At 40.8% G+C, this 115,343-nt stretch carries 128 protein-coding genes, 1 pseudogene and 2 riboswitches (2 of these 131 running past the window's edge); of the genes and pseudogenes, 18 read left to right on the forward strand and 111 right to left on the reverse strand.

The genetic code is table 11. The features are described from left to right. The 10 genes from dinG to BLW54_RS10345 form a co-directional block, all read right to left on the reverse strand. A protein-coding gene (gene dinG / locus BLW54_RS10300; protein WP_074734655.1) for an ATP-dependent DNA helicase DinG crosses the window boundary here: on the reverse strand, window positions 1-903 show its 5' portion. The gene continues 1,899 nt to the left of window position 1, outside the view; only the first 903 of its 2,802 coding nucleotides appear in the window; the start codon lies at window positions 901-903; the stop codon falls past the left edge of the window. 84 nt (window positions 904-987) lie between these two features. Then, the gene (gene panD, locus BLW54_RS10305) at window positions 988-1,377 is read right to left on the reverse strand and encodes an aspartate 1-decarboxylase (RefSeq protein ID WP_074734429.1); all 390 of its coding nucleotides are present in this window, start codon (window positions 1,375-1,377) and stop codon (window positions 988-990) included. Between the two features lie 18 nt (window positions 1,378-1,395). Continuing rightward, entirely contained in the window at window positions 1,396-2,262 is an 867-nt protein-coding gene (panC, locus tag BLW54_RS10310; protein ID WP_074734432.1) for a pantoate--beta-alanine ligase, read from the reverse strand. Window positions 2,263-2,269: 7 nt separating this feature from the next. Continuing rightward, the gene (gene panB, locus BLW54_RS10315; protein WP_035504954.1) at window positions 2,270-3,091 is read right to left on the reverse strand and encodes a 3-methyl-2-oxobutanoate hydroxymethyltransferase; all 822 of its coding nucleotides are present in this window, start codon (window positions 3,089-3,091) and stop codon (window positions 2,270-2,272) included. Next, window positions 3,084-4,076: a biotin--[acetyl-CoA-carboxylase] ligase gene (locus tag BLW54_RS10320; RefSeq protein ID WP_074734435.1), complete on the reverse strand. Its 993-nt coding sequence runs from the start codon at window positions 4,074-4,076 to the stop codon at window positions 3,084-3,086. Before BLW54_RS10320 ends, panB begins: the two co-directional genes overlap by 8 nt. Further along, complete coding sequence (locus BLW54_RS10325) at window positions 4,052-5,254, reverse strand: CCA tRNA nucleotidyltransferase (RefSeq protein ID WP_083391509.1); 1,203 nt, start codon at window positions 5,252-5,254, stop codon at window positions 4,052-4,054. Before BLW54_RS10325 ends, BLW54_RS10320 begins: the two co-directional genes overlap by 25 nt. After that, on the reverse strand, window positions 5,244-6,374 hold the full coding sequence (gene bshA, locus BLW54_RS10330; protein WP_035504949.1) for an N-acetyl-alpha-D-glucosaminyl L-malate synthase BshA: 1,131 nt from the start codon (window positions 6,372-6,374) through the stop codon (window positions 5,244-5,246). The genes BLW54_RS10325 and bshA overlap by 11 nt, the downstream gene beginning before the upstream one ends. Window positions 6,375-6,388: 14 nt before the next feature. After that, window positions 6,389-6,793: a methylglyoxal synthase gene (gene mgsA / locus BLW54_RS10335; protein ID WP_035504948.1), complete on the reverse strand. Its 405-nt coding sequence runs from the start codon at window positions 6,791-6,793 to the stop codon at window positions 6,389-6,391. Between the two features lie 17 nt (window positions 6,794-6,810). Next, window positions 6,811-7,611: a 4-hydroxy-tetrahydrodipicolinate reductase gene (dapB, locus tag BLW54_RS10340; protein WP_035504945.1), complete on the reverse strand. Its 801-nt coding sequence runs from the start codon at window positions 7,609-7,611 to the stop codon at window positions 6,811-6,813. Continuing rightward, window positions 7,604-7,948 carry a nucleotide pyrophosphohydrolase gene (locus BLW54_RS10345; RefSeq protein WP_035504944.1) on the reverse strand — a complete coding sequence of 115 codons (345 nt, stop codon included), beginning with the start codon at window positions 7,946-7,948 and terminating at the stop codon, window positions 7,604-7,606. Before BLW54_RS10345 ends, dapB begins: the two co-directional genes overlap by 8 nt. Window positions 7,949-8,128: 180 nt before the next feature. Between BLW54_RS10345 and BLW54_RS10350 the strand changes: the two genes are divergently transcribed. Then, on the forward strand, window positions 8,129-9,004 hold the full coding sequence (locus BLW54_RS10350; protein ID WP_074734437.1) for a YitT family protein: 876 nt from the start codon (window positions 8,129-8,131) through the stop codon (window positions 9,002-9,004). A 58-nt stretch (window positions 9,005-9,062) separates the two neighbouring features. On the opposite strand, the gene BLW54_RS10355 is transcribed toward BLW54_RS10350, so the two are convergent. The 39 genes from BLW54_RS10355 to prsW form a co-directional block, all read right to left on the reverse strand. After that, window positions 9,063-9,737, reverse strand: a complete 675-nt coding sequence (locus BLW54_RS10355) for a zinc metallopeptidase (RefSeq protein WP_074734440.1) — start codon at window positions 9,735-9,737, stop codon at window positions 9,063-9,065. A 61-nt stretch (window positions 9,738-9,798) separates the two neighbouring features. After that, window positions 9,799-10,497: a sporulation protein YpjB gene (locus BLW54_RS10360; protein WP_074734443.1), complete on the reverse strand. Its 699-nt coding sequence runs from the start codon at window positions 10,495-10,497 to the stop codon at window positions 9,799-9,801. A 58-nt stretch (window positions 10,498-10,555) separates the two neighbouring features. After that, window positions 10,556-11,140 carry a lipoprotein heptaprenylglyceryl N-acetyltransferase LhaT gene (gene lhaT, locus BLW54_RS10365; RefSeq protein ID WP_074734446.1) on the reverse strand — a complete coding sequence of 195 codons (585 nt, stop codon included), beginning with the start codon at window positions 11,138-11,140 and terminating at the stop codon, window positions 10,556-10,558. A gap of 67 nt (window positions 11,141-11,207) precedes the next feature. Further along, window positions 11,208-12,098, reverse strand: coding sequence for a menaquinol-cytochrome c reductase cytochrome b/c subunit (locus tag BLW54_RS10370; RefSeq protein ID WP_035504933.1), 891 nt, complete (start codon window positions 12,096-12,098; stop codon window positions 11,208-11,210). Window positions 12,099-12,126: 28 nt separating this feature from the next. Then, the gene (gene qcrB, locus BLW54_RS10375) at window positions 12,127-12,801 is read right to left on the reverse strand and encodes a menaquinol-cytochrome c reductase cytochrome b subunit (RefSeq protein ID WP_035504929.1); all 675 of its coding nucleotides are present in this window, start codon (window positions 12,799-12,801) and stop codon (window positions 12,127-12,129) included. Window positions 12,802-12,804: 3 nt separating this feature from the next. After that, complete coding sequence (locus tag BLW54_RS10380) at window positions 12,805-13,314, reverse strand: QcrA and Rieske domain-containing protein (protein ID WP_035504927.1); 510 nt, start codon at window positions 13,312-13,314, stop codon at window positions 12,805-12,807. A gap of 133 nt (window positions 13,315-13,447) precedes the next feature. Then, window positions 13,448-13,903 (reverse strand): YpiF family protein, encoded by a 456-nt coding sequence (locus BLW54_RS10385; RefSeq protein ID WP_035504925.1) that lies wholly within the window; start codon window positions 13,901-13,903, stop codon window positions 13,448-13,450. Window positions 13,904-14,002: 99 nt separating this feature from the next. Further along, a complete protein-coding gene (locus BLW54_RS10390; RefSeq protein ID WP_035504924.1) occupies window positions 14,003-14,563 on the reverse strand; it encodes a ReoY family proteolytic degradation factor in 561 nt (186 codons plus the stop codon). Window positions 14,564-14,594: 31 nt separating this feature from the next. Next, window positions 14,595-15,848: a tetratricopeptide repeat protein gene (locus BLW54_RS10395; protein ID WP_035504922.1), complete on the reverse strand. Its 1,254-nt coding sequence runs from the start codon at window positions 15,846-15,848 to the stop codon at window positions 14,595-14,597. A gap of 18 nt (window positions 15,849-15,866) precedes the next feature. Further along, complete coding sequence (locus tag BLW54_RS10400; RefSeq protein WP_035504920.1) at window positions 15,867-16,739, reverse strand: hypothetical protein; 873 nt, start codon at window positions 16,737-16,739, stop codon at window positions 15,867-15,869. A gap of 65 nt (window positions 16,740-16,804) precedes the next feature. Beyond that, a complete protein-coding gene (gene aroA, locus BLW54_RS10405; RefSeq protein WP_074734449.1) occupies window positions 16,805-18,094 on the reverse strand; it encodes a 3-phosphoshikimate 1-carboxyvinyltransferase in 1,290 nt (429 codons plus the stop codon). A 13-nt stretch (window positions 18,095-18,107) separates the two neighbouring features. After that, the gene (locus BLW54_RS10410; protein ID WP_035504917.1) at window positions 18,108-19,208 is read right to left on the reverse strand and encodes a prephenate dehydrogenase; all 1,101 of its coding nucleotides are present in this window, start codon (window positions 19,206-19,208) and stop codon (window positions 18,108-18,110) included. Beyond that, on the reverse strand, window positions 19,205-20,302 hold the full coding sequence (hisC, locus tag BLW54_RS10415) for a histidinol-phosphate transaminase (protein WP_035504915.1): 1,098 nt from the start codon (window positions 20,300-20,302) through the stop codon (window positions 19,205-19,207). Before hisC ends, BLW54_RS10410 begins: the two co-directional genes overlap by 4 nt. A gap of 13 nt (window positions 20,303-20,315) precedes the next feature. Beyond that, entirely contained in the window at window positions 20,316-20,678 is a 363-nt protein-coding gene (aroH, locus tag BLW54_RS10420; RefSeq protein ID WP_074734452.1) for a chorismate mutase, read from the reverse strand. Then, window positions 20,675-21,754 carry a 3-dehydroquinate synthase gene (gene aroB, locus BLW54_RS10425; RefSeq protein ID WP_035504912.1) on the reverse strand — a complete coding sequence of 360 codons (1,080 nt, stop codon included), beginning with the start codon at window positions 21,752-21,754 and terminating at the stop codon, window positions 20,675-20,677. Before aroB ends, aroH begins: the two co-directional genes overlap by 4 nt. Then, the gene (aroC, locus tag BLW54_RS10430; protein WP_035504911.1) at window positions 21,754-22,923 is read right to left on the reverse strand and encodes a chorismate synthase; all 1,170 of its coding nucleotides are present in this window, start codon (window positions 22,921-22,923) and stop codon (window positions 21,754-21,756) included. The genes aroB and aroC overlap by 1 nt, the downstream gene beginning before the upstream one ends. 191 nt (window positions 22,924-23,114) lie before the next feature. Next, window positions 23,115-23,894 (reverse strand): CheR family methyltransferase, encoded by a 780-nt coding sequence (locus BLW54_RS10435; RefSeq protein ID WP_035504909.1) that lies wholly within the window; start codon window positions 23,892-23,894, stop codon window positions 23,115-23,117. Window positions 23,895-24,049: 155 nt separating this feature from the next. After that, window positions 24,050-24,496 carry a nucleoside-diphosphate kinase gene (ndk, locus tag BLW54_RS10440; RefSeq protein ID WP_035504907.1) on the reverse strand — a complete coding sequence of 149 codons (447 nt, stop codon included), beginning with the start codon at window positions 24,494-24,496 and terminating at the stop codon, window positions 24,050-24,052. 92 nt (window positions 24,497-24,588) lie between these two features. Beyond that, window positions 24,589-25,560: a heptaprenyl diphosphate synthase component II gene (gene hepT / locus BLW54_RS10445; RefSeq protein WP_035504904.1), complete on the reverse strand. Its 972-nt coding sequence runs from the start codon at window positions 25,558-25,560 to the stop codon at window positions 24,589-24,591. A 16-nt stretch (window positions 25,561-25,576) separates the two neighbouring features. Then, on the reverse strand, window positions 25,577-26,284 hold the full coding sequence (locus BLW54_RS10450; RefSeq protein WP_074734455.1) for a demethylmenaquinone methyltransferase: 708 nt from the start codon (window positions 26,282-26,284) through the stop codon (window positions 25,577-25,579). Between the two features lie 2 nt (window positions 26,285-26,286). After that, entirely contained in the window at window positions 26,287-27,090 is an 804-nt protein-coding gene (locus tag BLW54_RS10455; RefSeq protein ID WP_051744160.1) for a heptaprenyl diphosphate synthase component 1, read from the reverse strand. A gap of 95 nt (window positions 27,091-27,185) precedes the next feature. Next, window positions 27,186-27,410, reverse strand: coding sequence for a trp RNA-binding attenuation protein MtrB (gene mtrB / locus BLW54_RS10460; protein WP_035504900.1), 225 nt, complete (start codon window positions 27,408-27,410; stop codon window positions 27,186-27,188). A gap of 176 nt (window positions 27,411-27,586) precedes the next feature. After that, window positions 27,587-27,859, reverse strand: coding sequence for a non-specific DNA-binding protein Hbs (gene hbs / locus BLW54_RS10465; protein ID WP_008638574.1), 273 nt, complete (start codon window positions 27,857-27,859; stop codon window positions 27,587-27,589). Between the two features lie 525 nt (window positions 27,860-28,384). After that, complete coding sequence (gene spoIVA, locus BLW54_RS10470; protein WP_035507461.1) at window positions 28,385-29,863, reverse strand: stage IV sporulation protein A; 1,479 nt, start codon at window positions 29,861-29,863, stop codon at window positions 28,385-28,387. Window positions 29,864-30,129: 266 nt separating this feature from the next. Continuing rightward, window positions 30,130-30,843, reverse strand: coding sequence for a YphF family lipoprotein (locus BLW54_RS10475; RefSeq protein WP_035504896.1), 714 nt, complete (start codon window positions 30,841-30,843; stop codon window positions 30,130-30,132). Between the two features lie 15 nt (window positions 30,844-30,858). Then, window positions 30,859-31,056, reverse strand: a complete 198-nt coding sequence (locus BLW54_RS10480) for a DUF2768 domain-containing protein (RefSeq protein ID WP_035504894.1) — start codon at window positions 31,054-31,056, stop codon at window positions 30,859-30,861. 290 nt (window positions 31,057-31,346) lie between these two features. Next, a complete protein-coding gene (locus BLW54_RS10485; RefSeq protein ID WP_035504893.1) occupies window positions 31,347-31,604 on the reverse strand; it encodes a stage VI sporulation protein F in 258 nt (85 codons plus the stop codon). Between the two features lie 61 nt (window positions 31,605-31,665). Then, on the reverse strand, window positions 31,666-32,706 hold the full coding sequence (locus tag BLW54_RS10490) for an NAD(P)H-dependent glycerol-3-phosphate dehydrogenase (protein ID WP_035504890.1): 1,041 nt from the start codon (window positions 32,704-32,706) through the stop codon (window positions 31,666-31,668). A 26-nt stretch (window positions 32,707-32,732) separates the two neighbouring features. Then, entirely contained in the window at window positions 32,733-34,043 is a 1,311-nt protein-coding gene (der, locus tag BLW54_RS10495) for a ribosome biogenesis GTPase Der (protein ID WP_035504887.1), read from the reverse strand. 185 nt (window positions 34,044-34,228) lie between these two features. Next, the gene (locus BLW54_RS10500) at window positions 34,229-34,414 is read right to left on the reverse strand and encodes a capping complex subunit for YIEGIA (RefSeq protein ID WP_035504885.1); all 186 of its coding nucleotides are present in this window, start codon (window positions 34,412-34,414) and stop codon (window positions 34,229-34,231) included. Window positions 34,415-34,426: 12 nt separating this feature from the next. Then, the gene (locus BLW54_RS10505) at window positions 34,427-35,296 is read right to left on the reverse strand and encodes a YIEGIA family protein (RefSeq protein WP_074734458.1); all 870 of its coding nucleotides are present in this window, start codon (window positions 35,294-35,296) and stop codon (window positions 34,427-34,429) included. After that, window positions 35,293-35,898 (reverse strand): YphA family membrane protein, encoded by a 606-nt coding sequence (locus BLW54_RS21390; RefSeq protein WP_035504881.1) that lies wholly within the window; start codon window positions 35,896-35,898, stop codon window positions 35,293-35,295. The genes BLW54_RS10505 and BLW54_RS21390 overlap by 4 nt, the downstream gene beginning before the upstream one ends. A 79-nt stretch (window positions 35,899-35,977) precedes the next feature. Continuing rightward, window positions 35,978-37,000, reverse strand: a complete 1,023-nt coding sequence (fni, locus tag BLW54_RS10515) for a type 2 isopentenyl-diphosphate Delta-isomerase (RefSeq protein ID WP_074734460.1) — start codon at window positions 36,998-37,000, stop codon at window positions 35,978-35,980. Between the two features lie 37 nt (window positions 37,001-37,037). Then, window positions 37,038-38,180: a 30S ribosomal protein S1 gene (gene rpsA, locus BLW54_RS10520; RefSeq protein WP_035504877.1), complete on the reverse strand. Its 1,143-nt coding sequence runs from the start codon at window positions 38,178-38,180 to the stop codon at window positions 37,038-37,040. 100 nt (window positions 38,181-38,280) lie between these two features. Then, window positions 38,281-38,865, reverse strand: a complete 585-nt coding sequence (locus BLW54_RS10525; RefSeq protein WP_035504874.1) for a lysophospholipid acyltransferase family protein — start codon at window positions 38,863-38,865, stop codon at window positions 38,281-38,283. Continuing rightward, complete coding sequence (gene cmk, locus BLW54_RS10530) at window positions 38,862-39,548, reverse strand: (d)CMP kinase (RefSeq protein ID WP_074734463.1); 687 nt, start codon at window positions 39,546-39,548, stop codon at window positions 38,862-38,864. Before cmk ends, BLW54_RS10525 begins: the two co-directional genes overlap by 4 nt. Window positions 39,549-40,115: 567 nt before the next feature. Next, window positions 40,116-41,456 (reverse strand): germination protein YpeB, encoded by a 1,341-nt coding sequence (ypeB, locus tag BLW54_RS10535; protein ID WP_035504871.1) that lies wholly within the window; start codon window positions 41,454-41,456, stop codon window positions 40,116-40,118. Window positions 41,457-41,467: 11 nt separating this feature from the next. After that, on the reverse strand, window positions 41,468-42,283 hold the full coding sequence (sleB, locus tag BLW54_RS10540) for a spore cortex-lytic enzyme (protein WP_051758676.1): 816 nt from the start codon (window positions 42,281-42,283) through the stop codon (window positions 41,468-41,470). A gap of 254 nt (window positions 42,284-42,537) precedes the next feature. After that, entirely contained in the window at window positions 42,538-43,197 is a 660-nt protein-coding gene (gene prsW / locus BLW54_RS10545; protein WP_074734466.1) for a glutamic-type intramembrane protease PrsW, read from the reverse strand. A gap of 91 nt (window positions 43,198-43,288) precedes the next feature. On the opposite strand from prsW, the gene BLW54_RS10550 reads away from it, so the two are divergent. Then, window positions 43,289-44,257, forward strand: a complete 969-nt coding sequence (locus BLW54_RS10550; protein ID WP_074734659.1) for an asparaginase — start codon at window positions 43,289-43,291, stop codon at window positions 44,255-44,257. A gap of 194 nt (window positions 44,258-44,451) precedes the next feature. On the opposite strand, the gene BLW54_RS10555 is transcribed toward BLW54_RS10550, so the two are convergent. From BLW54_RS10555 to BLW54_RS10585, 7 genes are all read right to left on the reverse strand, one after another. Next, the gene (locus tag BLW54_RS10555) at window positions 44,452-45,381 is read right to left on the reverse strand and encodes a YpdA family putative bacillithiol disulfide reductase (protein ID WP_244153507.1); all 930 of its coding nucleotides are present in this window, start codon (window positions 45,379-45,381) and stop codon (window positions 44,452-44,454) included. A gap of 198 nt (window positions 45,382-45,579) precedes the next feature. Continuing rightward, window positions 45,580-46,860: a Glu/Leu/Phe/Val family dehydrogenase gene (locus BLW54_RS10560; protein WP_074734472.1), complete on the reverse strand. Its 1,281-nt coding sequence runs from the start codon at window positions 46,858-46,860 to the stop codon at window positions 45,580-45,582. A 144-nt stretch (window positions 46,861-47,004) separates the two neighbouring features. After that, window positions 47,005-47,934: a D-alanine--D-alanine ligase gene (locus BLW54_RS10565; RefSeq protein WP_035504861.1), complete on the reverse strand. Its 930-nt coding sequence runs from the start codon at window positions 47,932-47,934 to the stop codon at window positions 47,005-47,007. 261 nt (window positions 47,935-48,195) lie between these two features. Then, window positions 48,196-48,777 carry a genetic competence negative regulator gene (locus tag BLW54_RS10570; RefSeq protein ID WP_035504859.1) on the reverse strand — a complete coding sequence of 194 codons (582 nt, stop codon included), beginning with the start codon at window positions 48,775-48,777 and terminating at the stop codon, window positions 48,196-48,198. Between the two features lie 218 nt (window positions 48,778-48,995). After that, entirely contained in the window at window positions 48,996-49,895 is a 900-nt protein-coding gene (locus BLW54_RS10575; RefSeq protein ID WP_074734475.1) for a MerR family transcriptional regulator, read from the reverse strand. A 90-nt stretch (window positions 49,896-49,985) separates the two neighbouring features. After that, the gene (locus BLW54_RS10580; RefSeq protein WP_074734477.1) at window positions 49,986-50,759 is read right to left on the reverse strand and encodes a metallophosphoesterase; all 774 of its coding nucleotides are present in this window, start codon (window positions 50,757-50,759) and stop codon (window positions 49,986-49,988) included. Window positions 50,760-51,004: 245 nt separating this feature from the next. Further along, window positions 51,005-51,643 carry a CBS domain-containing protein gene (locus BLW54_RS10585; RefSeq protein ID WP_074734479.1) on the reverse strand — a complete coding sequence of 213 codons (639 nt, stop codon included), beginning with the start codon at window positions 51,641-51,643 and terminating at the stop codon, window positions 51,005-51,007. Between the two features lie 129 nt (window positions 51,644-51,772). Here BLW54_RS10585 and BLW54_RS10590 point away from each other — a divergent pair, with 129 nt between their 5' ends. The 3 genes from BLW54_RS10590 to BLW54_RS10600 are packed head-to-tail and all read left to right on the forward strand — an operon-like array spanning window position 51,773 to window position 52,865. Next, window positions 51,773-51,991 (forward strand): spore coat associated protein CotJA, encoded by a 219-nt coding sequence (locus BLW54_RS10590; protein WP_035504853.1) that lies wholly within the window; start codon window positions 51,773-51,775, stop codon window positions 51,989-51,991. Next, window positions 51,991-52,260 carry a spore coat protein CotJB gene (locus BLW54_RS10595; protein ID WP_035504851.1) on the forward strand — a complete coding sequence of 90 codons (270 nt, stop codon included), beginning with the start codon at window positions 51,991-51,993 and terminating at the stop codon, window positions 52,258-52,260. The genes BLW54_RS10590 and BLW54_RS10595 overlap by 1 nt, the downstream gene beginning before the upstream one ends. A gap of 35 nt (window positions 52,261-52,295) precedes the next feature. Next, window positions 52,296-52,865: a manganese catalase family protein gene (locus BLW54_RS10600; RefSeq protein WP_035504849.1), complete on the forward strand. Its 570-nt coding sequence runs from the start codon at window positions 52,296-52,298 to the stop codon at window positions 52,863-52,865. Window positions 52,866-52,868: 3 nt separating this feature from the next. Here BLW54_RS10600 and BLW54_RS10605 read toward each other — a convergent pair whose 3' ends face one another. Genes BLW54_RS10605 through BLW54_RS10620 form a run of 4 tightly spaced genes read right to left on the reverse strand, consistent with a single transcriptional unit; the run spans window position 52,869 to window position 56,335 of the window. Further along, window positions 52,869-53,183 carry a hypothetical protein gene (locus BLW54_RS10605; RefSeq protein ID WP_074734482.1) on the reverse strand — a complete coding sequence of 105 codons (315 nt, stop codon included), beginning with the start codon at window positions 53,181-53,183 and terminating at the stop codon, window positions 52,869-52,871. Beyond that, a complete protein-coding gene (locus BLW54_RS10610) occupies window positions 53,176-53,772 on the reverse strand; it encodes a CPBP family intramembrane glutamic endopeptidase (protein ID WP_074734485.1) in 597 nt (198 codons plus the stop codon). Before BLW54_RS10610 ends, BLW54_RS10605 begins: the two co-directional genes overlap by 8 nt. Then, window positions 53,769-55,274, reverse strand: a complete 1,506-nt coding sequence (locus BLW54_RS10615) for a RecQ family ATP-dependent DNA helicase (RefSeq protein ID WP_074734488.1) — start codon at window positions 55,272-55,274, stop codon at window positions 53,769-53,771. The genes BLW54_RS10610 and BLW54_RS10615 overlap by 4 nt, the downstream gene beginning before the upstream one ends. Then, complete coding sequence (locus tag BLW54_RS10620) at window positions 55,271-56,335, reverse strand: YpbB family protein (protein WP_074734490.1); 1,065 nt, start codon at window positions 56,333-56,335, stop codon at window positions 55,271-55,273. Before BLW54_RS10620 ends, BLW54_RS10615 begins: the two co-directional genes overlap by 4 nt. 180 nt (window positions 56,336-56,515) lie before the next feature. Between BLW54_RS10620 and BLW54_RS10625 the strand changes: the two genes are divergently transcribed. Beyond that, on the forward strand, window positions 56,516-56,767 hold the full coding sequence (locus BLW54_RS10625) for a ferredoxin (protein WP_035504840.1): 252 nt from the start codon (window positions 56,516-56,518) through the stop codon (window positions 56,765-56,767). A 30-nt stretch (window positions 56,768-56,797) separates the two neighbouring features. On the opposite strand, the gene BLW54_RS10630 is transcribed toward BLW54_RS10625, so the two are convergent. The 16 genes from BLW54_RS10630 to BLW54_RS10705 form a co-directional block, all read right to left on the reverse strand. Further along, window positions 56,798-57,247: a helix-turn-helix domain-containing protein gene (locus BLW54_RS10630; protein ID WP_074734493.1), complete on the reverse strand. Its 450-nt coding sequence runs from the start codon at window positions 57,245-57,247 to the stop codon at window positions 56,798-56,800. 96 nt (window positions 57,248-57,343) lie between these two features. Then, window positions 57,344-58,570, reverse strand: coding sequence for a hypothetical protein (locus BLW54_RS10635; RefSeq protein ID WP_035504837.1), 1,227 nt, complete (start codon window positions 58,568-58,570; stop codon window positions 57,344-57,346). Then, window positions 58,567-59,100 carry an RNA polymerase sigma factor SigX gene (gene sigX, locus BLW54_RS10640; RefSeq protein WP_074734496.1) on the reverse strand — a complete coding sequence of 178 codons (534 nt, stop codon included), beginning with the start codon at window positions 59,098-59,100 and terminating at the stop codon, window positions 58,567-58,569. The genes BLW54_RS10635 and sigX overlap by 4 nt, the downstream gene beginning before the upstream one ends. 248 nt (window positions 59,101-59,348) lie before the next feature. Further along, a complete protein-coding gene (locus tag BLW54_RS10645; RefSeq protein WP_035504832.1) occupies window positions 59,349-59,861 on the reverse strand; it encodes an ECF transporter S component in 513 nt (170 codons plus the stop codon). Between the two features lie 6 nt (window positions 59,862-59,867). After that, window positions 59,868-60,266, reverse strand: coding sequence for a DUF4430 domain-containing protein (locus tag BLW54_RS10650; protein ID WP_074734661.1), 399 nt, complete (start codon window positions 60,264-60,266; stop codon window positions 59,868-59,870). A 201-nt stretch (window positions 60,267-60,467) separates the two neighbouring features. Further along, window positions 60,468-60,650, reverse strand: a riboswitch (cobalamin riboswitch). A gap of 44 nt (window positions 60,651-60,694) precedes the next feature. After that, window positions 60,695-62,479: an ATP-binding protein gene (locus tag BLW54_RS10655; RefSeq protein ID WP_035504827.1), complete on the reverse strand. Its 1,785-nt coding sequence runs from the start codon at window positions 62,477-62,479 to the stop codon at window positions 60,695-60,697. After that, on the reverse strand, window positions 62,479-63,195 hold the full coding sequence (locus BLW54_RS10660) for a response regulator transcription factor (RefSeq protein ID WP_074734498.1): 717 nt from the start codon (window positions 63,193-63,195) through the stop codon (window positions 62,479-62,481). Before BLW54_RS10660 ends, BLW54_RS10655 begins: the two co-directional genes overlap by 1 nt. 262 nt (window positions 63,196-63,457) lie before the next feature. Next, complete coding sequence (gene ccsB, locus BLW54_RS10665; RefSeq protein ID WP_074734501.1) at window positions 63,458-64,648, reverse strand: c-type cytochrome biogenesis protein CcsB; 1,191 nt, start codon at window positions 64,646-64,648, stop codon at window positions 63,458-63,460. Between the two features lie 17 nt (window positions 64,649-64,665). Continuing rightward, complete coding sequence (resB, locus tag BLW54_RS10670; RefSeq protein ID WP_074734504.1) at window positions 64,666-66,300, reverse strand: cytochrome c biogenesis protein ResB; 1,635 nt, start codon at window positions 66,298-66,300, stop codon at window positions 64,666-64,668. Window positions 66,301-66,328: 28 nt separating this feature from the next. Continuing rightward, the gene (resA, locus tag BLW54_RS10675; RefSeq protein ID WP_035504819.1) at window positions 66,329-66,880 is read right to left on the reverse strand and encodes a thiol-disulfide oxidoreductase ResA; all 552 of its coding nucleotides are present in this window, start codon (window positions 66,878-66,880) and stop codon (window positions 66,329-66,331) included. 54 nt (window positions 66,881-66,934) lie between these two features. After that, window positions 66,935-67,663: a pseudouridine synthase gene (locus tag BLW54_RS10680; RefSeq protein ID WP_035507457.1), complete on the reverse strand. Its 729-nt coding sequence runs from the start codon at window positions 67,661-67,663 to the stop codon at window positions 66,935-66,937. A 138-nt stretch (window positions 67,664-67,801) separates the two neighbouring features. Further along, a complete protein-coding gene (locus tag BLW54_RS10685; RefSeq protein ID WP_074734507.1) occupies window positions 67,802-68,317 on the reverse strand; it encodes a spore maturation protein in 516 nt (171 codons plus the stop codon). Beyond that, window positions 68,314-68,904, reverse strand: a complete 591-nt coding sequence (locus BLW54_RS10690; protein ID WP_035504815.1) for a nucleoside recognition domain-containing protein — start codon at window positions 68,902-68,904, stop codon at window positions 68,314-68,316. Before BLW54_RS10690 ends, BLW54_RS10685 begins: the two co-directional genes overlap by 4 nt. Then, window positions 68,892-69,986, reverse strand: coding sequence for a D-alanyl-D-alanine carboxypeptidase family protein (locus BLW54_RS10695; RefSeq protein ID WP_035504813.1), 1,095 nt, complete (start codon window positions 69,984-69,986; stop codon window positions 68,892-68,894). Before BLW54_RS10695 ends, BLW54_RS10690 begins: the two co-directional genes overlap by 13 nt. 200 nt (window positions 69,987-70,186) lie before the next feature. Next, window positions 70,187-70,777: an SMC-Scp complex subunit ScpB gene (scpB, locus tag BLW54_RS10700; RefSeq protein ID WP_074734510.1), complete on the reverse strand. Its 591-nt coding sequence runs from the start codon at window positions 70,775-70,777 to the stop codon at window positions 70,187-70,189. Continuing rightward, entirely contained in the window at window positions 70,768-71,523 is a 756-nt protein-coding gene (locus BLW54_RS10705; protein ID WP_074734513.1) for a segregation/condensation protein A, read from the reverse strand. The genes scpB and BLW54_RS10705 overlap by 10 nt, the downstream gene beginning before the upstream one ends. Before the next feature lie 410 nt (window positions 71,524-71,933). Here BLW54_RS10705 and BLW54_RS10710 point away from each other — a divergent pair, with 410 nt between their 5' ends. Continuing rightward, the gene (locus BLW54_RS10710) at window positions 71,934-72,401 is read left to right on the forward strand and encodes a DUF309 domain-containing protein (RefSeq protein ID WP_074734516.1); all 468 of its coding nucleotides are present in this window, start codon (window positions 71,934-71,936) and stop codon (window positions 72,399-72,401) included. A 174-nt stretch (window positions 72,402-72,575) separates the two neighbouring features. Here the strand turns inward: BLW54_RS10710 and BLW54_RS10715 are convergent, their stop codons facing one another. The 24 genes from BLW54_RS10715 to BLW54_RS10830 form a co-directional block, all read right to left on the reverse strand. Further along, window positions 72,576-72,941, reverse strand: a complete 366-nt coding sequence (locus BLW54_RS10715; RefSeq protein ID WP_035504804.1) for a GNAT family N-acetyltransferase — start codon at window positions 72,939-72,941, stop codon at window positions 72,576-72,578. A gap of 275 nt (window positions 72,942-73,216) precedes the next feature. Beyond that, window positions 73,217-73,666 carry a site-2 protease family protein gene (locus BLW54_RS10720; RefSeq protein WP_074734519.1) on the reverse strand — a complete coding sequence of 150 codons (450 nt, stop codon included), beginning with the start codon at window positions 73,664-73,666 and terminating at the stop codon, window positions 73,217-73,219. Window positions 73,667-73,684: 18 nt separating this feature from the next. Further along, window positions 73,685-74,119: a peptidylprolyl isomerase gene (locus BLW54_RS10725; protein ID WP_035504800.1), complete on the reverse strand. Its 435-nt coding sequence runs from the start codon at window positions 74,117-74,119 to the stop codon at window positions 73,685-73,687. Window positions 74,120-74,133: 14 nt separating this feature from the next. Then, window positions 74,134-75,429, reverse strand: coding sequence for a diaminopimelate decarboxylase (gene lysA, locus BLW54_RS10730; RefSeq protein WP_074734522.1), 1,296 nt, complete (start codon window positions 75,427-75,429; stop codon window positions 74,134-74,136). A 116-nt stretch (window positions 75,430-75,545) separates the two neighbouring features. Further along, a complete protein-coding gene (locus BLW54_RS10735; protein ID WP_035504797.1) occupies window positions 75,546-77,015 on the reverse strand; it encodes a spore germination protein in 1,470 nt (489 codons plus the stop codon). A 24-nt stretch (window positions 77,016-77,039) separates the two neighbouring features. Continuing rightward, complete coding sequence (spoVAE, locus tag BLW54_RS10740; protein WP_035504795.1) at window positions 77,040-77,390, reverse strand: stage V sporulation protein AE; 351 nt, start codon at window positions 77,388-77,390, stop codon at window positions 77,040-77,042. Continuing rightward, a complete protein-coding gene (gene spoVAD / locus BLW54_RS10745; RefSeq protein WP_035504793.1) occupies window positions 77,387-78,403 on the reverse strand; it encodes a stage V sporulation protein AD in 1,017 nt (338 codons plus the stop codon). The genes spoVAE and spoVAD overlap by 4 nt, the downstream gene beginning before the upstream one ends. Before the next feature lie 12 nt (window positions 78,404-78,415). Further along, window positions 78,416-78,874: a stage V sporulation protein AC gene (gene spoVAC, locus BLW54_RS10750; RefSeq protein ID WP_439330197.1), complete on the reverse strand. Its 459-nt coding sequence runs from the start codon at window positions 78,872-78,874 to the stop codon at window positions 78,416-78,418. 26 nt (window positions 78,875-78,900) lie between these two features. Beyond that, window positions 78,901-79,311, reverse strand: a complete 411-nt coding sequence (locus BLW54_RS10755; RefSeq protein ID WP_074734527.1) for a stage V sporulation protein AB — start codon at window positions 79,309-79,311, stop codon at window positions 78,901-78,903. Beyond that, on the reverse strand, window positions 79,298-79,915 hold the full coding sequence (locus BLW54_RS10760) for a stage V sporulation protein AA (RefSeq protein ID WP_244153503.1): 618 nt from the start codon (window positions 79,913-79,915) through the stop codon (window positions 79,298-79,300). Before BLW54_RS10760 ends, BLW54_RS10755 begins: the two co-directional genes overlap by 14 nt. A 119-nt stretch (window positions 79,916-80,034) precedes the next feature. After that, window positions 80,035-80,781 (reverse strand): RNA polymerase sporulation sigma factor SigF, encoded by a 747-nt coding sequence (sigF, locus tag BLW54_RS10765; RefSeq protein WP_035504788.1) that lies wholly within the window; start codon window positions 80,779-80,781, stop codon window positions 80,035-80,037. Between the two features lie 10 nt (window positions 80,782-80,791). Then, window positions 80,792-81,232, reverse strand: a complete 441-nt coding sequence (gene spoIIAB, locus BLW54_RS10770) for an anti-sigma F factor (protein ID WP_035504787.1) — start codon at window positions 81,230-81,232, stop codon at window positions 80,792-80,794. Continuing rightward, the gene (gene spoIIAA / locus BLW54_RS10775) at window positions 81,217-81,582 is read right to left on the reverse strand and encodes an anti-sigma F factor antagonist (protein ID WP_035504784.1); all 366 of its coding nucleotides are present in this window, start codon (window positions 81,580-81,582) and stop codon (window positions 81,217-81,219) included. Before spoIIAA ends, spoIIAB begins: the two co-directional genes overlap by 16 nt. 93 nt (window positions 81,583-81,675) lie before the next feature. Continuing rightward, complete coding sequence (locus BLW54_RS10780) at window positions 81,676-82,851, reverse strand: D-alanyl-D-alanine carboxypeptidase family protein (protein ID WP_074734530.1); 1,176 nt, start codon at window positions 82,849-82,851, stop codon at window positions 81,676-81,678. Window positions 82,852-83,014: 163 nt separating this feature from the next. Next, the gene (locus BLW54_RS10785) at window positions 83,015-83,401 is read right to left on the reverse strand and encodes an HIT family protein (RefSeq protein ID WP_035504780.1); all 387 of its coding nucleotides are present in this window, start codon (window positions 83,399-83,401) and stop codon (window positions 83,015-83,017) included. Window positions 83,402-83,701: 300 nt separating this feature from the next. Beyond that, on the reverse strand, window positions 83,702-85,003 hold the full coding sequence (locus BLW54_RS10790; RefSeq protein ID WP_074734533.1) for a pyrimidine-nucleoside phosphorylase: 1,302 nt from the start codon (window positions 85,001-85,003) through the stop codon (window positions 83,702-83,704). Window positions 85,004-85,073: 70 nt separating this feature from the next. Then, window positions 85,074-85,895: a purine-nucleoside phosphorylase gene (locus BLW54_RS10795; protein ID WP_035504775.1), complete on the reverse strand. Its 822-nt coding sequence runs from the start codon at window positions 85,893-85,895 to the stop codon at window positions 85,074-85,076. Window positions 85,896-85,910: 15 nt separating this feature from the next. Next, the gene (gene deoB, locus BLW54_RS10800; RefSeq protein ID WP_074734535.1) at window positions 85,911-87,089 is read right to left on the reverse strand and encodes a phosphopentomutase; all 1,179 of its coding nucleotides are present in this window, start codon (window positions 87,087-87,089) and stop codon (window positions 85,911-85,913) included. A gap of 98 nt (window positions 87,090-87,187) precedes the next feature. Further along, window positions 87,188-88,075 (reverse strand): site-specific tyrosine recombinase XerD, encoded by an 888-nt coding sequence (gene xerD / locus BLW54_RS10805; RefSeq protein ID WP_035504771.1) that lies wholly within the window; start codon window positions 88,073-88,075, stop codon window positions 87,188-87,190. A gap of 7 nt (window positions 88,076-88,082) precedes the next feature. Beyond that, on the reverse strand, window positions 88,083-88,301 hold the full coding sequence (locus BLW54_RS10810) for a YqzK family protein (RefSeq protein ID WP_035504768.1): 219 nt from the start codon (window positions 88,299-88,301) through the stop codon (window positions 88,083-88,085). Window positions 88,302-88,583: 282 nt separating this feature from the next. Continuing rightward, window positions 88,584-89,057, reverse strand: a complete 474-nt coding sequence (gene fur / locus BLW54_RS10815; RefSeq protein WP_074734537.1) for a ferric iron uptake transcriptional regulator — start codon at window positions 89,055-89,057, stop codon at window positions 88,584-88,586. A 111-nt stretch (window positions 89,058-89,168) separates the two neighbouring features. Further along, window positions 89,169-89,906, reverse strand: coding sequence for a stage II sporulation protein M (gene spoIIM, locus BLW54_RS10820; RefSeq protein ID WP_316245376.1), 738 nt, complete (start codon window positions 89,904-89,906; stop codon window positions 89,169-89,171). Continuing rightward, complete coding sequence (locus tag BLW54_RS10825; RefSeq protein WP_074734539.1) at window positions 89,890-91,047, reverse strand: endonuclease Q family protein; 1,158 nt, start codon at window positions 91,045-91,047, stop codon at window positions 89,890-89,892. The genes spoIIM and BLW54_RS10825 overlap by 17 nt, the downstream gene beginning before the upstream one ends. Then, complete coding sequence (locus tag BLW54_RS10830; protein ID WP_074734541.1) at window positions 91,047-91,589, reverse strand: NUDIX hydrolase; 543 nt, start codon at window positions 91,587-91,589, stop codon at window positions 91,047-91,049. Before BLW54_RS10830 ends, BLW54_RS10825 begins: the two co-directional genes overlap by 1 nt. A 96-nt stretch (window positions 91,590-91,685) precedes the next feature. Between BLW54_RS10830 and BLW54_RS10835 the strand changes: the two genes are divergently transcribed. Then, a complete protein-coding gene (locus BLW54_RS10835; protein WP_074734543.1) occupies window positions 91,686-92,612 on the forward strand; it encodes an aldo/keto reductase in 927 nt (308 codons plus the stop codon). Between the two features lie 96 nt (window positions 92,613-92,708). Here BLW54_RS10835 and BLW54_RS10840 read toward each other — a convergent pair whose 3' ends face one another. Both BLW54_RS10840 and BLW54_RS10850 read right to left on the reverse strand, forming a co-directional pair. After that, on the reverse strand, window positions 92,709-93,758 hold the full coding sequence (locus BLW54_RS10840; RefSeq protein WP_074734545.1) for a dipeptidase: 1,050 nt from the start codon (window positions 93,756-93,758) through the stop codon (window positions 92,709-92,711). Between the two features lie 485 nt (window positions 93,759-94,243). Beyond that, complete coding sequence (locus tag BLW54_RS10850; protein ID WP_035504759.1) at window positions 94,244-94,768, reverse strand: DinB family protein; 525 nt, start codon at window positions 94,766-94,768, stop codon at window positions 94,244-94,246. Between the two features lie 591 nt (window positions 94,769-95,359). Between BLW54_RS10850 and BLW54_RS10855 the strand changes: the two genes are divergently transcribed. Both BLW54_RS10855 and BLW54_RS10860 read left to right on the forward strand, forming a co-directional pair. Continuing rightward, window positions 95,360-96,505, forward strand: coding sequence for a glycosyltransferase family 4 protein (locus BLW54_RS10855; protein WP_074734551.1), 1,146 nt, complete (start codon window positions 95,360-95,362; stop codon window positions 96,503-96,505). A gap of 230 nt (window positions 96,506-96,735) precedes the next feature. After that, window positions 96,736-98,184: an MDR family MFS transporter gene (locus BLW54_RS10860; RefSeq protein WP_074734554.1), complete on the forward strand. Its 1,449-nt coding sequence runs from the start codon at window positions 96,736-96,738 to the stop codon at window positions 98,182-98,184. Window positions 98,185-98,542: 358 nt separating this feature from the next. On the opposite strand, the pseudogene BLW54_RS10870 reads toward BLW54_RS10860, so the two are convergent. The 3 genes and pseudogenes from BLW54_RS10870 to BLW54_RS10880 form a co-directional block, all read right to left on the reverse strand. After that, window positions 98,543-98,749 (reverse strand): annotated as a pseudogene (locus BLW54_RS10870) (transposase); the annotation flags it as partial. Between the two features lie 169 nt (window positions 98,750-98,918). Further along, entirely contained in the window at window positions 98,919-100,025 is a 1,107-nt protein-coding gene (locus BLW54_RS10875; protein WP_074734559.1) for an NAD(P)/FAD-dependent oxidoreductase, read from the reverse strand. 254 nt (window positions 100,026-100,279) lie between these two features. Then, window positions 100,280-100,690 carry an RDD family protein gene (locus BLW54_RS10880; protein ID WP_167358806.1) on the reverse strand — a complete coding sequence of 137 codons (411 nt, stop codon included), beginning with the start codon at window positions 100,688-100,690 and terminating at the stop codon, window positions 100,280-100,282. 230 nt (window positions 100,691-100,920) lie between these two features. Between BLW54_RS10880 and BLW54_RS10885 the strand changes: the two genes are divergently transcribed. Then, entirely contained in the window at window positions 100,921-101,106 is a 186-nt protein-coding gene (locus BLW54_RS10885) for a hypothetical protein (RefSeq protein WP_035504749.1), read from the forward strand. A gap of 153 nt (window positions 101,107-101,259) precedes the next feature. On the opposite strand, the gene BLW54_RS10890 is transcribed toward BLW54_RS10885, so the two are convergent. Then, complete coding sequence (locus BLW54_RS10890) at window positions 101,260-102,738, reverse strand: UDP-N-acetylmuramoyl-L-alanyl-D-glutamate--2,6-diaminopimelate ligase (protein WP_074734565.1); 1,479 nt, start codon at window positions 102,736-102,738, stop codon at window positions 101,260-101,262. A 538-nt stretch (window positions 102,739-103,276) separates the two neighbouring features. Here BLW54_RS10890 and sppA point away from each other — a divergent pair. From sppA to BLW54_RS10920, 6 genes are all read left to right on the forward strand, one after another. After that, window positions 103,277-104,275: a signal peptide peptidase SppA gene (sppA, locus tag BLW54_RS10895; RefSeq protein WP_074734568.1), complete on the forward strand. Its 999-nt coding sequence runs from the start codon at window positions 103,277-103,279 to the stop codon at window positions 104,273-104,275. A gap of 12 nt (window positions 104,276-104,287) precedes the next feature. Continuing rightward, complete coding sequence (locus tag BLW54_RS10900) at window positions 104,288-104,830, forward strand: RDD family protein (protein ID WP_074734570.1); 543 nt, start codon at window positions 104,288-104,290, stop codon at window positions 104,828-104,830. Window positions 104,831-105,251: 421 nt separating this feature from the next. Beyond that, entirely contained in the window at window positions 105,252-106,634 is a 1,383-nt protein-coding gene (locus BLW54_RS10905) for a spore germination protein (protein ID WP_035504744.1), read from the forward strand. Next, a complete protein-coding gene (locus BLW54_RS10910) occupies window positions 106,627-107,724 on the forward strand; it encodes a GerAB/ArcD/ProY family transporter (protein ID WP_074734572.1) in 1,098 nt (365 codons plus the stop codon). The genes BLW54_RS10905 and BLW54_RS10910 overlap by 8 nt, the downstream gene beginning before the upstream one ends. Further along, entirely contained in the window at window positions 107,711-108,862 is a 1,152-nt protein-coding gene (locus BLW54_RS10915; RefSeq protein WP_074734574.1) for a Ger(x)C family spore germination protein, read from the forward strand. Before BLW54_RS10910 ends, BLW54_RS10915 begins: the two co-directional genes overlap by 14 nt. Window positions 108,863-109,036: 174 nt before the next feature. Beyond that, entirely contained in the window at window positions 109,037-109,759 is a 723-nt protein-coding gene (locus BLW54_RS10920; protein ID WP_074734576.1) for a 3-ketoacyl-ACP reductase, read from the forward strand. A gap of 103 nt (window positions 109,760-109,862) precedes the next feature. Here BLW54_RS10920 and BLW54_RS10925 read toward each other — a convergent pair whose 3' ends face one another. The 5 genes from BLW54_RS10925 to BLW54_RS10945 form a co-directional block, all read right to left on the reverse strand. Continuing rightward, entirely contained in the window at window positions 109,863-110,687 is an 825-nt protein-coding gene (locus BLW54_RS10925) for a MetQ/NlpA family ABC transporter substrate-binding protein (RefSeq protein WP_083391512.1), read from the reverse strand. 22 nt (window positions 110,688-110,709) lie between these two features. Further along, window positions 110,710-111,372, reverse strand: a complete 663-nt coding sequence (locus BLW54_RS10930; protein WP_074734581.1) for a methionine ABC transporter permease — start codon at window positions 111,370-111,372, stop codon at window positions 110,710-110,712. Next, window positions 111,332-112,375: a methionine ABC transporter ATP-binding protein gene (locus tag BLW54_RS10935; RefSeq protein ID WP_074734583.1), complete on the reverse strand. Its 1,044-nt coding sequence runs from the start codon at window positions 112,373-112,375 to the stop codon at window positions 111,332-111,334. The genes BLW54_RS10930 and BLW54_RS10935 overlap by 41 nt, the downstream gene beginning before the upstream one ends. A gap of 74 nt (window positions 112,376-112,449) precedes the next feature. Beyond that, window positions 112,450-112,554: riboswitch (SAM riboswitch) on the reverse strand. 156 nt (window positions 112,555-112,710) lie between these two features. Continuing rightward, window positions 112,711-114,042, reverse strand: a complete 1,332-nt coding sequence (locus tag BLW54_RS10940; protein WP_074734585.1) for an FAD-binding oxidoreductase/lyase — start codon at window positions 114,040-114,042, stop codon at window positions 112,711-112,713. Window positions 114,043-114,059: 17 nt separating this feature from the next. Continuing rightward, window positions 114,060-114,623 (reverse strand): GNAT family N-acetyltransferase, encoded by a 564-nt coding sequence (locus tag BLW54_RS10945; protein WP_035504731.1) that lies wholly within the window; start codon window positions 114,621-114,623, stop codon window positions 114,060-114,062. A gap of 144 nt (window positions 114,624-114,767) precedes the next feature. Here BLW54_RS10945 and BLW54_RS10950 point away from each other — a divergent pair, with 144 nt between their 5' ends. Beyond that, window positions 114,768-115,343: the 5' portion of a DMT family transporter gene (locus BLW54_RS10950; RefSeq protein ID WP_074734588.1), read on the forward strand. It continues 336 nt past the right edge of the window; 576 of the gene's 912 nt are visible here — the first part of the coding sequence; the start codon lies at window positions 114,768-114,770; the stop codon falls past the right edge of the window.

The raw sequence follows: 115,343 nt of genomic DNA on the forward strand, positions 1-115,343 counted from the left end.
GTAAGCGGCTGAAAGAAGATAAGCTACTGACTTTCCAGTCCCAGCTCCCGCTTCTACTATGGCGTGTCTTCCTTCACGGAAAGCCCTTTGGACATGGTCTGTCATTTTCGATTGACCTTCCCTGTACTCGTAATTAGTTAAAAGGCTTTGAAGTCCATTCTCACCCTTATACACTTGATCTTTCCAGGAATCGAAAACAGGCAATTGTACAGAGGTTTTCTTGCGTTCGGGGATTTGTTTACGCACAGCAATTCCATGCTTAATAACTGTATCTGTATCCTTGATGTTTCCATACCGCTTTTCATCTAAGTAGCGGTCGAAAAATTCTCGAAAGTCACTCTTTAATCTGGATTCGATTTTCAAAAGGTACTGCAGGGTTCTCTCAGGTAAACCTTGTAATTTGTTCATAAGGTAAACAAATAAATCAGCAGTTACTTGTGCATCGGATAAGGCCCGGTGTGGTCGATCATGCCCCATTTCCAACCGTTCAGCCAGTTGACCTAATTTAAAGGTGGGGGAAGTCGGCAACAATATCCTTGCAAATTCAACCGTATCAATGATCGGATTATGTAACGGCTGATAGCCGCATCGTTTCAACTCATCATTCAAAAAGCCAAGGTCAAATTCAATATTATGAGCGACTATGTATGCATGTTGAAATAGAGGATAAACATCCTCTGCAATTTCTGAAAAAAGTGGAGCGTCCAGGACATCTTCATCATCAATACCTGTTAATGAACGAATGAAAGGAGGTATTTCCTTTTCTGGATATACGAGCGAAGAAAACTCCTCCACTACTTTACCGCCTTCCTCTATCACCACAATTCCAATTTCAATAATTCGATCGCCTTTAGCTGATGCATTCCCTGTTGTTTCTAAATCTACAATTGCAAATCTCTTCATGATCATCCCTACTTTCACCACAAAAAGGAAGGACCTTGCCTGAAAGTTATTGGCATAGATCCTTTCTTCACTCGCTCGTTCACCTTATATTGGTAAGGCTTGCAAAGGCGGCTCTTCCTCAATAATTTGCTCAACTTGATTCTTCTCATCCATTAGAGCAATTTTCGGACGGAAAATGTCAAGATCCTTTTCACTAAGCATGGCGTAAGAAACAATGATGATGACATCATCCGGCTGAACCCGTCTAGCTGCAGCCCCGTTTAAACAAACAACACCGCTTCCGCGTTCTCCGGCTATTACATATGTTTCAAGCCGTTCCCCATTATTATTATTTACAATCTGGACTTTCTCATGAGGAAGAATCCCGACTTGATCCAATATATCCTGATCAATCGTCACACTTCCCACATAGTTCAGATTTGCTTCTGTTACACGCGCCCTGTGTATCTTAGCTTTCATCATCGTACGAAACATCAAATACCTCCTTGCTGATTAACCATAAATTTCATTGCCTTCTTTATTAAACACTACATTATCAATTAATCTCGCATGTTCGTAGGAGACAGCTGCAGCAAGAATAACAGGACGGTCAATCTCCTCTAAGAATTCTAACTCAGGATATGATAATAATTCAATATAATCTATCTTACCATGAGTTTTTGTTTCAAGAAACTTCTCTGTTGCCTTGATGACAACTTCCGGCGATGTATGTCCATCTCTTACTAATTGCTTCCCATATTGAAGAGCTGCTTGGATGGAAGGTGCTTCCTTTCTTTCCTTTTTAGAAAGGCGCACATTTCTGCTACTTTTAGCTAAACCATCATCTTCTCTCACTGTTGGGACCGGCACTAATTTAACTGGAATATTGTAATCTTTTATCAATGCATCGACTACTGCCACTTGTTGGGCATCCTTCATTCCAAAGTAAGCTGTATCCGGCCGGGTTAAATTAAAAAGTTTAGCGAGGACCGTCACTACACCATCAAAATGACCAGGCCGGCTCCTCCCACAAAGAACATCCGTACGTTTAGTTACAGACATTTGAACAGATAAGGGACGTGGGTACATCATCTCTTTTGTAGGAAGAAAAACCATGTCCACCCCATTTTCCTCTGCAATTTTTTGATCACGTGCTTCATCGCGTGGATAGGTTTCCAAATCTTCTCCCTGGCTGAATTGCAATGGATTTATGAATATACTCAGGATCACACGATCATTCTCTTTACGTGCTTCTTCAAGAAGACGCATATGCCCTTCGTGCAGATACCCCATGGTTGGTACAAACCCAATTTTTTCCCCATTATTCTTCCATTGGGAAACGACATCATTTACTTGTTCAACATCTCTTAAAACTTTCATCGTTTATTTATCCCTCCGGCAAATGGCTGGAATCCATTGTGAATGTATGGGCTTCTTCAGGAAAAGTTTCCTTCTTAACCTCTTGAACATAAGATGCAACAGCTTCCCCTAATATATGATTGCTATCCGTATACGCTTTAACGAATTTCGGTAATCGATCTACACCGTACTTCAATATATCGTGATAAACCAAGACTTGCCCGTCACATTCTGCTCCTGCTCCAATACCAATAGTCGGAATGGACAAGCGGTCCGTTATTTTTTCGGCCAGCTGCCAAGGCACACATTCAAGGACAAGGGCCATCGCACCCGCTGCTTCTATTTCTTCCGCTTCTTCAATTAGACGCTTGGCTGCTGCTTGATCCTTTCCTTGAACTTTATAACCTCCAAGAACATTGACAGATTGAGGAGTCAAGCCAATATGTCCGATTACTGGGATACCAGCACGGACGAGCAGTCCCATCTTTTCCGAAACTTCTCCACTACCTTCGAGTTTTAATGCCTGGGCGCCCGTCTCTTGATACAGTCTTTTGGCGTTTTTAAGAGTATCTTCCGTAGAAATATGATAGGTCATAAATGGCATGTCAATAACTTTAAAAACATTGGGTGCCCCCCGATAGACGGCTTTTCCATGATGAATCATATCATCAATGGTAACTGGGATAGTCGAATCGTAACCCAGCACAGTCATCCCTAAACTATCCCCAACCAAGATCATATCAACCTCTGCATTGGCTGCCATTTTTGCAGAAGGAAAATCATAACTTGTGATCATAGCAATCTTTTCATTATTCTCTTTCATTCGTTGAAACTGGTTCTTGCTATGCATGGTAACCACCTTCTCCCCAATGAATTTCCGCGGAGTATAATTTTTCTTCTCGTCCATTTCTCCTTCTTGCACGCAATGCCCCGTCAGGTTCAATTCCAATTAACGTGGCCTTCCATGTTTCTTTCATCGTAGAAATGGTGACTTCTTCTCCGATCTTATAACCAAAATGTTCCCATTCTTTTTTGATTGTTTCAAACCCTTGGGATTCGAATACGTCATAAGCCCTTTCAAAAAGACGTAAAATATGTTGGATAGTAGCTTGAATATTCCAGTCATGCCCACCTTCGACCTTTAGAGAAGAGGCTTTATACCGTATCTTTTCAGGAATTTCATCTTCACCCTGATTGACGTTCATCCCCATCCCAAGCACAATATACTGAATGGTATCCTGCTCCGCCTGCATTTCGGTTAGTATGCCCGATACTTTTTTATGGTTGATCAATAAATCATTCGGCCATTTAATCTGTGGATTTAAATCTGAGTTTTCGGCAATCAGCTTCGCTAGAACGGTAGCAGCTAGTAAAGTGAGCTGTGGGGCTTGAAGCGGAGGCAAGTTTGGGCGAAGTAAAATACTCATCCATATCCCCTTTCCCTTAGGGGAATCCCAATTCCGTGCCATTCTTCCTTTTCCTTTCACTTGTTCATCCGCAATAACCACTGTGCCATGGGGTTTTCCTTGTTTCGCCAGCTGGTGGACGATTTCCTGGGTAGATTCGACTTGATCATAATGATACAACTCATTTCCCATCCATTTAGTATCCAATCCCCATCTCAATGTGTTTTCACTAATTTTGTCTGGATACGATAAGATTTTATATCCCTTACGCTGGACCGCTTCAATTTCGTAACCATCCTTTTTTAACTCGTTCATATGCTTCCAAACCGCGGTCCTTGAAATGCCCAGCTGATTCGATAGCTCTTGGCCCGATATATGTCCTTTATTTTTATTTAAAAGTTCAATTAGTTCCTTGCGGGTGGATTCCATGATTTCACCCACTCCTTTATTTTTTCATAATTATTTTCAATTCTTTCTGTTACGACTTCATATTCAATGGCTTCCAGCCACTCCGATATCCAAGGCCCTTTAGGACGGGCAGGAAATAAAGAAATTAAATCCTTTGCTTGAAAATGCAGTTCTTTTCTATGGTGGATAATAAGGTCTTTTTTTGTTCTTCTCATACTGTTTTGTAAGCCGTCACACTCATCATATAAAGCAAGACAAACTCTTTCAAAAGAAGCAAAACTACCTTCATTCAGTTGATACACCAGCCATGGCGTCACTTTTTTTTCATTTTCATAGATCTTTAACCCACTTAATAAATGTTCGGATTTTCTTTTGGTAGCGTTCGATAGTTTCCAGTGATTAACGAATGCTTCAACAGAAATTTCCGAATGGGAAAACGTATAAAAAGCGATAATTTCGTGCCATGTATACAAGATTGCTTTTGGATAATCTTCTTGGAACTGGAATCCTTTGAAAATAGGAAGATGTTTTTGAAGACCTGAGTCTTCCAACAACTGCAACCCTAACTTATAATCCTTTCCTGAAAAGAGCTTTTCGGTTTCAATGGCGATTCGTTCTATAGATATGCACGCTAATAAACCTGACATTTCTTCAAGGGCACTTTTCGTCTCAGAATCAATGGTAAAAGAGAGCTGGCTCGCGAAACGAACCGCTCTCATCATACGAAGCGGATCTTCACGAAACCGTTCCAAAGGATTACCCACAGCCTGAATTGATTTCTTCTTTATGGACTCATAGCCCAAATAAGGATCTATCAATTCACCATTCCTACTCATAGCAATAGCATTCATGGTAAAATCTCTTCGTGCCAAATCAAGTTTAATGTCATCCACAAAGTTTACTTTATCAGGATGCCGATAATCCTCATAGCCACCTTCCACCCGATATGTCGTTACTTCATATGACTCTCCTTGGTGTCTTACGATCACTGTGCCATGTTCAATACCGACAGGGATCACTTTGTCAAAAATTTCTTGAATTCGTTGGGGGGACTCGGAGGTAGCAATATCTATATCATTGACTTCTCTCCCACTCAGATAGTCGCGAACAGAACCTCCTACAATAAAGGCCTCCCCTCCCGCTTCTTCGATCACTTTAATCACTTCGCATGCCTGTTTAAATACCTGATCAATCATCATTGTTTAGCACCTGTTCATAAAGGGCTTCATACTGACTAAGTATGGTTTCAGTAGCAAATTTATCATGGACTACCCTTTTGGCCTGTTCTGCCATAGCTTGATGCAATTCTTTATCCTGAAGGATTTTTTTTGCAAAATAAGAGATTTGTTCAATGTTGCCGAGTTCAGCAATAAATCCCGTTTCTCCATGGTCTATGACTTCCGGGATACCCCCGATATTTGTTCCTATACTAGGAACCCCGCATGCCATCGCTTCAAGCAACACCAAGCCAAAGCTCTCTTTCTCTGATAAAAGAAGCTTTAGGTCTGAAATGGAGAGTAATTCACTGACATTTTCTTGTTTCCCTAAAAAAAGGACATCTTGCTGGAGGTTGAGATCCTTGACCAATTGATGACAGTCAGAGTACTCTGGGCCATCTCCTACAAGTAAAAGTTTAGCCGGCATGGTGTTGCGTACCTCCGCAAACGTACGGATGACATCTGATACTCTTTTCACCTTACGGAAGTTTGATATATGAATCATAACCGCATCATCATTATGAATTCCATAATGCTCTTTTAAACGTTGTTCTGACTTTCTGAAATATTCTCTTTCATCCACAAAATTATATATGGTGTCAATTGATCGATTGGTATGTAGCATATCTTTGGTTTGATCAACCAGGCTCTTAGAAACAGCTGTCACTCTATCGGACTGTTCAATTCCAAACCTAATCATTTGTTTAAGGCTTGAATCAATCCCTAAAACGGTAATATCTGTCCCATGAAGGGTTGTAATGATTTTGACATCCCTGTCACACATTTGTTTGGCTAAAATAGCACAAATGGCATGCGGCATCGCATAATGAACATGAAGGATATCCAGTTCCTCACGATTAATGACATCTGCCATTTTAGCAGCAAGAGCCAAATCATAGGGAGGATGTTGGAATACCGGATAATTGCTGACTTCTACTTCATGATAATAAATATTTGGATAGACCCTGTTTAATCGAAAGGGAACTTGTGAGGCTACGAAATGAATTTCGTGGCCCTTCTCCGCCAACAATTTTCCCAGTTCTGTCGCAATGACACCTGATCCCCCTACGGTAGGGTAACAGGTGATTCCTATTTTAGCCATAACCATCACTCCTGTTATCTGTTCTGTTCTATGATGTCTTTCCATTCGAAGTCTTTATGATCTAGAGCTCTGATCATAATGTCTGCCATTGCCAGGTTCGTCGCCACTGGTATTTGATGAACATCACATAACCTTAATAATGCACTAATATCCGGTTCATGTGGCTGTGCGGTCAATGGATCTCGAAAAAAGATCACCATATGCATTTCTTCATTTGCAATTTTCGCACCAATTTGCTGATCACCGCCAAGAGGGCCGGATTGGAAACGAGTTACTTTTAAATCTGCCTCATCGGCAATTCTCATTCCTGTTGTACCTGTAGCAAAAAGCTGATGTTTAGAAAGTATGGAATGATACTCTTTAGCAAAACGAATGATATCTTCCTTCTTTTTGTCATGTGCAATTAATGCGATATTCAATAACAACCTCTCCCTTTTTAATCAAGTAGGTGCTCAAGCCCATAAACAAGGATATCAAGATCCATGACACGTTCGGCTGCAAGTTTCACTCCGCTCATAAAGGATGCTCTATGTATAGAGTCATGCTTGACGGTCAGTGTTTCTCCTAATCCGCCGAACACTACTTCCTGGTGAGCCACAAGACCCGGCAGTCTCATACTATGGATTTTCATACCTTCCACATCTGCTCCACGCGCCCCTTGAAGCGTTTCTGTCTCATTTTCGTGACCCTGCTTATGAGACTCACGGACTTCTTTAATCAGTTCTGCCGTCTTAATTGCTGTTCCCGAAGGAGCATCAAGTTTTTGATCATGGTGTTTTTCTATAATTTCTACTTCTGGAAAGTGTTTGGCCGCCCATTTAGAGAATTGCATCATTAAAACAGCTCCAATAGCAAAATTGGGTGCAATTACTGTTCCGACTCTTTTCTCGGATGCAAGCTCTGTCAGTTCTGTTAATTCCTCGTTTGTAAAACCAGTAGTTCCAACGACTGGACGTACTCCATTTTCGATAGCAAGCTTTGCATGTGTATATCCATTTTCTGGTGTAGTCAAGTCAATAAGAACATCAGCCTCCACTTCACTTAGGCATTTAGCGGCATCTGTATAAATGACTGCATCCATGTCGGGAAGCCCTTCTACTTCTTTGACAACCATTCCGTCATTCATTCGGTCAATGCAAGCAACTAATGATAATGTAGATTGATTTTGTATCATCTTCAATGCCTCACTGCCCATTTTACCACGAGGCCCTGCAACAATCGCTTTAATATTACTCATTGTAAGAACTCCCTTCCCCTTTACGGGTCCAACGGTTTTTATCTCTAGATTCGATTTTACTCATGGATTGTTCAAAAGCCTCAGACATATCAATATCTAATGAATTAGCAAAACAGGTGAGAACAAAGATCACATCTCCCAGTTCTTCTTCCAACGCTTTATCTTTTTCCGTCTTCTTTTTAGGCTTCTCCCCATAACGGTGATTAATTTCTCTTGCCATTTCTCCTACTTCCTCCGTCAGCCTTGCTTGGAGAGATAAGGGTGAAAAATAGCCTTCTTTAAATTGTGATATGTAATGATCTACTCTTTGTTGGATATCCTTAGTCGTATAATTCAAAGTTAACCCTCACTTCTTTTATTGACTCACTCTAAATGTTAGCCAAAAGGCAGCCGTTTGACAAATTTTTTAGTTTGTAATTTAGAAATATGGCTAGGTTTATATCGTATTTTATTGCCGTCATGCATTCCATTCACTATAATTAAAATCGTGTGAATACATAAAAATGGAGGTGGGTAAATGAAGACTTATGGGTTGCGTATTAAAAATATCCTTTGGATTTTAATAGGATCCGCTATTTTTTCTTTTGGTCTTGTTCATTTCAATATCCAGAACGAACTAGGTGAGGGCGGATTTACAGGTATTACTCTTTTGCTTTTATACTTATTCAATTGGGACCCGGCCCTTATGAATATCGTGCTCAATATTCCTGTCCTCATTATCGGGTGGAAAATTTTAGGGCGTGTGACATTCTTTTATTCCCTTATAGGTATTTTTGCTGTATCTATTTTCATTTCCTTCTCCCAGCACTATATGATCCAGTTTAATTTAGCTGATGATCTTACTTTAGCTTCATTATTTGCAGGGGTCTTTATCGGTGTTGGTCTCGGAATTATATTCCGCTACGGTGGAACAACTGGCGGTGTCGATATCATCGCCCGCCTTATTAATAAATACATCGGATGGAGCATGGGAAGAGCCATGTTCGTTTTCGACGCCCTTGTCATTTTTGTTTCCATCATCACCTATTTAGAATATACTCGAGGGATGTATACCTTAGTGGCCGTATTCGTAGGCGCCCGCGTAATCGACTTCATACAGGAAGGGGCCTATGCAGCTAGAGGCACAACAATTATATCAGAGAAAAGTGAGGAAATATCCAAACGGGTGATGGAAGAAATGGACCGTGGTGTTACTATTTTAGCAGGTAGAGGTTCGTTTTCAGGTTCGAAAAGAGATGTTCTTTATTGTGTGATTGGAAAAAACGAAATCGTCAGACTTAAATCGATCATCAATCACATTGATCCACATGCGTTCGTAGCCGTCAGTCATGTTCATGACGTCATGGGGGAAGGCTTTACACTGGATGAAAACAAAAATCCCATCGATGGTTAACAATAAGGGTGTAACAAAAAGAACCGACCCTGTTATAAGGAACAGAGTCGGTTCTTTTTTAATCTTCGTTCATACCTACAAACATAAACACAAAGCGTAACAATTCCGCAAGAGCTACAAGAGCACCGGCAACATATGTCATAGCAGCCGCATTTAACACTTTCTTCGTCTTTCGTTCTTCGTCGTTACGAATCACACCGGTTGAAACGAGCTGTGACATCGCTCTGCTTGATGCGTCAAATTCAACAGGAAGTGTAATCAACTGGAACAAAACAGCTGCAGCGAAGAAAACAATCCCTGCCAAGGCCAACCCAGTCATGCCTAATAGGAAGCCTCCAATAATAAGGAAAATGGAAATATTTGATCCGAAACTCGCAACTGGGACAAGAGCACTACGGAAACGTAAAAACGCATAATCTTGTTGGTCTTGAATTGCGTGACCTACTTCGTGAGCGGCAACAGCAGCTCCGGCAGTTGAACGTCCATGATATATTTCAGTTGAAAGGCGGATTACTTTGGAACGGGGATCATAATGGTCTGTCAGATGACCTCGAACTTCTTCGACTGCTACATTATACAACCCGTTATCGTCAAGTATTTTTCTAGCTACTTCCGCACCAGTCAAAGACGATGAAGTAGGTACTTTCGAATATTTTTTATACGTACTTTTAACCTTTGATTGCGCCCAAATAGGTATGATCAAAATAAGCGCAAAATAGATAATAAAGCTCATCTAACATTCCTCCGTCTTGGATGTGTATATAGGTCAATTTTAGTCAAAGATAAAGAAAAAATCAACTATGACCTCCTCTTATCTTGTGTCTATTTCTTGAACGTGCGCGATATTTTCTGACACTAACATAAATAAGAGTAAAAAGAATGGCCCCCCCTATTAAAAGGGCTGTCCATATGAATGCATCCATTTCCGCACGCTTATCTATAAGAATATGGTTTAATTCTTGGTTCAGGCTTTCTCTGCCCATTGTTGTATCGTGCTCATTTAAATCAGTCAGTATAGAATCTACAGCTTCTATACTGTCTGGTTCAATATAGGTAAATAAAACAGGACGTAGCACCTTCCATTCTTTACTTATGTCGTTTAACGTCTCAGTTTTTGAGTGTTCAGCTATTTTGCCAAGCTTATCTGAAAGAATATGAGACGGTTCATCAGATGAAGTGACTTCAAGAAAAGTAACTATTTTTTCTGGCGTCAGTTCATCTCCATGAGAAGAATTGGAAAAATCATCCAAAAGGGCGTCCCACGTTTTTTGCTCAGTAGAGGTTAGGGTTTGTGCATATTGTTCCATGGATAAATACTTCTTATTCCATAGGCGTTCAGCAAGGTCCTGCTTCCCATCTGCGACCAATAATCGATATTGAGCAATGAAAGATTCCCATTGATCAGGGGTGGTCTCCGACCTGGCTTCAAACTGGCCGATGGGTATGAGTGTGAAAATCAGGGAACAAATAAACAATAGAAAAGCCCGTCCCATTTCACATTTCCCCTCTCATTCAAAGTATTATTTCCATTGTATGAGAGAATGAAAAAGTTTAGACCGCAGATCTACGATAATCAGAAAGGAAATAGGCCGTCATAATACATCCAATACTGAGCCAAAAAGTAAAGTAGCCGATTTCATCCATATATTTAACAATTGCGGGATATACAGGCATCTGTCCAAATACGTAATCAATAACATCATTATGTAGTGTCCAAACGGCTGCTACAAATATATGTTTAAGCTGCATACGGAAAAAACGGGCATATAATAAACCCTGGAGAGCCATAGCTCCGTGAGAAAGGACTAACATATACCCTGTCCAAGGAAGCGATCCATATTCTAAAAAAGTAAGTCCATTCATAACAACTGCCCAAGTTCCATACTTTAGCAGGGTAATTAACGCAAGTGCTTCAATATAAGGAATACTCTTCCCAAAGATAAAAAAGCCGAGAAATATCGTAAAAAACAAGCTGGCTGTGGGGCTGTCAGGTACAAAAATGAGGAATATCGGTTCTGTCGTTTCCAACTGAGGTTCGTACCATATAAATCCATATATAGTTCCAAGTAAATTAATAGTGAAGAGGGCGATTAAAAAAGTACGATTGGTTAATATGTAATTCACGATCTGCTTCATGTTGATGACCTCCCATACAAATGTAGCCGCGCTTAGAAAGCGCGGCTACATTAAAATAAGTATCCAATTACTCTTCTGATTTTGTCTCTTCTGATTCATCAGATGCTTCTTCTGATTCACCGTCCGAGCCTTCCTCGCCAGAAGAACCCTCTTCAGAGCTCGCTTCACCTTCACCGCCGCCAGCGTCACCACCGCCAGCATTTACAACAAATTCAGCGAGTTGCTGCAGCTCTTCATCACTGCCACCAAATATTCCTGATGGCATTTCACCAATACCATTGACTGCGATTTCTTTCACCTGATCCACTGAAAGTTCCGCGTCAATTAAGGAAGGATAATTCCCTTGACCTTGTAATGCATCCCCATGACAACTTAAACAGTTCGCTTCATAAACAGCGTAACCAGGATCCTCTTTGTCAATTGTCGATTCAACCGCTTCTACATTAACCCCGTATTTCTCTGCACGTGTTTCATAATCAGCATGTGTAACAGACTCGTAAGTTAACCAGAAAGTAGCGATAAAACCTAATAACATCAATCCAACTGCGATCGGACGTTTATGAGGACGTCGTTCTGGACCACGGTCCAGGAATGGTGCAAGCAGCAAAGCGCCGAATGCTAAACCCGGCATTACGATGGCACCAAGAACAATATAATCCCCACCAGCGAATTGATATTTTAAGAATTGATACAAGAATAAGAAATACCAGTCTGGCAACGGAATATAGCTTGCGTTGTTAGGATCTGCCTGTTGCTCAAGTGGTGATGGGTGAGCAGCAGTTAAAATCAAGAAACCGATCAAAAAGACGGCCCCGACAAGCCACTCCTTCAATAGGAAGTTAGGCCAAAAGGCTTCTGTTCTACCTGGGTATTCTGAGTAATCTTTTGGTAAATTAGCTTTTCGCTCGGCCGTGATTCGTGAATCACCGACGAACTTCATCCCTTTTCCCCTATGCACAGCTTTCCCTCCTTTTTAACGTAACATTTTATAGTGGTCCGGAAATACCTTGTTTACGGATTAATATAAAGTGAAAGGCCATTAATCCAAACAATGCTGCCGGCAAGAAGAATACGTGAATGGCAAAGAAACGCGTAAGCGTTTGAGCACCAACAATCGATGGATCTCCGGCAAGCAATGTCCGAATTTGATCACCGATAAATGGTGTTGCTGCTGCTATTTCCAAGCCTACCTGTGTAGCGAAGTATGCCTTGTTATCCCATGGTAACAAATATCCTGTGAAACCTAGTCCCAACATGACGAAGAACAACAGGACACCAATGACCCAGTTCAACTCACGCGGCTTCTTATAGGCTCCTTGGAAAAATACTCGCAGCGTATGTAAGAATAACATGACGATCACGAGACTCGCGCCCCAGTGGTGCATACCACGGACAATTTGACCGTAAGCTACTTCTCTCTGCAAGTAATAAACAGATTTCCATGCATTTTCAATATCCGGTACATAATACATGGTTAGGAACATACCAGATAAAATTTGGATAACCGTGACAAAGAATGTTAATCCACCAAAACAATAAACAAATGCTGAAAAGTGGTGTGCCGGGTTGACGTGTTCAGGAACTTCGTGGTCAGCAATATCACGCCACAGTGGGGTAATATCTACACGCTCGTCCACCCAGTCGTAAATTTTCTGAAGCATGTATTATAGCCCCCCTCCTGATTCTTTCGCTTCGCCTAAGTAAAGCATACCTTCTTCAACTTTGAATTCAAAATGTGGCAGTGGTGCAGTAGGTGGTGTTCCTGGCACGTTAGCCCCATCTTTCGTGTAACGGCCGCCGTGACAAGGACAGAAGAATTCGTTTGGATATTCCTCATTAGACGCCCAGTCTACCGTACATCCCAGGTGAGTACAAATCGGTGATAGTGCTACAATTTCATCATTCTCGTTCCTGTACACCCACGCCGTTTTTTGAACTTCTGATTCATACCAAGCATCTACTTGATCGATCGTCCATTCAAAACGCTGTGGTTCATTCGTAATTTCATCAACAGAAGCTACGGAGACGAAATCTCCACTTTCTTTCGTTTTCAATACTGGATCGATCGCAAAACGAACCATCGGTGCAAGCATTCCGGCTGCCATGAAACCGCCTACACCAGTGAGTGTGTAGTTCAAAAACTGGCGACGGGATACTCGTTTTTTATCGCTCATTCTTTTCCCCCCTCTATGCTGTAATCCATGCGACATGGATTGATTACACACAGTTTACTAGGACATTACCATGATAGCGCAATCTCAAGGCGCGGTCAATAAATTATCAAACCTTGTCGGAACTTTTATCCAGTTACCAATAAGCTTGGATTAATTCACTGATTTGATGTGCTTGTTCCCTTACGAACGACTGAGTTTCAGTCGATTGGATGTCGCCACTTCCCATACCAGGAACCCATAATAAATGACCATCTAACTCAGATTCATATTTCTTCCAGGTGTTGTCGAAAGTGAACAAGAAAATATGCTGGAACGGTTGTTCTTTAAATTTTTGAATCCAAGCATTCACTCTTGTAAATTCGATCTCTTGCTGACCATCAAGGTAATGATAGTCTGGAGCCAGAAAAATTCTTCCCTTATATTCTTTCTCAATTAAGTTGGTGAAGACTTGATTCAACTCCCGTTGAAAGGCCTGCTTAACCATGTGCTGATCGGATGCTGGGTTAAAGGGAACCAGTGGAATAATCACTGTATCGATATATTGTTTTTCTGGAAGATATTGAGTAGTATCTGCTTTTGTCCAACGCATAATTCATCTCATCCTTTATCTATGTATCATTTTCCTCTATTTTACTACACAAATATAAAAATGAAAGCCAGGAACCTATGTCGGTCCCTGGCTTTATTTTTATAAAAACGTATTCAGGTCCTGCTTCACCTTTTCAAGCTTTACACACAACGATTTAAATTCTTCACGTTTTCCATTAATAAGAGCTTCATCTATCTTGTCTTCCAGTTGCTTCTGTCTGTGTTGAAGAAGGCTGACAGATAGAAGCCGTTCTGCTTCATTTTTGTCTCTATCATTTAAGTAATAATCTTTTGGAAGATAGGGGTTCTCTTCGAGGACTAGAGCATATTTGGAACACTGTTGAGCATTTTCAAAATTCATTTGAATATAGACTGGTTCCCCTTGGTTCATTCTTAAATCATGAAACGACTTCTCGGCATCGTTCGTCATTACTTGGCCTTTATAGAACCGGAAAGGTGGGTCAGAAACACCTTGAGCACTGATTTCCATTCCACGCGGACAAAACTTCACTTCCTGAACAAAATGAACACTTGATAAGAGAGATTCATGATTCATTAAATAATTCAAAATCCAAACACTCTCTCGCTTCTTTAACTGAAAGTGATTCAAAAACCAGCGGACAAAGTCTTTTTTCTCATCCACAGAGATTGGTGTTTGCATAAGGCGCCCCTCCTGCGCTTTAATTATCAGCTCATTGTTCTTTCAGCCTTTCAACGAAGTCCTCGATTTCTGTATCTGACGGATCGATTGTCAAATATTCTTCAAAAGTCTGTCGTGCTTCAGACATCTTTCCTTCTTCCACAAGGAAGTAACCAAAGGATTTTAGGAAATCAGTATCTTCTTTTAATGAAGGATAAGCTTGTTTATACTGTTCATATGCTTCGGTAAACTTCTCTTCTTCTTCGTAAGCTTGAGCGAGCTCCCATAAGTAATGCGGATCTTCTTCCCCAAGAGCTAATAGCTCATGAATTAAATCAATGATATTTTCATTCAAGTCGTCTGCTTTATAATTTTCAATGAGGAAAAGGACCGCTTCCTTATACCCTGGATCTAATGCGACTGCTTCTCTCATAAGCTCATAGCCTTCCTCTTTATTTCCTTGTTTATGAGATAAGGTACCGGCAAGATGATATAACTCTTTATTAAATTCATCTTTGGCAAGGCCCTTTTTGGCCATTTCCAATGCTTCCTTCGGCATGCCTTCTGAATCATAGGCTTGCGCCAGGTGCGGATATACGGATTGGAAATACGGATCTTTCTCTATTAGTTCTTCCCATACGTGGATAGCAATATCATTCCGGTTTGCCTGAAAAGCCACAAAACCATAGCGGAACATAACATCCGGGTTATCCTCTTCTACCTTTTGGAAGAACTCTAATGACTGTTCAAATTCTCCATTAGCAGCATAAGCCTCTGCTAACCTTGTTGCGACTTCGATATCCCCAATCACTGGTTGATGATGCATGGCATTTTCATAATAAGGAATACTCTTAGAATATTCCCCGTTAGAAAAAGCAAGCTCTCCAAGAGCGAAGTCTATAATTGCTGAGTTGGGCTCAACCTGTTTGGCCAACAATAATTTCTGTTCTGCTACTTCATAAAGGCCTTGAGCCTGGTATAAATCAGCAAGTTGCACCAGTGCTTGTAAATAATCCTCATCTTCGGGCCCGAACTGATCGAGCAATTCAATCGCTTCGTCATCCTCATCCAAATCAATGTGGATCTCTGCCATCATGACTTTTAATTCCTGTTCTTTAGGATAGCGTTGAATTAGTTCATGAAGCACCATTTTCGCTTCTTCCAGCATCCCCCACTGCATATAAAGTTCGGCTATAGTGAAACGTTCTTCTTCATCAGCTTCTGGTAAGTACTGTGTTAGAGTCTTGATTGCGTCTTCCGTCTGATGGGCTTCCATTTGACGGATGGCTTTTTGAATTTCCTCCATGATGACATCCTTTCCACATTAAACAAAATGCTTGTGAATCTTCACTTTTATATGAGACCCAGGCTTCTGATCGGAAATTTTTTGATCGACCTGTTTCACCTGTCCGTTCATAACTGTTACATTTGGAACAGCATTATGATATCTGAAATCTTCCTGTTCTTCAAACGTTGGGCCTTTGGACATCCGGTAGAGATTATAATCGGCTTGCCCTCCTGGTACAATACTCCCTTTTATTGGGTAGATACCACTGTCCTTCAAATTCTGAAGAGAGAGAATTTCATCGTCCTGTACGTCTGTTAGCTTAATAATACCATACTGTTCGCAAAGTGAAGACCACATTTCAGAATAGTTGTTCGACGTATTTTCTGTATCTTTGACGAACAATGTCAACGGCATTCTTTTAAACGACTGCGCCTGGGCTAACCATTCCCAACATACCTCATCAAACTCTTTCCTCGACCCTACCTCAATACATAAAAAGGGGCTTCCTTTCCTGGCAAAGAAGCGGACCATTTCTGGACGCAGCAATTTTGCCGGAACAACAGGCACGATCATATAGTCGAGCGGCAACTCTTTGCAAAGAGTTAAAAAGTATTCATAATGTGCCCGGTAGTGACGTAAACTAGTCACTAGGTGTTGTGTGAGTAACAAGGTACACCCTCTTTTTATGTAATCGTTGCCTGTGTCTTTAACGGAGGGTGAAGAAGCAATAGGATGTATACGATCCAGCATGACATGACCTGGACTGATGGAAAATCCATCCAACACCATGTACTTGTATGACTCCTTACCAATACGATCTCGGACAAATTTGTCTTTATTAACCGTACATTCACTGAAATAGGGACCCGTGTCACTTTCTACATAACCTTGAAACCAATAAGCTCCCATACGATTAAACCTCCAAGCAGGCTTTTTATATCGTATGAGAGCTTCACATAAACTATGAAGTTAAATTAGTTCAAGATACCATTTAAGTGTTCAAAGAATGAAGGATAAGATATATTAATGCAATCTTTGTTTTCTACCGTTACATTATAATCACAGATTAAGGAAGCAACAGCGCCCATCATTCCAATTCTATGATCACCAAAAGAGTCAATGCAACCACCCTTAAGAGATGTCTGTCCATTAATAATGAACCCGTCTTCCTTAGCTTCCACATCTGCTCCCAGAATAGAAAGGGTTTCAACAACAGCCGCAATGCGGTCTGTCTCTTTATACCGCAATTCTTCGGCGTCTTTAATAACCGTCTTCCCTTTGGCTTGTGTAGCAGCTAACGCAAGAATAGGCACTTCGTCAATAATGTTTGGGACCAAATCACCTTCAAGAGTAATGCCTTCCAATTGGCTGCTTCGGATCACCAGGTCACCTACTGGTTCGCTCCCAATATACGTGTGGACCTGAACATCTATATCAGCTCCCATCTGTTTCATCGCTTTGATAATTCCGTCTCTCGTTGGATTAAGGCCTACATTACGGATGGTTAGTTCACTCTGCGGTACAATAGATGCAGCCACAATAAAGAAAGCGGCAGAAGAGATATCCCCGGGTACTCTTATGTCAGAGGGTGTAGGTTGCTGCCCCCCTTGAATTTTAATGGACCTGCCTTCAACCTTCACATCCACTCCGAACTCTGGTAACAACATTTCCGTATGATTACGTGTTTGACCAAGTTCTATGACTTCCGTTTCTCCTTCTGCCAGCATTCCTGCGAGCAGCAATGCAGATTTAACCTGGGCACTTTTTACTTTGAGGTTGTGTTTAGCGCTCCTCAATTTTTTCCCATTGTAGGCGAGTGGAAGCAATGAACTATTGTTGCGTCCTTTAATTTCAGCCCCCATAAGACTAAGTGGTTCAACGACACGATCCATAGGGCGTTTAGAAAGAGATTCATCACCATAAGCCGTCGTAAACAATGGGAGACCCGCCAATACACCGCTCATTAATCGAGCCGTGGTACCAGAATTTCCAAAATTTATAGGGTGTGCAGGCTCTTTCAAGTGGTGAATGCCACGGCTCTGAACAGTCAGTCGGTCATTCTCCTGAATAATATTGACCCCCATATCTCTAAAGGCTTCTACCGTACGCATACAGTCCTCCCCAGTTAGAAAGTTCGTAATAAAAGACGTACCTTCCGCGAGAGAAGAAAATATAACCGACCGGTGTGAGATGGATTTATCCCCTGGAACAAACAATTCACCTGATAGCCGCTTCCGGGTTGGTGTAAGCTCTATACTTGACATTGAAATCCTCCTTTCACTGCTGAATCATTACCTCATAGTGGTATTGACCCAAAATCTGTTTACTTTTTAACTGCTCTTTGCTAGTGGCAAAACTGATTCTTAGCACACCTGTAATACCTTCGCGGATTTCAAGGATTTGAATATTTTTAATACTAATGGCTTCCTCAGCGAGAATACCAATAACATCCCTTATAGCTCCAGGCTGGTCATGAATATCAACATACACATCATAAAAAGCTGGGATAGCTCCTTTTTCCTTGACCGGAAGGCCATCTCTGTATAACTTTGCATCCGACAGATATTTGAAGGTTTTTTCTTTTTCATTCTCCGAGAGATAGGTCTTTATTTTATCCATTTCACCGATCCAGTCATCCAGCATCGAAATAAGAAGATCTTTATTTTGAAAGAAAATATCCTGCCAAAGCTTAGGGTTGCTTGAAGCGATTCTTGTAATATCCTTAAATCCACCTGCTGCTAAATGTTTAATATAAGGGTGTGTTTCTTCCCATCCCCTCGCTTGGTGGACAAGAGAAGACGCGATTAAATGAGGGAAATGAGAGATAACGGCCGTCATCTCATCATGTTCCTCTGTCGTAAAAATCAAAAATCGTGCGTGCGTTTCTGAAAACAAAGCTTTTAAGCGATCGGCTTCTTTTTCATTTGCATGAATAGAAGGCGTAAGAACATAAATAGCATTTTCAAAAAGGTGTGGTTTTGCTGCTGTATACCCCTGCTTGTGTGAACCTGCCATCGGGTGACCACCAACAAAGGAAAGAAGGGGATTATTCAAACGATTCGCTGCCTCTAGTACCTGATTTTTCACTGAAGACACATCTGTAACCAACAATGGTTTGTTCAGTTGAATATTCTCCAGCCGATGAATATACTCAATCGTTATAGAGATCGGTGTTGCCAAAATGCATACGTCTGCCTCTATTACAGCCTCTTTAAAATTAAAGGCGGCCTGATCGATCACACCTTGCTTTAACGCCATATTCAACGTATCTTCATCACCATCCATTCCAATGATAAATACGTCCTCTTTTTTTGAGACATTCATAGCGATCGAGCCACCGATCAGACCTAATCCTACAACAAGTACTGTTTGTTTCATTGGCTTTGAACCGAAGCGAGTTTTTGTTTCATCGCTTCCTGAATCTCCTGCATGTCTTCTTTTTTACCAATTGTTAATCGGATGGTATTCGGAAGTCCCAAAGCTTCTCCTGACCGAACGATAAAACCCTTTGTTAATAAATATTCGAACATTTCATCCCCACTGCAAGGTAAGTGGATTAGCAAGAAATTGGCTTGTGAATCATAATAGGGTAACCCGATTTCCTCACAAAAACTCATGAGCGCCTTTTTATTACGATGATTTACTTCTACCGTTTCTTCAATAAACTTTTGGTCATCCAAAGCAAGTATAGCGGCGGCTTGAGCGACTGTGGAAGTGTTGAATGGTTCACGAGAAGGTTCAAGAATTTGAATGACATCCGGATGTCCAACCCCAAAGCCGATTCTAAGGCCAGCTAAACCATATGCTTTAGAAAATGTCCGTAATACAATCAAATTAGGATATTCATTCAAAGCAGCAATTGAATCAAAGGCATTCTCTGCTTCCAAGTATTCGTAATAAGCTTCATCAATGACAACTAGTACGTGTTCAGGTATTCGCTCTAGAGCAGACTGCAATGTATCCTGATCTATATGAACACCTGTGGGGTTGTTTGGTGTACAAATCCATAACACTCGTGTGTGTTCATCAATATTTTGGAGCATTTTTTCCAAATCATGATGGCCGTCAACAAGAGGCACTTCTCTAACTTCCGCTCCTTCAATTAACGCATTGTGACGGTATTGAGGAAAGGTAGGGGACGCCATGACCGTATTCGATCCAGGCTCGAGAAATGTACGACAAATAATCTGAACAACCTCATCTGATCCATTCCCAAAAATCAGTTGACGGTCTTCAACCCCTATGAAGTTCGCTACTTTTTTTCTTACTTCTGTACCATATCCATCGGGATAAATTTCCAAATCAGCAATCAACTTGGGTAATTCCCTTTCGACTACAGGAGAAAAACCATAAGGGTTTTCATTGGAAGCTAGCTTAACGATCCGGTTTAAACCAAATTCTTTTTTCACTTCTTCAATGCCTTTCCCAGGTTTGTATGGTTTCATGTTTTTTAGAATATCTTTTGCCTTCATAAGGAAACTCCTCTCAACTCTTTAAATCTGGTCTCAGTTGTACCGCGTCATTATGATAAATATGGTGGATGTCTTTTTGGGCTTTGTCCGTGCAAATGGTCACCATGACCCTGATGCATTTTTGAAGGCTTCCAGGAACCGGGATCTCCCTCATGCACATTACAGGAACGTAGGTCCACCCCTCTATTTTTCTTAATGATTTAGCAGGGAACGTATCATTAAGATCCTCGGTCACTGTAAAATATACAGAGGCGACATCGTCTGCCTCTATTTGGTTGTACTTAATAATATCCTTCAGTAATTTATGGGATTCAGCAATGATTTCATCCTGTTCGTTATGTTTTACCGTAGTAGCTCCTCGAACTCCTCTAATCATTCACCACTCACCTCAGCTTTTAACAAGTTCAACTGCTTGACAATTTCCTTTTTATCTACATTCAGGACGCATGCATCGCTAATTTTTTTAAGTAAAACAAAGTTGATTTCTTGTCCAACTGTCTTTTTATCCCATAACATCCGTTCTACCATGTGTTCAGAATCGAGGGTAGATAAGAGGGAAAGTGGATAATTATTTTTCTTTAACCATTCCGTAAATTCCTTTACAGGCAGTTCAGCGCCAACAACTTCTTCACTCAATTTCATCATGAATAGTAAACCAATGGCCACCGCCTCGCCATGAGTGATTTCACCATATCCAAGTTCTGCCTCTATAGCGTGTGCTAATGTATGGCCTAAGTTAAGATGCTTCCTCAATCCAGTTTCTCTTTCATCCTGTTCCACGATGGAAGCCTTAACGTGGATTCCTCTTGTCAGATCGGTCTCCAACTGTTCCTTTGTAACTCTTTGAATATCCACTTCAAGTAAAGTCTTACTCCAACCTTCATCACTGAGAAAAGCATGCTTAATTACTTCCCCATACCCCGATCGAATTTCACTTTCAGGTAAAGTATCAATCGTTTCTATATCATAAATCACTTTTGTTGGATTATAAAAAGAACCAATTAAATTCTTTCCGTTAGGATGATTGATCGCAACTTTCCCTCCGACACTGCTGTCGTGAGCAAGAATCGTTGTGGGCATTTGGATATAATCCACCCCCCGCAAGTAAGTGGATGCTACGTACCCAGCCAAGTCTCCAATCATTCCACCGCCCAGTGCGATGATTAAAGACTGACGATCAAGCCTTGCCTCCACACAACGATCAAGAACTTTTTCATACATCCTCATACTCTTTGACGATTCGCCAGCAGGAACAATTGCTGTATGAACCTCAAAGTTTTCTTTTAAACTGGAGGCTACTTCATTTAAATAATGTGTCTCCACTTTATCATCTGTGATAACAAGAATGGATGTATAGTCGGAATCTATCAACTCCGTTACTTTATTTCGTAAATCCTTCCCGATTACTACGTCATAATCATGAGTCGTGGCATGGATAGTTACAGAAACCATTAAAATCCCCTAACTTCAATACGGTAATCGTCAACGGCCCGCTTTAAACGAGGGAAGTAGTCTGCTGGAAATTCATCTGTAATGGCTTTAGCCAATTCAAAAGCAACAATGTGTTCCATCACTACAGAAGCGGCAGGAACTGCACAAGAGTCTGAACGTTCTATGCTCGCATTAAAAGGCTGTTTAGTTTCTATATCTATGCTTTGTAACGGTTTATACAGAGTTGGAATTGGTTTCATAACGCCTTTCACTACAATTGGCATTCCAGTTGTCATCCCACCTTCAAAACCACCCAGGCGGTTCGTACGTCGGTAATATCCCCGCTCTTCACTCCATAGAATTTCATCATGTACTTTACTACCATTTCTTCGGGCAGCTTCAAATCCAATACCGAACTCTACTCCTTTATAAGCATTAATGCTCATTACTGCTCCAGCAATTTTAGCATCTAGCTTTCTATCGTATTGGACGTAAGATCCAATCCCTGGCGGCATTCCTTCAACATATACTTCGGTCACTCCACCAATGGAATCGCCTTCTTTTTTCGCTTCGTCAATAGCCGTCATCATTTTCTTAGCCGCAGCTTCATCAAAAGTACGTACAGGAGAAGCTTCTGAGATTTCACGGCGTTGTTGTAAAGTTAGGTTTTCATCAACATTTGAAACAATCCCTGCTATTTCTCTAACATATCCTGTTACCTCTATACCTAGTTCTTTTAAAAGCACTTTAGCTACAGCTCCAGCCCCTACACGTGCTGCTGTTTCTCTTGCAGAAGAACGTTCAAGAACATTTCTCATATCTCTATGGCCATATTTCATGCCTCCGTTCAAATCAGCATGTCCAGGCCTAGGCTTTGTAACTGTCCGGCGAATATTCTGTGTATCCTCAGGTAATGGATCCTCCCCCATGATATCTGTCCAATGCTTGAAATCGTCATTATTAACAACGAGCGTGATCGGTGATCCCAGGGTATAACCATGACGGACACCGCTTGTGATATCTACCAAATCCTTTTCTATTTGCATACGTTTGCCACGCCCATACCCGCCTTGGCGTCTGATCAATGATTCATTTATTTGTTCCCTCAAAAGGGGAAGATGTGAGGGTACCCCTTCAATAATAGTCGTCAATTGTTTACCATGTGATTCTCCAGCGGTTAAGTAGCGCATAAACCAACGTACCTCCTATGTAGTAATCCCTTCTCAGGGAGTGTTCTAAATTTTTAAATACTACTATATCATATCGCTTTAAATTTGTGACGATAAAATATCCGAATTTTTATAAAAAAGAACCGAAAGCGCTTTCTGGCTCTTTCCTTTTAAACAAATTAAACAAAGCTTTTATGAAAATCCCCTCCAAGTTAACACAGTTTTTTATAAAAAAAAGTGTCATATACATCGAAACCATAGGAATGGGGAGAAAATATTTGTTCTGTACTACCAACAAATAAAAATCCTCCCTCGTCGAGAGACTTGCTAAATTCATGATAGATCCTCTGCTTAGCATCTTCCGTAAAATAAATCATGACATTCCTGCAAACAATAAGATCAAACCCACGCTGGTAACTGTCAGAGAGGAGATTATGCTGCTTGAATGTTACAGTCTCTCGTATTTCTTGATTGACTTTATAGGAGCTCCCATCTTTTTGAAAGTATGTATGCTTCACCTCTGGTAAAACTTCCTTGAGTGACCTTTCCTGATAAACCCCTTTCCTTGCGAATTCTAACACCTTACTGTCTAAATCAGTAGCAAGGATTTCGATTTGATCAAGTGGAATATAACGGCTGAATATCATGGCCAGCGTGTAAGGTTCTTCTCCCGTAGAACAAGCCGCACTCCAAATCTTCAGCTTCTTTTTTCTCTTTTTTAGTAAATGTGGAATAACTTTGTCCTCTAGAATTTCGAACCTTTTCCTGTTCCGATAAAACTCCGAAACATTTATGGTCATACGGTCTAAAAACTCATTCCATAATATGGGATCTTTTTCAATAGCTTGAAAATATGTATAAAAATCAAAATAGCCTCTTTTTTCCCTTAAAGAGGTTAGACGACGCTTCATCTGAGCTTCTTTATATTGGGATAAATCGATGCCTGTTTTACAATAAATCTTATTCGTAAATTGTTTATAATCTTGACTCATCTCCAGAACTCCCTACTTGCATACTATTTCACTTTAGAGTACTTCAACCTATTTGAGATGTAAATAGTTGGTGTTCTTATGATATATTAACCGGTTTTCTATTGCCATCAGTGCTTCAGCAATAAAAAAAGCCACCCTAAAAGGCGGCTTTCAAATTAGTAGATCCATTTTAAACTGTCTTTTTCATAATTTACAAGTTCGCTGGTTTCAAAAAACAAGCCGATCTCTCTATCAGCACTTTCTTTAGAATCAGAGCCATGGATAACATTTTTCCCTACAGTTACACCATAATCCCCACGGATCGTTCCGGGAGCTGCTTCAGAAGGTTTAGTTGCCCCCATCATTGTACGTGCCGTAGTGATTACATCTTCACCTTCCCAAACCATTGCGAAGACGGGACCAGAAGTAATAAAGTCCACTAATTCACCGAAGAATGGCTTATCTTTATGTTCACCATAGTGTTCTTCTGCTAGTGCGTTAGATACTGTCATTAACTTAGCTCCTGCAAGTTTAAATCCTTTACGTTCAAATCTTGCTATAATATCACCGATCAAATTGCGTTGTACACCATCTGGTTTAACCATCAAAAAAGTCTTTTCCAAGCCAAACACCTCATTTTATGTATAGTGTGAAAGCGCTTTTAATAAGTGCCATAAAAAATTCTACCAAACAATAGGAAGAAAGGCAATAGATTTTATGCCCTTCTTTTCCCAATGTACTTAGCGATCCCCTTCAGGGTTTGTTTTGCCCTGTTTGCTGGTAGTTTCGCAAGGGATTGATAGGCCTTCTGAAGATAGCGATCACTAATATCCAATGATTTCTCTATCGAACCGTTAGACTGCACGGTTTTTATCAAAGGCGCCAGTTCATCCGTATGCAGATCTTCTTTTCGCTGGAATACACTTTCAAGGTGGCTCTTAAAACCAGGGTCCTCCATCGAAAAAAGTACAGGAAGGGTGATATTGCCTTGTAATAGATCACTTCCTGCTGGTTTGCCGAGTTCCTTCTCAGACGCAGTAAAGTCTAATACATCATCTATGATTTGGTAGGACATTCCGACATAATAACCGTACTGATAAAGAGCACGTTCATGTACAGGATCCACGTTTGCTGCGATAGCACCTAAGCGACAGCTTGCTGCAATGAGAAGAGCTGTTTTCCTCTTTATTCTCCGTAAATATGTTCTTATATCCTGTTCCGTGTTATATTTATCTCTAATTTGTTCGATCTCACCTAAACAGAGTTCTACCATCGTACCAGCTAGAATCTGGTGGGCACGGGGGTTCTCCAAGGCAGAGAGATTTTCAAGGGACCTCGCGAAGATATAGTCTCCGGTGTACATAGCAATTCTATTGTCCCACCGCGCTTTAATTGTAGGTTCTCCTCGCCTTAATTCTGCCTCATCTATAACATCATCATGCACAAGAGAAGCTGTATGTATAAGTTCCAAGGAAACAGCGACTGCTTTCATACGCTCGATATTGTAATCGCCGAACTTCCCCCCAAGTAATACAAAAACAGGGCGAATTCTCTTCCCCCCTGCCTGCAACAATTGACTGGATGCTTCTCTCAGGACCATATTGTCAGATTGAATCGTTTCATTGACCGCCTTTTCAATGACAGCCAAATCATTTTTAAGAAAAGAATAAATCATCGCTAGTTTCATGGCATTTCATCCTTAGTTATTGCTTTTCCCCCATATGCATGGCTGCAACGCCACCCGTATAGGATTTAATAATCACATTTTTAAAGCCAGCCTCTTCAAACATCCATTTCAGTTCCTTTTTCCCAGGAAAATCCTTTGCAGACTCATGAAGCCAGCTATACTCCTTATAACTTTTAGCAAAAAGCCTTCCGATTAATGGCATGATATTCCCGAAATAAAAATAATAAAGTCTCTTGAATAAAGGATTTGTAGGCTGAGATGTTTCTAGACACACTACTTTTCCACCCGGTTTCACAACCCTGTACATTTCCTTTAAAACCTGCTTATAGTCTGGGACATTTCTCAATCCAAAGCCTATGGTCACAAAGTCAAATTGATCATCTTCGTAAGGAAGTTCCATGGCATTACCATGTTGAAATTCGACTTGCTTAACTCTCCCTGCTATTTTTTTCTTGATACCGACAGACAGCATATTTTCACTGAAATCTAGTCCAATGACCTTCCCTGAAGGACCTGTTTCTTCAGCTAATGCCATGGTCCAATCTCCCGTACCACAACAAACATCAAGAGTATAATCACCTTTTTGCACTTTCATTCGCTTCATAACATCCTTCCGCCACAGGCGGTGTTGTTGAAACGATATAATCGAATTCATACTGTCATACCTTTTATAAATTTTTTCAAATACGTGGTGGACTCGTTCTTCTTTAGTTAGTGGTTCCATGCTCACCCTTCTTCCGCTATCTTTCTATGGTTGAATTGATGATGTATGGCCGCGTGCATATACGACTTCAGCCAATTAAAATGAACAGGCAGCTGGGTTACTGTCGTTTCCAACCGGTGCACATGGCTTTGTAAGGTTTGTTCAATGTTCCCTAATATTTGACCGCTGTTTCCCAACAAAGCAGGACGTTTTATAAGAGCATCTATCAATGGAGAAAATTTCCCTGCCTGATAACTGCGTTTTTCCTCCAAGAGTTTCTTAGCTAACAGCCATTCTCCTGCCATATCATTAATGGCTGTCTTCTGGACATATGTAGCGACCCTTTGGATCAGAAGTGATTCGATTTTCTTCAAACCATCTAAAAATTCCTGGAATGACTCAACGTCTTTGTAATAGAGACCCATTTTCAATTCATTAATTTCCTTAATCGCTCCGGCTAATGTATGAATCATTGGAATATCATCAAGCTGAGACAGCAGGTAATAATAAAGACCACTGTAATAATCTCCAGCTAATACTGTTAGTTGTCTATGACGGATAATATCACGATCATCCTCTTCATCAGTTAAAGTAACAAGGTCATGAGTATCCAATGCAATTTGTACGAGCATCGTCGTGATTACATATTGTTCTTTTTTAACCTCTGAGAGGTTGGTATGATTCATGATAGAAGAAAGGATCACAAGCTTGTCTTCGTCGATTGTCGGCTCAGGGATGAAACGTACCAAATAAGGGTGGCGAACTTTCGATGCAATTTTTCGTTTGAGTTGTTTGATTTCGTTTTCTGAAGAATTCAACTTGATCACCTAGTCCCTTTCCTGAACACTATTAAACCATTCCTATTATAGCATATTTCACCATGTGCTGCTGTTTATTATGTATATGGCTGCAGAGTAAAACATCACTCTGCATCGTTCTTCATTTCTCCATGACTTGTTTGAATAGTAGCTTTTCCACGAACCTTAACAGCTGATGTATGTTCAGTAAATTGAGCAATCATCACTTCTCCCCTGTCAAGCTTTTCTGAGTGATGAAACCGCGTGTCCGTGCCGCGTGTTAACCCTATGACATTCACCCCATCTTCGAGGGCTTTAATAACAAAGAAATCGTTATTGGATGTAGACATACGGGTAGCCTCCTTCTATTATCTTTACTATCTCTTACAAGGGGGACTTTTGTCAAAACATCCACCTTGATGATGACCGCCCTCACACAAGTATGACCTGAATGAAGGGGTTTTAATAATAAAATAAAAAGAAAAAGGGTGCACATGCACCCTTTTTCGAAGCCCTATGTAGCTGATTATTTAACCGCATCTTTAAGGGCTTTACCAGGTTTGAACGCTGGTACTTTGCTTGCAGAGATTTCGATTTCTTCTCCAGTTTGAGGGTTACGGCCTTTACGTGCCGCACGCTCACGTACTTCGAAGTTACCGAATCCGATCAATTGGACTTTATCACCATCTTTTAGTGAATCCATGATAGATTCGAATACAGAATCTACAGCTTGTGTAGCATCTTTCTTAGAAAGATCAGCTTTTTCAGATACAGCATTGATAAGATCTGTTTTATTCATGACACTCACCTCCTCCCAAGAAGGTTAAACTCATTCAAGCGACTTTTCATCCGCTTTAAATGTTAATTTAGCGGTCATCTTTTGATGACATGCCTTATAATAAACGACTTTACAGCGAAATTCAATAGACAATCACTTTAAAATCGCGTAACACCGCGACTTCCAAGCTGAATAACGCTTCATTTCACATGTAGCTTACCATAACCAGCTACAGGATGCAACAATCCACAAACGTTGATTTGACGGGATTTTAAAGGGTTTTATTATCTTCTCTTAGATAAATACGACATCTAACTTTAAATAACCTTTATTCATCGTAATTTTTTCCTAAAAAAATTGCCGAAGAGGTGATTTTAGCTGTTTTTATTCGGGCAACCATAGAAAATCCCCCTTTTTTAAGACCTTTTGATTCTTTTATTTTCTACAAAAAAAAGACTTTCCTTTACTATTATAGAGCAGAAAAGTCTTTGATCATGATTACCTTTTTACTTCTAAGAGAAATTAAAAACGGCTCACTCGGAGCCGTTATAAGATAATAGCGATCATGCCGCCTGAACCTTCATTAATGATACGTTCAAGTGTTTCTTTAAGTTTATATCTTGCATTTTCAGGCATTAGTGCCAGTTTAGCTTGAATACCTTCTCGAACAATAGAACTTAATGAACGACCGAATATATCTGAATTCCAGATGGATAACGGGTCTTCTTCAAAGTCCTGCATTAAATACCTTACAAGCTCTTCGCTTTGTTTTTCTGTTCCAATGATTGGTGAAAATTCTGATTGCACATCGACCTTAACCATATGGATAGACGGGGCCACTGCTTTTAATCTGACACCAAAACGTGATCCTTGTCTAATGATCTCCGGTTCATCGAGCGACATATCTTCTAATGTTGGAGCAGCAATACCATAACCCGTTTGTTTCACCATCTGCAAAGCATCAGCCACTTGATCGTATTCTCGTTTCGCATGCGCGAAATCCTGCATAATTTCAAGTAAGTGGTCTTTTCCACGAATTTCTTCGCCAACAATTTCTTTCAGAACATGATCATATAAATGCTCTGGCGCCTGGAGGTCAATTTCGGCAATACCCTCTCCAAGATCCATACCTGAAATGTGGGCTCCAGTAATATATTCATATTGATCAAAGTTACCAACAACCGTATCTACATCTCTTAAACGCTTAATATCTTTGACCGTTTCTTCAATTGCTTCCTGAAGATTATTTCTTAACCAATGTCTTGAATCAAGAACCATAACCCAGCTTGGCAAGTTTACGTTAACTTCCAGGACCGGAAATTCAAAAAGAGCTTCACGCAGTACGCTCTGTACATCATTTTCACGCATACTTTCTACTGATAAGGCGAGTACAGGAATATCATATTTCTCAGATAAATTCGCTCTTAGCTTCTCTGTATTTGGATGATGGGGTTGAGCAGAATTCACGATCATAATAAAAGGTTTTCCAACTTCCCTCAATTCCTCGACAATCTTCTCTTCCGCTTCTACATAATCTTCTCGGGCGATCTCCCCAATGGTTCCATCTGTAGTGACGACAATTCCAATCGTGGAGTGTTCTTGAATAACTTTTTGAGTGCCAATTTCTGCGGCTTCATGAAAAGGTATTGCCTCTTCATACCAAGGCGTGTGGATCATCCTTGGGCCATGTTCATCCTCATAACCAACAGCACCGTTTACAGCGTAGCCGACACAGTCGACCATGCGCACCCGAATATCAAGGTGATCATCAATATTTATGTTTGCCGCTTGGTTAGGAACGAACTTAGGTTCTGTTGTCATGATCGTTTTCCCAGCAGCGCTCTGAGGCAATTCATCAAGAGCACGCTCACGCTCCGTTTCCTCCTCCATATTTGGTAAAACAACGAGTTCCATAAATTTCTTTATAAAAGTGGATTTTCCAGTCCGTACCGCCCCAACGACGCCTAAATAAATATCTCCATTAGTCCGTTTGGAAATATCGCTAAAGATATCAACCTTTTCCAAAGGATCCCCTCCCAAATAAAATTTCACCTTCATACAAGCCTAGACAATCTAATTCTATGACGTTGTCCTAGTGGAATATGCACGAAATTATAAGTTCAAATACGGTCACTTCGGACAAACTGTCATAGCACTTCGCATAAACGTCATGTAGAGGAGATATGGGGAAAATAGGGAATAGGAAAAAGGATTAGTTTATGCTTTTCTAGAAATCTATGAAAAAAACCGCTCCTCTATGCAGGAACGGTTTCGATTCATGTAGATAGGTATCAATTTTTAAACACTGGTTCTCCATCTTCAATGGTATATGCAGTCGAATACGCAGGGACAAAAGGAGTATGATCTGTCAATAAATAACGAATGTCTTCCCCATTCTTATAATCATGATTTTCATCCCGGAGATAAGTATACAAATCCTTACGATAATCAATATATACCTGACCTTGTTCATCTAAATAAACCGGCAGTTGATGTTCAGAATAAGGGCTGTCCACCATAGGGGGCTCCTCCATCCCAAGTGCTCCATAATCTAGTTCGTACACACCTGGAGCCACAAAGTCACCGAACGGTGGATACTTGTTATTATCCCGGTAGAATTTCACTTTCACCTGAAGTGATCGTACTTCTTCAGTTGTGCGGAGATCCAAAACTTTCACGGTAGGGTTAGATTCCGGGTGGATAATAACATATTGATAATGTCCACCATTTTCAAAAGATGTACCTGGTAACTCATTTATTAAGTTCAATTCTCTCAATTTACTGAATTCTATTGGGTATTTTTGGAATATAGGAGTATCCTGGTCTTTTGTCTTTATAGGCAGCCTGCCATTCGTTTGTTCTTGATAATTATCTACAGCGTTTTGCACGATCTCCAACTGTTGATCGTTGGGCACTTGATTCTTCGCCAATTGGTTTTGGGGGTAGAGACAGCCTGAGAGCAACAAAACGGGTAAAGGCAATAGAATAAATAATATTCGTTTCATGGTGAATCCCCCTTGTCAGGCAGTTGGTCCGCTTAAGACAATATATAGAATTATAATCCCGCCAAAGATCATAAATAAATAAGCGAACACAGCAACCATTCCTGATAAAAATCCTTTTAATTTATATCTGCTTAAATAAATTAGCCCGACGGCTAGAAATAATGAGATCATCCCCCCGAATGATATGTACATTTTGAGCATTGATTCTGACACCATTCTTCCTCCTTTATGCACATTTCGCTTTTGGTATTATACCACATGTCTATAATCACGGACAGTTACGATTGCCGTCATTCTTATGATTGCCTTCTCTTATCCATTGTAGAATCCAAAGTCCATCATTTTCTAATGGCTGCTAAAAAAGGGCAAAAAAAGAGCCGAGGCAATAAGGTTACCCCGGTTGACTAAACAATTCCCTAACCAGCTCATGCGTAATGATTGCTGCGTGATATCTTATGCATACGAATGAAGGACCGCCTCCTCAGGCGCCTACAAGTTCGTAATTATTTTAAGAATTTGCCTAACGTATTCATATCAAGAGGCATGTTTTGCTTCGTGATTGCTTCCACAATCTTATCTTCTTTAGCCGGAGATACATTCTTATTTGCGACCTTCGCAAGTTGACGAACGAGGCGCCTCACAGTCTTTTCGTCGCTGAAGTCTGCATTTTGCACAGAATTCGCCACTTTAAACACATCTTCCGGATCGATGTTCGCCTTTTTCTTCAAATGATCGAAAATATTCTTTTGAAAATCATTCATGAACACTTGACCTCCTCGTGCATTAGGTTCTGTGTAGTATATGCACGAGAATCGAGATGTGTCAGTCATTCATCTTTTCATCAAGAATATTTGTCAAATCCTCCATTTCATGACGACGAATCCTTGTCATAAGCTCATCGACAACATCCCTGGGTTCAGCTGCTTCGAAAAGGATCCGGTAAATACCTGAAGTAATCGGCATTTCAACCCCTTGATCTTGAGCTAGCTGAAAAGCGGCCTTTGTGGTTCTGACCCCTTCCACAACCATACCCATTTGTTCAAGAACATCTTCTAAAGGATGTCCCTTTCCAAGCTTATTCCCAGCCCTCCAGTTACGACTATGAGAGCTTGTACAAGTAACAATAAGGTCCCCTATTCCTGTTAAACCTGAAAATGTAAGCGGGTTCGCCCCCATTGAAGTTCCAAGTCTAGCAATTTCCGCCAAACCTCTTGTAATGAGAGCAGCCTTCGCATTATCTCCGTAACCAAGGCCATCAGATATCCCAGCTCCAAGAGCAATTATATTTTTCAATGCTCCCCCAAGCTCTACACCTACTAAGTCAGGAGAAGTATAAACACGGAATTGTCGATTAATAAAAAGGTCCTGGACCTCTTCAGCAACTTCGAGCTTTTCTGAAGAAACTGTGACAGTCGTTGGCTGTCTTAAACTCACTTCTTCAGCATGGCTCGGCCCAGAAAGTACAACAATATCTTCGTAAAGGTTAGAAGGGATTTCTTCTCTCATTACTTCTGAAACGCGTTTGTAAGTCCCTGGCTCAATCCCTTTTGAAGCATGGGTAATAATCACTTTTTGGTTTAGCACTTGTTTTAATTGAGCACATACTTCCCTCATCGCCTTTGTCGGTACGACAAGGACCACGTGCCCAGCGTCTTCTACAACCGTTTTCAGGTCATGATTAGCCTGAATTGAAGTTGGAAGCTTTACATCTTTCAAGTATTTTTCATTTGTATGGGCTCTATTAATTTCCTCGGCAAGGTTTTCCCTATGTGTCCACAGATGAACATTGTGACCATTATCTGCGAGGACAAGTGCAAGGGCCGTGCCCCAGCTCCCTGCTCCTAGGACAGCTACTTTTTCCATTTCTACCTACTCCCTTCTCAAATGATTTAAGTTCTCCTTCTTGCAAAGATCTTTATTGGAGTCCCTTCAAATCCGAAGGCTTCACGTATTCGATTTTCTAAGAATCGTTCATATGTGAAGTGCATAAGTTCAGGTTCGTTGACAAAAACGACAAAACTAGGCGGTTTCACGGATACTTGTGCCGCATAGAAAATCTTTAATTTTTGCCCTTTAATTGATGGAGATGGATTCATAGCCAGAGCATCCATAATTACCTCATTAAGCACATTTGTTTGAACACGTTTCGCGTGGTTCTCACTAGCTTCTAACACTTTAGGAAGTAATGTATGGATACGTTTTTTCGTTTTTGCGGAAAGGAAAACGATGGGGGCATAATCAAGAAAACGAAAGTTATCACGAACTTTATCTTCGAATTCTTTCATTGTTTTCTCTTCCTTTTCGACGGTATCCCACTTATTGACTACGATAATAACTGCCTTCCCAGCTTCATGGGCATACCCTGCAATCTTTTTATCCTGTTCCTGGATACCCGTATCAGCATCAATCAATGTAAGAACCACATCTGAGCGCTCAATTGCCTTCAAAGCTCTCATGATGCTGTACTTCTCTGTAGTCTCATATACTTTCCCACGTTTCCTCATACCGGCTGTGTCAATAATCACATAATCCCGATCATCTTTTACAAAAGGTGTATCGATGGCATCTCTTGTTGTACCTGCGATATCGCTGACAATAACCCGCTCTTGACCTAGAAGACTATTTACAAGGGAGGACTTCCCGACATTTGGACGGCCAATCAAACTAAAACGAATGGTATCGTCATCGATTTCTTCTTGAACTTTTTCAGGGAAATGCTTAACAACTTCATCAAGCATATCGCCCAATCCCAAACCATGGGTACCTGAAATCGGGAAAGGCTCTCCAAAACCAAGAGAATAAAACTCATAAATATTCTCTCTCATTTCAGGGTTATCTACTTTGTTTACAGCAAGCACGACAGGTTTATTCGATTTAAATAGGATTTTCGCCACTTCTTCATCGGCACCTGTAATGCCGTCACGTCCGTTGACCATGAACACAATAACGTCCGCTTCATCAATCGCCACTTGGGCTTGAGCTCTCATTTGGACAAGCAACGGTTCGTCACCAAGTTCAATACCACCAGTGTCAATTATATTAAACCGTGTTGTCAGCCATTCAGCTTCTGCATAGATACGGTCTCTTGTCACTCCTGGAGTGTCTTCTACAATGGATATTCTTTCACCGACTAAACGGTTAAAAATCGTTGATTTGCCGACATTTGGACGGCCTACAATAGCAATTACTGATTTTCTCATGAAAGGATCATCCTTTCTCTATTTCTATTTTCATTATTTCATGTTTCCTCAGTAGTGAAAAGCAAAAAAATACTGCTCTCCTCCGGCTGGATGGTTTAACAGCCCATCTTCCGAAGAACAGCAGGAAGCCATTAACTTTATTATCTTAGCAAACTTTGTGAAAAGAAACAATTCTTTCCCCAACCTTAATGTTTGACGATAATATACAGTTGATCGCTTAAAGCATGAGCAATCCCATCTAAAATAGCTTCGAGATTTGCGGCTACAGCTTCCATCTCTTCCTTAGTTTCACATTTAAATACAGCTGCACTGCCATGGACTTTATTTTCCTGAGTGGTCACAGATGCTAAGATAGCCTTCTCCATTTTCATTAACAGTCCCCCCTATCTATTCTTTGAAGGCATTTGAATGGCATTTTCAAGAACAGGTACATGTTCGATAATCTTTTTGGCACGCTGGGGATCTTTTTCCTGTGGAAGAATAAAAACACCAATTCTTCCGTCATTGAGATCCCTTTTAATCAAGGGGACAAGCGCAGGTGTGCCAGAGTCTCTAAAAACCCCCATGGTCACTGATACATCATGGAGGATAGCCTGTCTTTGACCGAGGTTAGCGATGGTTGAGCGCACACTAAATTCTCTAGGAGTCAGAATAAAGCCCATGCCATACTTCTTAATTTCCTCCTGACGTTCAGGTAAACCGATATTCATGATATAAATATTATCAACATACAACCCAGCTCCATCAAAAGAGAGTTCTGAATGTTCGACAGTTACAATATCGAATAGCTTAGATCCACTCATTAAAACTTTGGAAAGCAGGAAACATACTACCGCAGAACCTATAGCCACCCATATATTAAAAGCCAAGTAACATAAGGTAACAATAAAAGAAGTAAAAATCACAAGGTAGTTACGGCTTTCGAAAGCTACTGCAATTCCTTCAATGTATGTATTTCCCCGTGGCACTAATTCATAAGCATCCATTTCAGTAAGTGTATTTCTTTCCATATTACGCACTTCACGAAATTGAGACGCAGCAAGTGTCAAAAAAGTAACAGCTGTAAATTCTTTTTCCATGATAGAAGGAATGGCAATGGTTCCAAGTGCTGCTGCAATAAATCCTAAAGATAAATGAATAATTTTCCCATGTAAATAAGTCGGGTATTGCCGGTAATCTGTACGCAGCATAAACACACGCAAAGCTGTGCCTACAACAATACCGAAAACAATAGGATACGTGTATTCGTTCACACCAAAGCAGCTCCTTTTGGTCGAGTTTTCTTCTTGCGGATTGACCGCTTTAACTGGTCAACCCCGTGAAAAAGCAACAGAATTATTAATCCCTTCATGACAAAGGAGTTTGTCACCTGAGTGTCAATGAGCCCTTCTTTTTGATAAAGGGTAAAAATTAGATAAGAAATCAAAGTGCCCCCCGCATTGGTTAATAACCATATGGCAATCAGCCCCCCTAGATCATCCATGACCACACGTAGCATCCATATAAACAGAATTATACTTAGGGAAGCTCCAGGGAAATTGACCCAGATCGGATGGATGACAAGAAACATCCATATAGATGCATACCCAACACTAAATATAAACGGCCAAAAATGATTAAAAAATGCTCTTTTTTTTCTTATCCATATATAGACACCAAAGATAAAAAGGAAAGAAACATGGAAATAAATCTGGGTCGAGGGGTCCCACGGAAATATCTCATATGTACACATCAATAACCCCACAAACAACAATAAGTCTCTTCTTATTTTTTTATTTTGAATAAAAAAGAATACGATTATGGTAAAGATCCAAGCATACCAATAAAAAGTTATCCCAATGTCCCCGCCTCCCATCTTTCACCATTTATTATGTGTGGTTCCTTAAGGCTTTAAACATAAACAAAAAGAAAACCTATGACAATTCGTCATAGGTTCAATGAATTCTTTGATCATACCATTCTTTCATATGACCATAGAGTACATATTCAACTCCCTGTAAATCCGCAGGTGATGAAGCATTTAATAACATCATGGCTATTTTTAACTCTTGATGAACCTGGTGAATGGTCTCAATTAAAGCATTCTGCCCTTCATTCATCAACACCTTAAGCAGAGAACCAGCCATGCCAAATCCATAGGCACCAAGGATGATGGCTTTGGCTCCATCAAGACCATTCCTTATACCTCCAGAGGCAAAAACGTACATGTCCTGATGGATTGTTGTTTCCATTATCGAAGCAGGTGTCGGGATCCCCCAGTTATTAAACGAAGACAAGGCACGTTCTCTACGCATATTTTCTACTTTAGAAAAGTTGGTGCCCCCTCTACCACCTATGTCAATATGGCGTACCCCCATTTGATATAGAGTTTCAGCTGTTTCCCTGGACATCCCATACCCAACTTCTTTAACAATAATGGGAACACCTACTCCATCAATCACCTTTTGCATAGATGTTAACCGTTTACTAAAATCCCGGTCACCCTCGGGCATTATCAATTCCTGCAATGTATTCATATGGACCTGTAAAGCATCCGCATCAATCATTTCCACCGCCTCCCGAGCCTGTTCCAAAGAAGCCTCTGTACCTACATTAGCAAAAATGATACCTTCGGGATTGGTTTCTCTAACCACTTCATAGGTTTTCCGTTCTTCCGGATTCTTCAAAGCGGACATTTGAGATCCGACAGCCATGCCAATTCCAGTTTCTTTAGCTGCAGCCGCTAGCTGAGCGTTGATGGTTTTCGTTTCTTCGCCACCGCCACCAGTCATTGCATTCACAAAAAAAGGGGAACTTAAATTAAGTTCCCCTACTTTCATCCCTATTTTTAATTCGTCAAAGTTGAGACGGGCAATACTTTGATGAACAACTTCCATATCATCAAAGTGGTTATGCAGATCCCGTTCATGACTGATGGCATGGCGGATATGATCAATTTTCCTTTTGGCTCTACTCATATCCATCCCTACTTTTATCATTTATTTTTAAATCTACTTATTTTTTATATTTATCAAGCTTATCGCCAATCATGTCACTTAAAGAGAAGCCAGAATTATCCTCTTCTCTTTCATACTGCTGAATGTCGGCTCGCGCTTCTTCACGTTCTAATTCTTTCATGCTTAGTGAAAGACGTTTGGCGTCTTCATCTACATCAAGAACCTTGACTTCTACCGTTTGTCCTTCTTCAAGGACTTCATCCGGTGTACCGATGTGACGGTTGGAAATTTGAGAAATATGAACAAGGCCTTCGACCCCTGGGAAAACTTCAACAAATGCACCGAAGCTGACTAGGCGTCGAACGGTTCCTTTCAAAGTTTCTCCAGGATTCACTTTAGATGTGATATCGTGCCATGGTCCTGGCTGAGTCGCTTTCAAGGAAAGTGAAATTCTTTCGTTATCACGATCTACAGAAAGGACCTTCACTTTGACAGCCTGGCCTTCTTCCACTACATCAGACGCCTTTTCTACGTGCTGATGGGACAGCTGAGAGATATGTACAAGTCCGTCGATACCTCCCAGGTTTACAAAGGCTCCGAAGTCTGTCAAACGTTGAACGGTTCCTTCGATGACTTGTCCTTCTTCAAGAGATTGTAGCACCTCATGCTTTTTCGCCGACTCTTCTTCTTCAACGACAGCACGGTGGGAAAGGATTACACGGTTTTGTTCACGATCCAATTCCACGACTTTCAAGGAAAGTGTCTTCCCTTTATAGTCTTCAAAATCTTCAACGTAATACGTTTCAACCAAAGAAGCCGGAATAAAACCACGGAGGCCGATATCTACGACCAGTCCACCTTTAACAACATCCTTAACTTCAGCTTCAAAGATTTCTCCGCTTTCGAACTTAGCTTCAAGGTCTTCCCAAGCTTTGTCAGCATCGACCGCACGTTTAGAAAGAACGATTTCATCATCTTCCACTTTCTTCACCTGCAGGGTCAGTTCATCTCCTTCACTGACCGCATCTGAAGCTTTTTCTACATGAAGGCTGGATAGTTCACTGATAGGTACAATACCCTCGACTTTATATCCAACATCTACGAGGACCTGTTTTTCTTCAATTTTCACGACTTTACCAGTCACGATGTCCCCTGCAGAGAATTCTTTCATTCCTGATACTTCTTGATTCATTTCATCCATACCAAGCTACCTCCTTCAATTTCCGACACAACCTAATAAAACAGAAATGCCCTTTTGTCTAACTTCTAATATTTAGAGCATTTTGTCAAGTGATTACGCCTTAGGATTGATGAATTTTATGCAATTGTCTGATTTCTTCCATGATCCGATCTGTTACAACCTGAGCCGAGGCCTTTTCTTCACGGTATTCTGACATATCAATCGGTTCACCATATACGACTTTTAATGATTTGAATTTTTTATAAGGCCCGATAATCGCACATGGTACAATGGCTGCATCTGATCTCAAAGCAAAAAAGCCAGCACCTGCAAGTCCTTTACCGACTTCACCATTTTTCTGCCTTGAACCTTCAGGGAAAAGACCTAAAGCATGACCTTCTTTTAAAACGCCAAGTCCTTTTCTCAATGCGTTTCGATCCCTCATCCCACGTTTGATCGGAAATGCATGGACTTTTTTCAATATACCCCCAATGATAGGGTTTTTAAACAACTCTTCTTTAGCAAGAAAGTAAATATTTCGATTACTGGTTATGCCTACAACCGGCGGGTCTATGTTAGAAATGTGGTTAGCACAAATGATAACAGGACCTTTTGACGGGATATTATGTTTTCCAATGACTTTTATTCTGTACATTGGATAAAAGATAATGCTGCATAAAGCTTTACCAATTTTGTACAAATTCACCCTTGGTCCCCCTTTACACTCTTTTCATGAACAATTTCAAGGATACGATCAACCACTTCATTTATCCCCATCGATGTAGTATCCACTTCTATCGCATCCTCAGCTTTAACAAGCGGAGCTGTTGCCCGGTTGGAATCAATTTCATCACGTTTTCTGATCTCTTCCATCAATTGATGCAGATCCGATGGAAAACCCTTTTCCATATTTTCTTTATGACGGCGTTGAGCTCTTTCCTCAACAGAGGCAATCATAAAGATTTTCACTTCTGCATTCGGCAGGACATGAGTCCCAATATCGCGGCCATCCATAACAACCCCTTTGTCTTTGACAAGTTGCTGTTGGCGCTGAACCATTTCTTCACGTACCTCTTTATGTTTAGCAACAATCGATACCTGATTGGTCACTTCAGCTGTCCTAATTTCTTCAGAAACATCCTGGTGGTCAAGAATCACCCTTTGCCCCTGTTCACTCTGAACAAGATTCAAATCCGACGATCCAAGAAGAGTCACAAGACTCTGCTCATCCTCCAGTGATATTCCTTCTTTCAATGCTTTCCACGTTAAGGCTCGATACATAGCCCCGGTATCTACATAAATAAAAGAAAGCTTCTCTGCGACTTTCTTTGCTACAGTGCTTTTTCCGGCAGCCGCTGGACCGTCAATGGCAATTGTCATTGTGTTCATACTTTTTAATATCCTCCATCTGTACATCAACTAAAAACGCACTGGCACAGCGCGCTTTCCCTTAAGTATTTTTCCTTAATAATCACTCTTAAGAATAACACAATTATATGGATGAAATCTATATTAATTGTAGGCTCTCCTCCTTGACTGCCTTTTATTGTTCAACACAGGATTGAATGATGAATTGGCTTTTTTTCAAGAATGCGAGACCTTCTAACAGGGGCGTTTATGTATTATTTGACTATGATCATACACAATGATCTTACAATTGTATCGTTTTATTCATCATCCGCTTTCAGGACCTCTCGGATAGGAGAGGCCCTGTATATATCCTGTTCCCTCTTCAAAACCTTGGCTCTGTAACGTCTTTATTCTCTTATTATTATGTAAAGGAAAACATTAGGACTAAAGAACCGAAAAATGCATGTTATAAAAGATAGTGAAATGAAACAATAAAAATGGCTTCCTAAGGCTTACAATAGGGTTTAAAATTATAAAAGAAAGACAGGCTGTCGGTTCTTTCTCGACAGCCTGAAACTCATATAAAGAGAGCTTTCCTCATTTTAGTTATATTTCTTGGTTGAACTTCATTTCAGCTTTCTTCAATGTTTCTACCTTTTCTTCTTGTCCATTGCTGGCGTTTATAAATATTCGGTAAGTGGTATTCTCCATAGTAGCTAGGAATTCATAACATAATACTTGTTCATTTACATCGTTCTCTATCACTGACAGATGATTTTCCTGAATGTCTACATTAGGGTTCACCTTATCACGGGCTTCTTCTAAAGATATTTCTGGGTCATTTAATTCCATGTCACTGTGGTGATCATAATAATCTCTTGAGGACATCCCAAGTACTTCCCCATTATCCAATGCCACTTTTACAACAATAGAATCTGTGAAAAAGCGGACATCGTTTTTAGTATATAGAAAGCGGAAAACCCCCATTTTATCGTATTGATTACTTTCAACCAACTCTAAATTTGAGATCTCCAGCCCTTTCACATATTCTTTAGCCTTTTCAGATGCCTCATGAAGAGAAATCTTAGGTTCTCCAACCTCTCTGCTGATCATAATCGTCAGTGGGTGTCCGCCTTTTTCCGTTAAATCAATATAGCCGTTTTTTCCGTCGTCCTGAAAGGAGGCTGTATATGTCGGGACGTCTGCTCCTTTTCCGGATTTGGTTACGGTTAACTTGTCTGTTGATACTTTTTCTAACCATTGACTAGCGGCTTTTTTAGCTTGTGATTCGTTTATTTTTTTGCCTTGAAGCTGTTGGTAACTCTTCTCCGGACCAGAGGAATCAAGACCTGTTTGAGTGACGGATTCCTCATATCCTTCCATTGATTTCTCTACGGTTTTAAATCCATTAACGATGGTATTATCGCCAACTTCATCATTTGTAGCGAGCGCAAGTTCTACATCCATCCACCTTAAGTTATCTTTCAGTACAACATTTTGAACTTTCCTTAGTTCGCTTTCAATTTCTCCTGATTTCTTATGAAGTTCTTCAAGTAACTTCACTTCATCACTACTTAATGGCTTTTTCTCTAAATCCCGAACAGCTGTACGATAAGCGAACTCACCGATATCATACAGAAACTCTTCTGTTTTATTAAAAGGAAGAAGTGTCAGCGGCAGCTGTCCGACGTCTGTACTGGCTTCAGATGAAATTTTCCATATTTCGGCGAGTTGTGGTGATAAACTTTTCCGGGAATTCATAGCCAAACTTGATCCAATTTTATCGTGTAGCAAATCAATATTGTAAGTCAAATCGTGAAAGGCACGCTGATAACTGTTTTCCGCTTGAATAAGGACTGCGTTTTTGTCCTGGTTTTCTTTATAGCCCCAAACACCTGCACCTATTGTAGCAACACTTAGTACTATAATGGCGATCCATCTACCCATACGCCCACCTCCTATTTACAGAAAATATGTTTGCCAATTTGTTTAATTTGTGGTCTCGACCAAATCCAGTCAGATGTAGCCGTTTCCGGATTAAAATAATACAATGCCTGCCCAGATGGGTCCCACCCATTAATCGCATCCATTACTGCTTCCTTGGCTTGATCATTTGGTTCAAGCCAAATTTGACCATCTGCCACAGCTGTGAAAGCCCGTGGTTCAAAAATGACACCTGATGCAGAATTAGGGAAAGAAGCACTTTTTACCCTGTTTAAAATAACGGCTGCTACGGCTACTTGACCTACATAAGGTTCTCCTCTAGCTTCACCATATACAGCATTGGCCATTAATTGGATATCATTTTGGGAATATCCACTTGGAACGTTAACAGCTGTTGGTTCCTGCTTTTGCTGCTGATTTGCTTGTTCATTTTGATTTGATTTAGGTTGTTGTTTTTGCTGTTTACCTGGTTTGGTTTGCTGAGACTTTGGTGTTCCACCATAATGAGTAAATTCGTTTCCTTTTTTAATTTGTTCTTTTACGTATCCCTCATCATAATTACTTGCCTTATTCAGCTTGTTTTTAACCTCATCTCCAACTAGACCATCAATTTCAAGACCAAATTCATACTGGAAATTTCGAACTGCCCAGTACGTCCCCCATCCGAAGACGCCATCAATTTTACCGTTATAAAAGCCTAAATATTGTAATCTTGATTGCAATTCGATCACATCGTCGCCTGTAGCCCCTTGTTGAATGACCTGATTTGAAAAACCTTGGACGGGTTTGACATAGGTCAACTCTGATAGAGGGAAAAGCAATAAGGCCATACCCATAGACACGACCATCGTCTTTTTTATCATCCAACATTCACCCCTGACCCAAAAGTTTAGTTATAGGGGTAGTTTTTAACAGAATCAAAAGATTATGCATAATTAAATCAAGGTAAAACTTCCTTATATAATTGGCTAGACGATAAAAAACAAGGAAGGACAATTTTTGTCCTTCCTTGTTTTTTATCTCGAATTCACCCGGCCTCTATAAGAATCTATTTTAATCATAGGGAACAGTTTTGAATAGTTCTTTATAATTTTAAAAGTTTTTCATGGTGTTGGTTAGCAATTTTGATTTTCCGAATCCCAATCACCCATAAGATAATCATAAAAGGGGTGATCCAATACATCCATGTCACTTCTTTCACTGAAATAATATAATCATACATAACATGGAAAGCAACAGGGATCCATAGTCCTACAAATAAACACCAGCTCGATCGATTTGTCCTGAATTTAGCCTTCCCCATATAATACCCCATAACAATTCCAAATAGAGCATGTGAAGAAACAGGGAAAACCGCTCGTAATATAGCTATTTCAATTCCATTTTGGAAGAGGTAGATAATATTTTCAATGGTAGCGAAACCTAAACTTATGGCCACTCCATAAATGATTCCATCATAATGATGATCGAAATCAGAGTGACGATAGGCCACAAATAACAAAAAGAACCATTTAAAAAATTCTTCTAACAGACCAGCGAGGAAGAAGGACTTCACCAACGGAGAATGAAATATGTTCTCTGCTTCAAACGCATATTGGATAAACATGATAGGAAATACCATGATGACTCCGATAATGAACATTCGAATTATGAGTGGGAGCGGCTCAAGTTCAATCCTCTTACTTAAATATATAAATGTCATGATGGCCACGGCAGGGGATATGGCAGCAGTTAAAATGGCCATTTTTCTCAACCCTCTCTCTTTCTTTCACCTAAGTTTCATCGTATCATGAAGGTATAAGAAAAGGAACAATTGAATGGAAGATGGTGTAAAAATGAAACGAATACTAGTGATCCACACAGGTGGAACGATTTCAATGAAGGAAAATAAAGAAACAGGAGAAGTGAACACTTCCTCCCAACATCCAATGGATGAAATATCCACGATACTAAAAGGGACAACAGAAATAGAGGACGAAATCCTATTCTATCTCCCCTCCCCTCATATACGGCCAGATCACATGCTTAAGCTAGGGCGGGCCATCCATGAGAAAATATCAAAGAAAAACTATGATGGAATTGTCATTACTCATGGCACCGATACTCTTGAGGAAACCGCGTATTTTCTTGATTTATTCCTACAAACACGAAAACCTGTTGTTGTAACAGGGGCTATGCGCTCAAGTAATGAAATTGGATCAGACGGGTTATATAACCTGCTAAGTGCCATCCGCGTAGCCAGTTGTGATGAGGCACAGGACAAAGGAGTATTAGTTGTTATGAACGATGAGATTCATACAGCTAAAAATGTTACAAAAACAAGCACTAGTAATGTAGCGACCTTTCAAAGTCCTCAATATGGCCCCATAGGAATTACGACCAAAAGTGAAGTGTTCTTTCATCATAAAATGACTAGGCATGAGTCCTATCCGATCCAAAATATTAATAAGCGCGTGTCCCTCATTAAAGCTTATGCAGGAATGGATGGCTCCTTAATTGATGCTGTAAGGGAAAGCCAAGTAGACGGGCTCATCATCGAAGCATTGGGACAAGGCAATTTACCACCAGAAACTGTCGATGCATTAAAACGTACGCTTGATGATTCCATTCCCATTGTACTCGTCTCCAGATGTTATCAAGGAATTGTTCAGGATACATACGGTTATCCGGGAGGCGGAAGAGAACTCAAAGAGATGGGAATTGTCTTTGCTAATGGCTTAACCGGGCCAAAAGCACGTATAAAATTGATGGTTGCGCTTGAAATGACTTCTAACCTAACAGAACTGGAACATATATTCAGCTAGCTCTCGATCATTATATTACCCTAAATCAGTAGTAGAGCCCAATCGTCCACCTTTCCTTTAACAAAAAAGCCTCTCCTTCATTTACCTTGTAAGGAGAGGCTTTTCCATTAATTTTTTTTAGGCACGGCACCAAAAGCAGACCGTCGGTTTTTAGACAGACTGGATCTCAGAATACTCAAAGGTCTTTTTTAATCCTATTGTTTTGCGATTGATGATGCAATTTTCTCACCATGATAACGGCCATTTTCAATGAAAATCTCATTATTATTATAGCCTGCAGCAATGACGCCGGCAATATAAATCCCATTAATATTTGTTTCCATAGTATCTTCGTTAAAGGCAGGACGTCCTGTTTCTTCGTCCAACTCAACTCCCATATTAGTTAGAAAGGTGTGGTCAGGACGATATCCAGTCATGGCAAAAACAAAATCATTAGGAATGCTTTTTTCTTCCCCTTTACACTCATAAATCACTTTATTTTCCGTAATTTCTTTGACATTTGCGCAAAATTCCATTTCTATTATCCCTTTTCTTACAAGGGCTTCAAACTGAGGAAGAATCCACGGCTTAATACTCTTAGAGTATTCTTCACCACGATAGAGAACTGTAATATTGGCACCACATTTCTCTAATTCCAGAGCCGCATCTGCCGCAGAGTTTTTTCCTCCTATGATCACCACATCTTTTTTGTAATACGGATGGCCCTCTTTAAAGTAATGCATAACCTTAGGGAGACTTTCACCTTTCACATTCATATAGTTAGGTTGATCATAGTACCCTGTGGCAACAACTATTTGTTCTGCTTTATAAGTTTTTTCGCCACCTTCATTTTTTTCTGTATGAAGAGTAAAATAGGACTCTCCTTTTTCTACAGAAGTAACCTTCTCATATGTGTTCAGGCGTAATTCTTCCCGACCGGCAACCGCTCTGTAATAAGATAACGCCTCATTTCGTACTGGTTTCTGACGCTCAGAAATAAAAGGAATCTTACCTATTTCCAATTTTTCACTTGAACTAAAAAACGTCTGATGTGTAGGATAATGATAAATTGAATTTACGATATTTCCTTTTTCTATAATTAAAGGGTTTATCCCCTTTTTCTTTAATTCGATGGCTGCGCTCATCCCACATGGCCCTCCACCGATGATGATGACTTTTTCTTCCTGCTGCACGAAAAAACACTCCTCTTTCTATAAATCCCAAGATAAATGCTGCTCATCTAGTTCAACAGCGGTTCCTTCATCTAAGTATACCAAGATCCATATAAATAAAAGGAATCTCCTATCATTTTAATGATAGGAGATTCAAATAAGGGAATCAAGTTAAATCCATCCACGGAATCTTGAAGCTTCTGCCATTTTTCTAACACCGACCATATAAGCAGCAAGACGCATATCTACACGGCGTGTCTCAGATGTACGATAAACATTATCGAATCCTTTTACAATCACTTTATGGAGCTTTTCTTCCACTTCTTCTTCCGTCCAATAATATCCTTGGTTATTTTGAACCCATTCAAAATAGGAAACAGTAACTCCACCAGAGGAGGCTAACACATCTGGTACAAGTAATATTCCTCTCTCTGATAGGATTCTGGTAGCATCAAGTGTGGTTGGACCATTGGCTGCTTCCACGACAATAGATGCTTTTATGTTATAAGCGTTGTCTTCTGTAATTTGATTCTCAATCGCTGCTGGTACGAGAATGTCACAATCAAGCTCTAACAATTCTTCATTGGTAATTGTATTTTTAAACAAATTTGTAACCGTACCAAAGCTGTCCCGTCGATCGAGTAAGTAGTCAATATCGAGTCCCTCTGGATCATGGAGTCCACCGTAGGCATCTGAAATACCAATGACCTTTGCGCCTCGATCGTGCATGAATTTGGCCAGGAAGCTTCCCGCATTACCAAAACCTTGAACAACAACTCTGGCACCTTCGACGTTAATCCCTTTCTTTTTAGCCGCTTCTTCAATACAAATGGTCACACCTTTGGCAGTAGCTGTTTCACGCCCGTGCGATCCCCCTAGGACAAGAGGCTTACCTGTAATAAACCCTGGATTGTTAAATTCATCAATCCGACTGTATTCATCCATCATCCAAGCCATGATTTGTGAATTTGTAAATACATCAGGTGCAGGAATATCTTTTGTCGGCCCTACAATCTGGCTAATCGCACGAACATATCCTCTACTGACGCCTTCTAGTTCTCGGAAAGACATATCACGTGGATCGCACACGATCCCTCCTTTACCACCACCGTAAGGAAGATCGACGATCCCTGCTTTCAAACTCATCCAAATAGATAAAGCCTTAACTTCTTTCTCTGATACATTCGGGTGAAACCGTACGCCACCTTTTGTCGGGCCAACCGCATCATTATGCTGGGCACGATAGCCTGTAAAAATTTTAATTTGATCATTATCCATCCGCACAGGGATTCGTACTGTCATCATTCTGACAGGTTCTTTCATTAATTCATACACTTCATTTGGGTATCCTAATTTATCAAGTGCTTTCTTGACCACCGTTTGTGTGGACTTCAACACATCAAGTTTATCATTGCTTTGGTTTGCAGAATCTGTTGGCTTATCGGCTACCATCCATTTACCTCCTATATCAATCCATTCGATTAGGACTCGTTCTTCAGTGATTAGTATACACGTTCACTGCATTTTAGGAAAGCTGAAAACGCGTTTTTCTAAACGTTTTCAACAGAAAAATGAAAACGTTTACACACCGTACTACTAATCTTTGTGAGACAGCTCTACAAATTTTTGAATAAGATCATCATAACTCAAACCGATTTCCTGAGCAGAATCGGGGAAGAGACTTGTTGGTGTCATTCCCGGCAGTGTATTCACTTCTAAGATCATAGGTTCTTGTTTTTCATTTATGATGAAATCCACACGTGAATATACGTCACAACCTAGTAATTGATGAGCAAGGACAGCATCTTGTTGAAGCTGGGCTGTCAATTGAACATCCACTTTCGCAGGGACAATATGTTCGCTGCCTCCAGGTTTATATTTTGAATCAAAATCATAATAATCATTCTTAGGAATAATCTCGATGACTGGAAGTGCTTGTTCTTTCCCTTTATACCCCATTACCGGGACAGTCACTTCTTTCCCCTGCACATAATCTTCTACTAGTATCATAGAATCGGATTTCGCGGCTTTCTCAATCCCCTGGCGGATTTCCTCTTTTTCTTTGACGATTGTTAACCCTAACGTGGATCCTTCCTGGTTTGGCTTTATAACAAATGGCAAATCAAAGGATTTTTTAATTTCCTCTTCCACCCTGTCGACCTGCCTTGAATCAGCCACATCGTAGACTTCACTTTGGGCTGTGTACAAACCATTCAGTGAAAAGATTTGTTTTGATTTCGCTTTATCCATAGCCAGTGCTGATGCAAGAACTCCGGAACCTACATATGGAATTCCAAGCATATCTAAAAGACCCTGAATCTTACCATCTTCCCCAAACTTTCCGTGTAAACCAATAAATACAAGGTCCACATCCAATTCCAGGATTTCTACCAGTTTCTCTGGTGAAAAATCAATGGCTGTGACATCGTGCCCCTTATTTTCTAAAGCTTTTATAATCCCCTTTCCAGTTGAAAGAGAAACTTCCCGTTCACCGGACGTTCCACCATATAGAACCGCAATCTTCATATGTTACACTCCATTTCATATCCCACTATATATTAAGTTACACCATTTCTTATCTTAACATGTTCCCTTTTAGGCTTCTATTTAAAAATGTGGCTTTAACGAGTTTTTTTAAATGACCTCCTCAATCAATGAATTTTAAAGACCTTATTGAATACGTACGTGTTTTTCCCCCCCCACAATAAGAAGGGAAGTAATTGAATACTAAGAGTAGTGATCAAAAATAAAAAGAACGAAGCTTAATGGAAGCGTCGTTCTTTCAGTTTATGAAAAGTGCGTATAGATAGTTCTGCATGCCTCTTTGTCCATGATCTGTTTCCCGTATTCAACCAACCGGTGAGATGTCACTGCTGTGGCGGAAGCGAATTCAGACATTAAGGCAATTACCTGATCTTGATCTAAATGGAAAATGTCTTCGTCTTCAAGAAGCATATAATAAGACCCATGATATAAGAAGACACAGCCACCGGTTACATTAAGTTGATACAATTGGATACCTGCACGGATGACATGCTCAAACTCTTCGAAAGAAAACATCATCTCTTTGCTTTCATCCAAGGTCACTTTCATTTCAATGTAATCTTCATCTTCCTCTATATCTGCGGGTTCCGTTTTGGTTACAACCACTAACATCCCTTGTGCTTGTAATAGATAAACTTGCACAAGCAGCACACCTGACAGCTCAACTCCAAGTTCTATTCCTGCATCAAACATCATGTCACTAAATATACGATGTACTCTAGGTAAGTCACTCCAAAGCTCTTCACGAGACAAACCCCGATCCATCAGATCGTCAAACGTAAGAAAGATCTTAAATTTCTCATTCGTCATTCTTTCCACTCGCACATGATCGCCCCCCCTGTCACGATGTGTGTTATCTATATCTTATGATGACTCTTGCGATTATGGCACCTTTTTTCAAATTATATCCGACGTATTAGGCAGGGGCAAACGTTTCTCCTGCAAATCCTCTTCCCTTTATCCGAATAAGCTGGAAATAAAGAATCCAGTACCAAAGCAGTTTTCAAAATTTCCTTCCCCCTCCCAGGATCTGGTTTTAACGGTTACCTTTCCTGCAACCAGTTCTCCCAATCTTTTTTGGAATTCCCCACCATAAAGGGGTGAATTTTCTTTTGATCGAGTTCGGATAAATAGTCGTCCACATATCCGCCAAGGCCGATTTTTAAATCCGTGTATTGTCTCTGTAAAGACTCCACGACCCGGATAGCCTCTGCGGTATTCTTTTTAAGTGGACAAGACATAAACATATATGTTGGCTTAACTTCATCAATAACGATTTGCATATCTCCACCGTCAATCCTTTGTCTGAGATAAACAACATCATACCCTTTTCTTTTTAAGAATAAGGCAAAAAGAAGCAATTCCAACTCATGATGTTCATTTGGCCCACAGACAAGCAATGCTTTCGGAAGCAGAGGGTCTGTGGGAATCGAAATCAACATCATGCCAATTCTCGATCGAATAAACTGAAGGGCAAAGTGTTCATGAGCACTTGTTATCCCATTTTCTTCATGCAGGTCCCCGATTTTACCAAGAATAGGTCCGAGAACGTCAATCGCGACCGTTTCAGGTGTAAATAGACTAAATGCATAGTCGAAATGTCGTTGGGCTTCTTTTTCGTTAAAAGAAAGCAAACCACTTAAAAGATCATCTCCTATTTTTTCAAGCTGTGTCGTTTGTTCAAAGTGATCAGGCCGTGTATCGGCCTTTTCATTACTTTCTATGAGAGAGACAGCTTGTGAAATAGTAAATCCTTTATCCAATTTTTCCATTAGCCCTTTCAATATCCGAATATGATCATCGGTATACAATCGATGACCGGCCTCATTTCGCGATGGCCTTATTATTTTATATCGCCTCTCCCAGGCCCGGAGTGTCCCCGGTTGAATCCCAAGCAATTGTGACACAGCTTTTATGTTGTATGTTGCATTAGTCCTTGCCATACGCCTGTCCCCACCCGTTCATTTTCTAAAATTATATAAGAGATCAAGAGTTCGTGTAAATTGTATTTCTTCTTCCTGAGGAGTAATCATTTATTCCTCATTGGATGTTAACTCGATCCAATGACATTCCGCCTTCGTCCCTAAACGGAGCGGCAATAATGATGTTCCATACCCTTCGCTTATAAGACTTGACCTTCCCCCTTCCGCCTTCCATCCCCCACGTTCGTAATGACCATATCCAAAAATTCTAATTTGCCCTCCGTGTGTGTGTCCACTTAAGACGAGATCAAAATTCTCATGACCTTTCTGATTCATTCTTTTAAACACATACGGATCATGGACGCATAGGATTTGTAATAAATCGTTGGTTCCCTTTACATCTGACGCTTTGTTATAAGGTTTCATAAAGTAAGGATCGAGTCCCCTTACCATGACTTTTATCCCGTTTTCAAAAGTGATGAATTGGTCTTCATTAGAAATCGTTTTTACATTTAAGCCTTCAAGAAAATCAATAAGCGAACCGTATCTCCACTCGTGATCATTATTCCCAGGGACAAAATATATCGGTGCTCCCCATTGGCTTAGAATAGATAAATTTTGTTGCAGCCTTCTTTCTGTTGTCCTTTGGTCAACAAGGTCACCACCAATAATGACAAGGTCTACGTGCTCCACATCATTGAAGGTTTGGGCTTCAAGCGCTCGGTTATGTATATCAGAAATAAAAAAGAGACGGAGCGTCTCGTTTCTTTTCAAAGAATGACATATAATTTTCTTTTTATTTAAATGATCGTGTTCTGCACAAAATCTCATGTAAGTTACAAGGATAGATCCTAACAAACATAGGAAAAGCAGAAGCCACCACATATCCATTCCCCCAAACCATATGGAAATAAAGTTTATCTTAACACAAATAAATACAACAAAAAAATGAGATAAAGGTTAGATCAGAGCTACACACCCCTCCTCAACTACCTTTCCTCGCAAAAGAAAACCGACACCATCCTTAAAAAGGGAGGAGAAGGACCTACGTTTGACTCCGTCCCCTTTTATTATAAATCTATATCATAAAAAATGCTGTAACCTATTTCTTATGGTTACAGCGGCCTTCTTTAAACATGTTTAACACTTAATATACGAAAACCTGTCTTTTCAAGTTTTTTAGTGAAAGCTTCAATATTATTATTATCTTCAATTTTTAAAACGATCCTTCTTGCGAGCTTATCTGTTTCATCAAAGGTAGCTAGTGAAATTACATTCTCGTGATAACTTTTAATAATATCACCAAGACGTTCAATCCTTCCTGCTGATTCCTCTGAGGTAAATGCAATCCTCACCCCTTGTTTCTTCACACCAAAAGCACTTTCAAACTGTTCAATCACATCAAACCTTGTCACTAGACCAAGAAATGTCTTCTTTTCATCCACTACCGCCAGCACGGAGAAGCCTTTGAACATTGGGAGTGTACGCTCAAACACCTCTTCATCATTTATATAGTAATTCCCATGCCTAGCGATCTCCCCAGCCGTTGTATTGTTAAGGAACGTCTTCCGATCCGTGCTATCTTCTTCATTAAAATAAGCACGAAAAATAATTTCCTTTGAAATCATTCCCGCAAATTTACCAGATTTCAGGACAGGCACCGCTTCGATATCTTGTTCATCCAGCATTTGCAAAACTTCCGAAAGGGAGTCAGAAGACTCTGATTTATACGATTTATGGGCGGGTTTCATAATTCCTTTTACAAACATACACTCACCTCTTCTTTTAATACTCTTCACCTTTCAGTTATTCGTCCCAACACGTGGAATCTCCTGCAAGGGCTGAATAGGACAAGAATCCCTCGCATAAAATCCCATAGAAAAGGATGTGATAAAAGTATGTACACCCCGATAAAGTGTTATCAACCTTATCACGGGATCAACGATCCATGTCCGCCCATAGGGATAAAATGCTACCAAACTCCCCCAAACCTCTATTTAGGGTTTCAAGCACCTAATATGCAGCAATTTCCAATTCAAGAAGCGTTGTACAGAGGGACGCTTTGGCCAGTTTTGTATGATCCATACCCAACACCCATGAAGAAAGGAGGAAGATAATGAAACAAGCGGCCAATCCTGACAAAGAACGCCATGCATTAATGGAAAAAATCCAAATGGTAGATTTTGCTTTAGTTGAACTTACCCTCTACCTGGATACTCATCCTCAGGATAGTCAGGCAATTCAACAATTTAACCAGTTAGCGGTGGAAAGCAGAGATTTAAAAGGAGCTTATGAGAAGCGCTTCGGACCTTTAAGGCAATTTGGCGGCAGTTTTTCAGGTTATCCTTGGAACTGGGGAGATACCCCTTGGCCATGGCAAGTATAATATGTCATTTCTAAGAGTGAAAAGGGAGGGCGCTTATGTGGTTTTATGAGAAAAAGTTGCAATACCCTGTTAAGGTTTCCGAATGTAACCCAAGACTTGCCAAATATTTAATTGAACAGTACGGAGGAGCAGACGGGGAATTATCAGCAGCCCTTCGATATTTAAATCAGAGGTACAGTATCCCTGACAAAGTCATCGGGCTTTTAACAGATATCGGGACTGAAGAATTTGCCCATTTGGAAATGATTGCTACCATGGTTTACAAACTTACCAAAGATGCAACTCCGGAACAAATGAAGGAAGCAGGGCTTGGGGCACATTATGCTAACCACGATCATGCATTATTTTATCATGACGCAGCCGGTAATCCTTGGACGGCCACATATATCCAGGCCAAAGGAGACCCAATTGCTGACCTCTACGAAGATATCGCCGCGGAGGAGAAAGCCCGTGCCACTTATCAATGGATTATAAACATGTCTGATGACCCTAGCCTTAATGACGGTTTGAAATTCTTGAGGGAACGGGAAATTGTTCACTCACAACGGTTTAGAGAAGCGGTAGAAATACTTAAGTTCGAGCGGGATCGTAAGCAAATCTTCTAATCTTTAACGCTCTACTGTGACGCGTTCATGGTAGGGCACTTCTTTTTCAATGATAGAAGGCTTTGGAAAAGATCGCCCAAACCAATCCTCCCAATAACGATAAGAGAGAAGGACCCCCATCAATAAAATAAGAATAATTAGAAGGAAACGCATCCAAAGGGAGCTGATATTCCATATCTTTTTTTCTTTTTTACTTTTGTGGGCATCCTTTCTCGAAGGAAGCTCTAGAACGTCCTGTCCTCTTCTATGAGATGCCTCTTCTTCTGTGAATTCTTCCCATTTATCATTAAAACCTCCAGCTGATATCCGATTACTCATCCGTTCCCCCCCACTTTCCAAAACGTATCCAAAATGCTAGCACTACATCTATTATGAAATGTGCCGTAATCGTCACTAGTAAACTACCTGTCATCTCATACATATACCCGATAAAGAAGCTGACGAATAAAACAGATATAAACAAGACCATTTTAGTGAGGTAACGAATGTGCATGATCGCAAATAGAACACTTGCGATGATATAACCAAACTCAGCGTGCAGGACTCCCCTAAAGAGCATTTCCTCACTCACAGCAACAAGCAACGTAATCCCAATGATGCTGATAATGGATCGATTTTTAAATACTTTTACATTTATACCACCATCATCGTACATTCTACGTGGTAAACGATACAGGAGAAAAATGTCAATGAAAAGCACCAATAGTCCTGGTAAGGCGCCATAAAGAAAAATTTGCTTGCTATCATAAACCAACTGTCTACTCCAACCGCTCCAGAATGAATCAAAAAGAAACACACTTCCTATAATGGCAAGAGTTAAAATAATCACCTGGGTGAGAATCAGTTGAATAGTTACTTCCCGATCATTCATTTGTAAAATGACTTCTGATTGACTCTTAGGTTTCATAATAAAACTCCTTGACTGAAGATCAGGCTCAATCTTTCCTCCCAGCTTGACTTCTTGTATTCTTTATAGTCTTCACAGAATGATAATTCATCGAGTTTAAAATCACATGCATCACAACACGGTACATGTGGTTTCCGAATGACCTCCTGGAAAGGCTTGTAAAGAGAGGTCCTGCGACAGTCAGTTTCATGAATCCATTTCATCATTTCCGTTAGTTTATTTTGTTTATACACCCATCTATTCTCAAGAGATTGTTCAATTTTTTGCTGAATCGCAGAAGGAACTTTCTGATGCCATCTCCCTCGGATCATCCCCTCTTCTTCCAATTTAAATTTAACAAAATTCCATTGGGACTCTGACAATTGAAATCTCTCCATGATGTCTTCATCTTCGGGTACCTCTCTCTCTTTCTGTAAAAAAGAAAATATCCTATTTAAATCTTTTTTTTCGGGAAGTTCGCTCTGTATGAGCCTTTGAGGAAGGTGATGATCCTGCCGCGTAAAGAGCAAAAGACTTACCGCGTCCTCCCCATCGCGCCCTGCTCTTCCTATCTCCTGAATAAATGATTCCAGCTGTGGTGGTAAATGAAAATGAATCACAATACGTATATCTTTTTTATCCAATCCCATACCAAAAGCACTTGTACAGCAGATGACATCCAATTGGTTATTCATGAATTGTTGTTGTACAAGCATCCGGTCAGTCTGTTCCATTCCTCCATGATAAAAGGCGACCCGCTGCTTTAGACGGTCCCGAAGTTCAAAACTTACTTTTTCTGCCCATTGTCGACTAGAGAAATAAATCATAGTCGGTGCTTGATTCTTTGTTAAAACTTCAATGATGCGCTCTGTTTTCTCTTCTGGAGATAAATGCTCTTCGACAGCAAGACTGATATTCTGTTTATCCATCGGATAGATTCTTTTTTTCATGTGAGGTCGGCGAAGTTTATTCATTATATCCTGTTGGACCTCAGGCGTTGCAGTTGCGCTCAAGGCAAGAACTGGAGGGTTCTTAAGTAAGTCAATGGTTTGATCCAGTTTTAGATAGTCGGTTCTAAATTCATGTCCCCACTGGGAAATGCAGTGAGCTTCATCAATAACAAAAAGCTTGATATTCATATGTTGCAGTCTTTGCTGCAAACGCTGGTTCTGGAGCATTTCGGGCGAGATATAAACAAGGGAGAACGTATGAAGGCGATTCATAACTTTCTGTTTCTCTTCCTTATCCATAAAACTGTTCAAAGCCGTAACTGATTGGAAACCGGAAGATTTTAACTGCTTCACTTGATCGACCATCAGTGAAATCAAGGGAGATATAACTAACGTCGTCCCCCCCATAACCTTCGAAGGGAGTTGATAACAAAGAGATTTTCCTGTTCCTGTAGGTAAAATACCTAAAACATCTTTCCCTTGAAGTACATCCCTTATGACCTCTTCCTGTCCTTCCCGAAAACTGCTAAATCCAAAGTATTTTTTTAATGCCGCATATAAATCAACCCTCATGTTGTACTGTTCCTTCCTTCGATCCTATGTTGTCCACTGGCTAAAGCGAGCCTTAGTTCAAAGTAATTATACTTCCCATTAAAGGCTTCATGAATTTGTTTTAACTTCTGAGTATCCATAGCCAGCGCCATATTATTAATGTCATCCACATCATAATCACTTAAAAATGAAGCAATAGAAAAGTCGGGTATAATTAGGGCTGCTTCTACGATATGATCTTGAATCGTGCTCTTTTTCAGCTTTCTCAAAGTTACAATTTCATCAATGCTTAGGCCCTGCATGAAGTATTGATAAGTTTTACGTGCAGATTGAGTGATTAAATAAGTAACATCCAACCCTTTTGTGCACAAATGGAGCACAGGATAAGATTCTTTATCTTTTTTAGCTTCTAGAAACAAATAATAATGAGTGTGCTCGAGATGGAGTTGGACATCCACGTCATTCATTCCATACATTTCTTTCAACTGTTCAACCGTTAATCCGATAACCTTTCCTCCTGTCAAACGATGTACATAAAGATTTGCCTCGATCACCGAATGATTTTCTAATAAGGTATGGATTTCCTCATAAAGCGATTGGATCAATCTTGGTAATTTATGCTGGAACTTGTGATAGACCAGCCTCGCCCATCGTTGGGCTTGATAATCATCTACTATAGGATAGTAATGCTTTATACCAGCCTTACGATTGGCCATCATTTGTATTAAAAGGTAGACCCTCCGCCAAAAAGAAGGAATGACCTCATGCCAGACCATCCCTTTAAAATATTGTATCTTTGGACCCTTGTAGGAGTAAAGCGCGTCTTTACCGCTAGAAGTAAGGGTAGGAAACGATTGATCATTTACTACAATAAGCCCCTCTTGGATCAATGGGTGTATATGAGCATCCAGCTGTTTACGTCTTAAATCAGGCATAATCCCAAAAAAATCATCCACTTGATACCCTTTTGCATCCTGCATTGTCTGTGATGACCTTTTTCCTGTCAGCAAATTATAGATGCCAGAGGTTGTACGTTCTCCTCGGAATTTATCAATACATTGTAGAATCAAATGATGAAACACCCTCATTCCCTCCTTTCTTCATCTATGTAAAAAGGTTGTATTCTATCTTAATATTTCTTTAAGCCTAGCAAAACCATGAGTCTCAAGTTGAAAACATTGGCACACAGTTTTACAATAAACGTTGTACTTATTTATCTCACTTATATTCGGGACCATGAATTGAACAAGGAGGTCGACATTTTGGCCAAATATACGATCGTTGATAAAGAAACCTGCATTGCGTGTGGAGCTTGCGGGGCAGCTGCACCTGATATATATGACTATGATGATGAAGGCATTGCTTACGTGGTACTTGATGATAATGAAGGAACCGAAGAGATTCCGGATTTGTATGAAGAGGACATGGAAGATGCTTTTGAAGGATGCCCAACAGATTCTATCAAAGTTGCCGATTCCCCATTCCATGGGAATCCATTAAAATACGAAGAATGATCCCACCACAGCCCCTGAAAAGGGGCTTTTTTAATTAACCAATGTTTCAAATCTTACCTCTGCCTCTATACGATCCATCGTCGAAAAAAGCCGGTAATTTTCCGAGTCAATGATTCGATAATGCTGACTCATCACATTTTGCTGTAGCGTATATTTTTCTGTTGCGGCTATGTTGTACCACCATACTTTCCCGCCTAATGTCTTCTTCCCTTGTGGTTCCACTTGTTTATGGGCAATAGTTTCTACTATTTCCACAGGGGCATCACCAAGGATTCCTCTCAAAACATCACTTTCCTGAAAGAGTGCACAAACGGCCACCACTGTTGTCCAACCGGCAAGTGTCCGTTGTTTTTCAACTTGTACTAATGTTTTCTTAGACAGCCCCAGAATCTCTGACATCCGGTCTTGAGTGTATCCATATTCGACACGAATCAACTTCATCTTTTTAGATATTTGTTTTCTAATCTCCTGTTTATCCATCACCTTACCGTCCCCTTTACTGCGCCCTTTCATTTTAACATGAGAATTAGATACAATCCCATCAATAAGACCCCCTGCACAGGGCAGGAGGTCTTATTATTCTTCCACGATAGGGTTGATTCTCTCAGGCACTGGTATTGGTTCTTTGAGGTTGTACGTCGAGAATTCACTTACATTAAGACCCTTAAATTGGATTTCTTTAAAACCGAACTGAGCCCCTGTAGCAAGTATCGCTTCAATCATGGTTAAGACTTGTTGTTCACTAGCCCATGATTTATGGTGGAGCTCTATTGTAACTAGACCTTCCTTCGATTGAATCGTTGTAAACTGTACATGTTCCGGGACGGGTGGCTTAACAAAAAGTCCGTTCCCCTTTTCCTTCATATTCTTTAATGCTTCTTGAAAAGTGAGCGGAGTATCGATCGCAATAGGAACTAGTAACCGTTCGGATAAATCTTCAAACTGGTACAGCATGAAAATATATTCCCCCTGTTCAATAACTGGTAGTTCTGTCATTTCTCCGTAGTTTCCGAGTACAACAGGGTTACCATTCTCCTTACGTATTAAGATTCTCTCAAGCTGAGGTGCGACATTTTCCAGCTCCCAGCGAATGCTTTCAACAATTGTCTGTGTCGAAGCTGAACCATTTACTTGAAAATCATTAGGAAATATTACGACAGCTTCAGCTTTTTGTTCGTTTATTTCATATTGAAGCGATGTTGTCATACGGTCAGCCAAACCATACTTATCCAAATCGATCTTACTAGCCTCTTTATTTATGGAAAGAGGTAGGACCACTTCAGCATTTCTTCCAGGATAAGCCATGATTTCAAAACCATTATTGGATGACATGGTTATCATAGAATCAAGCTCAGAATCATTCGCTAAAGGGGCAGAGCCTGATTCTTGCTCTTCAGTTTCTTCTTCATTCCCTTCGATGGCAGGTTGTTCTTCCTTTTGCTTCGAGCGATGTGGCTTAGCTTCTTCAATTTCTGCCCGGTCTGCTTCTTTACTTTGAAACGTCTGATCAGAGGAGTGATCTTCAGATGAGGATGTTGAAAACTCCTTGTTTTCATGTGTGTCTTTAGAAGATTCATCTACAGTTAGCAACTGGTTATCATTTAAGAACACAGGAATAAATACAGCTAATACAAGAACCACCGCCATAGTTGCTAAACCTGGCAAAACCCACGGAGCCTTCTTTCTTTTTTGTTTATTCACGCGTGCGGATATTTTCTGATAGAGATCTTCTTTGGATTGGCGATCTTCCACAGAAGGGAGCCTTTTCATTAATTGTTCGAGTTCCTTATCCTTACGTTTCACGGTCTGCCCCCTCCTTCATTCATCTTTGCCAATATTAACTTCAAGGCTTTCACTGCTCTATGTTGAGTTGTCTTCACTTTACTCTCACTCCAGCCTAAAATTTCTGCTGTCTCCTTAATCGACATGCACTGAATATAACGTAAAATTAATACACTTTTTTGATCGACCGTACATTCATCCAGCGCCCTGTATACCTCTTGAACTTCATCTTTTTGGATAGCTATTTCTTCAGGAAGTTTTTGATGGTCTTGAATTTGTTCTCCTTTTTCATTCCAATCAAAAAACTCCATTATACGATTACGTTTACGTTTTTGTTTGCGAAAGTAATCAATGGCCACGTGTCGAGCTATAGAGAACAACCACGTCTTTTCTGAGCTTCTTCGGTTAAATGAATCGTATGATTTCATGACTCTTACATAAACATCCTGAACAAGGTCCTCAGCAAGATCCCTATCCTTAACCATGTATAAAAGGAACTGAAAAAGATCATGGTGATAGTTTTCATATAATTCATCAAAGAACGTTCGCAATGGTGGTACCTCCTGGGTCACTTCTTTAGTCGTTTTATGTATAGAAAAAGTTACACTCTCTATCTTAATATGCGGAAAAAGAAAAAGGAACAGGAAACAAAAAAGAGAACTAATTCATTAATTGTACGATTTATGTTAATGAAAGAGGACGGATACCCCTTTTTGGCCATGCGTATTTGCAAAATCGATTCCGGCATAAGAGATAGCTTGATAAATAAAAAATCATAGCCACCCTGCGATCAGGACAGCTATGATACTTTCGTAATGGCATTTCTTTTTTCATACCGTTGGAAAAGAGTCCCTAATATGGGAGATAAGACTAAGACGAATGCTGTGTTGGCAATAGCATGATTAATATCCATAGGTAAGCCAGCCATGTAATAAGCCCAAAATGGCTGGCCGGAAGCGCGCATTGTGAGAGAAAGGATGATTCCGAAGAACATTCCACTTATAAATCCATAAATGGAAAGAGCCCAGACCGGAAGCTTCGGCCAAACTTTCCCTAAAAGACCTGCTATAATGCCTATGAGAGACCAGGCAATAATCTGCCAAATTGTCCAGATGCCCATCCCTAACAAAACATTGGAAACAAAAGCAGTTAATAATGCAATAAGAACACCCGCACTTGGTCCAAGCCAAAAACCAGCGATAATAATAATCGCTGTCACAGGTTGGATATTAGGCAAATGTGCGAGTGCCATCCGCCCCGCCACAGCCAAGGAAGCAAGCATAGCAATTAATGTTAATTTATACGTATTCATCCTTCATCATTCCCAAGATTGGTAGTTAAATAAGACCTCGTCACCATCTTCCAGTTCATATTCATTCGCACCGACCATAACCTCTTCTCCATTGATCGTGTACATCCAACCCATTTTTTCCTCTTCGTTAGTTGAGATTCCTTCAATACTGTTTATAAACCCTTCCGTTTGTTCTACCTCATAGTTTGATTCCATGACCTCCATTAAAGTTGTACCTTCTTCCACTTTAAATTCATCTTCCGCGATCATTTCATCACCTTCAGAGATCTGAACATCAACAGTCAATTCCTCTGCCTGTTCTTCCTCAGTAGTTGATGTTTCTTCTTCTTCCTGCTGGGCACCGCATCCGGCTAGCACCCCAATAGCTAAAACCATGGCTGTGAAAATAGAATACCACTTATTCATTCCAAATCTCTCCCTATTCTCTATTTGTCCCAAAGCTTGTGTAATTATTTCGGATAACCAGAAATATGAAATAACTGAAGACCAAGTACTTCCCAATAAAAAAAGCTTACCCTTAATTTTGGGTAAGCTTAAGACAATCCAACGGTAAGCTACACAAAAGTGTTTTACCATTGGTTGTCTCAAATACTCAATCCCCGAAGCTTTGAAACATTGGATCAGGCAGGTCTACTGACTCGTGTATCCTTCTACTCAGGATCCTTCCCATGCCACATAGCACAGTGGAAATTCCTTTTCATCAACACTCACAGTTGCGAGGACAGTTCTGGTTTCTCACCAGATTCCCTTTTAAGTCTTACCCAAGACACCTGAATCCTCTTCATATGAAGTTCTATAGACTAGATTACAACAATCTTCAAGATATAGCAATATCATTTTTCCGTACTTGCAAACGGGATCTTGAAGGTGAATGTTGTCCCTTCTTGCAGTTTACTATGCACACTAATGGACCCTTCATGTGCTTCTACAATGTTTTTAGCTATGGCTAATCCCAATCCTGTTCCCTTCTTATAATTTTTATTTTCACGCTTCCTTGATTTATCTGCCTTATAAAAGCGCTCAAAAACAAACGGAAGATCTTCCTCCTTAATACCAAAACCAGAATCCTTAACACTTGCCACCCATTCTTTTTGGCCTTTTTCAATGATTACCTTTACTGCACTGCCCTGGTTGGAATGCCTGATCGCATTATCAATTAAATTCGTAAACACTTGCTCTATTCGGTCCGGGTCAAAATGAAGAAGATCAAAACCACTGTCTATCCTCAACTCTAGATCGACTTCTTTTTCGTTGGCTATCCCGGAAAACTTGCGGATGATTTTATTCATAAAGGACTGTATCTCCACAGGCTCTGTCGATAACTGAATATGCCCTGCTTCCATACGCGCTAAATCTAACAGCTCATTCACCAAGCGACCAATCCTCAGTGATTCATCATGTATAATCTGCGCTAATTCATTTTTATCTTCTTTCGATTCTGCAATGTCATCGACTATCGCTTCACTATACCCTTGAAGCATGGAGATCGGTGTTCTTAATTCGTGAGAAACATTAGCAATAAAATCTTTCCGCAGCTTATTCAGTCGTCTTTCTTCTGTCATATCTCTAAGTACAGCCACCGCTCCCCTGACTTGTTCTCTATCGTACAAAGGTGTCATAATTATAACCCAGGATCTCCCCTGTAGTGTCATTTCAACCATGGACTCCTTCTCATCATGAATGACGCTATTAAATAATTCTTCTAATGGTTCTGGTAGAGCTGGTCTTCCTGACTGGGAAGAAACACTATATCTTTCAAATTCATAAGCTTCCAGATAATGTTGGGCGGGGGGGTTGGATATTAACACATCTCCTTGACGGTTGAACGTAATTACCCCATCAGCCATCGAACTCAAAATTCCTGACAGCTGCTCTTTTTCCTGATTCAACGCATTAATATGAAATTTCAGCTCTCGTCCCATACGATTAAACGCCATCGCTAATTCACCAATTTCATCATGAGTCCGAATTGGAATTTTTGTATTGAATTCCCCTTTTGCAAGTTCAAGTGCTCCTTCTCTCATTTTAATTAAAGGCGCTGTTATTCGTGTGGAGAGGAAAAAGGCGAAAATTGTTGTTAAAACAATGGCAATTCCTGCCCCCAAAAAAATAATTTTCGTTGTTTGTTCGGATGTCTCCTCAATGGTATCCAAGGACTGGTAAACAAAGACAGCCCCACTATTATGATTTAAAGGAGTTCCTACAACCATAATTCCATTTTCACCAGAGGTCAGGTTAGCGACTTTCTTTACATCGGCACCTTCTTCTAACACGGCTGATAATTCTTCATCTCTTTCGAACCATGAATAACTAAGTTCAGGCAGAGAAGAAGAATCATTTTCCGGAACAAGGAGGTCTTCGGATCCGCGTACGATAACAGCCCGACTGGCGGAGTCTTTTACCAGAGCTGTTGTAGACAGCATAAGCTCTTCATCATCTTCATAACGATCCACGACGTCAGAAATTTTATCAGCTGTCTGTAAGAGATGTCTCTCTGCCTCGAGTATATGATAGTTTTGGAAGAACTCTAGAAGCAGGACTGTCAGGATGAAAAGTACAAAACAAACTAAAAATAAGATGGTAAACCATAACTTTACGACAACACTACGCCAAAACATCAGTCACCAGAAACCTCAAATTTATATCCAATTCCCCAAACAGTCACAATCATTCCCGCAGCCTCAGCAGAAACTTTGCTTAGCTTTTCTCTAAGACGTTTCACATGTGTATCTACAGTCCTAAGATCTCCGAAGAATTCATATTGCCAAACTTCCTTTAATAATTGTTCTCTATCAAACACTTTGTCCGGTGCCTGAGCCATATAATGGAGAAGCTCATACTCTTTTGGAGTCAGTGCCACTTCTTTACCATCTGCTGTCACTCGATGAGCGTCATTATCGATGGTCATGTGGGGGAAGACAAGAACGTTACGTGCCGCTGTATCTGTTTCCAGGAACTTTGTTGATGAAGATCTGCGTAAAAGCGCCTTCACTCTTAATACCACTTCTCTTGGACTAAAAGGTTTTACAATGTAATCATCCGTTCCAACTTCGAATCCTTGCACCCTATTGGCTTCTTCTCCTTTGGCTGTAAGCATAATGACAGGAGTTGCTTTCTTTTCACGAAGTGCTTTACACACTTCTACTCCATCTTTTCCTGGAAGCATTAAATCAAGAAGAATGACGTCATATTCATTTTGAAGGGCTTTTTGCAATGCTTCTTCCCCATCTTCCGCTTCATCGATCGTATAGTCTTCTCTTTCGAGGTACATCCGAATCAACCGTCGGATACGTTCTTCATCATCAACTACAAGTACTTTCGCATCTTGATCCATAGTATTTAAACCTCCATGTACATAAAATAACCTCTATATTTACCAAATACTAAGTTCAACTTGCGTTCATTTCACCACAAGATAGACCCTTATACAAAGGGCAGGTCGAGCCTATTGTCTCGCCTGCCTTCTGTTCTTGTCTAGCCATTTATATGAATCCGCTTCACCCCTGTGGAATTAAGCCAATCCCTCGTTTGACATGGATCCTCACACAGAGGCATGACTTAAACTTGTCGGGAGATAGCTCAAGCGTCTTTAGTATTTAAGCATAGGAATGTAATCCGGATATGATTAAGTTGACCGCAATCAAATTGAACATAATTATTCCGAAGCCACCTACTGCAAGCCACGCTGACTTCATTCCCTGCCATCCTCTGGAGAGACGCAGGTGTAAGTAGGCAGCGTAAAAGAAGAAAGTAATCAATGCCCAAACTTCTTTCGGATCCCACCCCCAGAAGCGGTCCCAAGCCTGTTGCGCCCATATCATAGCAAAAATAAGTGCTCCCAATGTAAATACAGGGAAACCTATGGCGACAGCGCGGTAGGAAATTTCATCGACAAGTTCAGGGTTAACTTTCTTATTCAGTAGTGGTTGTACTGCTGCAGCAATGCGCTTCCGAATAATTAAGCGAACACCCCAATAAAGGATGAGTCCACCTAAAATCGACCATAAGAATGTATTGAATTTTTTAGCAGCATCTTCTCCTCGCATCCATTCAGGAGCGTGGAAAATTGGAGACATTACACCTTCACTGATCATGACCCCCTCATTCGGACCAGCCAGGGCAGGCATTTCATAAGTCACTTCCGTCTGCTGGCCCTCAACAGGAGCCTCAAATGTTGCCTCATAATCCAATGCGTTGAATGTAGAACTTATAATGATAAATGCAAGCGTAGCTGCAATGACATAAATAACAAATTCAAGCCAAGTCGTATGTTTAGTACGTCTAGTCTGATCGACCTGGCTGATTAAGAAAATCAATCCAGCAACAAAGCTAACCGATAAAATCCCCTGTCCGAGAGATGCTGTCGTTACATGGATATATAACCAATGTGATTGCAGCGATGGAACAAGAGGAGAAATTTCCGTTGGAAACATGCTCGCAAATGCAATAAGAAGCAAGGCAATCGGTAGTGCAAATAATCCAAGCAAATCAACACGATAGATGAAATATAGAATGATAAACGCAAATACAAGCATCATTCCAAAAAATGTTGTATATTCAAACAGATTACTAATCGGGGCATGGCCGCTTGCGATCCACCTCGTAATAAAATATCCCACTTGGGTGAGGAATCCTATAATTGCAAGCGAGATCCCTATATTTCCTGCCATCTTACTCTTGCTTTTCTTTTTATCCCGAATCGTTGCAGCAAAGAACAGGGTTGCAATTAAATAGATAAAAAAAGCAGCGTAGAGCAGATTGCCGCTTATCGTTGACAAGTCTCCCATTTTTCATCCTCCTGACTCTATGATTTCATTTCATACTGATCCTGGGGAGCTTCGATTTGAGTACCTTCAATGGACTTCTCAATCTCCATCCTCAAGGCATACCAGTTTTTGTTTGTATGTCCAGCAATCCAAGCACCATCAGGTCTAGGTTGGAGCCATATTCGACGGTGATTCCAATACATTCCCTGGATGACACCGATCATAAAGATTGCACCTCCAAGAGATATGATTCCTAGAGTGTGATCTTTTTTGACAGTTAAACCTGTTACATCCCGAACATCAAAGCTAGTAAGACCTAGTTTATATTGATTATCTTGACCAGCATCGATATTTGCGCCAATTCCCAGGAAACTTGTTTCCGGTGTTTCTTCACCAGGCGGATAAAGGTTAAAGACGAATGCAGGATTTCGCGGATATTTTGATACAGAAGCCGGTTGACCGTCCTGCATTTCATAATCAGGGAAATAATTTACCACCTCTACCCTGAACCCTCCGTCCAATTCATATGTAGATTGAGGGTTGGCTAAATCAATAGTGAACTCCCCATGATTGGATTCTTCATCATCTGAATCGTGGATTTTGAAAGACATTTCACTAAATTCATTCAATTGATAACTAGCTTGATAAAGAGCGTAGTCATCAAATTTCAGTGGGTTATTCATTGTAGCTGAGCCTTCCTTTATCGGCTCTAATTCAGGATCAGCGCCTGTCACCCCTTGATTTGTCCGCTCATATATAACAGCATCTGTACGAAAGGTTTTCGGAATCGCACCATCCTGACTTTCGATGGCTTCTTTAAACCTTGCATCTTCAGGGTTGTCCTTATCATAGGTTTCGAGGGTGAAAGCTTTATTTTCTATATAAAACTCTCCCTCCGTACCAGAGATCAGAGTAGTTTCTCCTTCTCTTACCCAAATAAATTCATCCACGTAAAAGGCAGGGACAAATCGTAATAACGCCCCTAATAAAAAAATAATCAGTCCAATATGGTTAACGTATGGGCCCCACCTTGCAAAACGATTTTTCTCTGCCAAAATGTGCCCGTCTTGTTCATAGAGTTTAAAACGTCTCTTCTTTAAATTAGCTTTAAAACGATCAATATCAATATTATCTGCTTGCGTTTCTCCAAAAATCCGTTGTTTTTTCATGAAAAGCTCATGCCGCTTCGGCTTCTGCTTTTTCAATGTTTTATACAATGGGAAGAAGCGGTCAATAGATGCGATTACAATCGATATTCCCAACATCGCGAGCAAAAGCATAAACCACCATGAACTAAATAAATCGTGAAAACCTAACTGGTAATAAATTTGACCTGCCATCCCGTATTGATCACGGTAATGAGTAGAAGGATCTACATTACTCGAGATAAATTCTTCCTGAGGAAAGATGGTTCCAATAGCTGATGCAATTACGACTATAAATATCAATGAGACACCGACTTTAACAGAGGAAAAGAAATTCCATATTTTGTCGATAATCGTTCGATTATACGTTTGTGACCTGCGGGCACTGCCATCATATCGCATATTAAGGAGTTTCTTATCTTCATTACCGTCGATATGCTGATTCTTCTCTACAGGTTTCCCGCACGCTTCACACAGCACCGTTCCCTCAGGATTTACATGACCACATTCACAGGTAATTTCTTTCATAATAAAACCTCACAATGTCAAGTAGACTCTATTCCTCAGGTGTTATACTTTGTAAGTGACCTTCCAGTTTATCTAATGTCAATGGACCGATCACTTGCTCTTCGATTTCACCCTCTGGGTTGATGAATAGTGTGGAAGGAATGGGTCCGATATTATAAAGCTCCATCACTTGTCCATTTTTGTCCTGGAGAATTGGGAAAGTTAAATTGTATTCGTTCACAAAATTCTCTACGACAAGCTCAGTCGAATCCAAATTAATGGCGAGGATTTCGACACCTTTCTCTTTATATTTCGGATACAATTCTTCCATATAAGGCATTTCCTCTTTGCATGGTTTACAATAGGTTGCCCAAAAGTTCACCATGACGCCTTTTCCTTTGAGATCGCTTAACCGGATCGTCTCATCCGTGCCGAACTTTTTCAATTGAAAGTCCGGTGCCTCTTCCCCCTTGGCAATCACAGATTGTTCATCTTTCCCGTTGGCTACGAGAGCGAACACTACAAGCCCCACCATAACGGCAAGCATGGACGTACGGAAAATAAGACGTCTTTTTTTCTTTTTAATGGTTTTTTCCTTCATCATATTTCACTCCTAAACCATTATAACATCGATAGCTACATGTAAATTTGAACGTTATTCAACATTTTTCTCTGCAAGTGCACGAAGCTGCTTGACTTCATATGGTTTTAACGGACGGAAATCCCCTGCATTCATTCCTTTTAAATCTAAAGATCCGTATCTTTCACGTTTCAACTTATCTACGGGGAATCCTAAAGATTCAAACATCCTTCGTACTTGGCGGTTTTTGCCTTCATGAAGAATAATTTGAACGATGGCTGTATTTTTCTTTGTATCCGTCGAATTAATTTTGGCATGGACGGCTTTTAAATACTCTCCATCAACAGTCATGCCTTTTTTCAATTGCTTCAATTGCTCTTTTGAGGGGATTCCTTTTGTCTTTGCTATATACACTTTATCCACCTCGTGACTTGGGTGCATAAGCTGATTTGCGAATTCACCATCATTCGTTAACAAAATCAACCCTGATGTATCATAATCGAGACGTCCTATAGGGAAAATTCTTTCCTGCACGTCCGGAAGAAAATCTGTGACAACTTTACGTCCTTTGTCATCACTAACACTTGAAATAACACCACGTGGCTTATAAAGCAAATAGTAGACAGGCTCTTCTTTATCAATCGGAACCCCTTCCACTTCAACGTCATCATTTTTACCTACTTTTGTTCCAAGTTCTGTTACTACTTTTCCATTGACTGTCACTTTTCCATCTAGAATCAACTTTTCAGCTTTACGTCTTGAGGCAATACCTGCGTGGGCGATCACCTTTTGTAGTCGTTCCATATCTGCCATACGACCGTCACCAACTTTCTTATTATACTTACATTTCATCAGAAACGGAGCCACGCTCTCGAAGCGCGGCTCAACAGTTCATCTACATTATACACATACTGCAAAGTTTTGAACAAAAAAATCATCCTATCAGCTAAATAGGATGATAACTATCACTATAGAAGCTATTATACCAACTAAATCCGCCAAGAGTCCAACTTTCAAAGCATCCCCCATCCTCTTAATTCCGATAGCTCCAAAATAGACCGTGATGATGTAGAGGGTTGTGTCCGTACTTCCCTGCATAACAGAAGCCAGCTTCCCTATAAACGAATCAGGTCCAAAAGTACGGATCAGCTCTGTTGTCATACTTAAAGCTGCTGTCCCGGATATCGGTCTTATGAAGGCTAGAGGGAGGATTTCTGCTGGAGCGCCGATCATGGACATTAGGGGTTGAAAGAGCTTAACAACTGCCTCCATGGCCCCGGATGCTTGAAAAATAGCTATAGAAACCATCATTCCTAATAAAAAAGGCAATAAACTAATAGCAATTTGTATTCCTTCTTTACTTCCTTCCACAAATACTTCATAAGAAGGAATCCTTTTTACCGTCGCAGTCACTAGAACAAGGAGAATAATGGAAGGGATGAGCCAAATACTAATCATGAACGCATCGCCCTCTTCCTTCTATAATAAAAATAGCGATCGATTAACAATGCGGAAATGGTTGAAATGATCGTTGCCAAGATCGTGGCTCCTACAATTGATGTTGGATCACTAGAATCATATTTCATCCGAATGGCGATTACCGTCGTCGGGACAATCGTAAGAGAAGAAGTATTAATAGCCAGCAGCGTAATCATTGATCTGCTGGCTTTATCTGATCCAGAAAGGTTTTTTAACTCTTTCATTGCTTTTAGCCCCATTGGTGTGGCTGCATTTCCTAACCCAAACATATTTGCCGTCATATTTGATAATATATAACCAAGGGCTGGGTGGTTCTCAGGGATGTCCGGAAAAATTCTTTTTACTACAGGGCGAAATAGCTTAGCCAGACCTGCAAGCAATCCAGCTTCCTCGGCGATTTTCATGAGGCCCAACCAGAAAATCAGTACACCTGCCAGGCTTAATGTAATCATAAGGGCTTCATCTAATGTTGAAAAAATCGCTTTATTAACCTCTTCCATTGTTCCGTTAAAGGCTGCATATGCGATACCAGCAACAGCAAGAAAAGCCCAGATCAGGTTGACCATGGTACTCCCCCCATCATTCTGTTCAAAAAGTTTTTCACTTCTGAAAAGAAGGATTGTGAAGGACGTTCATTCCAAACAGGCGCTTCTAAAACAGGGGTTTGACCCACCATGAAGGCTGTGACCCCCGCCAGATTTGTTGTATTATTTTTCTCATCATAACGATAAAAGGCAGCACGAAGGTCTTCTTTTTCTGATAGTGTTAAAGGATAATAAATATCCCTCGGGATGTAATACGTTTGACCATTGGCTTCAACCACCCCTTCACTTTGGAGCTTAACAGTTTCGAAGTTATTAAATCCCCATTCGAACATCCGTTTATGATCGTTCCAATCATCTGACGCTCTTAAAGTGACCGCGATCAATTCCATCCCGTCTTTTTCAGCACTTGTCACTAATGTTCTTCCCGCTGCTTTTGTAAAACCTGTTTTTCCACCGTTCGTAGGTTCATAGTACTGGGTGAGCATTTTATTTTTATTCCGCCAAGAGTAGTCCCTGTTTTCTGAACGGTACAATTCACTGCCTGTTACTTCACGGAATGTATCATTTTTCATGGAGTAGGCCATAAGTAATCCTAAATCATAAGCACTGGAATAATGTGTTTCTCCATCTAAACCATGAGGATTTTCAAAATGACTATTATTCATGCCAAGCCAGGCCGCTTTTTCATTCATTAAATGGACAAAACCTTCCACACTTCCCCCAACATGCTCAGCTATTGCAACAGCTGAGTCGTTCCCAGACCGGAGCATTAATCCATAAACGAGATCCTTGAGAGGGATTTTTTCATTTTCCGTCAGATAGATGGAAGATCCTTCCGTATAAACAGCTCTTTTACTTACTTTCACGTCTTCCTCCATCATCCCTGATTCAATCGCAATAATGGCTGTCATAATCTTAGTCGTGCTTGCAATCAACGTAGGATCGTATGCATTCTTCTCAAATAAAACCCTTCCTGACTCTGCATCCATCAACACCGCACGCTCCGCAGAAACCTTTATATTAGGATTGGCCTGAACCCTGTCCACCTCACAAAGAGGGAGGATTAATGGAATAGCCAAAAATATAAAAAGAAGCCTTCTCAAAAGGAGTTCCTCCTATTCTCATCGTTTGCTTCAACTTATGCAAAAGCGTACAAGCTTATGAGTATGAGGAATACAGAACTTGAGCGTATGCTGCAAAGTACTGTAACAGCCTTAAAAATGACCCTTACGGCTAAAGAGGGATTTAAGGGTTTACCAAAAAAACAAATAAACTGCCCCACAACCCCGGGGCAGTTTATTTGTCACTCATCAGCAAAAGGATCTTCTGTGAATTTTTCAAAAAACAGATCTGCTTCTCCTTCCTCTTCTTCCCCTTGCTTCAGTTCAGATAATGGGGGAAGTTCATCAATGGAAGTCAACCCAAAATAAATGAGAAAATCTTTTGTTGTTCCATATAATATTGGGCGACCGATAGCATCTTTTCGGCCTTTTTCCTCTATCAGCCCCCGATTAACGAGGGTTTGTATCGCGCGGTCACTTTTCACACCTCTAAGATCGTCTACCTCAACCCTGGTAATGGGCTGCTGATAAGCAATAATCGCAAGAGTTTCGAGAGCGGCTTGAGATAACCGGGTTGATCCAGGTGAATCAAGGAGACGCTTATAATAAGAGGCATGTTCCGGTTTTGTAGTCAAATGCAGAGTGCCTTGGGAATCCATGAGGGTCAATCCTCTATCTCGTTCTTTATATTCCTCTATCATTTCATTTAATAGATTGTCTAAATCCTTTGAGCTTAGCTCTAGTAATTGGGTGAGTTTCTTTTTGGTAAGCCCTTCTTCTCCAGCTGCAAATAATAATCCTTCGGTGATAGCTTTATAATCCTCTAACTCCATGGTGCATCCTCCATCTTATATACAATTAGTTCATCAAAGTGTTGTTGTTGAACACACACGATGTCATTACTCTTCATCAATTCTAGTAAAGCGATGAAAGTGACAACAATATGTGGTCGTGTTCGCTTTTCAAACAATTGATGAAAAGGAGTACCATCTGGTTTCACGTCAATTTTCCCCAGGATCTCTTCCATTCTCATTTGAATCGGAATTTCATCTCTACGGACTTTTGCTTCCTGGGGTCTCTCTGTCTTGGTTCGTTTCATCAATTTACCCATTGCTTGAATCATATCATAAATCGAAGCTTCTCCAGGACGTACCTCCGCTTCTCCATCATCCCAGCCTTCCAAGCTCAAAGGGGGTCGAGTATAAATACGGTTGGCATCAAGTTCTTTTTCCTTTAATTCTTCAGCTGCCTGTTTATATTTCCGATACTCAATGAGTCTCCGCATCAAATCTTCACGCGGATCCTCTTCCATTTCCCCTTCTTCAAAATCATCTTCCATATTCTGATTTGGCAGCAGCATCTGACTTTTAATAGCGAGAAGAGATGCGGCCATGACCAGATATTCACTAGCAAGATCAAGCTCTAGTTCTTGCATGGTATGGATATAGTGCATATATTGATCCGTGATTTGAGAAACGGGTATATCATAGATATCAATTTCATAGCGGTTGATCAAATGTAAAAGAAGATCAAGAGGCCCTTCAAAGCCTTCCACTTTCACTTGGTAGCTTTTTGTCATATCATTCTTCCTTTACGTTCCGTAGTACTTCTTTATAATGGTATCAAAAAACTGCCCTGTCTGACAGTAGAGTCTGCTTGTAGAATTCTTCTCCGTTTATTAAAATAACTTTGTCCACTCTCTGTATAATCATTTGGACGAAGTAATTAATAGTCCTGTGTTTTGAGTCAATGATATAGTAGTAATTTATAATGCTCAAAAGTTTCACGAGAACGCTAAGAACTTCATCAACCTGATTTCCGATATTTGTTACATTTTTATTTTCCCTTCGTTTAGAATGAGGTGAACACGGGGAGCTTTAGAAAAGCTCTTTAAAGAAGCGGCCCGGTAATATTGTTCATGCTTTGTATGAGCGGCGTCGTCCCGTTCACCCTATTAGACATGAATCCAACATAGAACGGAGTTTTTATATGTATCCAAAACCCTATATTGAGTATCTTGCTCATTTTCATGGGACGAGAGATTACTTTGAATGTCATGAAGTGCTTGAAGAACATTGGAAAAAAGTGGATGCCAACAATCGATCTTCCATTTGGGTCCTTTTCATACAGATTGCAGTAGCCATGTACCATGACCGGCAAGGTAACCAAAATGGAGCCTTGACACTTATGAAACGATGCCTTGTTAAATCACGTTACCATCAAGAGGGCCTTTATCAATTAGGTTTAGACGGTGTGCATTTGCACAATCAAATACAGGAAAACTATAGACGTTTGCACGATGGCCTTCCCTATCGCAGCTGGAATATGCCGGTCATTGACCTGGAACTCCGTAAGGAAGTCCAGCTCTTATGTCAGCATTGGAATGTAGCCTACGGCTCACCAAGTGATCTATCTAAAAAGAGTCTGGTTTATAAACACAAGATGAGGAAGCAATAATTCCTTTCTCGAAAGAAAAGAAGAAACATCATCTATCCAATCTATCTACCCTGGCAAGAAGCCTCACAGATATCGTTTTGTAAACCGAAAAGGTGGACTTAATCCCCTCCATGAAAAAGGGGCAGCCCCTAGACAACAAAAGGAGGTGCCACAAATGGACACCTCCTTTTTCATTTATAACTGTGAAGAGGCACTTTCTTCATCACATTTATCGATAAAGGATTCTGTAGCTATATCTGCACAGACTTCCCGCTCACCTTTAAAGTGGTCACGGACACGGTGAATCATTTGTTTTCCAATCCCAGCGTTACGGTGGGAAGGGTTAACAGATACGTGCTGAATGATGGCCTTCCCATCCTCTACACGGACGCCGACTGCACCGATAATGTCCTCCTCTTTCCACAAAAACAAATTCCAATCAGGATTGGAATCATATTCTTTAATAATTTCCTGAAGTGTCTTTACATCGGAAACTTCAGGCATGAAAGAAAGCAAACCCATCGCAATCTTTTCAAATGATTTTTTATAACGAATTAGCATATTAACCCCTCAATTATGAAAATAACTTTCCTAGAGTTCCAGATGATCGATTGAATCGATACCGAACAATTGTTACTTTCAATCATTGTCTAAGTTCTTGTGCGTGTCAACCTCACATAACAATTCCGAACCAGTAGTATAAACCCCAGCCCAAGCTGAACAACGCCAAAAACGTAAACAGCATCCAGTTTTTCTTTTTCATTCTACGCTGCCCCCGGTTAAATCGTGATTTGCCCCGCTACATAGAATATAGCATTGTTTATGATTATTCAACCCTATTTACACCGTTTAAGCGCTTGTAGAATGCGGTATCCGTCTGAAACCTTTCCTTTAAGTGAGAAAGGGATAAGGTTTATAACAGCCAGATATAAGTTAAAAAGAAAAGGAAGCGTGAACCAACCATACCCTTCTTCTAACGATAGAAAAAATAAGGAAGAGGCTGTCAAACCATTTAATAATGGTCCCCCTGCACTGATCCAAATCTTTTCACGGTTTGAAAAAAAGGATTCACGTTCATTGAGCGAGTAAGCTCCTTGAAAGAAAAGAAGATGAATACACACTCGTACCCTTTTCTGTTTCCAACTTAATAACACCTTCCCCCGGCCCAGATGAAGTTCGCTATGATCTGAACGAAACAATAGACCTGGTATGATATGGCCGAGTTCATGGATGAGCTGACTAAGAGGCGCCACTAAAAAGATTAATACAAGTATGGTGCCGATCATGAAATGATCTTATTCCGCTTATTTATCTTCTACTCTTACCTTTTGCATAACATCCCCTACACGGACACGGTCAACCGTATCTACGCCTTCGATTACTTTACCGAAAACGGTGTGACGGCCGTCTAGATGCGGTTGTGCGGAGTGGCAGACAAAGAATTGACTTCCACCTGTATCTTTCCCAGCATGTGCCATAGAAAGTGAACCCCGTTCATGTTTATGAGGGTTCCCTTCAGTCTCACAATTAATTGTATACCCCGGGCCGCCCGTACCCGTACCATTCGGGCAACCTCCCTGGATGACAAAATCAGGGATGACACGGTGAAATGTCAGTCCATCATAGAATTCATCATTTGCAAGTTTTTCAAAATTCGCTACCGTATTTGGTGCAGCCTCATCATAAAGTTCAATCAGCATTTTTTCTCCATTTTCAAATTCAATCGTTGCTTGTTTCATTTCTCATACCCCTCTCATTTTTCATAGGATAAATCAAGTCGTGTCATCTCCTGGTAGCTCTCTCTTCTTACAACCAGTTGGTGTTCACCATTTTCAACGAACACGACAGCCGCTTTTTGAAAGCGGTTGTAATTGTTTGCCATAGCATAACCATACGCTCCTGTGCTGAAAACTGCAAGTCTATCGCCGTGTTCAATTTTTGGTAATGCTACATCCCATATTAGCATATCCCCTGATTCACAGCACTTCCCAGCAATTGAATATTCTTTCTCAGCTTTTTCATCCATTTTTTCTATAAGAGCAGCTTCATATTTCGCCTGATAAAGTGCCGGGCGGATATTGTCTGTCATTCCACCATCAACAGATACATACGTCCTTACTTCAGGGACTTCTTTAATCGATCCTACCGTATAAATGGTCATCCCTGCTTCCCCGACAATCGCACGCCCGGGCTCTATCCAGATTTCAGGCATAGGATAATTATATTGAGTGGAAAGTCTTTTCACTTCATTAATCAAGGCATAGGCATATTGGTCTAATCCAAGAGGTTCATCATCCTTGGTATATTGAATACCAAACCCACCACCTAAATTTAAGACACTTGCTTCATAATCAAAACGCTCCCGCCATCCTTCCAATGTCTTAAATAGTTTTCTTGCTGCCATTTCAAACCCACTCGTTTCAAAGATTTGGGAGCCGATATGGCAATGTAATCCGGACATCCGAATATTTGAATCATCCTGTACCTTCATAAATGCTTCTTCTGCCTGACCACTCGTTAAATCGAAGCCGAACTTCGAATCTTCCTGACCTGTAAGAATATAGTCATGGGTGTGAGCCTCTATCCCGGGAGTCACTCTAAGCAGTACGTCTATTTTTTTATTTTGTTCCTTTAAGATGGTCTGTAAGAGCTCAATTTCATAAAAATTATCTACTACTATACAACCAATCTGATGCTTCACAGCCATTTCTAATTCGCGGATGCTTTTATTGTTCCCGTGCATATGAATTTTCTCCACAGGAAAACCTGCTTCAAGGGCCGTATGTAATTCTCCCTCTGAGACGACATCAAGGCTCAATCCTTCTTGATTCGCGACTTGCAGCATAGCTACTGCCGAAAATGCTTTACTGGCATAGGCCACTTGAGCCGCAACACCACTTTCTTCAAATGTCCGGACGAAAGCACGAGCCTTGGTCCTTATTTTTTCTACATCATATACATAGAGAGGGGTACCATAATGTTCAGCTAGTTCCGATGCAGGAACTTGTCCGATCATTAGCTGCCCTCGTTCATTAGCAGTACGGTCCATCGTATCCCACCTTTTCCCGTAACACGGGGAATGATAAAAGAAAATGCCCTTTGTAAGTCAAAGGACATGTAAGATTTATTTTAATTTATCACAATGCTAAAGAACGGGCAATATGATTATTTCTGACGATGATTGTTCTGCGGATGGACGATACTTGGTCGAACCTTCAATGATGGCATGCTTAGACGAAGCAAAATCTGGATTGCAGCTTTTAAGTTAAACGGCAAAAACGGCCATAAATAAGGAGTGTTTAGAGACTTCGTACTCGCTAGTAGCAGAATATAAGCTAAGAAACCAATCATTAAACCTTTCGTACCAAACAAGGCGACAAGGATAACGAACAAAATACGTGCCATCTTATTAGCGACAGATAATTCATAACTAGGCGTGGAATAAGATCCAATCGCAGCTACAGCAACGTAAAGGATAACTTCCGGTACGAACATTCCTACATCGATGGCTATCTGCCCTATAAGCACAGCAGCTATTAGCCCCATGGCTGTCGATAACGGGGTCGGTGTATGAATAGCAGCTATCCTCAACATTTCAAGTCCAAGATCAGCGATTAAAATTTGAAAAATGATGGGAATGCTACTTTCCTCATTCGGACCGATAAATGACAGCGGTTCCGGAAGCAAGTCCGGCTGCATAACGAATAACATCCATAATGGGAGCAAAAAAACAGAAGCGAAGATCCCAAAAAAACGTATCCAGCGGACAAATGTCCCAACGGGTGGCGATTGACGGAATTCCTCCGCATGCTGAACATGATGAAAATAAGTAGTAGGTGTGATAATCATACTTGGTGATGTGTCCGTCATGATGACGACATGTCCTTCAAATAAATGGGAAGCCACAACATCCGGCCTTTCCGTGTATCTGACCAAAGGAAAGGGGTTCCTCCCCTGATTCACAAGATACTCCTCAAGCGTTTTATCTGCCATGGACAACCCATCTGTATCAATATTTTGTATTTCTTCTTTTAACAAATCGATAAGACCAGGGTCTGCCACATCTTTAATATAAGAAATACAAACATCGGTCTTCGAGCGATTTCCTACCTGCATGATTTCATGACGGAGACGCTCATCCCGAATCCGGCGTCGTGTAAGAGCAGTATTTTCAATAATGTTTTCCGTATATCCATCTCTTGATCCTCGAATAACTTTTTCCGTATCTGGTTCTTCCGGGGTCCGGCCTGGGTAGGTCCGAACATCCACAATGAATGCTTCCGTTTCACCATCAATGAAAATGACCATTAACCCTGACAGCATCTGAGTGATGCATTCTTCCAAGTTGGATGTGGTATCTACTTGTTGATGTGGAATCTCATCTTTGATCGTTTTAAAAACAGATTCGACGTTCTCTTCAATGTCATTCATTTCCATCAGTTGACGCATGACTTCAACTACCATCGGAGTCTCGACAAGGCCTGTGACATAGTAAAAGTTTACTTCATGACCAAGCAATGTCAACGTCCGGAATCCTACATCAAAGGACTGTTCTACGCCGATCCGCTCGTTCATCATCATACGGTTCTGTTCAAGTTTCATGACGATCGGTGTTTCATTATTATTTTCAGGCATAAACCTCCGCTCCTTGATCACTATTTATCCTTTAGGCTTGAATATGACAGCAACTATAAAGCCGAACAAGATGGCAGAGGCAATACCGGCTGATGTCAATTCGAAAATACCAATGGCTACCCCTATAACGCCATGTTCGTCAGCCTGCTCCATCGCGCCGTGTAGCAACGAATGCCCGAAGCTTGTAATCGGCACAGTGGCGCCTCCCCCTGCAAATCTTATTAAATTGTCATATAGGTCAAAGGCATCCAAAACTGCGCCTGCCACAACAAATGATGACATCACATGAGCAGGAGTCAATTTGAATACATCAAGAAGAATCTGCCCAATCACACAAATGCCTCCTCCAACAAGGAAAGCCCACAAGAACGTCATGATTCACCCTCTCCTCTCGTCAACACCACAGCGTGAGCGATTCCTGGAATCGATTCCTTTTGCTGAAGCATCATCGGACTCATCAGAGCGCCTGTGGCTACGATCAAGACACGTTTATACTTACCGCTAATTAAGTCTTGAACAATTTTTCCATACGTTACAACAGCTGAACAAGCACAGCCACTTCCTCCAGCGAAAACGGGTTGATCACTGTGATAAACAAGAAGCCCACAGTCTCTATGCACATCCCCGATGTCATACCCGTCCTGCTTCATCATGTCTTTAAGTATCGGGGTTCCTACCGCCGAAAGATCACCTGTAGCAATCACATCATAATCTCCTGGGACACGGCCCATATCCTCTAAGTGAGTTTTAATAGTATCCCAGGCCGCAGGTGCCATAGCAGACCCCATATCAAATGGATCTTTTATACTGTAGTCCATGACTTTACCAATCGTTGCCGCCTCTACTTGGATAGGAGAAGGGTTTTTCGAAAGAATAGCAGCCCCGCTACCTGTAACCGTGAATGTAGCCGTATTTGGTTTTTGTCCACCGTACTCTGTTGGATAACGGAATTGACGTTCAGCTGTACAGTTATGAGAACTCACGGCGACTAACGCTTGCTTTGCGTAGCCGGCTTCAACAAGAGCGGCACCAGTTGCCAGTGTCTCCATACTTGTCGAACACGCCCCAAACATACCAAGAACAGGAATTCCAAGCTGTCTGGCCACATAATTTCCTGTGACATTTTGATTTAATAAATCTCCAGCTAAAAACAAATCAATATTGGATTGGTCCATACCTGCTTTTTGCAAACAGACTCGGACTGCATCTGTCATTAATTTGCGTTCAGCAAGCTCCCAATTGGATTCTCCACAGTGAAGCTCTTCATGAATAATGTCATAGGTGTCCTTAAGCGGGCCTTCTCCTTCCATAGGGCCAACTGCGGTTCCTGTAGATTGTAAATATACAGGGCTTGTAAACGTCCATGATTGTGTTCCTGTTTTTGCCATATCCATTTCCTCCTAAAAAATAAGCTTCCAGGCATATCGAATGATCCCAAGAACATAAGCGGCAACTACTCCAAAAACAATCACTGATCCTGCCAGTTTGAATAAATTAGTCGCCACTCCAAGCACGTATCCTTCAGATTTATGTTCAAGAGCAGCCGAAGTAATCGAGTTGGCAAACCCTGTCACAGGGACCGCCGATCCTGCTCCAGCAAATTGTCCGAGCTTATCATATACACCAAATCCAGTGGCAAGAGCTGCTATTAAAATCAAGGTTGCAACCATCGGATTGGTTGCATTTTTTTCACTAAAATCAAACCAATGAATATACATTTGTGTCAAAAGTTCACCGAATACACAAATCAACCCACCAATGATAAAGGCTTTCAAGCAATTCATTAAAATAGGCGGTTTCGTTTGATAAGATTTTCGTGCTTTATCAAAGTTCTTTTCATTTAACGGTTGTTTATCCACTTTTTTTCCTCCTATTAATCCCTTTGTCATTTAACAAACATAATCCATTGAAACAATGAACCAGCGATTTTCCCTAAAACCAAAGCCATTAACAATGTGAAAAGAAATCCATCGACCCCGATTCTTTTGAATAACAGTGGAAAGACATTAAGAACCTCTGTCAAAGCTGCTGCAAGCATCCCAATAAAAATCCCATGAAAAAGTCCCCATATCATAAGACCAATCAAAGTCATTTTTACTGGTCCATCACCAAATGAGAGGTAGATACCAGCAAATACGCCTAAAATAACAGCCATTTCGTAATGCCTAAGCTTTGACTCAGAATGACTTAATTGCATAAGACGAGGGATGATTCCCAGAACAGTCAGAAAAGCTACAAAGCCAGTACCTACAGCAATTCCAGCCGCAAGTCCTATAAGTGCTTCAACGATCCACATCCTTTTTTTCCACCTTATTTTCTTTAATGGCTACGTAATGATCGAGATCCTCCTGGTAATTGAAAATTTCCACTTCCATAGGACTTGGTTCTTCGTTAAATCGCTTCTGGAACCAATGATTGAAAAATAGAATCATTCCAATCCCAAGTCCAATGGAATAGGGAACCTGTATCCATAAAGGATGTTCAACCTCTTCACCAGTCAGCATGAAGTGTAATTTTTGTTGTACTTCTTGCATGCTCACATCATAGTGAAAATTCATAATCGCCATAGCGGCACCGATAAAAAGCAAAATCCATATTCCGCTAATTAATAAAGGAGATGGCTGCTTTTTATGTTTTTCTACATGAACAACACATTGGTTCGGCCCAATCAATTCAATTTCTAAGTCAGGAAACTTCTCTAACACCTGCTCAATCAGCATAAAAGAATCAACGACCACAATGTTCTGATCATCTTCAGTCACTTGATGTAAGACCATCTTCTGTAGGACTGATTTGTGACGCTTGGATCCTGTAACACGCGCCACATCTTCCAGACGTATTTTCGCCTGAGGCTGAACATAAATGGATTGTTTCATACGTATATAGACAGGAGTCGCCAACTTCTTTCGCCTCCCCTGCATGTTTTTCTTAGACTTATTATGTGTGAGATGCAGGAAAACATACAGACAGCTTCCTTCCATAAAACCATAAAAAAACTGTACCATTTTAGGTACAGCTTTCAGCTCGTATCATTCATCGTTTCCTTCATATCTGCAAGAATTTTCTTTTCTAACCGCGAAACCTGAACTTGAGAAATACCGAGACGTTCTGCCACTTCCGTCTGTGTCTGATCCTTATAATACCTTAGGTAGATAATTAAACGTTCTCTCTTGTCCAGTTTACTCATAACATCTTGTAATGTCAGATGATCAAACCAATTATTCTCTTCCTCAGCTATTTGGTCGACAAGCGTAATCGGATCGCCTTCATTCTCGTAAACAGTTTCGTAAATCGATTGGGGCGTTCGTCCAACTTCCTCCGCCTGGACGATTTCTTCTTTCGTAAGCCCCAGCGCATCGGCAAGTTCATTCACTGTAGGGGAACGGCCGTGCTCTTTCAATAATTCTTCTTTTTTTGCCCTTACTTTATGATTGAGCTCTTTCAAACTCCGACTTACTTTCACACTTCCATCATCACGAATAAACCGCTGGATTTCTCCGATGATCATGGGCACGGCATACGTGGAAAATCGAACGTCGTAGCTTAAATCAAACTTATCTATCGATTTAAGCAACCCGATACAACCAATTTGATACAGATCATCTTGATCATATCCACGGCGCAGGTAACGCTGGACGACCGACCAAACAAGGCGGGTATTCTTTTCAACTAAATAATCCCTTGCCTCTTGATCGCCCGCCTGACTCTTTTTAATCAAGTCTTTGACATCTTTGTCGGACAGACGTTCTTTTGTCGTATCGCTCATAGGCGCGACCTCAATTACACAAAGCGCGGGTTGACGTAAGTTGCTTCGTCATTCGGATCGTCGTACCAATCCCGGGCTCTGATGTGATATCTACTTGATCCATGAAATTCTCCATAATCGTAAAACCCATGCCAGAACGTTCCCATTCCGGTTTCGAGGTGTAAAGAGGCTCCCTTGCAATATCTATGTTCTCAATTCCATGGCCTCGATCCTTGATAATCAGTTCGATCTCTCCATCATCAATCGCACACATAAGCATGACTTTTTCATCCGATTTTTCATCATACCCGTGAATAATGGCATTTGTCACAGCCTCGGAAACGACTGTCTTGATATCTGTCAATTCTTCCATCGTGGGATTGACCTGGCTTATAAAAGCGGCTACGGACACACGGGCAAGTGACTCATTTTCACTAACACTCGTAAATTCCAACGTCATTTCATTTCGCATGATGCCACCCCCAACATCTCCAACGCGGATGCCTCGTCATCCACGAGTTTCATGATTTTGAACATTCCTGACATATCGAACAGTCTGCGAACTTCCGGTGAAATGGAACAAATCATCATTTCGTTCCCTTTCGCTTGCACTTCTTTATAGCGACCGAGCATCACACCAAGGCCTGAACTATCCATGAAGGACAATTTTTGTAAATTGACAATCACATGTTCGATACCGTCGTTATTTAATTCTTTCTGCCAATCTTCTCGAAGTCCAGTCGCTTCATGATGGTCAAGCTCCCCTTCTAACCGGACGAGCAATACATTTTCTCTGACAGCAAAATTGACTTGAAGACTCAAGTGAATTACCTCCTCTGACTTATAAGAGTCACTATGTCTTTTCGTACTTTTTGCTGTCATTTCCTGCTCAAAAACAATACTAGTGGGAATGTGCTAAAACCTCTGAAAGCTCGTCAAATTCCTCCATGAACGCTGCCACAAAGCAGGGAATCCGGCTTTTTCTACCGATTCAGATGTTTCCAGACGTACTTTCGCCACTTCTTCCTCCCCATTCTTCACGACTACCCACCCCATGTGGGCCCCTTTTTTCAACGGTAGATCAGTGGACTTGGCCATTTTTATTTCGGTTTGGTAATCGCTTTTCTTATCATTTTTCTTCTTAAGAACGACCACATCTTTTTCTGGGGACAGGTTCAAATGCATCGGTTTGCCGCGAGTTATCTTCATTGTATTCATAGTATCATCTTTGGAATAGAGCTTCACACCTTCATATTGGCTGAAACCATAATCAAGCAGGCTTGTAACATCTGCATTTCTCTTTTTAGGACTTTCAGCACCCATCACGACCGCAATCATATGCATATCATTACGCTGAGCAGATGCTGTCAGGCAATATTTTGCTTCTGAGGTATACCCCGTTTTCAACCCATCCATTCCAGGATAGTTTTTAATCAGTTTGTTTGTATTTACGAGCCAGAATTCGTTATCCTGACCTTTTCTTAAGTAATCATCATAGATTTTCGTGTATTCAGTTACTTTATCATGAAGCAGTAATTCTCTAGCCATTACAGCCATATCGTGGGCCGTACTATAATGATCCTCTGCAGGCAGCCCTGTAGGGTTTTGGAAATGAGTATCCTTTAACCCTAAGTCTTTCGCCTTCTTATTCATCTGGGCAACGAACTCTTTTTCACTTCCGGATATTCGCTCGGCCATAGCCACACTCGCATCATTCCCTGATGCTACAGCGATGCCTTTCAATAAATCCTCTACTGTCATTTCCTCTCCCGCTTCAAGAAAGATCTGCGATCCTCCCATCGAAGCAGCATGTTCACTGATGCGGACTTTTTCATCTAATTTTATACCGCCATTTTCGAGCTCTTCCATGATCAATAAAAGGGTCATCACTTTTGTCATACTCGCTGGGGGCAGCTTTTTATTTGCTTCTTTATTATAAAGCGTCATCCCGCTGTTCTTTTCCATTAAAATCGCCGACTTTGCCGAATTGACGATCTCTGTCGATTCCTTTTCCTCAGCCAAAGTCATGTTTAGCGGAAGAAGAAAGAACACTAAACAAAGAGCGAGACATACACCCATCATCTTTTTCATAACCTAAACCTCCCAATTGCTTTAAGTGCCCCTAGCATTCCCTTACCATCACCTTCTATACATGATGTCAATTAGATAAGCATTTAGAGTGACGCGGAGAACAGCAACAGATGAGCGCCCTTTTCCCTCAATAATAAAAAGCGCCCCCATTTAAGAGAGCGCTTTATATATAACGTTTATTCTCTTCTTTTTTGAGCCAATGCCTTATGCCTTTACCTGCATGTGGCTCATCACTAAAACGGGGAATGATATGCATATGTGCATGAAAGATATGTTGGCCACCCGTTTCATAACAATTATACCCAATGTTATAGCCATCCGGTTGAAGTGTTTCATCCAGCCAATCTTTTACTTGATGGATTAATCTTTGAGTATCCATCCATTCTTTTTCAGAAAGATCGAACACTGTAGATTTGTGGGACTTTGGAACAATCAATCCTGATCCTTTCAGGATACGCTGATCTTTTTGGATGAAATAGCAGGATTCATTTTCAAAGATGACCTTCTGTTCTTCATCCAGTAATGGTGAACAAAGCACACATGTTGTCATTCTTTCCCCTCCTATGTATTAGATATGAACGCCTCAATAAAAGGTATTCCTCTTATGATAAAGTCTTCTTTGTGGGAATGAATCCATTGGTTATGTTCAATGATACAAAACAGAAGAGCTATAACTCATAATTCATCAGAAACGAGAAGAAATGGGAACCTATCTTTATGATTAAACCAATAAGCTCTTCCACAAAAAAGACGCTTCTTTATCCCCCTATAAGGGAATAGTATCATGAACAATAAAGATTATGTATATACAAATAAAAAATAACCCGGCCTTAAGCCGGGTTTAGTCCTGTTACTTAATAATATTATGAATCAACGTTGGTTTCTCGACTTTTTCATTCGAAATGGTGTATGCTTCCTTCACCTTATTTATAGAATCATCTGGCTGCTCATCATCACTGACCAATACAACTAGAGCCTCACCTGCTTTAACAGGATCACCGATTTTCTTCTTCAAGCTGATTCCGACTCCATGGTTAATTTCGTCTTCTTTCGTCGCTCGACCTGCTCCGAGATACATGGCCGCAACACCAATAGATTCAGCATCAATAGCAGAGATAAAGCCGTCTTTCTCCGCGGTCACTTCAATTTCATAAGAAGCTTTCGGGAGTTTGTCCAATTCATCGATCATGGCCACATCGCCACCTTGAGCGTCAATAAGCGTACGAAGTGACTCAAAGGCCTTCCCATTTTCAATGTTTGCTTCAATGGCCTGATACGCTTCCTCGTAAGAAGAAAACTTCTCTGCGAGAACAGCCATATGGGAAGCGATTTCAAGGGAAAGCAAACGTAAATCTTCCACGTTTTTGCCTTGGAGGATTTCAGCAGCTTCCCTTATTTCATTCGCATTGCCCACCTCATAGCCAAGTGGTTGGTTCATATCGCTTATAACAGCCACTGTATGACGGCCTAAGTTATTACCGATATTCACCATCTCACGAGCAAGGGCTTCGGAATCCTCAAGCGTTTTCATAAACGCTCCTGAACCTGTTTTGACATCCAGTACAATACTGTCTGCCCCAGAAGCGATTTTTTTACTCATGATGGATCCTGCGATCAGTGGTAATGAATTTACTGTACCTGTAACGTCTCTTAACGCATACAACTTCTTATCAGCAGGGGCCAAGTTTCCTGTTTGACCAGCAATAGCAAGTTTGTGTGTGTTCACATTTTCAATAAACTTTTCTTTTGTCATCTCAATCTCAAGGCCCTTGATGGATTCAAGCTTATCGAGGGTTCCACCTGTATGACCTAATCCGCGTCCGGACATCTTCGCAACAGGGATCCCAACGGAGGCTACCATTGGCCCTACAATAAAGGTCACCTTATCCCCGACGCCACCAGTCGAGTGTTTGTCAACTTTCTTCCCTTCAATTGCCGAGAGATCAATCGTCTCGCCTGAGTCTACCATCGCCTGAGTTAAAGTCGCGGTTTCATCTGCTGTCATTCCTTGAAAATAAATAGCCATGGTTAGAGCAGAAGCTTGATAATCAGGAATATCTCCTTTTGTATAACCATCTACGAAGAATTTTATTTCTTCCTTGGTCAATTCTCCACCATCGCGTTTTTTAACTATAATATCGTACATTCTCATCTCAATCACCCTTTACTGAAGTACTAATGATGTAAGCGCCCAAATAGGCGCTTACAGTAGTCCGAGTTATTTAAGCCGGCAATGTTTTCAATAAATCTTTTACAAAGCCAAGGAAATCTTCCCGCACTTGAGCTGTTGTTTCAATAACCTCATCATGAGTCAGCGGCTGATCCAGGATGCCAGCGGCCATATTGGAGATACAGGAGATTCCAAGTACGCGGATCCCTGCATGGTTGGCAACCATTACTTCAGGGACTGTCGACATTCCGACTGCATCTCCACCAAGTGTACGAAGCATTCGTATTTCGGCACCTGTTTCATAAGCAGGACCTGTGTTCCCTACATAGACCCCTTCTTGTATATCAAGATTCAGGCGTTCAGCCGATTGTTTTGCATGAACGATCAAGTCACGGTCATAAGCTTCTGACATATCCGGAAAACGTGGACCAAGATTTTCATCATTTGGACCAATAAGCGGGCTGTCACCCATATTGTTTATATGATCCGTGATAATCATCAAGTTCCCTGGTTTGAAATCTTTGTTAATTCCACCTGCTGCATTGGTTACAAATAATGTTTCAATACCAAGAGCTTTCATGACACGTACAGGGAATGTCACCTGTTTCATATCATACCCCTCATAATAGTGGAAGCGGCCTTGCATAGCGATTACCTGGCGCCCTTCAAGCTCTCCAACTACTAGTTGGCCTTTGTGCCCGGAAACCGTCGACTCTGGAAAATGAGGGATTTCTGAATAAGGGATAGTTGTAGGATTTTTGATTTCATCTGCGAGTACACCTAACCCTGAACCGAGGATCAACCCCACCGTTGGTTCGTGATTCAATTTCCCTTGAATATAGTGTGATGCTTCTTTTACTTGTGTCTGATTCATTTTTAATCTCCTCCCTTATTGGATATCTTTTAAGAAACTCTTGCCGTGTTCAGGCATTTTAATTGAAAAGTTTTCCGAAATGGTCGCTCCGATATCTGCGAAAGTTTGGCGTTGGTCTAGTCCTTTTCCTTGTGTAATTCCATTATGATATACGAGCAATGGTACCAATTCGCGTGTATGGTCTGTACCATGGTGGATAGGGTCATTCCCATGGTCAGCCGTAATAATCAAAAGGTCATCATCCTTCATCTTATCAAGCACTTCAGGAAGTCGCGCATCATATTCTTCTAATGCTTCCCCATATCCCTGTGGATCTCTTCTGTGGCCAAATTTGGCATCAAAGTCTACAAGGTTCAAGAAACTTATTCCTGTGAAATCTTTCTCTAATGTTTCCACAAGCCGATCCATTCCATCCATATTGTCGGTTGTACGGATAGCTTCTGTCACACCTTCCCCGTCGTAGATATCAGAAATCTTACCTATAGCTACAACATCAAGCCCCTCGTCTGCCATTTCATTCATCACCGTACGACCAAACGGTTTCAAGGCATAATCATGGCGATTCGATGTACGTTCAAAAGCACCTGGCTTTCCAATAAATGGACGGGCAATTACACGACCGACCATGTACCTTTCGTCTTTTGTTATTTCACGGCAGAACTCACAAATCTCATAAAGCTCTTCTGGCGGAATAACATCCTCATGGGCAGCAATTTGTAAAACAGAGTCTGCTGATGTATAGATGATTAAATCACCAGTTTTCACGTGGTGCTCACCAAGCTCTTTCAGTATTTCAGTGCCTGATGCTGGTTTATTTCCTACGATTCCACGACCGGTTTTCTCTTTGATTTGTTTTAGCAATTCGTCAGGAAATCCTTCAGGAAACGTACGGAAGGGTTGATCGATGTATAAACCCATAATCTCCCAATGCCCAGTCATTGTGTCTTTTCCGTTGGATGCTTCCACCATTGTTGTAAAATGTGCTTTCGGCTGATTTACTTTCTCAATGCCTTGGATTTCACGGATATTACTTAAACCCAGTGCTCCCATATTCGGCATATTCAAGCCGTTCATATGTTCTGCGATGTGTCCAAGTGTATGAGCTCCTTTATCGTTAAATTTCTCCGCATCAGGTGCCTCTCCTATTCCTACTGAGTCCATAACTACTAAAAATACACGTTTGAATGAATTCATCAATGATCCCTCCTAATGTTTAATTTCCCAAATTCGTGAAAAACTACCCAACTTCCACAGATGTAGGATGTCAGACAACTAAAAACACAAAAAAGGGTTTATGCTCGTGGATGGTACGAGCGATAAACATCTTTCAGCCTCGTTTTAGAGACGTGTGTATAAATTTGTGTTGTTGAAATGTCAGCATGTCCAAGCATTTCCTGTACGGCTCTTAGGTCTGCCCCATTTTCCAGAAGATGGGTAGCAAATGAGTGGCGCAGTGTATGTGGTGTTAATTCTTTATTAACTCCCATTTCACGAGCAACCGCTTTCAGAATCTTCCAAAATCCTTGACGTGATAATGCATTCCCGTGATGGTTGACGAACAACTCTTCTGTCCGCTTTTGTTTAACGAGGGCCTCTCGACCGACCTGCAAATAATTCTCAATCGCCTCTTTCGCCATATCCCCAAGAGGGATGATTCTCTCTTTAGATCCCTTACCGAGGCATCGTACAAAACCCATAGTCAGATGCAAGTCTGTCACTTTTAAAGATACAAGTTCCGTCACCCTTAATCCTGTGGCATAAAGCATTTCAAACATCGCTTTATTCCTGGCTGAAAGCGGGTCTTTCGCGTGAATATTTAAAAGCTTGTCCACATCATTTGACGAAAGCACCTTCGGGAGTTTCCTATCTTTCTTAGGTGTCTCGATATGTAAGCTTGGGTCCTGCTCCGTGACCTTTTCGCGTATCAAGAACTGATGAAAAAGACGGATGGATGATAACAGCCTGGCTATGGTAGCTGCCGACCGCCCCTCATCATTAAGATGATGCAAATACTTCATTATATGGGCACGGGTGACCTCTCCCCAGGAACTGACGCCTTGCTGCTCCTTCATAAACCGACCATACTGACTAAGATCCCGTTTATAGGACTGAATCGTATTTACTGATAGTCCGCGCTCAACGGTCAAATAATGAAAAAAGTCTTCAAGGGCATGTTGCATCTTCCATCTACTCTCCTAATTGGAAAAATACCGACAATCGATCCGTCCAATCTTGCTCAAGAGGTTGGTTGACTTTGACAGCCGTACCTCCCGGAGGATCATATCGATGTTGACGCTCATATTCTTCATGCACCATTCGTAAAGCGATATAAAAAACGCATGTACAAATGGTGAAAACAATGAGGACTTTAATTAAATCTCTTAAACTGTTCTGCAAACGACTCATGGAATCCCCCCGCTTCTCGTACCTTTTGTAAAGGATATGCCTAAAATCCTTATAAATATACGTAGAATGCCAAGTGAATCCAGATAAAATCGTTATCATAACAGGTTAACCCCATCTAACTTTAACGTACACGATTTTTATTCGTTTGTAAATGAAAATACAAGAGTCAGAGATTTTAGAAAACGTAATGGGTGAAAACCAATCGGTAACAAAAATTCCCTCTTACTTGCCTGCAATCAGAAAAATAAAAAGCCACTATGTCCTTTCATAGCGGCGGATTCATTATTCCTCATTTGCTTTTGATGATGTGGCTACTGCCTGCTTTTGACAAGTCCGGCATATACCATGAAATGTCAGCCGGTGATCCTTCACTTCAAACCCCCACTGACCTTCAACAATTTTTTCTACATCCCCTAAGAGATCTTCTTCGATTTCTTCCACCGAACCACACTCAATACATACGAGATGGTGGTGAAAATGTTCGGCACCTTCTTTTCTAAGATCATATCGGGAGACGCCATCCCCGAAATTAATTTTGTCTACAACTTTAAGTTCCGATAGTAATTCAAGCGTTCTATAAACCGTTGCTAGTCCAATTTCAGGTGCTTTCTCTTTTACGAGGAGGTAAACATCTTCCGCACTTAAGTGATCTTCTTCGTTTTCCAATAGCACCCGGACGGTGGCTTCACGTTGAGGTGTAAGCTTATAACTCTGGGAATGCAGCTGTTTTTTGATTCTATCTATACGATGTTCCATATCGTTCGTCCCTCCCTCGTAATACCAACTTTATTATAATCAGAGACAGAACGAGTGTCAAATTATAATAATTATAATCTGTAAACAATAATCATTATTAAGTAATATATATTACTTATATATCCACTTCAATACAAATTCGAGAAACGTATTACTCAAAAACACCTCAATGACAGATGCCACCATTAAAATAGCCAGCAACACCCCAAACAGGGCGCTATACCTTACAAAAGCTTTCAAGATCGGTTGATGTACACGGCGTATGAATAACTGTTTTCCTAATGTAAGCGAAAAAATCAATGCTAAGGACCCGGCAATCAGGTACACAGGGATGATGACTACGTTTTGGGGAGCAATCGAAACAGATGAAATCAACAATCCATACCATCCCATCTGATTTACTAAAAAACCAACAGAAAATCCGATCACCAGGCCTTTAATAAACAGCAAAACGGTTATGATCGGCATCCCGATAATCGAGATCCCCAATAGAAATAACAAAACCATGTACTTTAAATGATAAAACACACTATCTTTCCAAAGTGTTGCCTTTCCACTCCCACCAATCAGGGTCTGCTGTTCAAAAAATTGTTTCAAATAGAAGAAAAGGTCCTGCTTTTGTACGAAATTCATACTGTTCACAATGACTGCTCCAAAAATCATTCCCATTATGAATAAAACAAAAATAAACACAAAGATATTCATATGCGTTTGTACATCACTTTTGACCAATCTCATCCCCTGCTGCATCTCTTTTCCACCTTTCTCTTCACCGCGGTCTATGACCAATCTATGAGAGTGGTGGAAAAAGTAGACCACTTTTGGAGACTTTCTATTGAATTCTTCCATAGCGGCCGCCACCGCCGGCGGAAATATGGAGAGTACCTTCTCTGAGTGCCATTACATTTTTGACGACATCAGCCGGGACAACTTCTAATAATTTCTCTTTCGAAGCTTCATGTATGACTTCCATTTCTGAACCAAACACCTCTAGCATTTTTTCGTAAGTACGCTTTCCTACTCCAGGCAGAGATAATAGAGGCACTTGATAGACATAAGGAGGGCGGAATCTTTCCTGTTGATCAGACTTCAGCTCTTCAATCCTGTCTTTTACACCTTTGACGATTTTCCTGGATCCACACTCCCCACACTGATTCTGTGTTTCAAATGCAGGGGTCAAGCATTTTGCACAAACCGTTTGATGATATTTTCCCATTTTAGGGCTCATTCCATAATTAACAGCCACTCTTCTTCCTTCCGCGTCATGAAGCGCAAGCCGGAGTTCTTCAAAAGTCAAACCGGCCATTTCAATTTTCTGGTATTCCCTGGCCAGTTTTCCAAGCGAATGTGCATCAGAATTTGTCACATAAGTATAAGGGGAAAGTTCTCCAATCAAGCCGGCCATTTCTGTATCTGCGCTCAAACCAAGTTCAACAGCATCAATTTTGTCAGCATCGAGAACCTCTTTAAGCGTCTTCTTTACACCTTTTCCATACAAGCTTTTAAAAGGAGTGAACATATGGGCTGGTATAAAAATCCCTTCATGATCTTTTACATACTGCTGAAGCTCTCGAGCCGTCCCATAAAAACGTTGAGAGCTTAAATTAATATTTTTCATCTTTTCAGCAAGCCAAGCGGTAAAAGACTCCATTTGCTTTAATGTTGGAAAGTAACACAGAACATGAATCGGACCTGAACAAGAAGCATCATACACTTCTATTTCAGAACCTAAGATTAAAACTGTATGTTCAAACCGAATGCCCCCGCCTTTTATTTCTTCCGCTTTACCTGTCTGAATCAAGTGCGTTATCTCATCTTGGACAGCCGGTGCCTGAGCATCAATGACACCAACCATGTCCAATCCTTTCCTGCGACTAGCTTCTTCGACGATATTAGTGAGTGTCAACGATTTTGAACCGGTAATCTTCACAGGTCTCCCATTCCAATCCCTACCTACATGAATATGAAGATCGACAAAAAATTGTTTCATTACCTATTCCTCAATTTTAAGTACATAATGGCGTAGGATGTTTTTGCATCATGAATTCGCTCTTCTTTTTCCAATATTTCTGCTTCTTCCACACTTACTTCCATTCGTTCGACAAATTCATCATCATCCCCATCAGGTTGTTCTACCATAGGTAGGAGGTTGTCCGTAAAATAAAGGTGGACAATTTCATCAGCAAATCCCGGAGACGTATAAAAGGAAGTGACAAATTCAAGATCTTCTGACGTGTACCCTGTCTCTTCCTCAAGTTCTCTCAATGCGCAAGTTTTCGGATCCTCTCCAGGTTCAAGTTTCCCTGCAGGAATCTCAATGATACTTTTTTCCATCGGTTTACGATATTGCTCCACACAAACCATCTTCCCTTCATCCGTCAAGGCTATGACAGCTACCGCCCCTGGATGTCTAATTAACTCTCGTTTAGAAGTATTGCCATCGGGTAAAGTAACACTGTCGATATCCAATTGAATAATTTTCCCTTTATATATAGTTTCCGATTCATACGTCTTTTCTTCAAATTTTTTCACAAATCCTCACCCTCTCTTGATACTAAAGTCATTTTACCATAGGAGTGGCCATGGACCGGAATAATCCGCTACAATGAGATTGGAAAGGATGATCACATGAACAAACGTCAATTAGGATCTTCAGATTTATACGTATCCGAAATAAGCTTGGGGTGTATGTCTTTAGGATCTGACACTAATAAGGCAAAAGAAATCATCGACCAGGCGATTGATGCAGGAATCAATTACTTAGATACAGCTGACCTTTACGGTTTTGGGCAAAATGAAAAAATCGTAGGCGAAGCAGTAAAGGATCGCCGTGAGGATATATTGATCGGTACAAAAGTCGGAAACCGCTTCTCTGCTGGTCAGGAAGATTGGACATGGGACCCTTCAAAAAAACATATTAAAGAAGGGGTAAAAGATAGTTTACAGCGATTGGGGATTGATTATATTGACCTCTATCAATTGCATGGCGGCACCATTGATGACCCCATTAATGAAAGCATCGAAGCTTTCGAAGAATTAAGACAAGAGGGGCTCGTCCGGGAATATGGAATTTCGTCCATCCGCCCAAATGTCATTAAAGAATACGTAGAAAAATCCAATATTGTCAGCGTAATGATGCAATACAATGCCCTCGACCGTCGACCGGAAGAAGAGGTTCTCAACTTGTTGTCAAACCATAGCATCAGTGTTCTTGCACGCGGTCCTCTAGCTAAAGGCATGCTTTCTTCAGATGGGATTAATAAAGTACAGTATAAAGCTGAAAATGGATTTCTCGAATACAGCCAAGACGAATTATTAACCATCGTTAAGGAATGGCAGGGCTATACCGGTGACAAACGAACGGCTGAAGCTCTCGCATTACAATATGTCCTGCATCATCCGACAGTTGCCACAGCCGTGTTCGGGGCGAGTTCCGTTGATCAGCTTCACGATAACCTGCGTTACCTAGAGGCTGAACCTTTAAGTGAACAAAGCTATGAAGAAATTCAAGCATTGACAAAAGACATCACTTATCAAAAACATAGAATGAAATAAGCATTGCTTTCGGATCATAAAAAAGCGGGAAGGAATAATAACCTACCCGCTTTTTATGATCAGATTTCTCTTTAGTTCGCTTCCGAGTCAAAAAATTCATTTTTTCCATGTTTCCTTGAGAACGCGAATCCAATTTTTGTAGGCTATTTTTTCAACCTCCTCTTCGCTCCATCCTTCTTTTCTAAGCAAAGCGATCAATTTCGGAACACCACTCACATCTTTCATAGCTTTCGGCACTCGTGTCCCATCAAAATCTGATCCTAAAGACACATGGTCAATTCCAATTCTATCCGCAATGTAATGAATATGTTTGGTTATCTCAGACAACAATGCCCCCTCATTATTCCCGCCGTCTGCTGTTACCATGTTTGGATTAATACTGTATGTCACTCCAATTAATCCATTTGAATCACCGATTGCGTCTATTTGTTTGTCCGTAAGATTACGAGTAACAGGACAAATTTTATGCGCATTGGAATGAGTGGCCACAAGGGGATCCCTACTAATAGTCGCCACATCCCAGAAACCTTTTTCATTCAAGTGAGAAAGATCAACCATTATTCCAAGATGGTTACATTCTTCTACCAATTTCTTCCCGTTTTCTGTAAGACCGGGTCCCGTATCTGGTGTGGAAGGGAATCGATAAGGCACCCCTTCAGCAAACATATTCGCTCTACTCCACACAGGCCCGACCGATCGTAAACCTGCTTCATAAAGGACATGTAACATATTTAAGTCTTCATCAATTCCTTCAGCGCCTTCGATATGTAAAATTCCAGCCATATGCTCGCCAGCTATGGCCTGATCCAGATCCTGAATGGTACGAGCGATTTTAAATCTTCCCTTAGACTGTTTTTCCAACTGTAAAAAACGGGCAACGACCTTGTTTGTATAACGACAGGCATATTCATATTTTAAACATGGAGGCAGTGGTTTTTCATACCCCTTGTCTGTTTTATAAGCAACAGGTAAAGGATCCGTATCAGGGTTGGGGCAGAATACAGCGAAGAAACCTGCGGCAAATCCAGCATTCACTCCTCGCGGCCAATCAATATGACCACTTTTTGTTCCTGAAAAAAAAGGCTGCACATCATTTTCAAAATTCATCAATGTGTCATTGTGACCGTCTATAAAGGGTATTTTCATCAATTCTTCCCTCCCTATCAAATTCAGAATACACGATTATACAATACCTCTACGTCGCCCCCTTTTTTGCTGAAGCTATATTCAAAAATCCCGGCTAAACCGAAAAAAAAGAAAACTTTCTAGTAAGGAATTTATAGAGTTGATGGAGAAAACTGAACAAAATGGTTTGGGGATAGCCTGTAAAACGTTTATGCTCATTATTAGATGGCCATCCCTGATTTTTATGATACCAAATAAGCTTATTATCATTTACCTTACCAATCGGTACCTTTTTAGTAAGGGATCTATTCTCAATATAAAACGAGTCCGGAACATTCTCGAAAAAATAGGATGGAGTATTGTTCCATTCTGGCCACATGGCTCAGGACGGAGTTATGAGAAACATATCTGGATTCAACATTCTGGAGCAACTCCTTCTTGATCAATCAGAAAAGCAGGTGTCATCCTGTTAACAAAAGCCCTGGTGCTGACCAGGGCTTTTTCCTTCATATTTTTGTCTTTTGCTTTTTCGAACGAATCATTGCACGAATTTGACCACGGTGATTTATTTCATCTTCCATCACGTGGAACCACAAATAATAGGGATTGTATTTAACACCATCCGACCACGTTCTTTCTTCAAATAACCAAGAATCGTCCTTTTCTTTCAGTATTTCCAACGTCGTATCCCTTGTCAATTCCATAAGGTCCAGATAGTCATCGACAGTCAAAAAGCGGTATAAATCCCGCGTTTGGCCGCTGAGATCAAGTGCAGGCTCCCATTCTTCTTTTTCATCAGCGGTCATATCTCTTTCTTCAAAGCTGATCACCTGATGGACAAACTCAATTGCCGCGATATGGGAAAGAAGCATACCGATCGAATTACCACCGGGTTCGCACTCATCAAGTTCTTTTTGAGTGAGGTCCGCTACTTCTTGGATCGTCACTGCACGGGTATGTTCAAGCATACACACAAGTTCGCCGATTTTCTCGGTAAAACCTTTTTCTGATTGAACTTGATAAGAAATCATGAATACTTCCTCCTCTTCTTTTTTGCGATACTTCAGGTAGTGAGCTCAACTTCATCCTGTTATTTTAAGCTCATTCAACTTATTCGACACAAGGATGTCATAATCCTCTTTTGAAAGGCACTGGCATCGAATTTTGTAGATATTTTTGTTGTTTAAAGTTTATAATATGACGGTATATGCTAAGTAAACCCAACCGGATATGTCTGTTCGTCAAAACAATGCCATTCCTATAATTCTTTGAGGGAGGGGAACAGAGGATGAATATTAAAGTAGGCATTTGGAACAAGTTGACAAACAAAGACAAAATCATTCTATTAAAAGCGGTAAGTCAACATTCTATTACCAGAAAAACCGCATAATAAAACACGACTCCCAAATAAACTCTCTTCTACTTATCCCCTTACATCGACCCAGCACCTTCGATATTTTCTTGACAAAACCTGCAGATGCAGGTTTTTTTGTCGTTCACATCTATTGATTGTGTAAATTTGCTTTAAGGATAGAACCATCTGCATAAACCCTTTCATGGTCGAATAGGTAAATATCGAAGGACAAGACCGCTCTATTCTACACCTGAAAAGGGGAATGAACATGAAAATTGCTATTTTTACTGATACCTACACACCACAAGTAAACGGTGTTGCCAAGACTCTTAAACGTTTAACGGCGTACCTGGATGGTAAGTCTATTTCCTATCGTGTATATGCCCCTGCCGCGTCAGGAACTAAAGACCATAATCAGAACGTCATTCGTTTCAAAAGTTTCCCTTTCTGGTGTTATCCGGAATGCCGACTGGCATTCCCGCATTTGTCCAAAGTGAAGAAGGATATGAAAGATTTCAAACCCGATTTAATCCATATAGCTACTCCTTTCAATATAGGACTTGTGGGCCTCTATGTGGGAAAGAAGATGAATATTCCTGTTGTAGGTTCTTATCATACGCACTTCGATCAATATTTAGACTACTATCATTTATCTTTTCTAGCCCCTTTCGCTTGGAGATATATGCGTTGGTTCCATCACTCGTTCAAGAAGACCTTCATCCCCTCTCTTCACACTAAACAAAAACTAAAAATCCAAGGATTCCATAACATTAAACTATGGAAAAGAGGGGTTGACCGTAAACATTTCAAACCCATCACTGATTCAGAACAACATGTGAGAAACTATTATAATATTAAAGCTCCTTACCTATTTTCTTATGTGGGGCGGCTCGCCCCTGAAAAAGGATTGGATACACTCATAGAAATTTCAAAGAGGATGCCTCCACATGTAAACAAAAACATTCACTGGCTAATTGTCGGGGACGGGCCGCTTCGGCGATCTCTTCAAATGAAGGCTCCTCTCAATATGACCTTTACTGGTTACCAAGATGGTATAAGGCTGGCGCAAATTTTTGCTTCCTCTACATTATTTGTTTTCCCCTCTGAAACGGAAACATTCGGCAATGTTGCACTTGAGTCACTTGCTTGCGGCACCCCCGTAATCGGTGCTTCTGCGGGAGGAATCCAAGAAATAGTCACCCACAAAAAGACAGGGATTTTATGCCGTCCGGGTGACGTTGAATCGTTTACCACTGCTATTCTCAGCTTACTTTCAGACCCAGCGAAACTGGCCGCCATGAGTAAATTGGCTAGAGAAGAAACTAGAGACTGGGGTTGGGACGATATCTTTGAACAATTATTAAGAGATTATCAAAATGTAGTAGACAATCGTTCACATCCATCTCTCGCTTAAAAATCACCCGGATTATCCAAGGGTCACCTTCATAAGGATGATCCTTATTTTAGATAGAATGAATCACGTTTGTTTTTTACTATGACTCCCCATATATGAGGAGTCATAGTAAAAAACAAACTTCAAGTTTACATAATATATAACTTGTAAACCTACAAGTAAATAAGTTGTCCCAGATCAACAACTAGGCGTATAATGTTAGATTAGTTGATTCATAGGAGGACGACTTTATGAAAACACAAGGAACAAATAAAGTATTAATGGCCGCTCTCTTATTAGCTGGTTCATTTATTACCATTCTTAACCAAACGTTAATGATAACCGCCATTCCTCCAATCATGGATGAAATGAATGTGACTGCAAACTCTGCTCAATGGCTGACGACGGTCTTCATGCTGGTTAATGGCATCATGATCCCTGTCAGTGCTTTTCTCATTGAACGCTTTACTACAAGGCAGCTTTTCATTTCAGCAATGATTATATTTTCCTTTGGAACCATTCTTGGCGGACTTGCAGTGAATTTTCCTCTTCTTCTATTAGGAAGGGTTGTCCAATCTGCAGGCGCTGGTGTCATGCTCCCTTTGATGCAGACTGTATTTCTTATGATTTTCCCCGTTCATAAACGAGGAACAGCCATGGGTTATATCGGGCTCGTCATTTCTTTTGCTCCTGCAATCGGGCCTGCATTAAGTGGTTATATTACATCCGCATATTCGTGGAGATATTTATTTTGGATGATTCTCCCACTTGCCATTTTAATTATCGTTCTAGCCTCATTCATTTTGAAGAATGTGACCGAACTGAGTTATCCCAAAGTAGATCCTATTTCCATTATCCTGTCATCCATAGGTTTTGGAGGATTACTTTATGGTTTCACCCTTGCAGGTAATCAGGGTTGGACAAGTATTGACACGGTTACTGTCCTGATTATCGGATCAGTAACATTGACATTATTCATTTTGAGACAATTAAGAATGCGCCATCCCATGCTTGAATTTCGGGTGTTCAAATACCCTGTATTCGCTATTACGACAGCCATCGCTATGATTACATTCTTAGGTTTAATCGGTGCTGAGACATTAATCCCGCTTTACATGCAGGACATGCGAGACTTCACAGCTTTTGAATCTGGGCTTGCGCTTCTTCCAGGAGCCGTTATCACGGCATTCATGTCCCCCATTACCGGACGGATTTTTGACAAAATCGGTGCCCGCTTGCTAGCAATCGTAGGATTGACTATAATAACGGGATCTACACTCGCATTTTCATTCTTAAATATTGAAACGACGTTTACCACTATTACCGTGTTGTATTCCATCCGTATGTTTGGGCTGTCCATGGTTATGATGCCTGTAACAACAGCTGGATTGAATCAACTTCCGAAAAAACTTATTCCTCACGGTGCAGCCATGAGTAACACCATGCGGATGGTAGCTGCGTCTGTAGGTACGGCTATTCTCGTTACCGTTATGACGACAACCGCTCAAGCAGCTGAAAATGATCCAACGGTTAATCATCCATCCATTTATGGAGTGAATATCGCCTTCTTCATCGTGACGGTCCTTACCATTGTCGGACTCGTCCTCGCCTTTTTCGTGAGACGAACGTATCCGCCAGATGAAGAACAGGCCTACATTCCTGACCAAACAGAAGCAACTAAAACTGTAGAAAATGCATAAATAAGAGAAAAGTCAGGAGAAACTTATCAGCAGAATAAAAAATGGCAGATTTGGAGCCAAACCGCTGGTCATTTAAAAAATGCTTCCCTGAAAAGGGAAGCGTTTCAGCTTGTAGAGAAACCCCGTGTTTTTCTACAAGCTTTTTTCTTGCCTCCAGGAGCACAGACCATTCCCTTTCCGCGGACGAACGCCCGAGCCTTCTCGTGAAACCCACACTGCGGGGTCTCGGATCGCCCGTTTTTCCGCAGGAGTGTCATGGTCTGTGCTCTTTGCTCTAGCTTATAGCCAAAAAAGACTCTCCTCCATCTAACTTCCTCTAGCTAAATGGAGGGCAATCTTTTTCATGAATTTACTGTTCCAATTTACGCTCAGAACGAATGCCATAAATATAACCGATAAACATCATCTTAAATACAACCACAGGGTCCAACGATGTACGACCGTTATTTTCCGAATAGAAGGAACGGACTTTTTCAGGGATAAAAGAGAAATCTATGTATTGATCAATCTTACGAAGTAAGTGGTCTTCAGGCACAAGATCTTCAATAGTCACCATCCAGCTCATTTTGTCGATCTTTCCTTGATTGAAACAAATCATCACCGCCTAAAAAAGATTTCTATCTTTAGGGTAACAAACAACAAAAGGTAAATTGAGATCAAAATCAAAAAAATAAGGCTGTCGAGAACTTTCTCGACAGCCTGAAACGCTTCCCTGAAAAGGGAAGCTTTTTTTACTACTTAAACAATTCATCACTCTGATAATCTTCGAGACTGATAATCGTTTGTTCATCTCTCACACATTTGGCAAGCTCAGCTCCTACATATGGTCCACTGGTTAACCCAGAAGCTCCAAGACCATTGGCCATCCATACATGGTCATTCCCAGGAACTCTGCCAATCACAGGTAAGGACCCGGGGGTATAAGGGCGGTATCCAACTTTAGTACCTATATAAGTCGCATCTGCAAGTCCCGGAGCTACTCGAAGAGCCTTATCCATCAGCTGATGGACTGCCCCAGCAGTTACTCTGGTATCTGCCACACTCTCTTTCGTAGCCCCCACCACAACTCTCCCTTTGCTGAATGCAAGGATGTAATGGTTAAATGGAGGAAGCATCACAGGCCACGAATCTGTATCATATTCATTCATCTCAAGATGAATGATTTGGGCCTTTTCAAACGTGATGTTTGGTGTCAACGCAGTTGGCATAAACAACTCTCTTGCCCACGCTCCATTGGTAATAATAATGTGATCAGAGAAAAAATTTTCCCCTCCTACACTCACCCCATCAATACGATCCTTTTCCATAACCAACGCTGCTTCTCCTTGTTTCAAACGGGCTCCTAGCTTCTGAGCAGCACGCAAGAGCGAAGCAGCCATAGCGCCACCATTCACACGAGCAGCACCAGAGATATGGACAGCATGATAATGGTCAGCAACAGGTGGAAATAGTTTCTTCGTTTCTTCAGGATATAATTTTGTGATTTCTCCCATCTCTGGATTCTCCTGCTTCCTTTTATAAGCAACGTTCATTTTCTTATCCAACTTTTCTTCCGTATCAAAGATATTTATGGCCCCAACCTGTTTATAACCGGTCTCTGTTTCCCCGTATTGAGAGAGCTCTTCCATCAGGTGAGGGTAATATTTCGCTCCTCTGGTAACAAGATGATACCATGCTTTATTGCTTCTGTTTGTGAGCCATGGACAGACAATCCCTGCTGCATTACGAGTAGCTTGAGCAGGATCATGCCGGTCAACAACCAGCACCTCTTCTCCCTTTTCAGCTAAGTGATAGGCTGTGGAAGCTCCTAAAATTCCAGCTCCAATGATGATATGCTTCATAAATAAACACCTTCATTATTTTGACTTAAGACTGCAGCTATTTTACAGGAATACCTGATGGGCGTCCATGTTTATGAAGAAGTTAAAATAAAACCAGCTTTGTTCCCACTGCGAAATCACACGTTCTTTGAGTAGGTGAAGTTAAAATTGTCGTGCAGTTTTCACAAGGTGGCTCTGATCTCTGGAAGAACCAAAAATATGATAGGCGTAAGTTTTTTTATAAGCCGAAAGCCGATGAATATCTCATCCGTTTTTTATATCCTATTTTTCACATAGGTCCGGGCTAACTTATCATGGATCGAACGTTTATCTTCACGAAAAGCGATCATGAATGCACTGATGATTGATGCTATACCGAATGTAGCTATGCCTAGAAATAGCTTTCCAATTATTTCTCTAATGAATATTTGCAGCAGTCCAACCGGCTGGTCTCCTTCTTTTCTGATTTGAATAGTGAGGACCCTTTTTCCAATCACATACCCATTCCATATAACAGGAAGGATCGTCATATAAGCGGCATAAACAATATCCCATGCCCACCCTTGAGTAATGTTATTCGTCCATTCTCCTTGATACATGAACCAAATAAGGTTTAAAGGTACAGTTATCATCAATCCATCAAGAAGTAATGCCCATAATCGACTCCAAAATCCAGCCCTTTCCAATAGCTCCCCTCCTCTTCCCATCTGCGAAATGAAGGGATCTCTCTACTTCATACGATCGTTGTCCTCTAAAATTGCGAGTTTTCTTCTTCTAATAAAAGCGGGAAATCTTTAACCATACTTTCTCCCTACACACCTTTCCTCTTTTAACCTCTCAATCTTTTCCTTCCACTCTATCATGAACGGAGCGGATGAAATATGTTAATCTAATCTTGTAGAAAAGGAGGGCGACAATGAATCAAGAGATGAAAATAGGAATGGCGTTGATCGGAAGCTTTTTACTATTAACGGTCGGCTTATTTAGAATTTTCAGTGATGAACTTAAGGACGTCCCACTAATAGTCGCCTATATTCTCACAATTTCCGGACTCGTCGGGGCCATTACAAACGGTTGGAAATGGAAACAGCGTGGGGATTAATAGAATGAGTTTTGAGAGATACTAGACTGGTCCACACCTCATTAGGACATTCAAGACTACCATTGGGACAACGCCAAACAAGACCGTCGACCTCATTCCAGAAACTTACCCTCAAAAGACTATGTAAAAAAAGAACCTGCTCCGAAAGCAGGTTCATGCCATGAGATCTGATTTGGTCTCAGTTATTTTATTTTGAAGATAAATAACTGTTTCTTTATCGGAAGAGACAGGATAATGATAGTCTTGTTGATAGGGTTCATGGCCTTTCCCTGTGATGAGGATCCAATCTCCCTGGCTACTATTCATTACCGCTTCTTCAATGGCCAAGGTCCGGTCAGGGATAATTCGCCCCTGCGTGTCACCATATTCGTGTTGCAATTGTTCAAGCGTGTAAACCATATCTTCATAACTTTCGGAATTCAAATCATCGAGAGTGAGAATATAGGCATCAGACCTTATGGCGGAGGCCCCGATCATCTCCCCTCTTTTGGTTTGGTCACGGTTTCCTCGGAACCCAAAGACATGAATTAAAGATTCCGCTCCTTGTTGTCTAGCCGTATCTAATACATGTTCGATGCTATCTGCTGTATGAGCGTAATCAATGACAACAGTCGCACCGTTATCCAGTTCATAACATTCAAATCGCCCATTAATCCCTGGTAAAGAAAGGAAAGCTTCCGTTATCGATGGAGAAGATAATCCGAGAAGCCGTCCGATCGCATACGCTTCTAAGCTGTTATATACGTTATGAGCCCCTTGAAGGGGTGATTTTATAGTTACTTCTTCGTCCTGAACTTTAACAGTTCCTGAAAAATGATCCGTATCGATATCCTTAATGATCATTTCATTCTCCATTTGATGGCCAACCTTCCAGTGAGGAATGTTCTCTTTAGATAAGTTTATAGAAAGCTTTTCTCCCCATAAATCATCTACATTGATGACAGCTTTTCCTTGCGGTTTCAACATATAGAACAATTTGGATTTAGCTGCAAAGTAATCTTCCATAGAGGAGTGATAATCCAAATGGTCTTTATATAAATTCGTGAACACACAGAAATCGAACATAACACCTTCGAGGCGGTATTGATCAAGGCCGTGGGAGGAAACTTCCATCACAACCACATCATCATCACTTTCATAAAGAAGCTGCTGAAGCATCGGCGCACTCGGGGTCGTCTGAATGCCCGGTACGACATTGTCATTGACAACATAATCAATCGTACCGAACATACTGCATGAATAACCGTTCTGTTCACATATGTGTTTAATCATATGACTGGTTGTCGTTTTTCCATTGGTTCCTGTTACCCCAATGACAATTTTATCTTTGGAGGGATAGCCATAGAAGGCACTTGCAATTTTCCCTAGTGCTCGCCTGCTGTTAATGGTGCGAAGACAAACAACATTTTTATGAGTTACTGTCTCCTCGGAAATAACTACTGATGCACCATTATCGATCGCTTCATCTATAAAATGGTGCCCATCCACTTGATAACCTCGTACAGCTACGAAAACATATCCATCTTCCACTTCCCGAGAGTCATCCGTAACACCAGAGATGGTTTGACTTTTATCGATCTCTATTTCCGCGTCTTGTTGATTTAATAATTGCAAAATCTCTTGTACCTTCATTGTCGGTTTCTCCTTTGAATTGTGTTACATGTTCCATCCCCTATTTTAAAGGAATGTACACAGGTGCGGGCGGTTTGTAGAAGAGATGTAAATGAATTTTAATATGATCGCCAATAAAATGGGAAATTGTGTATGATCCGTTACTTTTTCATAGTTTTTGTTTTCTTGATTCACTATTCTTTCATAAATGGAACGAAAATATTTTCCATCTGCCGTTTGAACACTATGATCGTCCACGAACGGGTGAAGACCGGGGAACATATAAATCGTTTGATGGTAATTGGTTTTTGTTTTTATAATAGCTCCAGTTCCCCCGCGTCTTTAAAGACCCTTTTTCTATTTTCTTTGGGTACGCCTTATGCTGAAAAAACTTATCCACCTTGACCTTTTCAAATGAAAAGTTATATAAAAAGTGAAACTTTTAGAATCGATTGACGTATACATAAGTGTTCAGAAACAACCTTTGTTTCGTTGTTCTTTTTAATCAAACCTTGTGATATGGTTGAAATCTGAACACAAAATGGAAAGGAGTTTACATATGAGCAAACGAATAATTGCAAGTATTATTGCTGCAAGTATTTTGATCATTGCCCTCTCGTTTCAACTTGTCGGTTCCTTCATTGAGGGAGATGAAGACGAAACGGACGCCATGGGGCTTTTCTCAAACAGTGAAAAATTAGAGGAAAAAGTGGTGGAACGTGGATCCAGCAACAAACGAATTGTTGAATTAAGCCTTGAAGGCGCGATTATCGACAACCCGAGTACGAACCCTAATCCATTCGGTGGAGGTGGATATCAGCATGATCGCTTCCTGAAAAAATTAGAAACGATTAAAGAAGATGCATCCATCAAAGGTGTCCACCTATATGTGAATTCACCTGGTGGAGGCGTCTATGAAAGTGCTGAAATTCACGACAAACTTCTTGAAATACAAGAAGCAGGAAAAACGATATATGTTTCTATGGGGAACATGGCTGCTTCCGGGGGATATTATATCTCCGCTCCTGCTGATCGTATATTCGCCAGTAATGATACTTTCACAGGCTCTTTGGGAGTCATAATGGAAAGTATTAATTATCAAGAGCTTGCCAATGAATATGGTGTGAAGTTCAATACAATCAAAAGTGGCGAATTTAAAGACATTATGAGTCCGACAAAAGAAATGACCGATGCAGATCGTGAAATTCTGCAAACCCTGGTAGATGAGTCTTATCAACAGTTTGTAGATGTAATTGCCGAGGGACGCGACATGTCCGAAAATCGCGTCAAGGAACTTGCTGATGGCCGCATTTATTCAGGAAAACAAGCCGTGGAAAACGGACTCGTGGATGAGATCGGATTCCGTGAAGATACGTTGAAAGCATTAAAAGAAGAAATTGGCGGCGACCCACAAGTGTTCGAATACAAGAACAATATGGCCTCCTTTTTTAACTTGCCGTTTGCTGAAAGCTTGATGCCAAATAGCGAAATACGCTACATTGAAAAATTAATCAGCCAACGTCAAGGGCCTAGAATGATGTATATGTACACAGAATAAGGAGGGGAAAATATGGATACAACTAACCAACATCCAAATGATGATCGTCTCTCATCTATTGTCCATAACCAAAAAGATGACCTCCAAAAACTGTTGTATGCGGGCTTTGGTTCTAGATTTGCCGCTTACATCATTGATTTGCTCGTCATTTGGAGTTTGAATACAATAGTGACACGCCCTCTATTACGGTTGTTAAACCTTGAAGAAGCGCAGTTATGGGTGCCGATGTTCAGTGCGCATAACATAACCACCTCTATCATCTTTTTCGTCTATTTCATTCTTATGACGAAAATTTTCCGTGCCACATTAGGAAAGATGATTTTCGGGTTGTCTGTCGTTTCGTTCAAGGATGATACATTAACAAATGGACAAATCATTTTCAGAGAATGTATCGGGCGTTATATTAGCATGGCTGTCTTGGGCATTCCCTATTTAGTGGTCGCCTTCACAAAGCGCCATCAAGGAATCCACGACCTTTTTGCCGATACTTCTGTCATAAAAAATAAATTCAGTAAATTGAATCATACGATTGAGAGACGTCCAGAAACCGTATAAAAAAAACGCCTGCTCCCATCGAGGGATAGCAGGCGTTTTTTTAATGAATCCTAACGAGATGGATCTTGTTTCCCAGTACCGTTCGTTTCCCCTTTCTCACGACGAAGAGCGTTCAAATCTTTTTTACTTTTGTTTTTAGCTTTTTTACCCACTATGATTCCCCCCCTTCCCTAAATAGTTTGTATCGTATTATTAAATCCATGTAATAAACACTAAGGTGAAATGATATGCCCTTTCCATAGAAAACACTCAAAAATTTGCCTGTGAGCTAACTAAACACCCATGGCTTCAACATTCCTCCTATATTGACTAAACCGATTCGACTCTCCACAAAAACACTATGGAAAGATTAGATTTCAACAGGGTAAATCACCGCTATCTGTACATAATAAAAAGCAAATAATGGAGAGAGGGTGAGAAAATGGAGCCACCTATCAATATTTCCCAAATCATTCAGGAAAAAAGGAAAAATCATCATATAACCATAAAAAAAGTAGATGTGGGCGATCATCCTGTTCATGTGATGTACATCCCTGCCATTGTGGATATTAAACAAATTCAGGATTCCATTTTACTTCCTCTATCCGAATGGGAGGACCGTGAAAAAGCGCCGCTCCCTCATTCTTTTTCTGCAGAACCTTTGATTCAATTGAAAAGTCATGAGGATGTGGATCAACATCTCCTCGACGGATTTACTTTACTATTTGAACGAGATATGGCTTATGCCGTTGATTCGGCCCAGTTTGCTTATCGTTCGATTCAGGAACCTGTGTCCGAGATGACTTTACGAGGGTCTCGGGATGGCTTCATTGAATCGCTTGAAATGAATATCGCTTTATTACGTGTACATTTACGTTCAACAAATTTAAAATTCGAAGAGTTCAAACTTGGTACTCGTTCTTATACGAGTGTATCGGTTGCTTATATAGAGGGGGCAGCTAATGAAGAACTTTTACAAGATGTAAGAAATCGTTTAAATGCGGTGAAAGAAGATTACATACCAGATGGCGGAGTGGTTGAACAATTAATTGAGAAAAACAACTACTCCCTTTTTCCTGAGATTCAGGAGACGGAGCGGCCAACAAAGGTATCGAGCGCTCTTGTTGAAGGAAGGGTGGCTATATTCGTGGAAGGTTCACCATCAGTCCTCCTGGCGCCTACCACCTTAAATGCCTTATTTCAACAAGCGGATGACTACAATTTCAAATGGATTCCTGCATCACTGATCCGCCTAATGCGATACATGGCTGCACTTCTTGCTGTGATGTTGCCATCCATCTACATTTCCCTAATTTCATATCACCATGGGCTGATTCCTACTGATCTCGCTATCTCCATTGCGAAAACCAGAGAAGGTGTGCCCATTCCGTCATTTATGGAAGCGCTGATTATGCAACTGACGATTGAGGTGCTGAGAGAAGCTGGGATTCGCCTGCCAAAGCCTATCGGGCCAGCAGTCAGTATTGTTGGTGCGATTGTCCTGGGGGAAGCGGCTGTAACAGCAGGAATTGTCAGCCCATTGATGGTTATTGTGGTATCCTTTGCAGCCATTTGTTCCTTTACAATTGCCGATTACGCCCTAAGCCTCGCTTTTAGAACTATTAGTTTCGTCATGCTTTTAGCGGCAGCCACCCTAGGCATTTATGGGTTAATTTTAGTAATCTTTGCTGTAAGCATTCACCTTATCCATTTCCAAAGTTTTTCCACCCCATACTTGGAACCTTTTGCGCCTTTTTATATTAAACGCTGGAAAGACTCTTTGATTCGCTTCAAGCTAAAAAAAGGAGGAGGCCGCATTGAGTGATTTAAAGCAAATGACTATGCTGCAGCTGATTGTCGTTTTTATATCCACCATGATAGGGATCGGCATCATCCTCATGCCCCGTGACCTTGCTAAAGAGGTGGATTCTCCGGACCTTTGGGTCAGTATTATTTTTGGAGCTTTAGCTGTCTCTGTCGTTATATGTATATACGTCACATTAGCCGTTCGTTATCCAGGGCTTACTTTCTTTGAAATGTCATCCACCATTATGGGGAAATTTTTCGGTTGGATTTTTAACTTTTTATTTGTCGTTTACAGCTTGATTGTGGCTGCCTATATTTTAAGAATAACAGCTGGTATCATAAATAATTATTTATTAGACGTAACTCCCCTATACACAGTGGTAGGTTCTTTCCTACTTGTAAGCATGTACTTGATCTACAACGGAGCGGGAGATATCGTCCGATTTTTCCAGCTGTATTTTCCAATTATGATGTTCATGTTCTTCGTTCTTTGTTTACTAAGTATAAAAAACCTAGACATGCAAAATGTGAGACCCGTCCTGCAAAACAATTTTGGAGCCACCTTCAGTGGTATCAAAATTACATTTTTCTCTTATTTAGGAATGGAATTCTTACTCATTTTCGCTAAGCTGATCAAAAAGAGAAAAGCCAAACATCTACTGGTTACCATGTGGACTAGTATCAGTTTGACAGCCCTGATTTATGTTGTTTTTCACATTATATCGATAGGTGTCTTAGGGGTTGAGGAGTTGAAAGAAATCACTTTTCCGACGATTGAAATGGCCAAGAGTATCGAATTTCAGGGATTTTTCTTTGAACGGTTCGAGCTCATTTTCCTTTTCGGATGGTTGACCACTGCTTTCACCTCTTTCACCGCCTATACGTATGCATCGACGCTAGGCTTCAAAAGTCTGTTCAAACCGACCCGGTGGTTTCTACCTGTCGCAGGAGTGTTCATATTTATTTTAACTATGCTGCCTAAAGGGTTGACAGAAGTTTTTCATTATTCGACCCACATCCAAATAATTTCTTTCATGGCCATCGTTGTGCTTCCAGTCATACTGTTAATTGTTTCTCTGTTCAGGGGGAATTCCTATGCATCCTCTTAAATCGATTTTCATATGGATGGTGATGCTCATTCTCCTCACTGGCTGCTGGGACATTAAGGAAATTGAGGATGTAGGAATTATTGTTGGGGTCGGCCTGGATGTAGATAGTAATGATGACAATTTGACAATGGTCAATCAATACGTGGTACCAGGGAAGATTCCAACACAACAAGACAGCTCGCCGCAAAGCGTCCCATTCCAAAATATCAGCATGACAGGAGATACGTTCTTTGAAATCATCCGTATGAATTCATTGGAAAGCAACCGGCCGCCCAACTACACACACTTGAAATCGATTTTGTCCTCAACGAAGATCTTTGAAAAAGAACGGGCCGATCAAGTTCTCGATATTTTTATCAGAGACCACGAATTCCGACGGACCACTCCTGTTTTTATCACCCGCGATCCTGTCCTGGATATCCTTAACACGGAGCCGGAAAAAGAAGTGTTTCCAGCCATTCAAATAAAGTCCTTAAGCGAGAATTACCAAATCAATAATAAAAATCCAAAGAATTTAACGGTTGGGGATATGTCTCAATATATATCTGAGAAAAAGAGCTTCTTGATTCCAGGTGTATCCCTGGAAGAGGGAAAAGTAAAATCCTCGGGGGCAGGGATTATTGAAGCAAAGAGTTCCCACTATCTCGGCTGGATCGACATAGATGACATGGAAGGCGTCCGATATATGCATAACAATGTCGTGGGTGGATTCATCTACCTTAAGGAGGAAAAATTAAAAGAAGGGCCTGTCATTTTAGAAATTAAAGGAGCGAATACTAAATTTAAAACAAACGTACAAGGTGATGACCTTAAAATGAAGGTCCAAGTGAACATATCAAGCGTCCTCGCAGAAGACTGGGGACTTGGGCGCAATGTATTTAAAAAATCGTGGAAAAATGAGTTAGAAGAGGCCGCGAACGAGACCATCAAAGAAAAAATAGAACGAATTCTCGAACTTGCCCAACAAGAATACCAAACTGACTTTCTAAACCTATCCAAATGGGTTCAAATCCACGAGCCTAAATATTGGGAAAAACACGAAAAAGAGTGGGATAAACTCTTTCCGGAGCTGGATATCAGCGTTGATGTCCATACGGAAATTACTGACTTTGGAACACAGAATTTCAATGCTAAATAAATCGGGGATTTCCCTGGTTTATTTAGCATTCGTTTTTGTTTTCTCTTGCTCATTCTAACCTATAGGATTACCGAGTCCAATTTAAGCTGTATAAAAGTAACCAATCGTAAGCTTTGCTTTCCTTTTAAAAAGATCGTAAAATTTTCCATAAGATAAAAAAAGGGGCTGAGAAATATGGGACAAGAAATAAAAGGTAAAATTGCTTACGTTACGGGAGCTGGACGAGGGATTGGTCGAGCTACCGCTATTCAACTCGCCCAAGAGGGTGTCCACGTAGGTTTAATCGCTCGGACAGAGAGCCGTCTGGAAAAATTGGCTGACGAAGTTCGTTCTTATGGAGTCAATGCAAGCTACTCTCCCATCGATATTTCAGATATCAATCAAGTGGAGAATGGAGTAGCCCACTTAGAAAAAGAACTAGGAAGAGCAGATATCTTGATTAATAATGCAGGTATAGGTATTTATGGGAACTTCCTGGAATTAGAGCCTGAAGAATGGAAACGTACATTTGAAGTAAATGTTTTCGGTACGTATCATGTTACCAGGGCAGTGCTTCCAGGCATGATTGAAAAAGATCAAGGGGACATTATTAATATCTCCTCAAGCAACGGTTTGAAAGGTACAGCTAAATCTACGGCGTACAGTGGTTCCAAATTCGCCCTTCAAGGAATGACAGAGGCTCTTATGCAGGAAGTAAGAAGGAACAACATCCGTGTGTTCACACTAAACCCAAGTCTTGTAGCGACAGAGCTCGCGTTTGGAGACCATTTAGAAGAACATGATAAGGAAAAATATATGCAACCGGAAGATTTGGCCGAGTATATGGTATCCCAATTAAAACTCCATCCTCGTATCTTCATAAAGCAATCCCTGCAATGGGCGACCAACCCTTTTTAATATAGGAAATCGGACTCCTTGGCAGCTGCTAAATTTCGAATTCTGTAAAAAAGAGAGCAGTCTGGCCCATATCTGGACAGCCTGCTCTTCTTTTTAATGTTTATTATTCCTTCATCCATTGAGGTTTTCCGAAGCCTTTAAACTCTTCATCCATAATTTTTTCAAATTCATCCGACTCAATGACTTCCTTAATATCTTTTACAAATGGAGTCTCTAAATCATCGGTATTGACCGCTACCCGGTTGCGATAATCATCCGGCATGTCTTCAAGAGCAAGTGAATCTAACAAGTCCATTCCTGCGGCCAGCGCATAGTTTCCGGGAACCATGGCCAAATCTTCACTTTCTACAAGGCGGGGCAATTGTCCTGCTTCCACTTCCACAAACTCAATCTCTTTCTTGTTTTTTTCAATGTCTTTCAACGAAGCACGCAAGGGATCTACACTGTCGTCAACTTCGATAAGACCTTCATCTTCTAATACAGTTAAGGCACGGGCTAAATTTGTAGGATCGTTGGGTACCCCCATCGTACTCCCGTTTTCAATACTCTCCATATCCTCATATGTATTGGAATAAACCCCCATAGGAGCCGTTGGAACGGTAATGACATCCGATAAATCCAGATTGTTTTCTTTAGCAAAAGACTCTAAATAAATTTTGTGTTGAAATAAGTTGGCATCCAAATCGCCATTCGCTAAGGCTTTGTTTGGTTGCACATAATCTGTGAATTCCTTATTCGTCACCCCGTACCCTTTTTCTTCAAGTAAAGGAATTATGGCTTTAGTGACCATATCACTGTATGGTCCAGTTGTAGCCCCGAATCGAATGGTTTCTTTTTCCGAAGCGTCTGCACTTCCCTCTTCTCCCCCACATGCCGTTAATAAAGGAATGCTCAGGATTATGATTGCAAATAAAAAGAATTTTTTCATGATGTTTCCTCCTTCAATTTTTTCAACTCTTTTTCACTGCCTTCGCTATAAAGTCGCCAAGATATTGAATTATCTGTACCAACACTATTAATAAAATGACAGTAGTAAACATGACGAAATTATCGTAACGGTAGTAGCCGTAACGGATAGCAAGATCACCAATACCACCGCCGCCTATGGCCCCTGCCATCGCAGAGTAACCAATTAAGCTGATAGCTGTAATGGTAAGACCGCTGATTAATCCTGATTTAATTTCAGGAAAGATGATGTCCTTGATAATCAACCACGGTGAGGCGCCGCATGCAATGGCTGCTTCAATGACCCCCCGATCGATATCTCTTGCTGAAGATTCTACCATACGGGCATAGAAGGGGATTGCCGCTACAGATAAAGCCACGGAGGCTGCTATGGGGCCAGTAGTCGTTCCGATTAGTAAATTCGTGAAAGGAAATAGGAAGACAAGTAAAATGATGAAGGGTATCGAACGGACCAGGTTGACCACCACTCCGGCAATACTCTTGACTACTCGGTTTTCCAGGAACAAGGCCCTATCGGTAACAAACAATAATAACCCCAAAGGAAGACCTACCATTAAAGACACCACAAGACCTATGCCCACCATAACCAATGTTTCCAAAAATGATTTATTCAGCTCTGGCCATAGATTGATCAGCTGTTCCAGCATCCTGCAGCACCTCCACTTCCTCTAACTTGTCGTGTAAGGTCCCTATTGCCCGCTCAACTTCAGACCGGTCACCTGTTAATTCCATAACAAACATACCTAGGGCTTGGTTTTGAATGTAATCAATTTTCCCGTGGAGAATATTCCCGCGGATATCGTGGTGCTGTAAGAGATCCGAAACAATTGATTCACCTGCAAGCTCCCCTGTAATCGTCATATGCACAATAGTTCCCTGGATTTTTACTAGCTGTTCCTCAGGGATTTGAAAATCAATAACCGTCTGAATAAACCGTTTAGTCAATTCATTTTCTGGATAAGCAAAAATGTCGTAAGTTGATCCTTGTTCGACAATCCGCCCTTCTTCCATTACGGCGCACCGGTCACAAATTTCTTTGACGACTTCCATTTCATGAGTGATCAAAACGATCGTCAACCCGAGTTCACGATTAATTTCCTGTAAGAGTTTTAAAATGGATTTTGTTGTATTCGGATCTAAGGCTGAAGTAGCTTCATCACAAAGGAGTACCTTAGGATTGTTAGCTAAAGCACGCGCTATACTAACTCTCTGTTTTTGTCCGCCGCTTAATTGAGCAGGGTATTGGTTCGCTTTATCGTCGAGCCCTACAAGAACGAGAAGTTCCTCTGCCCTCTTCCTACGCTCTTTTCGCCCCACACCTGAAGCCTTTAAAGCGAATGCTACGTTTTCCAACACTGTCTTAGACATAGCTAAATGAAATCCTTGAAAGATCATGCCAATCGACTGCCTTGCTTTCCGTAGTTCTTTGGGACAGAGTGACATAAGATCGATTCCATCTATTCTCACTATCCCGGAAGTCGGTCGCTCTAATACATTCATACAGCGTAGTAATGTGCTTTTTCCAGCTCCACTATATCCGACTATGCCATAAATTTCACCTTGGTCGATATTTAGAGTTACATCATCCACCCCGATGACTGACTTGCCTTTGGAATGATAGACTTTACTCAGTTGCTCGATGGTAATCATCGGTTCTCCTCCTTTTTCTCCAAAATAAAAACCCTCTTCCCATTTGGGAGAGAGTCTGCCGTGGAATCTGCAACCTCTTATCTCCCAGAATAAATACATTCTGGCGGATTTAGCACCACTCCCGCAGGAAGGTTGCTGTGACGTCAAAGGGCCTATCCCTCGGTCACTCTTGATAAGAAAGATTAATATTCAATTTCCCTTATATTTTATCACTTTAACGCATCAACTACCATTTGTAAACAATTTTCTTACTATTTAATCTATTCTTTGAACACTCCTTGTTCCATTATATTCACGTACGGATGAAAGACCTAAAATAGGTATTAGAAGGATATTTATAGAACAGACCCTAAATAAATCCCACTGGCAGCAGCTTGTGAGAGCGAGTGTGTTTCACCAGAGCAATCCCCGATCAAATAAAGCCCCTCAATTTCTGTCTGAAAAGTAATATCAGTAGGAACCTTGGGTTCATAAAATTTACTGTCTAAACCATATAAAATGGTTCCTGGATCCATCTTTTCACCTAATAAGCGTTCCAATGCCTGAAAAAACTCAAGGGACGCATCGATGTATAAATCCGGTACCTCTGCTCGTAAATCACCAGGTTCTGCTTTGAGCGAAGGCTTTATTCTACCATTTGAAAAGGACAGCGTTGAAAGACCGGCCTGAAGGTCGCCAAGTGTCTGAGCTAAGATTCTTCCATTTCTTTGATTGATTTCTCCTATTATTCGTTGGGCCTCCCCCATAGCTAGGGAATGACTGTCAAAGTATCTAGGGATAAATAATGTGAAATTTAAATTACTGCTTGGGCGTTCTTCTTCCCCTTGGTTCTGACCATCGGCCATGACTAGTCCATGTTGGTGTTTACGAATCACCCTGCCCTTCGGGTTCATGCAATAGGTGGTGGCTGAATAGGTTTCTGTTTGATAGTTGAGTTTTGTCTCAAATGTCTCTTGCAGGATTGCATCAAGTTGATCGCCTCGAGTTTCCACCCGGATTCCAAGGTCCAACCTCGTTTTGTCTGCTTTTAAACCTAGCTGTCCGGTCATGCTCTTCATCCAGTTACTCCCACTCATTCCTGTCGCAAAAACGAGCTGTTCACTTTCAAATACTCCTTGGTCAGTGTAAATGATGAACCGCCCTCCTTTTTTTTGAACTTCAGAAACATCGGCCTCGAAAGTGAAAGAAATGTTCTCCTCCATTTCCTGGTAAAGTTTTTGAAAGACATCATAAGCCAAACTTGTTCCTAAATGGCGAACTTCCGCAGAAAATACATTCAATCCAAACGGAGCGGCTTTTTTTGATAAATCTTCATTCTTTGTACTGTACCTTGCCTTTTTGTCCGCCCCGAACGAACAAAGAATATGGTCTACTTCCTCCATCCATTTCAGTGCTTGGCTCTCCCCAATTTTTTCACCCAGCCTGCCACCAAAATCATTGGTGTAATTGAACTTGCCTTCTGATTTCCCCAAGCCTGCAAATCCTACATATTTCTCACACGGTCCCGGGCAAATACACCCTTGATTCACATCCCGACCACACGTTCGCTCCTCAAGGCGCTTTCCTTTATCAATCAAGTGGACACGAATATGAGGATTAGATTTCATCAAGGTATAAGCCAAGAAAACTCCACTGACACCTGCTCCAATAATGGTTACATCATTCATAAGAATCCCTCATTTTCTTAAGTACGGATTTTGGCATAGATACATGTGTCGGTCAGCCTTTTTCCATCAACAGACACATCTTCGTTTCGTAAAGTTCCTTCAAAATCAAAACCAAGGGCTTCAGGAATGGCACGACTTCTTGTGTTTTCAGAATCACAACGAATTTCAACTCTAGCTCCCCCTAGCTCTTGGAGGGCATAATCAGTCAAAGCATTCACGGCTTCCTTCATGTACCCTTTTCCACTATGAGTAGTATCCATCCAATATCCTAATTCAAATTTCGGCACTTCCCAATTGATCCGATGAAACCCTGTAGAACCAACAAAGATCTTCTCCTCTTTCAAAAATACTAGGTATCTCAGATTTTCCCGCAATAAAAACTTTGTATGTACATGCCTTGCATTTATTTCAGTCTCTTCAACCGTAGGGGGCTTCTGCACAAAACCAAGCCAAGGCTTTAATTCGTTCAGTGATCTCTGAATCGATGCATTGATTACAGCACCGTCTCCAGGTTCCGGCATTTTCAAAAGTAATCGATCCGTTTCGATAGCTGTTTTTACTTTCCGCATAATAGGATCCAATATTCTCACCTCCTCCAAACGTGATCTCTCTAACATTCTTTTATACTATCAAACAAGATTTTCTATATTTTTGCAATAGCTATATTCAAACCGTTTATAATTTTTGTATAATAAATGGAAATGCTTTATGAAGGAGGGAGAAGGATGAAGACACGAAGCGCCTTCATTATGATTTTTCTTGGGGCCTCTTTATGGGGGGTTATTGGTCTATTTGTCAATGAGTTATACGAATATGGATTCTCTCCATTACAGGTTGTTGCTTTACGTGTGAGTACAGCTATGATCATCCTGTTCATCTATATAGGCATCTACAATTTCAGCCTTTTAAAAATCAAACCAGCAGATACCAGGTATTTTATTGGTACAGGAATTATTAGTATTGTTTTGTTCAACTGGTGCCTGTTCAGTGCCATGGAAGCGACCTCGATGTCGATTGCCTTTGTGCTTCTCTATACAGCTCCAGCATTTGTAACCTTATTGTCACGACTATTCTTCAAAGAATGGTTAACAACCAAAAAAATCACAGCTCTCCTCACCACTTTTATCGGCTGTATGCTGGTCATCGGATTATTGCCTCATGGCGCAGCGGACTTATCCATTCCAGGACTTCTCTTTGGTTTGGGATCCGGTTTATTCTACGCCTTGTACAGCATTTTCGGGAAGGTCGTATTAAAAAAGTATCGCTCTTTAACCGTCACGTTTTATACCTTTTTACTAGCA

The organism is Halobacillus karajensis (assembly GCF_900108515.1).
In the GTDB taxonomy this organism is placed as follows: Bacteria; Bacillota; Bacilli; order Bacillales; family Halobacillaceae; genus Halobacillus; species Halobacillus karajensis.

Bases quoted from the DNA above. Each gene is read 5' to 3' on its own strand.
- panD (WP_074734429.1), bottom strand. From the start codon at position 1,377: ATGTTTCGTACGATGATGAAAGCTAAGATACACAGGGCGCGTGTAACA.
- panC (WP_074734432.1), bottom strand. From the start codon at position 2,262: ATGAAAGTTTTAAGAGATGTTGAACAAGTAAATGATGTCGTTTCCCAA.
- panB (WP_035504954.1), bottom strand. From the start codon at position 3,091: ATGCATAGCAAGAACCAGTTTCAACGAATGAAAGAGAATAATGAAAAG.
- BLW54_RS10320 (WP_074734435.1), bottom strand. From the start codon at position 4,076: ATGGAATCCACCCGCAAGGAACTAATTGAACTTTTAAATAAAAATAAA.
- BLW54_RS10325 (WP_083391509.1), bottom strand. From the start codon at position 5,254: ATGATGATTGATCAGGTATTTAAACAGGCATGCGAAGTGATTAAAGTG.
- bshA (WP_035504949.1), bottom strand. From the start codon at position 6,374: ATGGCTAAAATAGGAATCACCTGTTACCCTACCGTAGGGGGATCAGGT.
- dapB (WP_035504945.1), bottom strand. From the start codon at position 7,611: ATGAGTAATATTAAAGCGATTGTTGCAGGGCCTCGTGGTAAAATGGGC.
- BLW54_RS10350 (WP_074734437.1), top strand. From the start codon at position 8,129: ATGAAGACTTATGGGTTGCGTATTAAAAATATCCTTTGGATTTTAATA.
- BLW54_RS10355 (WP_074734440.1), bottom strand. From the start codon at position 9,737: ATGAGCTTTATTATCTATTTTGCGCTTATTTTGATCATACCTATTTGG.
- BLW54_RS10360 (WP_074734443.1), bottom strand. From the start codon at position 10,497: ATGGGACGGGCTTTTCTATTGTTTATTTGTTCCCTGATTTTCACACTC.
- lhaT (WP_074734446.1), bottom strand. From the start codon at position 11,140: ATGAAGCAGATCGTGAATTACATATTAACCAATCGTACTTTTTTAATC.
- qcrB (WP_035504929.1), bottom strand. From the start codon at position 12,801: ATGCTTCAGAAAATTTACGACTGGGTGGACGAGCGTGTAGATATTACC.
- BLW54_RS10380 (WP_035504927.1), bottom strand. From the start codon at position 13,314: ATGAGCGATAAAAAACGAGTATCCCGTCGCCAGTTTTTGAACTACACA.
- BLW54_RS10385 (WP_035504925.1), bottom strand. From the start codon at position 13,903: ATGCGTTGGACAAAAGCAGATACTACTCAATATCTTCCAGAAAAACAA.
- BLW54_RS10390 (WP_035504924.1), bottom strand. From the start codon at position 14,563: ATGCAAACACCAATCTCTGTGGATGAGAAAAAAGACTTTGTCCGCTGG.
- BLW54_RS10395 (WP_035504922.1), bottom strand. From the start codon at position 15,848: ATGGAGGAAATTCAAAAAGCCATCCGTCAAATGGAAGCCCATCAGACG.
- BLW54_RS10400 (WP_035504920.1), bottom strand. From the start codon at position 16,739: ATGGGAGCTTATTGGTTTCAAGGTTATGTAGAAAGTGACACGGGTCCC.
- aroA (WP_074734449.1), bottom strand. From the start codon at position 18,094: ATGTCAAGTATAGAGCTTACACCAACCCGGAAGCGGCTATCAGGTGAA.
- BLW54_RS10410 (WP_035504917.1), bottom strand. From the start codon at position 19,208: ATGAAACAAACAGTACTTGTTGTAGGATTAGGTCTGATCGGTGGCTCG.
- hisC (WP_035504915.1), bottom strand. From the start codon at position 20,302: ATGAAGGCAAAAGATATTCTAAAAAACATGAAACCATACAAACCTGGG.
- aroH (WP_074734452.1), bottom strand. From the start codon at position 20,678: ATGATTAGAGGAGTTCGAGGAGCTACTACGGTAAAACATAACGAACAG.
- aroB (WP_035504912.1), bottom strand. From the start codon at position 21,754: ATGGTTTCTGTAACTATCCATGCCACGACTCATGATTATGACGTAGTA.
- aroC (WP_035504911.1), bottom strand. From the start codon at position 22,923: ATGCGCTACTTAACCGCTGGAGAATCACATGGTAAACAATTGACGACT.
- BLW54_RS10435 (WP_035504909.1), bottom strand. From the start codon at position 23,894: ATGAGTCAAGATTATAAACAATTTACGAATAAGATTTATTGTAAAACA.
- hepT (WP_035504904.1), bottom strand. From the start codon at position 25,560: ATGAAACTAGCGATGATTTATTCTTTTCTTAAAAATGATTTGGCTGTC.
- BLW54_RS10450 (WP_074734455.1), bottom strand. From the start codon at position 26,284: ATGGAACCACTAACTAAAGAAGAACGAGTCCACCACGTATTTGAAAAA.
- mtrB (WP_035504900.1), bottom strand. From the start codon at position 27,410: ATGTCTACATCCAATAACGATTTCTTTGTTATTAAAGCCCTCGAAGAT.
- hbs (WP_008638574.1), bottom strand. From the start codon at position 27,859: ATGAATAAAACAGATCTTATCAATGCTGTATCTGAAAAAGCTGATCTT.
- BLW54_RS10475 (WP_035504896.1), bottom strand. From the start codon at position 30,843: ATGAAACGAATATTATTTATTCTATTGCCTTTACCCGTTTTGTTGCTC.
- BLW54_RS10485 (WP_035504893.1), bottom strand. From the start codon at position 31,604: ATGAATGATTTTCAAAAGAATATTTTCGATCATTTGAAGAAAAAGGCG.
- BLW54_RS10490 (WP_035504890.1), bottom strand. From the start codon at position 32,706: ATGGAAAAAGTAGCTGTCCTAGGAGCAGGGAGCTGGGGCACGGCCCTT.
- der (WP_035504887.1), bottom strand. From the start codon at position 34,043: ATGAGAAAATCAGTAATTGCTATTGTAGGCCGTCCAAATGTCGGCAAA.
- BLW54_RS10500 (WP_035504885.1), bottom strand. From the start codon at position 34,414: ATGAAAATGGAGAAGGCTATCTTAGCATCTGTGACCACTCAGGAAAAT.
- BLW54_RS21390 (WP_035504881.1), bottom strand. From the start codon at position 35,898: ATGGGAGGCGGGGACATTGGGATAACTTTTTATTGGTATGCTTGGATC.
- fni (WP_074734460.1), bottom strand. From the start codon at position 37,000: ATGAGTAGAGCCAAAAGGAAAATTGATCATATCCGCCATGCCATCAGT.
- rpsA (WP_035504877.1), bottom strand. From the start codon at position 38,180: ATGGATGAAATGAATCAAGAAGTATCAGGAATGAAAGAATTCTCTGCA.
- cmk (WP_074734463.1), bottom strand. From the start codon at position 39,548: ATGAACACAATGACAATTGCCATTGACGGTCCAGCGGCTGCCGGAAAA.
- ypeB (WP_035504871.1), bottom strand. From the start codon at position 41,456: ATGGGTAGATGGATCGCCATTATAGTACTAAGTGTTGCTACAATAGGT.
- sleB (WP_051758676.1), bottom strand. From the start codon at position 42,283: ATGGCCTTATTGCTTTTCCCTCTATCAGAGTTGACCTATGTCAAACCC.
- prsW (WP_074734466.1), bottom strand. From the start codon at position 43,197: ATGGCCATTTTAACTGCTGCCATATCCCCTGCCGTGGCCATCATGACA.
- BLW54_RS10550 (WP_074734659.1), top strand. From the start codon at position 43,289: ATGAAACGAATACTAGTGATCCACACAGGTGGAACGATTTCAATGAAG.
- BLW54_RS10555 (WP_244153507.1), bottom strand. From the start codon at position 45,381: ATGAGCGCAGCCATCGAATTAAAGAAAAAGGGGATAAACCCTTTAATT.
- BLW54_RS10560 (WP_074734472.1), bottom strand. From the start codon at position 46,860: ATGGTAGCCGATAAGCCAACAGATTCTGCAAACCAAAGCAATGATAAA.
- BLW54_RS10565 (WP_035504861.1), bottom strand. From the start codon at position 47,934: ATGAAGATTGCGGTTCTATATGGTGGAACGTCCGGTGAACGGGAAGTT.
- BLW54_RS10575 (WP_074734475.1), bottom strand. From the start codon at position 49,895: ATGGCAAGGACTAATGCAACATACAACATAAAAGCTGTGTCACAATTG.
- BLW54_RS10580 (WP_074734477.1), bottom strand. From the start codon at position 50,759: ATGTGGTGGCTTCTGCTTTTCCTATGTTTGTTAGGATCTATCCTTGTA.
- BLW54_RS10585 (WP_074734479.1), bottom strand. From the start codon at position 51,643: ATGTTTGTAAAAGGAATTATGAAACCCGCCCATAAATCGTATAAATCA.
- BLW54_RS10590 (WP_035504853.1), top strand. From the start codon at position 51,773: ATGTACACCCCGATAAAGTGTTATCAACCTTATCACGGGATCAACGAT.
- BLW54_RS10595 (WP_035504851.1), top strand. From the start codon at position 51,991: ATGAAACAAGCGGCCAATCCTGACAAAGAACGCCATGCATTAATGGAA.
- BLW54_RS10600 (WP_035504849.1), top strand. From the start codon at position 52,296: ATGTGGTTTTATGAGAAAAAGTTGCAATACCCTGTTAAGGTTTCCGAA.
- BLW54_RS10605 (WP_074734482.1), bottom strand. From the start codon at position 53,183: ATGAGTAATCGGATATCAGCTGGAGGTTTTAATGATAAATGGGAAGAA.
- BLW54_RS10610 (WP_074734485.1), bottom strand. From the start codon at position 53,772: ATGAAACCTAAGAGTCAATCAGAAGTCATTTTACAAATGAATGATCGG.
- BLW54_RS10615 (WP_074734488.1), bottom strand. From the start codon at position 55,274: ATGAGGGTTGATTTATATGCGGCATTAAAAAAATACTTTGGATTTAGC.
- BLW54_RS10630 (WP_074734493.1), bottom strand. From the start codon at position 57,247: ATGGATAAACAGGAGATTAGAAAACAAATATCTAAAAAGATGAAGTTG.
- BLW54_RS10645 (WP_035504832.1), bottom strand. From the start codon at position 59,861: ATGAATACGTATAAATTAACATTAATTGCTATGCTTGCTTCCTTGGCT.
- BLW54_RS10650 (WP_074734661.1), bottom strand. From the start codon at position 60,266: ATGAATAAGTGGTATTCTATTTTCACAGCCATGGTTTTAGCTATTGGG.
- BLW54_RS10655 (WP_035504827.1), bottom strand. From the start codon at position 62,479: ATGTTTTGGCGTAGTGTTGTCGTAAAGTTATGGTTTACCATCTTATTT.
- BLW54_RS10660 (WP_074734498.1), bottom strand. From the start codon at position 63,195: ATGGATCAAGATGCGAAAGTACTTGTAGTTGATGATGAAGAACGTATC.
- ccsB (WP_074734501.1), bottom strand. From the start codon at position 64,648: ATGGGAGACTTGTCAACGATAAGCGGCAATCTGCTCTACGCTGCTTTT.
- resB (WP_074734504.1), bottom strand. From the start codon at position 66,300: ATGAAAGAAATTACCTGTGAATGTGGTCATGTAAATCCTGAGGGAACG.
- resA (WP_035504819.1), bottom strand. From the start codon at position 66,880: ATGAAGGAAAAAACCATTAAAAAGAAAAAAAGACGTCTTATTTTCCGT.
- BLW54_RS10680 (WP_035507457.1), bottom strand. From the start codon at position 67,663: ATGGAACGACTACAAAAGGTGATCGCCCACGCAGGTATTGCCTCAAGA.
- BLW54_RS10685 (WP_074734507.1), bottom strand. From the start codon at position 68,317: ATGATTAGTATTTGGCTCATCCCTTCCATTATTCTCCTTGTTCTAGTG.
- BLW54_RS10690 (WP_035504815.1), bottom strand. From the start codon at position 68,904: ATGGTCAACCTGATCTGGGCTTTTCTTGCTGTTGCTGGTATCGCATAT.
- scpB (WP_074734510.1), bottom strand. From the start codon at position 70,777: ATGGAGTTAGAGGATTATAAAGCTATCACCGAAGGATTATTATTTGCA.
- BLW54_RS10705 (WP_074734513.1), bottom strand. From the start codon at position 71,523: ATGACAAAAAGCTACCAAGTGAAAGTGGAAGGCTTTGAAGGGCCTCTT.
- BLW54_RS10710 (WP_074734516.1), top strand. From the start codon at position 71,934: ATGTATCCAAAACCCTATATTGAGTATCTTGCTCATTTTCATGGGACG.
- BLW54_RS10715 (WP_035504804.1), bottom strand. From the start codon at position 72,941: ATGCTAATTCGTTATAAAAAATCATTTGAAAAGATTGCGATGGGTTTG.
- BLW54_RS10720 (WP_074734519.1), bottom strand. From the start codon at position 73,666: ATGATCGGCACCATACTTGTATTAATCTTTTTAGTGGCGCCTCTTAGT.
- BLW54_RS10725 (WP_035504800.1), bottom strand. From the start codon at position 74,119: ATGAAACAAGCAACGATTGAATTTGAAAATGGAGAAAAAATGCTGATT.
- lysA (WP_074734522.1), bottom strand. From the start codon at position 75,429: ATGGACCGTACTGCTAATGAACGAGGGCAGCTAATGATCGGACAAGTT.
- BLW54_RS10735 (WP_035504797.1), bottom strand. From the start codon at position 77,015: ATGCCTGAAAATAATAATGAAACACCGATCGTCATGAAACTTGAACAG.
- spoVAE (WP_035504795.1), bottom strand. From the start codon at position 77,390: ATGACGTTCTTGTGGGCTTTCCTTGTTGGAGGAGGCATTTGTGTGATT.
- spoVAD (WP_035504793.1), bottom strand. From the start codon at position 78,403: ATGGCAAAAACAGGAACACAATCATGGACGTTTACAAGCCCTGTATAT.
- BLW54_RS10755 (WP_074734527.1), bottom strand. From the start codon at position 79,311: ATGTGGATCGTTGAAGCACTTATAGGACTTGCGGCTGGAATTGCTGTA.
- sigF (WP_035504788.1), bottom strand. From the start codon at position 80,781: ATGAGCGATACGACAAAAGAACGTCTGTCCGACAAAGATGTCAAAGAC.
- spoIIAB (WP_035504787.1), bottom strand. From the start codon at position 81,232: ATGCGAAATGAAATGACGTTGGAATTTACGAGTGTTAGTGAAAATGAG.
- BLW54_RS10780 (WP_074734530.1), bottom strand. From the start codon at position 82,851: ATGAAAAAGATGATGGGTGTATGTCTCGCTCTTTGTTTAGTGTTCTTT.
- BLW54_RS10785 (WP_035504780.1), bottom strand. From the start codon at position 83,401: ATGACAACATGTGTGCTTTGTTCACCATTACTGGATGAAGAACAGAAG.
- BLW54_RS10790 (WP_074734533.1), bottom strand. From the start codon at position 85,003: ATGAGAATGTACGATATTATAGTTAAAAAACGCGATGGTGGAGAATTG.
- BLW54_RS10795 (WP_035504775.1), bottom strand. From the start codon at position 85,895: ATGAATCAGACACAAGTAAAAGAAGCATCACACTATATTCAAGGGAAA.
- deoB (WP_074734535.1), bottom strand. From the start codon at position 87,089: ATGAATTCATTCAAACGTGTATTTTTAGTAGTTATGGACTCAGTAGGA.
- xerD (WP_035504771.1), bottom strand. From the start codon at position 88,075: ATGCAACATGCCCTTGAAGACTTTTTTCATTATTTGACCGTTGAGCGC.
- BLW54_RS10810 (WP_035504768.1), bottom strand. From the start codon at position 88,301: ATGAGTCGTTTGCAGAACAGTTTAAGAGATTTAATTAAAGTCCTCATT.
- fur (WP_074734537.1), bottom strand. From the start codon at position 89,057: ATGGAACATCGTATAGATAGAATCAAAAAACAGCTGCATTCCCAGAGT.
- spoIIM (WP_316245376.1), bottom strand. From the start codon at position 89,906: ATGGAAGAATTCAATAGAAAGTCTCCAAAAGTGGTCTACTTTTTCCAC.
- BLW54_RS10825 (WP_074734539.1), bottom strand. From the start codon at position 91,047: ATGAAACAATTTTTTGTCGATCTTCATATTCATGTAGGTAGGGATTGG.
- BLW54_RS10835 (WP_074734543.1), top strand. From the start codon at position 91,686: ATGAACAAACGTCAATTAGGATCTTCAGATTTATACGTATCCGAAATA.
- BLW54_RS10840 (WP_074734545.1), bottom strand. From the start codon at position 93,758: ATGAAAATACCCTTTATAGACGGTCACAATGACACATTGATGAATTTT.
- BLW54_RS10850 (WP_035504759.1), bottom strand. From the start codon at position 94,768: ATGATTTCTTATCAAGTTCAATCAGAAAAAGGTTTTACCGAGAAAATC.
- BLW54_RS10855 (WP_074734551.1), top strand. From the start codon at position 95,360: ATGAAAATTGCTATTTTTACTGATACCTACACACCACAAGTAAACGGT.
- BLW54_RS10860 (WP_074734554.1), top strand. From the start codon at position 96,736: ATGAAAACACAAGGAACAAATAAAGTATTAATGGCCGCTCTCTTATTA.
- BLW54_RS10875 (WP_074734559.1), bottom strand. From the start codon at position 100,025: ATGAAGCATATCATCATTGGAGCTGGAATTTTAGGAGCTTCCACAGCC.
- BLW54_RS10885 (WP_035504749.1), top strand. From the start codon at position 100,921: ATGAATCAAGAGATGAAAATAGGAATGGCGTTGATCGGAAGCTTTTTA.
- BLW54_RS10890 (WP_074734565.1), bottom strand. From the start codon at position 102,738: ATGAAGGTACAAGAGATTTTGCAATTATTAAATCAACAAGACGCGGAA.
- sppA (WP_074734568.1), top strand. From the start codon at position 103,277: ATGAGCAAACGAATAATTGCAAGTATTATTGCTGCAAGTATTTTGATC.
- BLW54_RS10900 (WP_074734570.1), top strand. From the start codon at position 104,288: ATGGATACAACTAACCAACATCCAAATGATGATCGTCTCTCATCTATT.
- BLW54_RS10905 (WP_035504744.1), top strand. From the start codon at position 105,252: ATGGAGCCACCTATCAATATTTCCCAAATCATTCAGGAAAAAAGGAAA.
- BLW54_RS10915 (WP_074734574.1), top strand. From the start codon at position 107,711: ATGCATCCTCTTAAATCGATTTTCATATGGATGGTGATGCTCATTCTC.
- BLW54_RS10920 (WP_074734576.1), top strand. From the start codon at position 109,037: ATGGGACAAGAAATAAAAGGTAAAATTGCTTACGTTACGGGAGCTGGA.
- BLW54_RS10925 (WP_083391512.1), bottom strand. From the start codon at position 110,687: ATGAAAAAATTCTTTTTATTTGCAATCATAATCCTGAGCATTCCTTTA.
- BLW54_RS10930 (WP_074734581.1), bottom strand. From the start codon at position 111,372: ATGCTGGAACAGCTGATCAATCTATGGCCAGAGCTGAATAAATCATTT.
- BLW54_RS10935 (WP_074734583.1), bottom strand. From the start codon at position 112,375: ATGATTACCATCGAGCAACTGAGTAAAGTCTATCATTCCAAAGGCAAG.
- BLW54_RS10940 (WP_074734585.1), bottom strand. From the start codon at position 114,042: ATGAATGATGTAACCATTATTGGAGCAGGTGTCAGTGGAGTTTTCTTG.